The 115,343-nt window shown below is 48.1% G+C and carries 100 protein-coding genes, 2 tRNA genes and 10 pseudogenes (1 of these 112 running past the window's edge); 40 read left to right on the forward strand and 72 right to left on the reverse strand.

Going from position 1 to position 115,343, the window contains the following annotated elements; translation table 11 throughout:
- Positions 1-719: 719 nt before the first annotated feature.
- From JK216_RS10230 to JK216_RS10250, 5 genes are all read right to left on the reverse strand, one after another.
- On the reverse strand, positions 720-2,897 hold the full coding sequence (locus JK216_RS10230; protein WP_228459365.1) for a DEAD/DEAH box helicase: 2,178 nt from the start codon (positions 2,895-2,897) through the stop codon (positions 720-722).
- Entirely contained in the window at positions 2,894-4,333 is a 1,440-nt protein-coding gene (locus JK216_RS10235; RefSeq protein ID WP_212712046.1) for a Hachiman antiphage defense system protein HamA, read from the reverse strand. The genes JK216_RS10230 and JK216_RS10235 overlap by 4 nt, the downstream gene beginning before the upstream one ends.
- Positions 4,330-5,460 carry an MBL fold metallo-hydrolase gene (locus JK216_RS10240; RefSeq protein WP_228459364.1) on the reverse strand — a complete coding sequence of 377 codons (1,131 nt, stop codon included), beginning with the start codon at positions 5,458-5,460 and terminating at the stop codon, positions 4,330-4,332. The genes JK216_RS10235 and JK216_RS10240 overlap by 4 nt, the downstream gene beginning before the upstream one ends.
- A gap of 954 nt (positions 5,461-6,414) precedes the next feature.
- Entirely contained in the window at positions 6,415-8,232 is a 1,818-nt protein-coding gene (locus JK216_RS10245; protein WP_212712047.1) for an ATP-dependent helicase, read from the reverse strand.
- A complete protein-coding gene (locus JK216_RS10250; RefSeq protein ID WP_126125802.1) occupies positions 8,219-10,003 on the reverse strand; it encodes an AAA family ATPase in 1,785 nt (594 codons plus the stop codon). Before JK216_RS10250 ends, JK216_RS10245 begins: the two co-directional genes overlap by 14 nt.
- A 1,121-nt stretch (positions 10,004-11,124) precedes the next feature.
- On the opposite strand from JK216_RS10250, the gene JK216_RS10255 reads away from it, so the two are divergent.
- A complete protein-coding gene (locus JK216_RS10255; protein ID WP_126125801.1) occupies positions 11,125-13,251 on the forward strand; it encodes a CHAT domain-containing protein in 2,127 nt (708 codons plus the stop codon).
- Positions 13,252-13,732: 481 nt separating this feature from the next.
- On the opposite strand, the gene tssJ is transcribed toward JK216_RS10255, so the two are convergent.
- The 16 genes and pseudogenes from tssJ to tssB form a co-directional block, all read right to left on the reverse strand.
- Positions 13,733-14,266, reverse strand: a complete 534-nt coding sequence (gene tssJ / locus JK216_RS10260; protein ID WP_212709076.1) for a type VI secretion system lipoprotein TssJ — start codon at positions 14,264-14,266, stop codon at positions 13,733-13,735.
- On the reverse strand, positions 14,247-15,350 hold the full coding sequence (gene tssG / locus JK216_RS10265) for a type VI secretion system baseplate subunit TssG (protein ID WP_212709077.1): 1,104 nt from the start codon (positions 15,348-15,350) through the stop codon (positions 14,247-14,249). Before tssG ends, tssJ begins: the two co-directional genes overlap by 20 nt.
- Entirely contained in the window at positions 15,305-17,068 is a 1,764-nt protein-coding gene (gene tssF, locus JK216_RS10270; RefSeq protein ID WP_212712062.1) for a type VI secretion system baseplate subunit TssF, read from the reverse strand. Before tssF ends, tssG begins: the two co-directional genes overlap by 46 nt.
- Before the next feature lie 72 nt (positions 17,069-17,140).
- Positions 17,141-20,551, reverse strand: a complete 3,411-nt coding sequence (locus JK216_RS10275; RefSeq protein WP_212712048.1) for an ImcF-related family protein — start codon at positions 20,549-20,551, stop codon at positions 17,141-17,143.
- Positions 20,538-21,692, reverse strand: a complete 1,155-nt coding sequence (locus tag JK216_RS10280) for a hypothetical protein (protein ID WP_212712049.1) — start codon at positions 21,690-21,692, stop codon at positions 20,538-20,540. Before JK216_RS10280 ends, JK216_RS10275 begins: the two co-directional genes overlap by 14 nt.
- 3 nt (positions 21,693-21,695) lie before the next feature.
- Complete coding sequence (locus tag JK216_RS10285) at positions 21,696-21,968, reverse strand: PAAR domain-containing protein (protein WP_212712063.1); 273 nt, start codon at positions 21,966-21,968, stop codon at positions 21,696-21,698.
- A gap of 1,014 nt (positions 21,969-22,982) precedes the next feature.
- Entirely contained in the window at positions 22,983-23,756 is a 774-nt protein-coding gene (locus JK216_RS10290; RefSeq protein ID WP_212712050.1) for a hypothetical protein, read from the reverse strand.
- Complete coding sequence (locus JK216_RS10295; RefSeq protein ID WP_249213197.1) at positions 23,740-25,650, reverse strand: lipase family protein; 1,911 nt, start codon at positions 25,648-25,650, stop codon at positions 23,740-23,742. Before JK216_RS10295 ends, JK216_RS10290 begins: the two co-directional genes overlap by 17 nt.
- Positions 25,647-28,193, reverse strand: a complete 2,547-nt coding sequence (gene vgrG / locus JK216_RS10300) for a type VI secretion system tip protein VgrG (protein WP_212712051.1) — start codon at positions 28,191-28,193, stop codon at positions 25,647-25,649. Before vgrG ends, JK216_RS10295 begins: the two co-directional genes overlap by 4 nt.
- A gap of 133 nt (positions 28,194-28,326) precedes the next feature.
- Positions 28,327-28,728: pseudogene (locus JK216_RS10305) on the reverse strand (type VI secretion system ATPase TssH); the annotation flags it as partial.
- Positions 28,729-29,029: 301 nt separating this feature from the next.
- The gene (locus tag JK216_RS10310; protein ID WP_212708902.1) at positions 29,030-29,521 is read right to left on the reverse strand and encodes an Hcp family type VI secretion system effector; all 492 of its coding nucleotides are present in this window, start codon (positions 29,519-29,521) and stop codon (positions 29,030-29,032) included.
- Between the two features lie 146 nt (positions 29,522-29,667).
- Positions 29,668-31,377: an OmpA family protein gene (locus JK216_RS10315; RefSeq protein WP_212712052.1), complete on the reverse strand. Its 1,710-nt coding sequence runs from the start codon at positions 31,375-31,377 to the stop codon at positions 29,668-29,670.
- A 3-nt stretch (positions 31,378-31,380) separates the two neighbouring features.
- A complete protein-coding gene (gene tssL, locus JK216_RS10320; protein WP_212711050.1) occupies positions 31,381-32,034 on the reverse strand; it encodes a type VI secretion system protein TssL, short form in 654 nt (217 codons plus the stop codon).
- Positions 32,031-33,368, reverse strand: a complete 1,338-nt coding sequence (tssK, locus tag JK216_RS10325; RefSeq protein WP_212711051.1) for a type VI secretion system baseplate subunit TssK — start codon at positions 33,366-33,368, stop codon at positions 32,031-32,033. The genes tssL and tssK overlap by 4 nt, the downstream gene beginning before the upstream one ends.
- Positions 33,369-33,386: 18 nt before the next feature.
- Positions 33,387-34,934 (reverse strand): type VI secretion system contractile sheath large subunit, encoded by a 1,548-nt coding sequence (gene tssC / locus JK216_RS10330; RefSeq protein WP_212712053.1) that lies wholly within the window; start codon positions 34,932-34,934, stop codon positions 33,387-33,389.
- A gap of 34 nt (positions 34,935-34,968) precedes the next feature.
- Entirely contained in the window at positions 34,969-35,466 is a 498-nt protein-coding gene (gene tssB, locus JK216_RS10335) for a type VI secretion system contractile sheath small subunit (RefSeq protein ID WP_212712054.1), read from the reverse strand.
- Positions 35,467-35,834: 368 nt separating this feature from the next.
- Here tssB and JK216_RS10340 point away from each other — a divergent pair.
- The 3 genes and pseudogenes from JK216_RS10340 to JK216_RS10350 all read left to right on the forward strand — a co-directional run.
- Positions 35,835-36,074, forward strand: a pseudogene (locus tag JK216_RS10340) (transposase); the annotation flags it as partial.
- Positions 36,075-36,310: 236 nt separating this feature from the next.
- Positions 36,311-37,213: a LysR family transcriptional regulator gene (locus tag JK216_RS10345; RefSeq protein WP_212712056.1), complete on the forward strand. Its 903-nt coding sequence runs from the start codon at positions 36,311-36,313 to the stop codon at positions 37,211-37,213.
- A gap of 633 nt (positions 37,214-37,846) precedes the next feature.
- Positions 37,847-39,712, forward strand: coding sequence for a sulfatase-like hydrolase/transferase (locus JK216_RS10350; RefSeq protein ID WP_212712057.1), 1,866 nt, complete (start codon positions 37,847-37,849; stop codon positions 39,710-39,712).
- 90 nt (positions 39,713-39,802) lie between these two features.
- On the opposite strand, the gene JK216_RS10355 is transcribed toward JK216_RS10350, so the two are convergent.
- The gene (locus JK216_RS10355; RefSeq protein WP_212712058.1) at positions 39,803-40,702 is read right to left on the reverse strand and encodes a DMT family transporter; all 900 of its coding nucleotides are present in this window, start codon (positions 40,700-40,702) and stop codon (positions 39,803-39,805) included.
- 110 nt (positions 40,703-40,812) lie between these two features.
- Here JK216_RS10355 and JK216_RS10360 point away from each other — a divergent pair, with 110 nt between their 5' ends.
- The 5 genes from JK216_RS10360 to JK216_RS10380 all read left to right on the forward strand — a co-directional run bounded on the left by JK216_RS10360 (position 40,813) and on the right by JK216_RS10380 (position 45,898).
- Complete coding sequence (locus JK216_RS10360; protein WP_212712059.1) at positions 40,813-41,703, forward strand: LysR family transcriptional regulator; 891 nt, start codon at positions 40,813-40,815, stop codon at positions 41,701-41,703.
- A gap of 637 nt (positions 41,704-42,340) precedes the next feature.
- A complete protein-coding gene (locus JK216_RS10365; RefSeq protein ID WP_212712060.1) occupies positions 42,341-43,435 on the forward strand; it encodes a hypothetical protein in 1,095 nt (364 codons plus the stop codon).
- Between the two features lie 365 nt (positions 43,436-43,800).
- Positions 43,801-45,192, forward strand: a complete 1,392-nt coding sequence (locus JK216_RS10370; protein ID WP_212711041.1) for an NAD-dependent succinate-semialdehyde dehydrogenase — start codon at positions 43,801-43,803, stop codon at positions 45,190-45,192.
- A gap of 216 nt (positions 45,193-45,408) precedes the next feature.
- Positions 45,409-45,484: transfer RNA gene (locus JK216_RS10375), tRNA-Asn, on the forward strand.
- 240 nt (positions 45,485-45,724) lie between these two features.
- A complete protein-coding gene (locus JK216_RS10380; protein WP_212711042.1) occupies positions 45,725-45,898 on the forward strand; it encodes a hypothetical protein in 174 nt (57 codons plus the stop codon).
- Here JK216_RS10380 and JK216_RS17030 read toward each other — a convergent pair.
- Positions 45,831-46,335: pseudogene (locus tag JK216_RS17030) on the reverse strand (IS3 family transposase); the annotation flags it as partial. The gene JK216_RS10380 and the pseudogene JK216_RS17030 overlap by 68 nt on opposite strands.
- A 406-nt stretch (positions 46,336-46,741) precedes the next feature.
- Between JK216_RS17030 and JK216_RS10385 the strand changes: the two are divergent.
- Together JK216_RS10385 and JK216_RS10390 are read left to right on the forward strand one after the other, a co-directional pair.
- Positions 46,742-46,978 (forward strand): type II toxin-antitoxin system CcdA family antitoxin, encoded by a 237-nt coding sequence (locus JK216_RS10385; RefSeq protein WP_212712061.1) that lies wholly within the window; start codon positions 46,742-46,744, stop codon positions 46,976-46,978.
- Between the two features lie 2 nt (positions 46,979-46,980).
- Positions 46,981-47,295: a CcdB family protein gene (locus JK216_RS10390; RefSeq protein WP_212711044.1), complete on the forward strand. Its 315-nt coding sequence runs from the start codon at positions 46,981-46,983 to the stop codon at positions 47,293-47,295.
- Here the strand turns inward: JK216_RS10390 and JK216_RS10395 are convergent.
- Positions 47,292-47,429: pseudogene (locus tag JK216_RS10395) on the reverse strand (molybdopterin-guanine dinucleotide biosynthesis protein MobC); the annotation flags it as partial. The gene JK216_RS10390 and the pseudogene JK216_RS10395 sit on opposite strands and share 4 nt — an antisense overlap.
- Positions 47,430-47,568: 139 nt before the next feature.
- On the opposite strand from JK216_RS10395, the pseudogene JK216_RS10400 reads away from it, so the two are divergent.
- A pseudogene (locus tag JK216_RS10400) lies at positions 47,569-48,774 on the forward strand (IS256 family transposase).
- A gap of 120 nt (positions 48,775-48,894) precedes the next feature.
- On the opposite strand, the pseudogene JK216_RS10405 reads toward JK216_RS10400, so the two are convergent.
- The 4 genes and pseudogenes from JK216_RS10405 to JK216_RS10420 form a co-directional block, all read right to left on the reverse strand.
- Positions 48,895-49,152: pseudogene (locus JK216_RS10405) on the reverse strand (rhodanese-like domain-containing protein); the annotation flags it as partial.
- A gap of 75 nt (positions 49,153-49,227) precedes the next feature.
- Positions 49,228-49,437: pseudogene (locus JK216_RS10410) on the reverse strand (hypothetical protein); the annotation flags it as partial.
- A 522-nt stretch (positions 49,438-49,959) separates the two neighbouring features.
- Positions 49,960-50,427, reverse strand: coding sequence for a DUF6392 family protein (locus tag JK216_RS10415; protein ID WP_212712170.1), 468 nt, complete (start codon positions 50,425-50,427; stop codon positions 49,960-49,962).
- Entirely contained in the window at positions 50,424-52,124 is a 1,701-nt protein-coding gene (locus JK216_RS10420; protein ID WP_212715379.1) for an S-type pyocin domain-containing protein, read from the reverse strand. The genes JK216_RS10415 and JK216_RS10420 overlap by 4 nt, the downstream gene beginning before the upstream one ends.
- Before the next feature lie 570 nt (positions 52,125-52,694).
- On the opposite strand from JK216_RS10420, the gene JK216_RS10425 reads away from it, so the two are divergent.
- From JK216_RS10425 to JK216_RS10435, 3 genes and pseudogenes are all read left to right on the forward strand, one after another.
- Positions 52,695-52,770 (forward strand) — tRNA-Asn (locus tag JK216_RS10425).
- Between the two features lie 143 nt (positions 52,771-52,913).
- Positions 52,914-53,045: pseudogene (locus tag JK216_RS10430) on the forward strand (IS5/IS1182 family transposase); the annotation flags it as partial.
- A gap of 129 nt (positions 53,046-53,174) precedes the next feature.
- Complete coding sequence (locus JK216_RS10435) at positions 53,175-53,417, forward strand: DUF2543 family protein (RefSeq protein WP_212708964.1); 243 nt, start codon at positions 53,175-53,177, stop codon at positions 53,415-53,417.
- Between the two features lie 353 nt (positions 53,418-53,770).
- Here the strand turns inward: JK216_RS10435 and JK216_RS10440 are convergent, their stop codons facing one another.
- Positions 53,771-54,019 carry a DUF2543 family protein gene (locus JK216_RS10440; protein WP_212711863.1) on the reverse strand — a complete coding sequence of 83 codons (249 nt, stop codon included), beginning with the start codon at positions 54,017-54,019 and terminating at the stop codon, positions 53,771-53,773.
- 323 nt (positions 54,020-54,342) lie between these two features.
- On the opposite strand from JK216_RS10440, the gene JK216_RS10445 reads away from it, so the two are divergent.
- The gene (locus JK216_RS10445) at positions 54,343-54,765 is read left to right on the forward strand and encodes a cupin domain-containing protein (RefSeq protein WP_212708966.1); all 423 of its coding nucleotides are present in this window, start codon (positions 54,343-54,345) and stop codon (positions 54,763-54,765) included.
- 178 nt (positions 54,766-54,943) lie between these two features.
- Here the strand turns inward: JK216_RS10445 and JK216_RS10450 are convergent, their stop codons facing one another.
- The gene (locus tag JK216_RS10450) at positions 54,944-57,034 is read right to left on the reverse strand and encodes a TonB-dependent siderophore receptor (protein ID WP_212710988.1); all 2,091 of its coding nucleotides are present in this window, start codon (positions 57,032-57,034) and stop codon (positions 54,944-54,946) included.
- 567 nt (positions 57,035-57,601) lie between these two features.
- Between JK216_RS10450 and JK216_RS10455 the strand changes: the two are divergent.
- Positions 57,602-57,844 (forward strand): annotated as a pseudogene (locus JK216_RS10455) (iron-siderophore ABC transporter substrate-binding protein); the annotation flags it as partial.
- 12 nt (positions 57,845-57,856) lie between these two features.
- A complete protein-coding gene (locus JK216_RS10460; RefSeq protein ID WP_212708968.1) occupies positions 57,857-58,750 on the forward strand; it encodes a MurR/RpiR family transcriptional regulator in 894 nt (297 codons plus the stop codon).
- 76 nt (positions 58,751-58,826) lie between these two features.
- Here JK216_RS10460 and JK216_RS10465 read toward each other — a convergent pair whose 3' ends face one another.
- The 7 genes and pseudogenes from JK216_RS10465 to fetA all read right to left on the reverse strand — a co-directional run bounded on the left by JK216_RS10465 (position 58,827) and on the right by fetA (position 69,926).
- Positions 58,827-61,571, reverse strand: coding sequence for a pitrilysin family protein (locus tag JK216_RS10465; protein WP_212711864.1), 2,745 nt, complete (start codon positions 61,569-61,571; stop codon positions 58,827-58,829).
- A gap of 69 nt (positions 61,572-61,640) precedes the next feature.
- Positions 61,641-64,106, reverse strand: a complete 2,466-nt coding sequence (locus JK216_RS10470; RefSeq protein WP_212709004.1) for a TonB-dependent receptor plug domain-containing protein — start codon at positions 64,104-64,106, stop codon at positions 61,641-61,643.
- A gap of 124 nt (positions 64,107-64,230) precedes the next feature.
- Entirely contained in the window at positions 64,231-64,725 is a 495-nt protein-coding gene (locus tag JK216_RS10475) for a TonB family protein (protein WP_212710986.1), read from the reverse strand.
- 687 nt (positions 64,726-65,412) lie between these two features.
- Positions 65,413-66,525 carry a glycerol dehydrogenase gene (locus JK216_RS10480; protein ID WP_212708971.1) on the reverse strand — a complete coding sequence of 371 codons (1,113 nt, stop codon included), beginning with the start codon at positions 66,523-66,525 and terminating at the stop codon, positions 65,413-65,415.
- A 443-nt stretch (positions 66,526-66,968) separates the two neighbouring features.
- Entirely contained in the window at positions 66,969-68,282 is a 1,314-nt protein-coding gene (gene dcm, locus JK216_RS10485; protein WP_212708972.1) for a DNA (cytosine-5-)-methyltransferase, read from the reverse strand.
- A 200-nt stretch (positions 68,283-68,482) separates the two neighbouring features.
- Positions 68,483-69,256 (reverse strand): annotated as a pseudogene (gene fetB, locus JK216_RS10490) (iron export ABC transporter permease subunit FetB).
- Positions 69,243-69,926, reverse strand: a complete 684-nt coding sequence (gene fetA, locus JK216_RS10495; RefSeq protein ID WP_212710987.1) for an iron ABC transporter ATP-binding protein FetA — start codon at positions 69,924-69,926, stop codon at positions 69,243-69,245. The pseudogene fetB and the gene fetA overlap by 14 nt, the downstream one beginning before the upstream one ends.
- Before the next feature lie 238 nt (positions 69,927-70,164).
- On the opposite strand from fetA, the gene JK216_RS10500 reads away from it, so the two are divergent.
- On the forward strand, positions 70,165-71,091 hold the full coding sequence (locus tag JK216_RS10500; protein ID WP_212711865.1) for a ketopantoate reductase family protein: 927 nt from the start codon (positions 70,165-70,167) through the stop codon (positions 71,089-71,091).
- A 58-nt stretch (positions 71,092-71,149) separates the two neighbouring features.
- Here JK216_RS10500 and JK216_RS10505 read toward each other — a convergent pair whose 3' ends face one another.
- The 4 genes from JK216_RS10505 to JK216_RS10520 all read right to left on the reverse strand — a co-directional run bounded on the left by JK216_RS10505 (position 71,150) and on the right by JK216_RS10520 (position 74,725).
- On the reverse strand, positions 71,150-71,488 hold the full coding sequence (locus tag JK216_RS10505; protein ID WP_212708976.1) for a DUF496 family protein: 339 nt from the start codon (positions 71,486-71,488) through the stop codon (positions 71,150-71,152).
- Positions 71,489-71,641: 153 nt separating this feature from the next.
- On the reverse strand, positions 71,642-72,700 hold the full coding sequence (locus JK216_RS10510) for an FUSC family protein (RefSeq protein ID WP_212711866.1): 1,059 nt from the start codon (positions 72,698-72,700) through the stop codon (positions 71,642-71,644).
- A 174-nt stretch (positions 72,701-72,874) separates the two neighbouring features.
- A complete protein-coding gene (gene dacD / locus JK216_RS10515; RefSeq protein WP_212710847.1) occupies positions 72,875-74,044 on the reverse strand; it encodes a serine-type D-Ala-D-Ala carboxypeptidase DacD in 1,170 nt (389 codons plus the stop codon).
- A gap of 483 nt (positions 74,045-74,527) precedes the next feature.
- Complete coding sequence (locus JK216_RS10520; RefSeq protein ID WP_212708979.1) at positions 74,528-74,725, reverse strand: ogr/Delta-like zinc finger family protein; 198 nt, start codon at positions 74,723-74,725, stop codon at positions 74,528-74,530.
- 155 nt (positions 74,726-74,880) lie between these two features.
- Between JK216_RS10520 and JK216_RS10525 the strand changes: the two genes are divergently transcribed.
- Positions 74,881-75,591 (forward strand): LexA family transcriptional regulator, encoded by a 711-nt coding sequence (locus tag JK216_RS10525; RefSeq protein WP_212708980.1) that lies wholly within the window; start codon positions 74,881-74,883, stop codon positions 75,589-75,591.
- Positions 75,592-75,738: 147 nt separating this feature from the next.
- Positions 75,739-76,494, forward strand: a complete 756-nt coding sequence (locus JK216_RS10530) for a YoaK family protein (protein ID WP_212708981.1) — start codon at positions 75,739-75,741, stop codon at positions 76,492-76,494.
- 94 nt (positions 76,495-76,588) lie between these two features.
- Here the strand turns inward: JK216_RS10530 and JK216_RS10535 are convergent, their stop codons facing one another.
- On the reverse strand, positions 76,589-76,819 hold the full coding sequence (locus JK216_RS10535) for a hypothetical protein (protein WP_212708982.1): 231 nt from the start codon (positions 76,817-76,819) through the stop codon (positions 76,589-76,591).
- Between the two features lie 621 nt (positions 76,820-77,440).
- Here JK216_RS10535 and JK216_RS10540 point away from each other — a divergent pair.
- Together JK216_RS10540 and JK216_RS10545 are read left to right on the forward strand one after the other, a co-directional pair.
- A complete protein-coding gene (locus JK216_RS10540; protein ID WP_212711867.1) occupies positions 77,441-77,860 on the forward strand; it encodes a hypothetical protein in 420 nt (139 codons plus the stop codon).
- A gap of 68 nt (positions 77,861-77,928) precedes the next feature.
- Positions 77,929-78,237, forward strand: a complete 309-nt coding sequence (locus tag JK216_RS10545) for a hypothetical protein (protein ID WP_212711868.1) — start codon at positions 77,929-77,931, stop codon at positions 78,235-78,237.
- Positions 78,238-78,899: 662 nt separating this feature from the next.
- Here the strand turns inward: JK216_RS10545 and JK216_RS10550 are convergent.
- The gene (locus tag JK216_RS10550; RefSeq protein WP_212711898.1) at positions 78,900-81,263 is read right to left on the reverse strand and encodes a phage tailspike protein; all 2,364 of its coding nucleotides are present in this window, start codon (positions 81,261-81,263) and stop codon (positions 78,900-78,902) included.
- A 271-nt stretch (positions 81,264-81,534) separates the two neighbouring features.
- On the opposite strand from JK216_RS10550, the gene JK216_RS10555 reads away from it, so the two are divergent.
- Together JK216_RS10555 and JK216_RS10560 are read left to right on the forward strand one after the other, a co-directional pair.
- Complete coding sequence (locus JK216_RS10555) at positions 81,535-81,780, forward strand: Arc family DNA-binding protein (protein ID WP_212711869.1); 246 nt, start codon at positions 81,535-81,537, stop codon at positions 81,778-81,780.
- Between the two features lie 60 nt (positions 81,781-81,840).
- Positions 81,841-82,032, forward strand: a complete 192-nt coding sequence (locus tag JK216_RS10560) for a hypothetical protein (protein ID WP_212711870.1) — start codon at positions 81,841-81,843, stop codon at positions 82,030-82,032.
- Here JK216_RS10560 and JK216_RS10565 read toward each other — a convergent pair whose 3' ends face one another.
- The 14 genes from JK216_RS10565 to JK216_RS10630 all read right to left on the reverse strand — a co-directional run bounded on the left by JK216_RS10565 (position 82,033) and on the right by JK216_RS10630 (position 97,412).
- The gene (locus tag JK216_RS10565; RefSeq protein WP_212711871.1) at positions 82,033-82,434 is read right to left on the reverse strand and encodes a hypothetical protein; all 402 of its coding nucleotides are present in this window, start codon (positions 82,432-82,434) and stop codon (positions 82,033-82,035) included.
- 58 nt (positions 82,435-82,492) lie between these two features.
- Complete coding sequence (locus JK216_RS10570) at positions 82,493-85,276, reverse strand: lytic transglycosylase domain-containing protein (protein WP_212711872.1); 2,784 nt, start codon at positions 85,274-85,276, stop codon at positions 82,493-82,495.
- Positions 85,276-86,550, reverse strand: coding sequence for a phage DNA ejection protein (locus tag JK216_RS10575; protein ID WP_212711873.1), 1,275 nt, complete (start codon positions 86,548-86,550; stop codon positions 85,276-85,278). The genes JK216_RS10570 and JK216_RS10575 overlap by 1 nt, the downstream gene beginning before the upstream one ends.
- A gap of 11 nt (positions 86,551-86,561) precedes the next feature.
- Positions 86,562-87,128: a DNA transfer protein gene (locus tag JK216_RS10580; protein WP_212711874.1), complete on the reverse strand. Its 567-nt coding sequence runs from the start codon at positions 87,126-87,128 to the stop codon at positions 86,562-86,564.
- Between the two features lie 350 nt (positions 87,129-87,478).
- Positions 87,479-88,252, reverse strand: a complete 774-nt coding sequence (locus tag JK216_RS10585; RefSeq protein WP_212711875.1) for a phage tail protein — start codon at positions 88,250-88,252, stop codon at positions 87,479-87,481.
- Entirely contained in the window at positions 88,252-89,679 is a 1,428-nt protein-coding gene (locus JK216_RS10590) for a packaged DNA stabilization protein (protein ID WP_212711876.1), read from the reverse strand. The genes JK216_RS10585 and JK216_RS10590 overlap by 1 nt, the downstream gene beginning before the upstream one ends.
- Positions 89,627-90,151 carry a packaged DNA stabilization gp4 family protein gene (locus tag JK216_RS10595; protein ID WP_212711877.1) on the reverse strand — a complete coding sequence of 175 codons (525 nt, stop codon included), beginning with the start codon at positions 90,149-90,151 and terminating at the stop codon, positions 89,627-89,629. The genes JK216_RS10590 and JK216_RS10595 overlap by 53 nt, the downstream gene beginning before the upstream one ends.
- Positions 90,129-90,272 carry a hypothetical protein gene (locus JK216_RS10600; RefSeq protein WP_249213160.1) on the reverse strand — a complete coding sequence of 48 codons (144 nt, stop codon included), beginning with the start codon at positions 90,270-90,272 and terminating at the stop codon, positions 90,129-90,131. Before JK216_RS10600 ends, JK216_RS10595 begins: the two co-directional genes overlap by 23 nt.
- Before the next feature lie 100 nt (positions 90,273-90,372).
- On the reverse strand, positions 90,373-91,668 hold the full coding sequence (locus tag JK216_RS10605; protein WP_212711879.1) for a P22 phage major capsid protein family protein: 1,296 nt from the start codon (positions 91,666-91,668) through the stop codon (positions 90,373-90,375).
- Positions 91,668-92,579 carry a scaffolding protein gene (locus JK216_RS10610; RefSeq protein ID WP_212711880.1) on the reverse strand — a complete coding sequence of 304 codons (912 nt, stop codon included), beginning with the start codon at positions 92,577-92,579 and terminating at the stop codon, positions 91,668-91,670. The genes JK216_RS10605 and JK216_RS10610 overlap by 1 nt, the downstream gene beginning before the upstream one ends.
- A gap of 25 nt (positions 92,580-92,604) precedes the next feature.
- Complete coding sequence (locus tag JK216_RS10615; protein WP_212711881.1) at positions 92,605-94,797, reverse strand: portal protein; 2,193 nt, start codon at positions 94,795-94,797, stop codon at positions 92,605-92,607.
- Positions 94,797-96,296, reverse strand: coding sequence for a terminase family protein (locus tag JK216_RS10620; RefSeq protein WP_212711882.1), 1,500 nt, complete (start codon positions 96,294-96,296; stop codon positions 94,797-94,799). The genes JK216_RS10615 and JK216_RS10620 overlap by 1 nt, the downstream gene beginning before the upstream one ends.
- Positions 96,274-96,762: a DNA-packaging protein gene (locus JK216_RS10625; RefSeq protein ID WP_212711883.1), complete on the reverse strand. Its 489-nt coding sequence runs from the start codon at positions 96,760-96,762 to the stop codon at positions 96,274-96,276. Before JK216_RS10625 ends, JK216_RS10620 begins: the two co-directional genes overlap by 23 nt.
- A gap of 122 nt (positions 96,763-96,884) precedes the next feature.
- Positions 96,885-97,412 carry a head fiber protein gene (locus JK216_RS10630; RefSeq protein WP_212711884.1) on the reverse strand — a complete coding sequence of 176 codons (528 nt, stop codon included), beginning with the start codon at positions 97,410-97,412 and terminating at the stop codon, positions 96,885-96,887.
- A gap of 68 nt (positions 97,413-97,480) precedes the next feature.
- Here JK216_RS10630 and JK216_RS10635 point away from each other — a divergent pair, with 68 nt between their 5' ends.
- Positions 97,481-97,930 (forward strand): hypothetical protein, encoded by a 450-nt coding sequence (locus JK216_RS10635; RefSeq protein WP_212711885.1) that lies wholly within the window; start codon positions 97,481-97,483, stop codon positions 97,928-97,930.
- Positions 97,931-97,983: 53 nt separating this feature from the next.
- On the opposite strand, the gene JK216_RS10640 is transcribed toward JK216_RS10635, so the two are convergent.
- The 10 genes from JK216_RS10640 to JK216_RS10685 form a co-directional block, all read right to left on the reverse strand.
- Positions 97,984-98,286, reverse strand: a complete 303-nt coding sequence (locus JK216_RS10640; RefSeq protein WP_212711886.1) for a hypothetical protein — start codon at positions 98,284-98,286, stop codon at positions 97,984-97,986.
- Between the two features lie 26 nt (positions 98,287-98,312).
- Positions 98,313-98,549, reverse strand: a complete 237-nt coding sequence (locus tag JK216_RS10645) for a hypothetical protein (RefSeq protein ID WP_212711887.1) — start codon at positions 98,547-98,549, stop codon at positions 98,313-98,315.
- A 22-nt stretch (positions 98,550-98,571) separates the two neighbouring features.
- Complete coding sequence (locus tag JK216_RS10650; RefSeq protein ID WP_212711888.1) at positions 98,572-99,048, reverse strand: lysis protein; 477 nt, start codon at positions 99,046-99,048, stop codon at positions 98,572-98,574.
- Entirely contained in the window at positions 99,045-99,524 is a 480-nt protein-coding gene (locus tag JK216_RS10655; protein ID WP_212711899.1) for a lysozyme, read from the reverse strand. The genes JK216_RS10650 and JK216_RS10655 overlap by 4 nt, the downstream gene beginning before the upstream one ends.
- Before the next feature lie 8 nt (positions 99,525-99,532).
- Positions 99,533-99,784: a phage holin gene (locus JK216_RS10660; RefSeq protein WP_087488942.1), complete on the reverse strand. Its 252-nt coding sequence runs from the start codon at positions 99,782-99,784 to the stop codon at positions 99,533-99,535.
- Between the two features lie 659 nt (positions 99,785-100,443).
- Positions 100,444-101,067 (reverse strand): hypothetical protein, encoded by a 624-nt coding sequence (locus tag JK216_RS10665; RefSeq protein ID WP_212711889.1) that lies wholly within the window; start codon positions 101,065-101,067, stop codon positions 100,444-100,446.
- A gap of 329 nt (positions 101,068-101,396) precedes the next feature.
- Positions 101,397-101,975, reverse strand: a complete 579-nt coding sequence (locus JK216_RS10670; RefSeq protein WP_349290161.1) for a recombination protein NinG — start codon at positions 101,973-101,975, stop codon at positions 101,397-101,399.
- Complete coding sequence (locus JK216_RS10675; RefSeq protein WP_212709628.1) at positions 101,926-102,087, reverse strand: hypothetical protein; 162 nt, start codon at positions 102,085-102,087, stop codon at positions 101,926-101,928. The genes JK216_RS10670 and JK216_RS10675 overlap by 50 nt, the downstream gene beginning before the upstream one ends.
- A gap of 243 nt (positions 102,088-102,330) precedes the next feature.
- Complete coding sequence (locus tag JK216_RS10680; RefSeq protein ID WP_212711890.1) at positions 102,331-102,873, reverse strand: phage N-6-adenine-methyltransferase; 543 nt, start codon at positions 102,871-102,873, stop codon at positions 102,331-102,333.
- 9 nt (positions 102,874-102,882) lie between these two features.
- Positions 102,883-103,332: a DUF1367 family protein gene (locus JK216_RS10685; RefSeq protein ID WP_212711891.1), complete on the reverse strand. Its 450-nt coding sequence runs from the start codon at positions 103,330-103,332 to the stop codon at positions 102,883-102,885.
- 119 nt (positions 103,333-103,451) lie between these two features.
- Between JK216_RS10685 and JK216_RS10690 the strand changes: the two genes are divergently transcribed.
- Positions 103,452-104,180, forward strand: a complete 729-nt coding sequence (locus tag JK216_RS10690) for a DUF4145 domain-containing protein (protein ID WP_212711892.1) — start codon at positions 103,452-103,454, stop codon at positions 104,178-104,180.
- Positions 104,181-104,210: 30 nt separating this feature from the next.
- On the opposite strand, the gene JK216_RS10695 is transcribed toward JK216_RS10690, so the two are convergent.
- The 5 genes from JK216_RS10695 to JK216_RS10715 form a co-directional block, all read right to left on the reverse strand.
- Positions 104,211-104,903: a replication protein P gene (locus JK216_RS10695; RefSeq protein WP_212711893.1), complete on the reverse strand. Its 693-nt coding sequence runs from the start codon at positions 104,901-104,903 to the stop codon at positions 104,211-104,213.
- The gene (locus tag JK216_RS10700) at positions 104,900-105,811 is read right to left on the reverse strand and encodes a replication protein (RefSeq protein ID WP_212711901.1); all 912 of its coding nucleotides are present in this window, start codon (positions 105,809-105,811) and stop codon (positions 104,900-104,902) included. Before JK216_RS10700 ends, JK216_RS10695 begins: the two co-directional genes overlap by 4 nt.
- Positions 105,805-106,629 carry a DNA-binding protein gene (locus JK216_RS10705; protein WP_212711894.1) on the reverse strand — a complete coding sequence of 275 codons (825 nt, stop codon included), beginning with the start codon at positions 106,627-106,629 and terminating at the stop codon, positions 105,805-105,807. The genes JK216_RS10700 and JK216_RS10705 overlap by 7 nt, the downstream gene beginning before the upstream one ends.
- 34 nt (positions 106,630-106,663) lie before the next feature.
- Positions 106,664-106,942, reverse strand: a complete 279-nt coding sequence (locus tag JK216_RS10710; protein WP_212711895.1) for a CII family transcriptional regulator — start codon at positions 106,940-106,942, stop codon at positions 106,664-106,666.
- Between the two features lie 116 nt (positions 106,943-107,058).
- Entirely contained in the window at positions 107,059-107,286 is a 228-nt protein-coding gene (locus JK216_RS10715; RefSeq protein WP_212711896.1) for a helix-turn-helix domain-containing protein, read from the reverse strand.
- 106 nt (positions 107,287-107,392) lie between these two features.
- Between JK216_RS10715 and JK216_RS10720 the strand changes: the two genes are divergently transcribed.
- From JK216_RS10720 to xisR, 13 genes are all read left to right on the forward strand, one after another.
- Positions 107,393-108,088 (forward strand): helix-turn-helix transcriptional regulator, encoded by a 696-nt coding sequence (locus JK216_RS10720; protein WP_212711897.1) that lies wholly within the window; start codon positions 107,393-107,395, stop codon positions 108,086-108,088.
- Positions 108,089-109,220: 1,132 nt separating this feature from the next.
- On the forward strand, positions 109,221-110,231 hold the full coding sequence (locus JK216_RS10725; protein WP_212715380.1) for a hypothetical protein: 1,011 nt from the start codon (positions 109,221-109,223) through the stop codon (positions 110,229-110,231).
- A gap of 17 nt (positions 110,232-110,248) precedes the next feature.
- On the forward strand, positions 110,249-110,389 hold the full coding sequence (locus JK216_RS10730) for a hypothetical protein (protein WP_212710414.1): 141 nt from the start codon (positions 110,249-110,251) through the stop codon (positions 110,387-110,389).
- Between the two features lie 112 nt (positions 110,390-110,501).
- Positions 110,502-110,702, forward strand: coding sequence for a hypothetical protein (locus tag JK216_RS10735; protein ID WP_212711783.1), 201 nt, complete (start codon positions 110,502-110,504; stop codon positions 110,700-110,702).
- Positions 110,692-110,952 carry a hypothetical protein gene (locus JK216_RS10740; protein WP_212710412.1) on the forward strand — a complete coding sequence of 87 codons (261 nt, stop codon included), beginning with the start codon at positions 110,692-110,694 and terminating at the stop codon, positions 110,950-110,952. The genes JK216_RS10735 and JK216_RS10740 overlap by 11 nt, the downstream gene beginning before the upstream one ends.
- A 2-nt stretch (positions 110,953-110,954) precedes the next feature.
- Entirely contained in the window at positions 110,955-111,773 is an 819-nt protein-coding gene (locus JK216_RS10745; protein ID WP_212711785.1) for a PD-(D/E)XK nuclease-like domain-containing protein, read from the forward strand.
- Positions 111,770-112,651 (forward strand): RecT family recombinase, encoded by an 882-nt coding sequence (locus JK216_RS10750; RefSeq protein WP_212711786.1) that lies wholly within the window; start codon positions 111,770-111,772, stop codon positions 112,649-112,651. Before JK216_RS10745 ends, JK216_RS10750 begins: the two co-directional genes overlap by 4 nt.
- A 13-nt stretch (positions 112,652-112,664) precedes the next feature.
- Complete coding sequence (locus tag JK216_RS10755; protein WP_212711787.1) at positions 112,665-113,132, forward strand: single-stranded DNA-binding protein; 468 nt, start codon at positions 112,665-112,667, stop codon at positions 113,130-113,132.
- Positions 113,133-113,187: 55 nt separating this feature from the next.
- On the forward strand, positions 113,188-113,520 hold the full coding sequence (locus tag JK216_RS10760; RefSeq protein WP_212710656.1) for a hypothetical protein: 333 nt from the start codon (positions 113,188-113,190) through the stop codon (positions 113,518-113,520).
- Positions 113,521-113,862: 342 nt separating this feature from the next.
- Complete coding sequence (locus JK216_RS10765) at positions 113,863-114,177, forward strand: hypothetical protein (RefSeq protein ID WP_212711788.1); 315 nt, start codon at positions 113,863-113,865, stop codon at positions 114,175-114,177.
- 254 nt (positions 114,178-114,431) lie between these two features.
- Positions 114,432-114,914 carry a hypothetical protein gene (locus JK216_RS10770; RefSeq protein ID WP_212711789.1) on the forward strand — a complete coding sequence of 161 codons (483 nt, stop codon included), beginning with the start codon at positions 114,432-114,434 and terminating at the stop codon, positions 114,912-114,914.
- 52 nt (positions 114,915-114,966) lie between these two features.
- Positions 114,967-115,182 carry a hypothetical protein gene (locus JK216_RS10775; protein ID WP_212711790.1) on the forward strand — a complete coding sequence of 72 codons (216 nt, stop codon included), beginning with the start codon at positions 114,967-114,969 and terminating at the stop codon, positions 115,180-115,182.
- Between the two features lie 86 nt (positions 115,183-115,268).
- Positions 115,269-115,343, forward strand: partial view of an excisionase family protein gene (gene xisR, locus JK216_RS10780; protein WP_212709287.1) — the 5' end (the start) only. 198 nt of this gene lie beyond the right edge of the window; only the first 75 of its 273 coding nucleotides appear in the window; the start codon lies at positions 115,269-115,271; its stop codon lies beyond the right edge, outside the window.

Consider the following 115,343-nt stretch of genomic DNA (forward strand, 5'->3'; position numbering starts at 1 on the left):
GGTAAAACGAGAAACTGGCAGCCGGAAGGTCCGGTAACGTTGAACCCGGAACGGGAAAAACAGGCGGCTTAAATTAATCGGGGGTGACAACTACCTTGACACTTACCGGCTACACGCCAATGCAACATATTCAACGCTTATCTGATTCTACTTATCGCCTCCGTTAAAAATGGGGGGATTACCGTATCGCCTGACAGTTCGCTTTCCCGACATCATTCCGGCCAGCAAGGGCGCAGTATGCGTGCCATTTACCCTTGCGGGACGGGTTGTGTTGGGAAACGATTAACCGGAAGTTGATACGGAGCGGAAATCACGCGGGAGAAAAAACTGCCCCCTGCATAGTCGGGCGTAGCGCCCCTTGGTCCGAAGCGGTGAAGTGTGAACGTCGTAGTAGAACCATGTTAACGACCCACTCGTTCAATGGAACGAATGACGACTTAAGACATGACACAGTATTGAAACTGAAAACCTAATTTGAAGCGGCAGTTGTTATTATTGGAAAGTTATATTACTAATATCGCCGCTGATCAATCCAATGCTTCACGTAAGTGATTTATTAATAAAATACAAAATCCTATATTAAAAATCCCCACTGGAACCTGTATAGTAAAAATTCAAATCCAACATATGCCTTCCGCTCACAGACTAGCGACGATAGTCAAAACATAAATGAAAAGTATATAATTTAATATCTGAGTGGCAGCTATGCTGCCTACTCTTCATAAGAAATATACTACACTTTCTAAAAGCGAACTTTCAAAATCATCTAAAAAATTAGAAACACTATTCTCCCGTGAAAATTTCTTTATTTTCCCTAAAGCTTTATCGATATCATCATCACTGGTAACGCCAGCTAATTTTGTGATTTTTTTAGATATTTGCATTGGAATACCAAATTCTTCAAGTGTCACCAGCGTAGGGATTTCAAAGTGAGCTTCTAAGGCATGACAAAAACCTGTATAATCACCAAAAGTATAATTAAACCTTGAAAAAATCAATTTCTGGATATCATTGATCGCGAGAATTATCTTAGGGAGATTATAACTAACTAAGTTTCTTTTGAAATCAAAAATAACTTGAACTGCATCATCTGCAGTATAATTTGAATTACGTTTTATCCAATAAGAATATTCATCATCAATCAACTTTAGGTCACTATCATGATTCATGATAGATCTCAGCCTTGTGTGAAGTTGAGATGCTGACTTGACAGCTCCATTCCCCATTCTTGACAAAGAAAAATATCTGAACAAAATCTCACATAAATGATTAAGCTGATTTTTTGTTGGGTAAAGCGAATCCCACACCATATCCTTATGCCATTTTCCACAATGGTCCATCAAAGCCTCTGCAAATGTTAATAACCTTTCAGGCGGAACACCTTGATGTTTATTAATCAATTCAATTGGTAAAATTTGCTGATGTGTATATTTAAATATTTTAGATAAACTATTTTCTGATAAGTCATTTTGTATTTGGAGAAGCATAGAATCAGAGGCATTATCACTCTGAGTAATGATAGGTATGTCAATTAATGGCAATTGTTGGTTTGGTCTATTACCTATAATGTGAATTTTTCCGACAAAGTGCTCGAACATTCTGCCACTCCTTCCTGAGATGTTATTAAAAGTAAAGGAGTCTAGTTTTGTTCTGCCAGTGATACAATCATCATAAATTATAACATTCTTAGCATTAGTATTTACCCCTTCAATGAGGGTTGATGTACAAACCAAAATAGAAACTCTTTTTTTATTGAACAAATCAACAAGAAACGAGCCAATTGCTCTAGGAAGTTTTGCGTGGTGGCATGCTATACCATAGTCTATGGCATTCGCTAAATTCCATTCAGGATGGTAATTACCTCTCAACCATTTAGTAAATGCTTCATTATCTTTGCATCTATCGGTATGTCCCATTGACAGTATCTTTGACATCAAAACATTAGCGCGTTTAGGAGACTTACAATAAATGACCGTTTGTTCATCTTGGTTAATAGTGCTTAATATTTTTATTAAATGTTTATCTCTCTCTATATCCACCAATTCATCTTTACCATCTGACTCTAATTCATAATAGAACTCATCAGCCGCTACCGTTTTATATTTATCAAACTTCACAAAAGAACAATTAAGATCATCTTCAAGCCCATCCATAATCCCATCAATATTTGGACCAAGCATATAAAATCTTTTGCATTTTTTATACAATTTATGGAATGCAATGTTTAACCTATCGCATCGGTAATCTGTATCACTATTAGGTGCAAGTTTATAAAACTCATCTATGATAAAAAAATCAACCTTTATATTTTCAAAATCACGTTCGATTACTCTCTCTTGCGTGTAGATAAAAATGTTCCTTTCAGCAGTATTTTGATTGGACTGCGTTATTATTTTGAATCTTGAACTGTGTTTATGAAACTTTTTCTTAAGCTCATCCATCAATGCTATTGTCGGCACAACCACAACAATATTATTGAAGGTTTGTGAACTGATTAAAGCATCAATTATGAGGCTCTTACCAAAGCTTGTAGGAGCACTTAAAACAATATTCTCGCCATTAATAATCCTGTAATAGATTTCGGCTTGTTTAACGTGAAATGTAGTTCCTTTGCTTATTGGAGATAAAAAAACATCCATTCCTAACTTAGTTTTAAAATCTAGTTCCTTACTTTCAACATAGGGAAACAACCCTAACTCCAGAACCAATCTATTTAATAAATTAACATTTGAACTGAATAACTCTTTTTTATCAAGCATTCGCAAAACTAAATCTTGAATTAAGAAATGATTTACATGCTTATTATATTCATTAATCAACTCGAGAATTATATCTAACCAAACACCGCTCTCATCATTTATTTCACCTTTTAAATAGTTATACTTATCAATGTTCATTTTGAAACTTCCTTTTTAAAATCATCATACAACGAAACGATGTCGTCTACAGGGAACAGAAAAACCCTTACATCTATTAATTGAATAATTTTGTTAGTATATCCTGATGATAACAACGTTCGGCAACTTTCAATCTCTTCTCTAAACTTTATTAAAAAATCAGTTTTTTTATAGTTTTTTATTATTTCACTGGAATTCACGATAAATATTGGAAGAATTATTTTATCTACACGACTCTCTATAGGGATTTGGTTGTTAGCAAGCTTACGTAATTTATCTTTGAAAGGCCAATCCTCATCTATTTCCGATGTAATTACTAGGAACCTTGTTTTAATTTCATTAACACTGATCAAATTATTAATATTATCTATAACAGATAATATAGCTTCATTCATAGTGTCTTTTATTGATGAAGCACCAAGCCATAATTCAATTTCCCCACCATTAATAACTATATGCGAGCATGAAAACAACAGCTCACCATTAATATGGTATACGCCGTTGATTACGGGGATAGTTTTGTGAGTTTGTCTAATTGCCATATGCAGAAAAAGATCACCTAATGCATTTTGGTCATCAATTGGGTACTTTTTAATGGCCTCTGCAAGTTGTTTTGCAGGCCGATTGCCGATGGCTTTCTTATGCTGTGCAGTTAAAGAATAGTCAATTAACCAATCTTTTGTAAACTCGATAAGATCGCTTTTTCTCCATTCATTATATTCAAATCCAATGTCAACCCCTTTAACATTTGGAACAGTTTTATTGCAATCAATACATATTTCAAATGGTGTATCGGGGTGTTCAGGGGGAATATACTCGATCTCCTCACGTACTGACGCTTGTAATCGGAAGTTATTGTATGATACGCCAAGATTAGTATATATGTCAGAAATGGATAATACATGCAATGTTGTACTACCCTGTTGCACAATCAACATTCCTACTACATAACCATTAAAGAGCACGGGAGAACCCGACATTCCTTTATAATTTGATACTGTTGAAACTTGAGCAATTTCAAAGCTGTGCTTAGCTGTATTTATATTTCCGGTTAAACTGCTAACAGCTGATGAAAAAGCCGCTGGAATTTGATTTTTTTCTACAGGAAATCCAAAAACATGTATTCTCTCATCAATTTCTAAATCCACTACTCCAGCTTGTATAAATGATGAAAATTCATGGTCAACACACTCTAGCAGGACAAAGTCAGTTTGTGCATTATTATACCCAGCAAGCAACTTTAACTTAACTTCTGCTCCAGATACAAAGTCATCCGGTGATAAAAACAGACTATACTCACCGTCTAGTTCAACTGTATGTTTAGCAGTTAAAACTATTCTATTGCTAATACTAAAACATGTACCCCTGCGAATTGAAGCGCCTTTTTGAGATTTAAATATATATACTTTATCTTTAGGGTAATCATCCATTTTCATATAAAAATCTCTTTTTCATTGAAAAAAATATTTGACTCTGGACTATAGCTTGAGAAAGTTTCTTTAAATTTTTCGTCTATGTGTTCGATAGTGTGATTAATATAAATATCCACTGGTTGTATTTTTGAATATCTTACAATTCGAGCTAAAGTTTCAACATCTGGATGTGAATGTTTATTCCCATTGGTGCTAATTAAATATTTTTTGCAGCGCACCCTTTCTAATAAATTTTTATTATAATTATGTTTACTACCATGATGTGGTAACTTAACTGCATCCACTTCGATTGTTTCATACCCTTTACGATCCATCCATTCTAATATTGTCCTAGCATCACTATCTGCCAGAAATAATATTTTCTTGCCGCCACTAGTTGCTAAAAAAGATATGCTACTCATATTATTTAAAGAGTTATCATCAGTAAACTCTCTACCAGCCAATACTTCGATGCTGTCACCCGTCTCTTCGCATATATCGCTATAATCGAATTCATGCCTTAGACTTTCGATATACCTCTCAAATGCGACACTATGTTTTTTATGCAACCCTTTCATTTTTAGATCATATTCTGAGAAAACCTCTAACCAACTTTCTTTAATTCTCTCAATACTTTGTTCGGTCGGACCAATTATTTCAATTGTAATGTCTCCTATAGAAAATTCATTTGGAACCGTCGCTGTTGTTATTGCTTTACCATTAAATCTCTCATTGATTTTATAATTAAGTGTTTTCAATAAATATGAAAGAGAAGTCCCCTCTGAAAATCCTATATCTACTCCTCCTTCATCAAGATCTGAGAAGTTTGATATCATTGTGTCAAGTGTAAATGATTCCTTATGAGAAATGCTTCCCTCTATCAGTTTGGAATTAGTTAATTGCTCAATTCCATTGAAGAAGACCTCTTTTATAACCGGATGACACCTTTTGTCAAACATGCAAATTAAACCATTAACATGATCATTATCAATGTGTGTTACAAACAAAGCATCAATTTCACTCAATCTGTCCAAGTTACAACCCCAGAGCTTGTAAGAGGAAGCAGTTCCTCCATCAATCATGATTTTTGTGCTTGGTGTTTCTACTATTATGCAATCACCATTACCAGCGTCATTTAAAAAGACATTCATATCATAAAAACCTTATAAATCTTATAGTTAAGAGTTTTTAATATTTAATTCAACCTTCGTTGTACATTTTTATCACAATTCCCTATTGCTTTCCATTCAAAACCATGAGATGAGCTTAATGATTCTCGAATTATTTTTCATCAGTTTTGATGTGTGATTTTCTCGCTAGAGGGTCATAAACGAAATTGAATCATGATTAAGTTAATTTTTTCACCAGTTATGATCAGTGGCAATCTAACTTATACAACCTAGCCCCTTTGTCTTAGTGTACCTTAGGCTGACTCTATGCTTATCCTTTTAACATTAGCGTTTGAATTCTCGCGTTCGCTGTTCTTTACAGTTATTGCAGATAGGAAACAAGCTAGACAATTTATGTCCGTAATGAACACTTAACTACAGATTGCTTGGGGATGGAATGGATAAAAACACTGTATATTTCAGTTAATTAAAGAATTTATTGTTCAGCCATTTTTTTTGAAAAAGTAATCAGACTATAACCGCATTTTCGCATTCAATTAAGGCGGTCATTTTGGTGGTATTGACATCTTAGCAATTCAAATTTAGCTTACTTATTAGCCTCTTAATGGCAACAGCGATCCCAGTCATAGAAGACTAGTTTGAAGTGCCCACTCAGGTAAAGCTGAGCAGGGTTTTTGATTTGATTTTTTTGATTGGTGAATCGCTAACAGAATCTTATTTTGTCCATAAAATTACGATTCATTTTCGATGCCACGATGGCGGCTTTGAAATTACAGCATTTGTCGTTTTTCAGCGCTTTCAGCATGTAGCAAACCATTTTCGATCCAATTTCATTCGCAGGTGATGATTTGCCTGCTCGGTGGACTAAAATATGGAAGATGCATGGTTCCTTAGGTTGAGTATTGGAAGGCGGCGCGATCACCGGCATTTTCTTTTACTGGCTTTCCACAGATTCGATCACGCATTTATTCCCGACTACTGCAAACCGGCCCCTCGCATTCGCTCCTCCAGTTCATCCAGAAATGGGGAACGCCCTAGACGCATAGGGCCGTAGCGACCATCAACAAAACCGGAATACAGCATATGCACCTCGTCCCGTGCGCGGGTCAGCCCTACATAGAAAAGACGACGGCTTTCACGCAGCTTCTCTGGCGTCTCATTGCGCCACGGCAAATTCCCCAGATCTAAGCCGACCATGATGACCACGTCATATTCGCAACCTTTTGCTGAGTGAAGTGTCAGCAAATTGAGGTGCTCAGGTGAACCGTCACGACCACCTAGGCTCGTGATATCCAACATCGCTAACGTACCGCCTTCGGCAAGTGCAGCAGTCATGCGATCTAGTTGCTCAGCCTGATCAGAAAGCGACGGCTCAGTTGCCAGCAGGGAATCAACGAGACCGTTGCGCAAAGACGCGACAAAATCGCACGCAGGATGTTGGTCTGCACGAAGTGCCCAAAGCAGCCTAGTTAATTCTTGCCCCTTACGCCGGGCGCATGCATCATCCAGCCTTGCCCGATGAAATGCTATATAACGGTCTATCAATCCGCGCAGTTGAGGGTGCCCAATACGCCAGCCGCCAGCACACCATGCCGCGCAATCCTCCACCCAGCTCGTCAAGGTAACCTTGCGATAAGGTGCTGCGGTGTCCACACGAATGTAATCAAAACCCCCAGCTGTCACCGCATCGGCCACCACATCGCCGGCATGGTAGTCCTTGTACAGAATGGCGATGTCACCCAGCGTTCGACCCGGCTTAGCGGCCAACGCAGCAGGAATAATCTGCGCGACAGCATGGACAGCCTGATCCACCAAACCATCCGGGCACAGCTGGAACGCAATGGTTGTCTGGCGGTTCGGGTCGTTTGCTCGATAACCACGAACCTCACCCAACACCATCTCCGATGCATTGACGATGCCCGCCCCTGATCTATAGTTCAACTGGAGCCGAACTGTTTCAACGTCTCTCCTGCCTGCCAGTTCTAGGAGTAACGCACCATCGGCACCAGTGAAACCGTAAATCGATTGGTCTGCATCACCCACAGCAAATAAGCGTACGCCTCCCTCGAAAGCCAGGCGTTTAACCATACGGTGGAGCGCCACGCCCAAATCCTGATATTCATCCACAGCAAGGATCGGAAATTTCGCCTGTATTAGGGGCAGAACCCAATCATGCTCAATGATCAGACGCTGGCCGAATATCACCATATCGTCGTAGTCTATTAGCCCTTGCTGCCGCAATGCTGCTTCGTAGGCCTCGGCCCATGCAGCGAGCTCCTCCTCTGCACGCCAGGCAACGCTATTGCGATTCAACACCGAACGGCGATGCCGTCCGAGATCAATAGCCTTATAGGGATGGTTTGCGCCAAATAGACGGTCACCAGATTGTCGAAGTAACCGTTCGCTCTCGCGCTGAGACGCTACTGACAGCGGAAATGGGATTGGCAGATCGGCAAGTCGTCCATAGGGCATCAACAGATGGCGCAAGCAGAACCCATGAACGGTTCCAATAAAGAGATTCGGTGCCTCTCTGAGCCCTAGCGCTTCGAGACGACGGGTTAACTCGCGTGCGCATTCTTGGCTATATGTGATACATGCCGCACCACGTGGAGCTTGAACATCCTCAGCCAGGATTCGGGCCAGCTTCAGTACAAGCGTCTTTGTCTTACCACTCCCTGGCCCGGCGAGCACCACGCAGTGTCCCCGGGAGTGATACGCGGCTAACTGGCCCGGATTTCCGGCCAACTCGGCAGCCTGAGCTAAGTAGGCTGCACTGACACTACGTGACGGCATCGCAGATATACTCCAGTGCTTCACGAATGTAATTCGGGCAATTATCCTCCGACACCGAAGGTGCCAGCGCCTGGGCGAACCGCCCTTTGCCAATTCGCTCAATTAGTTTCAACAACCGGACGATATCAAGCTGGTCCGTGTCATCCACCCATGCCTGTATCCGATCTAGGGTAACTTGCGCCAGCGACAATTCCCGCTCAATTACCGACTGCATGGCTTCGGCCAATCCACCGGTAAACAGCTCAGGCTCCAGTGTGATCTCATTGACGAAGCATCCATACTCCCCAGCACGTGCAATCACCTCATCGGTATCCATATCATCATGGTCAACATCTCCCTCAAGTACGCCTAACATATTGATAAGTCTTCTACGAACCAGAGGCTCTCTACCCGCTATAGGATCGCGATCTGTCAGAATCACATGCGGAATATTGAGCCCGTGTGGCCCCAATAGCTTCACATACGGAGTGAAATTTGTTCCACCGATGGAGCACACCGTGATCCCAAGCATATCGAGGGGAATATCAAGAGCATCGGCGAATGCCGGGACAAGATAACGTTCGGCATCTCCTTCCACCAGGATTACACCACGTGAAAAGAATATTTCACCACGGGTGACGTCAATATAGCGCTGCAAATCATCTTCGTCCCGCCGCGAAAACGGTGCGTTCGCAGTTGAAACAGCAATTGTCTTCTCGTCCTCTGAGTCATAACGCAGCAGAACGATAGATCTGACAGGCGTGACGCTGGCAATATGTGGGGAGTGGGTGGTCAGGATCGTTGTCAGTGGCGTCCCTTCATCATCATTCCCCCCATCAGTACCCAGGAAATAACGGTACACCAGACGCTGTACGTGCGGATGCAGGTGCGCTTCCGGCTCCTCAACTACGAAAAACGTATGGTCTCGTTCTCCATCATCAACAAGACGATCAAGTTCGAGGCTTTTCAGGGCCAGAAAAATCAGATTAGCCGTCCCCAGACTGGCATCGCCAATGCCACGAATGCCACTGTCAAGCAGTAAGCGCAGGCTACGTAGTAGCGCATCAACGCGAGTCGGTGCAAGTCCTAACGATAGCGGAACGGCATGTTGCTCACCTGCGATAGCAACCAACCGTTCGCTAATTCGTTCGGCTGTTGCTGCCACCTCATCATGATTAGCCAGTTCCCGCTGAGCCTCATCAACCTGGGTTTGAATCTCCTCACGAGTCTCGTCGTCCAGAGATGCGGATAGTTCTTCAATAAGTGGTCTTAAGGGTGAATTACGCCAGCTTGAAAGATCCTTCTCGGCATCACGCAACGCGCCTTGAACATCGATGGGTAACATACGGCGAAACGCACCACCAATATGCATGTCAGGATCAGCGCCACCGAAGATCACATACTCATAATCTTTTAACGACTCAGGAGCTCGATTTAACCCGGTTTTGGGCTGAAAGCGATAGGTAAGACGGGCCACCATCGGAGGCCCCGGATTAAGGACACAGTCATTCAGGTGGGCCATCAATCGGGGATCGTCAGTAAAATCAGTAAGATCCACTGAAATTTCGATGGTCTCCCCCAATTTTTCTTCGCCCAATCCATCCCAAAAATGTTCAAAACCCAGTTGACGGTCACGCTCAGACAACCCTGGGTCAAGAATCAGCTGCAGGCCGCGAATAAAATTGCTCTTGCCAACCTTGTTTTCACCAACAATAACAATACTCTCACCCGTTTCAACATCAACGTCAGAGAAGTTGGCGAAATTAATTAACCGAATTCGGGAAATCCGCATAACTGCCTCCCTATCTTTCTGATTATCTTCCAAAATAAGAGTAGACTTCAAACCGCAAGAGACTGCCTAGCACGACCAAATCTGCTGAGGGGTACAGTTGCGATCAAAACGGTTTTTGGCCATTGCACATTTTTTGCTGATCAAATCTATTCGTCCGACGAAGGTAAAAGTTCATCGTAACAGAGAGCTAAACCATGCCTATGATCCATCTCACAAAGCGACTTTTTGTCGTCACTGCCTTGCTCAGTGGTTGCGCGACAACCTCCTCGCCTCCCCTGCCTTCCCCCACTAAGGATGTTTCTCCTGTGCTTGAAAATGCTGAGCCCGGTTTATTCCCGACGTACCGTATGGGCACTACACTCTTTTAAAGCTGGCACCTGATGTAGCGCAGCTCGGCCTGATATTGCAGGTAACCGGCGTGGCATTGCCGGAAGACTCCCGCGCTACCGTTGGTGACGGTCTGCGAGGCGCGCTAAGGCGAAGCGGCTATCAACTCTGCGAAACGGCACAATATCAACTGGGAGTAGGTCAATGTTTCTCAGGACATCAGGTATAATGGTTCTAAACCCTCATGTCTATAGCGTGCATGCTGCCTCCTATCCTGCTAAATATTTTAGAGACTCAGCTTGGCAGGGAGTAATTTCTTCAAATGAAAGTACTACTTACTTAATGTCGAAAAAATTTTAATTGCTTGGGGATTTACGCCTTATTTGTCCACTAAATATTAGTCGTTCATAAAAAACCTTCAATATCAACAGTTGGATACCAACTATGATGATAGTGTTAGTGGAAAACCGCAAGATGCGGTTTATCAATGCCACAGGGTAAAGGAAAAGTAACTTCTGGCACTTGAAAAATTACCATTAGTGGAAAACTGGATCTAAAATAACAAGATATGTGTAAGGATGCCCACGTCTAATACTGTACAGACAACAAAGCTTCTTAAACACTGTCTTACACAGGGTAGATACTTGCATGGCTACGTTTCATTTTTGAATACAAAACCTATACTTATACATTTCAAAATGTCATAATAACTAAAATTTGTAGCCAGTTAATTTACAATGAAATATTCAACCAGATAATTTATTACAGAATAACTTAGCAGAAGGAGTCTTTAAATGAAAAATAAATTCAGCATTTGTTATATTATAATAGATAAAAACGAGGGAGAGTCTTTTTTTCTAAGATCATCTAATTACCTACTTAAATTATCACCTTTATTAGAAAGGGTTAATAACTTACCAATAAGCATACCAGAATTACTTTGCGAGAAAGAAGAGAAGATAAAAATAAGAACTAGCGGCATATACCCCGGAAGAGTAATACATTTCATAAAAGATTATAATGAAATTGAAAACTTACCTTATATTTTTAAAGTTGTTTTCATAGATGAAGAATTCCCCAACGCGGAGAAAAAATGCGATACTATACTATATATCTCAATAAATCAAAACATTGCAATTGAGAATAACATCATACATGAAGAAATTAATATCGACGTACTGAGAAATTTTTTCTTCTCCAAAATTAAAGAACAAGATTCGGTTTATACCAACCTACCTGATACTTATAAACAAGAACACATAGAAACCGATATTAACATAGACGAGAATATTTCTACCTTTTGCAATATAAAAACATTAGAATCAATAAATCTCATTTTTAAACCTAAAAACATTTGTAATAAAGACAAAAATAAAAATATTGAAACATCAATCAATCTTATAAATCACATTAAGAATGAAATAAAAAACAACATGCACATTGAATTATCAATACCAAGTGCAGATTATTTAATCACTGATTTTACCATTGATCTGGAGTATTCTATAAATGCAAAGAAATACTCAAAGCATACATTAATGAAAAATCAAACCATAGACTACGAGCTGATTTCCGACTCAATCTCATATGCTAAAACAACAACAGACATTGATAGTTTACATTATAACAATTATATCACTAAATATCGGAATGAGTTATATTTCAACAGTCTATTATCATCCATTTATGCTTCTTCGACATTAACTCCAGAAATAAAAATAAGAATATGCAACAATGATCTTTTCAGCTTAGTTTCAGACATTGGTAAAAATATTAGAAATAATAACATATCAAAAATACAAAAAATGATAAAGACTTTCTCATCTGAAGTAATTGATAAATCTGACACTATGTTTGATTATTTTTCTAACACATTAAATAAGAATATAAAAATAATCTCAAACTTCCCTTTGGAATGGACTAATGTAAATGGCTTACCGTTGATGATAAGGCATAACGCAAGTCGTATATTCAACACCCCAGGTTTTATAAAACAAAACATCCTTCTTAATAATAACGAATTTTCAATGAGTATAGATAGTTTTAAAAAAATATTAGTCATCAGCTCCTTTAAAACTGGGGACCATATAAGTAATGATATAAAAAATGAATTGCATCGGGTATTAAAAGAATGCAACGACCCTAGAATTAATTCTGTAGTCAATGAAAAAGTTTCTAGTAAGGGGTCTTACATCCCGAACTTTGAAATGGAAGTGATATTTAAAGATGTCACAAATAAAAATGAGCTAGTGGACGCTTTGAATTCCTTTGAATTCGCTCTTGTGATATTCGATATGCACGGTGGACATGACTGTAATGGGCATGGATTCCTTGAGTTATCTGGTGAAATTTTGTACCCTTATGAATTAATGAGTTTAGCAAATATCCCACCAATAGTCGTATTAAGTGCTTGTGATACAAGCCCAGCCGATAGAAATCATTTCAATGCAGCAAATGCTTTTCTATGTGCAGGCGCAAAAACGGTACTGGCTAGTACATACCCCATATTAAGCAGAGATGCGGCAATCTATATAGGACGATTATATAAACGCTTAAGATACTATTTACCTGAAAGAATTTTATCCACAAAAAAAAGTTTAAGGTGGTCAGAGTTCATTACGGGACTTAATCGCCGAGTTTATTTTGATTATTTCTTAATGTACATTTTCAGAAAGTATAAGATTAATGACAACTCCATATTAATAGAATTACGAAATCACATAAATATTGCATTAGAAAATCACCCTCACGATTTTTTAGATGGGGTTTATTATTTCTTTGAAAATTTAACAGACCTATCTAAAAACCAAATTAGTGATGAACTTAATAACCACTTCTTGTTTGCTGAATGCCTGAACTATGTGCAAATAGGCTCTCCTGAAAAAATTTTAATTTCTGCAGAAGATATAAGCATAGAATAAAAAACTTACTTATATAGAATCAGAAGATAAAACAACCTGTAGATCTTAGAATACAAAGGAGATTGGTTCAAGCCGTACAACAACCCAATCTTCATGAATTAAGAAGCGAGAACCAAATGTACCAGAATGATCACCAGCTTCAATTGGTGGTCATTCTGGTGGTCTTGACAAAAGGGTAATTCAGGATTAGCTTAATTATTAGCCAGTTACTGGTAAAAGCGATCCCAGTCAGAGGAGCCATTTTAAAGAAACCAGATGTCTGCGGAGATCTGGTTTTTTGCTTTTTATCAATTGGTTATCCCTTTCCCTGCGTCTACTCACATCTGTTAAAAAACACCCGAAGCTATACGGTAATCCCCCGAAAAACCGGTGTGTTTATACGCAGAATTTTCCCGTAATCTGAACCGGGGATGATTCTCTGCAGAAAGCACGTTTTACCGGCAGTCAGATCATGTCTGTCCTGAAACAAACTGCGGCAGTGCTACTCCTTCACTGGTATTAACATTAAGCGGTTGTTCCCCGCCTCGATAACACGGGCCTTATCCGGGTCGAGAGCATCCCGGCCCAGAACCACACGCCAGCTGTTGTTTATCTGGTCCGGCGCCATAAACATCCCGGCCACTGCCACGTACTGCGCGTCTTCCTCCATCGGCATATCGACCGTTACCGCGCCCCCCGGCTGCAGGCGGATATCTTTCTCCGCGACCAGGTCTGCCCTGATGGCCTGACTGTCATAGTTAAACAGTGACGGATAGTCCGTCGTATCAAATGTTTTGCGGTCTTTAAGTTGATAAATCCGCACCACCGTCGATAGTGCAACCCCGCCAGCATTGCTGTTAACGGCCTCGCGGGCGCGAATATCCAGATGCAGGGTTTTTATCTGCTTATAAAAAATCGATTTGGTCACGGCAACGGTGCCGTCTGTCACTTTTTGCGTCAGCCCACAGCCCGCCAGTATCAGTGTGATACACGCGGCCAGCGCAGCCAGGGGAAATTTACCAGCGGTATTCGCCATATTCATCGGTCTCCCTGCGGTGCAGATTTTCCTGAACCCGTTGATAGCGGCCCGGGTTAATAGTGATTGTGTTAAGGTGTAATGCACTGTTAGCCGCATTCAGCGGTCGCATCACAGCCGTGCGGCCCAGCTGCACCGCCCCCGCCTTCGGGTTACTGCTTATGATCGCATCAGGCAGCAGACTGCGAGCGACACACAGTTGCAGGCGGACGTCGAGCCGTGACCCGAGATAGACATGCAGCAGCGCCATCAGGTCGGTGTGAAGATCGCCGCCCGGCAACCAGCCCTGAACTTCAGCAGGGTGTGTGGTCGTCAGGCACATCAGCACCTGGCTGTTAACATCGGTGGCATAGTTGCCCATCACCGGACGGTTTACCAGGGTAACAGGCTGACGCACGCTCATAGTCAGGGGCTTTTTCAGCGGCACACTGCGTTTGTCATGGTGCCAGATTTTCGCCCGGGTGTTGGGTGCCAGCAGACGCACCAGCGCGACCATTCCCTCTGAAGTCCGTCCGGGCAGCAACATGGCCGGCAGCAGCGCCAGAAAGCGTGAGGCCGGTGCCGCGATACTGTCCGTACAGCCGTCAACCCCGAGCCCGGCCAGCCCCAGCAGATACTGCGAGGTTTTGTCCCTGCCGCCCGCTTCGAAGGTCGCCGGGTAAGAGTATTTACGCCAGATGCGATAGTACTGGGCAATCAACCGGTGGTTGAAGATATCGAGGAAATCTGCAGTGGCTTCGTACCCTTCCCGCCGCTGGGTGATGTCATCGATATAGTGCGTCGGCAGCGGGGACTCCACGCCGTAGAGTCCCATAAAGGTGATGCGCACCGTGGGTGGCAGCCGGGGATGTTCTGGCAGCTCCATGCCTTTGATTTCGGAAGCCGGGAAGCCCATCCCCGGGTGGGGCCGGAAACGTACCGGCTCCTGACGAACCTGCCAGCTGCTGCCAATAACCGGCTTATCCGGCTGGCTCTGCTCCAGTACCTGGCAAAAGCGATAAAAGTTTATATACGGCAGGTACTGCCGTAGCTGCGCCATCAGCCGGGCAGGCGCGGACTGTGATTTTCTTTCCACCGGATACATTTTCCTTCTGGCTGTACGATAAGCGTCAGCTGATTAAACTGATTCATGTCAGCATAAAGCGCAAAGAAGCGGTTGAGCATTTCACCAAACAAATGGATGTCGCCCTCCCCCGTAAATCCGTTGCTGTCGAGGATCACTTCGATATCCAGCCCGCGCAGCAGATAGCCCTGTTCGAAACGCTGTAACCGGTGATGCGTCACCTGCTGAATCGCTTCCAGACGACGGGTATTCAGTTCATCTTCCTGCCAGTTATACAGCGCCAGCGTCCCGCGCAGCACTTCGGCGGTGCTCATCATGTTCAGGAATCCGGAGCCAAGGTGACTCAGTACCCGCCAGTGGAAACGGTCTTCCACAGGCGGGTATACCGGCAGCGTCGGCTTGCAGAGGTTGCGCACCGTCAGTGGCGTATCCATCACCTGTTCACAGAGGTCCAGAAGCGTGCTCTGCAGTGCTCTGCGCGGTAACTGGCCGTTGGTACCAGTAATTTGCAGCGAGACGGCTTCGCGCTCAAACAGTCGGTCATTTTCCCACTGGTGCCCGCCGGGAATAAGCCAGGTGTCATACAGTCCGGTCACGCTGCGCTTTACCCGGGTGTGGTAGTAACGTGGAGGGGCATGGCGACGCATCATCCCGCCCTTGTGACGGAAGCTGCTGAACGGTACGTATTCGGCATCACTGGTGCGGCCTGAGCCGGTGACCGAATCGACGGAGTAAATCTCAGTATGTCCGTCCTGCAGACGTTTAGGCCGCAGCAGGTACTCGCTTTCAAGGCCAGAGATAGTGAGCGGGTCCGCCTCCAGAGTAAAAAGATTAATTACCGGTACACAGTGCAGACGAACCGCGTCATCGGTGACCGGCAGGTCTGATGGCCACAGCGTACTGAACACCACTTCAATATCGAAGTACCCCGTCCCCTGAGGCAGGGTAATACCGTCCAGCCCGTTAAGGTGGACGAACATAAACTTGTCGCGGAAGGTGAAATACTCCAGCAGCAGCTGGTAACCACTGAAGGCGGTATCGCCCTTCGGCCACAGCCCGTCTTCCTCTGCAAATCCCCCCGGCGAGAAATACCCGTCAAGCCGGATGCGGTCGCTCTGCCCTGGAAGATGCATATACAGGGCCGCCTGCCGTTTGGTCAGCATCAGGTGCAGCTGGCTGCTGACGGGCGCCTCGGCCCCGAGGTACAGGCTCAGGCGGCTGAGATCAGTATGGGACCAGTCCGCCTGAGTGCTGCAGGCAAAACGCAGCTGCAGCAGCGAACGACCATCCGGCTCAGTGGTCATGGTAATGCCCGAAATAGCCAGAGGGTTGAGCATTACCTGCCGGGTGGTACGGTAACGACAGACCGTGTTTTCAGGCCCTAGCGGACGGGAATATACCTCAAGACCCGCGGGCACCACTTCCGCCATTTTCATGGCAGAGAGTACCGGGGTAAACGCCACCACCGAGAGAGACGGAATGGTGCGCAGGTAGTGTGGCCAGAGCATGCTGACCAGACCTTCAGTCAGTTCCGGCAGGTCATCGTCAATTTTTTCGCGCAGTCGCCCCATTGAGAAGGCAAACCCTTCAAGCAGGCGTTCAACATAGGGATCGGGGGTTCCGGCCTTATCCAGGTCCAGCATCGCGGCACGATCCGGATGGGCTTGTGCGAACTCTTTCGCGGCTTCACGCAGGTAGCGCATTTCTGCATCGAAATAGCGCAGGGTCAGATCTTCCATTGATTTATTTTCCTGTGAATTTAACGGCGTGGCACGGGCAGGATCGATAGTCATCAGTCCGGCAGGCGCTTATCAGTAGACCACCTCTGCGTCACTGGCTGTACTGATGCCTGCGATACCGGTGGTATTGAAGATGGTTTCCGGCAGCCGGAAGTTACGCAGTTTCAGCAGCACCAGTGGTCCCTCACCCGCTTCGGTGCGCAGGGTGTAATTGAGCGTGCGACCGTCCGGTGTTTTCCAGCCAAGAGCATAACTGCTGCCGATACCCGGGTAAGCACTGATCGCGGCCTTATCCAGCAGACGGATCCATCCCCAGCTGCCGGGCATGTCCGCATACTGACGGGTGCCCGCCTGCGTGCTTATCCAGCTTAAGCTGGCGCCCGGTGATTCGGTATCCGCAGGCCAGGTGAAACGCTTCCATGTCGGAAGCTGGTTTACATAGGTCAGCTTCCGGCTGTCAATAATCATATCGGTCTGCATCACGCCAGCGGCAGTCCCCGGCCGCAGCTCGAAGTTCATACCGGCATTGCCTTCGGTGAAAGCGATGTCCGAGACATGACTCAGGGTGTTGATGGCATTGAGAAACGCCCGGTTAAAGATCAGTCCCTGTGAATTGATACTGTCTGGCACCCACCGGCTGCCCTGACGATGCAAAATGCCTTTAAGACGGGTTTGCAGGAACTGTGCAATACGCCCGGAATCCGCATTGAGGTATTTGGCCAGCAGAGGCAGAGAGACATCGCTGCCAGAGTTGTGAAACGGATAACGCCCGCCAAATGCGGAGTTCCATTCCGCCACCACTGCCTGCTGCCACTGGGCATTGAGACTGTCAGCCGCCGGGGTCAGCACCTGCTGCCAGGCCTGTTCCATTGGGCTGACAAATACCGTCCGGCCAAAGCCACTCCACTCCTGTCCCAGACCGGCAGCAATCAGGCTGCCGTAGTCGCGGGTTTCGGTCAGGTCTACCGTCTTACCCTCGAACACGGTCCGGGCCAACGCCCGGGTCATCGCCTGTGGATCGGCGGCATTAGTCACCTGTTGCAGGCGCAGGCGCACCTGTGTTACGCGGGTCAGGTATGACTGCAGACTTTGCGTCTGTGCGCCGATGCGGCTTTTGTCCATCAGCCCCAGCAGCGGCCCGAAGGTCGTATCCAGCGGACCATGGATACCGGCACTCTGGTCAATGATATCTTTGTTATCACCACCCAGCAGATTTTTTGCTGATTTCACCAGTGTATCTGATATCGCTTCGCCGATCTGGCCGGTGCGCCCCTGCTCATTCAGGGTATTCATCAATGCCACCAGTGGCGACTGACGCACGTCAGCCATCAGGGTCAGCTGGTCAATGGCATCTGACAGCGTGCCAGCCGGGGTCCAGCGCAGGCTGTTGAGGAATTCCAGCCAGGCACCGCCAAAGTCGGCAAAGTAACGTTCCGTCAGACGCTTCTTCAGCGCTTCCGGCGAGATTTCATCCTGTTTACTCACCTGACGTTTACGGTCAGTCAGTACCCAATCGAGCTCATCGCGGCGCGCCTTCACCAGCTGGTCGATAGCCGGCTGCACCGCCTGCTCCCAGGCCTGGCGGGTAAACATCCCCGCCACAGCTTCGCTGGAACTGAACAGCCGCGCGACATCGGTATCACCGGTCATGTCCCCGAGACGCATATCGGCATACAGGTGCGCGACCTGTGAGAGCATCTTCTGGTAGAGGGTCGATTCGCTGTTGCGTACCCCCATCAGGCGGACCAGCAGCGAACGCGCCTCGCTGACCATATTTTCATCTGCAGGCACCCGCCATTGCGGATGGGTAATCAGGCTGGCGGCATAAAAAGCAAACAATGACGGGGCCATGCCCTGCCACTCAGCGTCTTTAATCCCGCCGCGTTTCGGCCAGTCTGCTGTCAGTGTGGTGCTGAACCAGGCTGCATCCATATGCTCCGGACGGGCCAGCATCAGATAGAGCCTGAGCTGCTGCCAGGCGGTTTTTGCTCTCTGCTCACGCAATGGGCTGCCCGGCGGCAACCGATTAAAGGCGCTCAGCTGCCTCTGCAGGTGGTCTGCGGCTGCATCCCGTAACAGTGGCAACGCACTATTCTGGTAGCGGGGCCAGAGTGCGGCCAGCAGCTCATTATTCCGGCTCAGCCCGGCCTGCTCATACCATGGGACACCATGCTCAGAGCGGTACTGCAGGCGGGCCACGGTTTTCTGCAGTTCAGACAGAGCATACAGGCGCTGTTCCAGTGGCTGATTCTGTCGGGCAGCAACTGCGGCCCGGGCATTGGCTCCGTCAATCTGGCTGCGGTTGGTGATATACGCGATACCCATCCACACAGCCCAGCCCGCCATTGCCAGGGCGACAGCAGGCGCCACGACCTTGCGCCATGCAGTACCCGGTTTAACAGGGCGCAGCCCGGCAGGGAGCATCCGCACAGAGTCCGGCAGAACATCCCAGCGCTTGTCCATGCCCCAGTGGTGCGGCACGACACGTTCAGCACCGGCAGAGGGCTGACTGAACACTACCCCGGCCAGCGGCAGCGGGCGGTACGGATTGAGCATCACCGACAATGGCCCGCTCAGGCTCTCCGGTTTACGGATAAGCTGGTCAGCCAGCATCAGCAGGAAATTGTGTTGCGCCTCATCACAGATTTGCTGTAACCCCCGGCAGGTTAGTTGCGGTGTCAGCGCCGCGAGCTGTCCGGCTAATCCCTCAATACGGCATCCGGCAGGCAGCAGGCAGCCTGCCGCCTGCACAACCCGCCCCTCCGGCTTACCGCCGCGTGGATGCAGGGACCAGATATACAACGGGAGTTTCCAGCCCAGCGTATCCATACGGGCGCTGATAGCGTGGGACAGGGAATCCATCGCCCCTTCAGACGGGACCGGTCGCGGCTGCTCCATCCCCGGCGCTGAGAGCTGGTCAAAAGCTGAAGTGACCCACACCAGGCCATCCACCGGACGACGGCGCAGTTTGCGCAGCGCGCTCAGCCAGGCACTGTCCGCTGACGTATTGAGGTCACCACCCCACAGCAGCAAGGTGCCGCGATCTTCCTGCCAGAGCTGGCTGGTAAGACCCGGGGTCAGTTGCTCCACCTCAGAGGCAGTACCGGTGATCAGCAGGATACGGGTTTTACCCCTCCAGCGCCAGCCATAGAGGTTACGCATGGCTGCACGGATGGTATCAACGGTGAGGTTACGGGGCGGAGTCTGCTTGACGCGGCCTTCATCGGCAGGCAGAACATTCTTTCGCTTAGCCTGAAAGCGATGCCAGCGTTCCTGGATTGCATGACGCACGATCCCACTATGGCGAATAAATAAAACTAAAATCATAGCGCCTGCGAACCCAAGCCATTTTAAGCCTGAAGTATCCAAACTAACCTTGTCACCGTAGTTCCAGATTAGCCAGGCGACTACAGCAGTAATAATTATTGTCAGCCCGAAACGCCCCCAGTTACCACGCCATACAGTATCCTCAACTGTTTTCATTCTTATTCCCTGTTGTCACGGTATTAATAAATTTCTGTCCTTCGCCTTCCGATAACATCAGACAGTCGGTCTTCAGTAGCTGTACCGCATCACTGACTATGGCAGTCATTATCCAGGGGGAAAATGGCCCGCAGCGCCCGGCATATGTCTCAAGCCAGTGCAGCTGTTCAGTTTCCCAGTGCCCCTGATATAACTCACTGGCTTTAAGCATCAAGGAAAACGACTGCCCCCAACGAACGTGGTCACCAATGATATTCTGTGTGTTGATAGACTGGGTCTGGGTAGAAAAATAGAGATCCAATTCACTTAACAGGTCATCGCCTTCCAGAGACATAGGGCGGAGCAAACGTACGTCGTGGTCTAGTTCATATTTGGTCGCAACATCATCAGTTGTCAGCAACAGCGTAGCAAGCGCATCGCTATACCGATCACGACCACACAGCTGTTGCACCATGATAAGCTCAACTGAAATATCTGGTGTTTTAATCCTTTGTTCTACGAAATCAAAAGAAAGAGAGCGTTGCACTGACAATGCGGGGACTGGGCGCTCTGCTGGCACCAACTTACGCCAGCAATCATAAAAGACCGTTCTTAACTCAGCGTCTTCTTCGGGAGAATCAGTTAGCAGAAATACCTTCAACGCTATATCTGTCGGAAATCGCATCAGCGCATCTTTAACCCCCTCAAGCTGTATTAATGATGCTGCCTTGACTGGGCTAATATCAAGCCGCGTGATCAACCCGTTGTATTCTTCTAACCCTTTACTTTCAGGTATAAACATTGGTACTGTCAGTGACTGAGGCAGGATAACTTCGCTGCTCATTACGGCCAAATAATGCCCGGCCCATTCGGTCCATTGCTGTTGAGAGTAATCAGCTTCTTTCAATTCAAATTCGTGCTTATCAACACCATTTTTATAGAGCCAGGCTCTCAGGCAAATGCAGAAAATCCAGATAACTGGTGGAGAGCCGGACACAACCCAAATATTGTAATTCTGCCCTGCTCCCAGCAATTGATTAGCATGGAGAACGAAGATCAACCCTCCTGCGATCAGGGCTGCGAGACCACCAATAAGCCAGATAAGAAGAAAAGGTTCTTCCGGCATAGCTGTAACTTGCGATTTTTTACGCTCCCAACACATTAATTATCCTATAGCGCAATCCGGCGCACTGGAGATGGAGATGACCTGACAACCGCATTCACAATGACAACCATCCACGACAACTGGTTTACCATCGGAGGACCATTCAGGCGAACCCTCTATAATAGCGTTTATTCCGTGGCCTTCTTTAGAACAACTTACTTTATCTCCAACCAAGGCCACTTGTTTATTATTAACGATAATAGTTGATGAAGATGAGATCACTTCGCCACCGAGCGTTGTTTTATCACCGAGCAATACAAAACCATTTGACATTTTATAGACCAACAATGTTAACCCTCATCAATAAATATAAGTTAAGTTAAGTTAAGTTAAGTTAATTGAAATTTAAGCACCTCTCTATCTCATCAATCGATTAAGGGTGAAAAATGAAATATTAATTAATTACACCTCAAACCTTATTACTAATTATTATCTTTCAATATGGATTGAAGTTTTTTTACTTATGGAAGTATCGGCTACTCTCTGTTGTGCCATCTGAATATAATACTGAACTATACTCCCCAATCTTCTGCACCTGAGGCTCTGTAGCACGTAAATTCCTGGTGAAATGAAGTCTCGGAAAAATATAACTTACTTTTCCGATATCGATTTATAAATCACATCAGGTGAGTATCTAACAATGGAATATTATAATGGGCCATGTCCACCCCTACGCTTTGTAAATAAATGGAAAGAATCCCCTTCCAGATTGACATTCCCATTGATAGCTTCGGATGATCCACTTATCCTCTGAGGTGAATTATCATTAAATACAAAAATTTCTTTTATTGATATTCTTTCTGCATTTTCACTTTTAGCCAGAGATACTTCTTTTTATGTTAAACCCCAATGTTATGTTGCTTAACATCCATTTTCATTTCCCGCCACCATTACGTGCAATCGTAAAGTTAAACACACTATCATCTGCTGTATGGCTGAATTATTTCTTGACAAAATGACATACTGGTTATTTTACTTCGTCCTCATTCAGATTTTTACGACTCTTTAAGCAGAATTTGAACGGCACATAACTTCCAGCAGAAATATCTCACTATCCAATGGTATTTCAACGATTACAGATACCATTTTACCATCCGGAAAGGAATTTAAAGACTCATCTTTGTCATAACCTGATAGAAGAAAAGAAAAATTAGTACTGAGATTGCAAGTAATATATTCACATTACTCCTTTGCTGTTTTAAAATTAATCAATACAAACACTAAGTACTGCTAACTTTAAAAGACAAGGCATTTTTTATTACTCCACTAGTTAATACATAAGCACGGTTAATTTTCTTTCCTTGAAAGGGACTGGAGTTTATCAAAATCAGGAAAATCCTTTCCTTTGTAATCAATAGTACCATCAGGATACTTAAACACAGTATAATTGTCACCACCCTCTATTTTTACCTTTGGCCCAGTAGAGTATATGATTAGATCTGTATGTGATATCGGCTCAAAAATAATGCTTTTATCTTTGGGGTTAGAATATTTATATGTTGAATACAAATTGTCACCATACAACCAAATCTGTTTCAAATGACCATTCAAAAACTTTTCATTTACCCATGGGTAATAATCTTTTTTTATTAAAAAGTCTGATGGAAGCGCATTGATTTTACCATCATATCGCTGTGGCAAATTATCATCAAAAACAATTATAACACCAGATCCTATCGATCGCTCAACTCCATTACCAAATGAACTAAGCTTATATTTTACATCAATCGTAGCATTACTTAACTTCCATTTGCACTTACCTCCACCATCAATATTAATTGGAAGTAAATAAGTATCATCAGCTGATTTCAAAAATTCGGACTTCACATAATGAAAACCCGGCGCTGTCAATTTCTCCCCTCTGCTACTTAAGGTTATATTTGGGCACAGATCTGAACGATACATGATCCCAGCAGGTAATAAATCTATTTCATCAGGAAGTTTCACCACCAATTTAACATTTCCAAGCTTAGAGTCAGTTGTTAGTTTGTCACTTCCATCACACCCAGTAAATTGTAAGGTTAGAAGTATAACAAAAATAGTTTTAGCTGTTGCTTTCATACTCTTCCTTAGCGATTTTTTTAAAGCGAACAAGACTATTATTCCAAATAGTATTAGCAGTGGAAATATCCAGGGTTTTGGAAAGCATGCTCTGTAACATCAAGAATAATCTATTTCTCGTAATTTCATCGATTGATACGCTATTAGATAACTTGGCCGAATCTTCGACCTGCTTTGAAAACTCTTCTCTTATCATTTTCCTATTTAAGTCTCTCTGAGGATCAACAAGTTCAATAAGTTGGTTGTTTATATATGGCAAATATTGGCTCGACATCAAATGATTTATAGGATTTGTAATAGAATCTAGATCTGGGTTTGTATTTTTAGGAAAATAACGCCCCACACTATTTTCATCAAGACATTTTAAGAAAGCCGTTTGTTCATTGCCAGACTTGCAAAATACTTGGCTATTAAGATTTGAAACAAGATAAAACTTACACTTTTTAAACAAAATCTCTCTTATTTTCATATATGGATTTTTCACATCCATTCCTATTAAAGGTGTTACTCTGTAGGTATATTTAACTAAGGATTGCTCAGCTTTAAAAAAACAAACTATATTACCATGATGCCAATATGGATCACCAAACTTAAGTCCTGCAGTCTGAATCCCCATTCCCCAAACAGAACCAATAAATCCGTAAACAATACCATACGGCCCCCACAAGTCATATAGCTTATTATCTAGCTCTAATTCCGGAGGGATACTAGTAACTGAATCTGAATCATTAACATGTCTATAATGAGTAATAGAATCCAGCATCTTTATCGTGGAGGCTGTAAAAACCCTTGGCATTCCATAAGTGTACAAACAAGGTTTTGAATCCTTGAGAATTGCCGAATGGATCAATGCTAATGAGCCTCCCAAGCTATGACCACAGATAAACAATTCCCGACTGGTTGCATTTTGTTCAACCCACTCAAAATCTTCTGAAAATTTCTTCTTAGCTAAATTGAATGCATCAAGAAATCCCTTATGACTCTGTCCACCAGAAATTATATCCGGACAAGGTATTGGTCTAAATGTTCCATCCGCTGCGATATCTGCGAGCTTTTTAGGCTCTGTCCCTCTCCAACATACTAGCATTTGTTTAGGAGATGATACATAAAATAGTTGAGTTCCTCCCTCTCCATCTTCACCTGCTGTAGTATCAATAAATACTGTCTTTCTATATCGTTCTTTAAATGGGACATCAATCGAAATAGATTGATATAACAAAGTTGGTACCCGTGAGAGATCCAGGCATTCATCATTAAAGAATGTATATACTTTTTCTCCGTTAGCATAAGCAAAGTCAGCCAACAAGCCTAGATTAAATCCATTAACGATAGAGTAATCTTTAGTATGATGAAGAAGAATATTCCATGCTCTAAATGGACATACCTTCACTATAACCCTCGAATTAAAGTACATGTTCGAAATGGTTAATCCGGAAAAATCAGAATCAGGAAAATGAAAGGCTGGTAATTCTTTACTATTCCAGCCAGGGATATTTGGAGCTTTATCGCACAATTGACCGACAACAACATAATAACAAATATTATTGGTCTTCTTATCAACTGTCACCGGCGACATTTTCATCGAATAGGAGTATGTTCTATCTATACTTAAAGATCTTTGCTCCATTTCGTCAACAAGTGGTTGAGCTTCAACAAAAAGGGTGAAATCAGGATGAAGTAAATTATCGATTCTCAAAATACCATCTGAATCAGTAACTCCTCTATAAGGCTTAATAACTTTATCACGGATAGCCTCATTCTCTCCTCTCCATGGCATATTAGCTACGACGTTATAATTCTCATCAACCAATTGAATCTCAATCCAGCATTTCTTTTGCGCTGGAGCCTGGGCTTTTCCGAATATTCCCACCGCTGATGTTCTTGATTCGCTCATGATGACACTCCTTGTTCGCTGTCAGTACTGCTTAGAGGAAATTCAATTTTTATTGATGATGGCGACGCTGTGTAAATTGGCATGGTATTGCCAAATTTATCTGTTGTCCCTGAATAAACGTCACCTTCCGCGGTGGTTACCTTATAAAGAGTGTACGGCATCACCTCATCCGTCTCTTGATTAGTTATTGTAAATCCACCTTTAAATCCTTTAGGCAGCTCCTGAGGAGACAGATTTAAGTTTTCCGCGCCCATTTTTTGTACATTTGCTGCTTTCAGCAGGATATTACCAGGGCACCCAAGTTCAATATTTCCGCGACTAATTTTGATATAAGCGCCATTACAAACAAGAGTTAACTCCTTGCTGGAGTTTACCGTTACGCTACCACTATTGCTGGTAACTGTGACGTCCTTCAGCGCCTGGACATTCAGAGCGTCTCCCTGAGCCTGTACATCCACTTTGCCCTGCCCTGCAAAAAGTTGCACCCCTGCACTTTGCGCAAATAAACTGACAGTATTCGATGCAGCAACAGTTACTGACTGAGCTGCGCTAATGTCGGTATTGCGGCCAGATACTATTCCTACACTCTGGCTTCCTGAGGCAATCCGTACAGCTTCAGAACTAACCAGCCCAATTCCCTTTGGGGAATGAGCTAATATCCCTGGTTTTTGCAGCCCGGATAGCGCACTTTTCAGACTCGATTGACTATCTGAATCCGCCGAAATTGCTTTTGCTGTCTCAGCTGCTTTGCTGAGACTTTTTGCGAGAGAAAGAGCCTGTTCCAGCTGCTGTATAGCTTCATGCATATCGAGCATTATACCATCAGCATTTGGCTGAGAGTCAGCGCTTAATAAAATCCCTTTTCCACCCCTGACGGCCACCCAGTCATCAGTGCGCAGTTCTGCACCTTCACCGCGAAGCACTCTTTTTTCATCAACATTGTGCCCCAGATTAAGCTGCGTTTTGCCACCGTACTCCGTGCTGAGTTTAACGTGCTCCTCGCCGCGCTTATCCTCCATCCGCAGCTTGTTCAGCCCGGCGGTGCGGATCACGTTGCGCGTGCTGTTGGCTTCTGTCACGTGGTCGACGTGGCGGGAGTCGTGCAGGGCATGGGCGATATACGGGCGATCCGGGTCACCTTCGTGGAAGGCAATGGCGACTTCAGTGCCCTGGATCAGCGGGAAGTGGAAGCCGTACTTATCGCCGCCGTATGGCCTGGCAAAGCGCACCGGCATACTTTCCATACCCCGCTGTTTATCGTCCCGGTCAGCATCGAACTTAACCCGATACATGCCGGATGCATCCTGCCAGGCGTAAATATCGTTATCCCTGGCGCTGGTCACGCGCGCCATCAGGGTGCCGCTGACTACCGGACGCTTTTTAGCCGCTGGTCGCCAGCAGCGGTTCTCGGAGTACGGCACCGCCGACCAGGTAACCTGCAGCGCATTTTTACGGCTGGCGGAGTAACCGGCACTGATGATAACAAGGCCGTTTTCGGTTTCACGTGGCAGCGTCGGCGGGACAGCTGTCCCGGTGATGGTCAGTACCTGAGCCGGACCCAGGTTATGGTCGGTACTGCTGCCGGTCACGGTGGTCTGCCCGGACAGAAAACGTTCATGCTCCAGCCGCGCCCAGAAGTTACCGGTTTCCGCTGCCGGAGTAATTTTGTCCCCCCGTTCAAGATGACGCGGGCGATAATGGTACACATCGCCGTAAGTGTTTCCTTCGCCGTCGCCACGGGTCATATCCGCCGGTACGGACACCAGGACATTCTGAGCTTCACGGTGGTTGTAGTCACTGGCGGTGACCGAACGCTCCGCCACATTGTGGCTGACATTTATGCCCCACACCGCGCCGGCCGCATTATCATTCATCCCTGACGGGCTGCTGAGTGGCAGCGATTTACCAAACGTCCAGGCACTCTGTTTGTCCGCGAAATGCACCACTTCGGTTTGGGTGTCCGGCTGCAGGGTGAAGAAGTAGAATATCCCCGCCTCCGCCAGCAAACGCTCAATAAACGCGAGGTCATTTTCCTGATACTGGTTAATCTGCTCACGCTGCGGATACTGAGTCCTGAGGGTAAACTCATACTCCCAGTCTTTCAGCCCATGTTCCTGCAATACTTCGGTAACCACTTCCGGTACCGATTTATTGACGAAAAAGCGGTGGGTGCGAAACTGATGGCCCAGCAAAGATAAGAACGGCTCAATAATAATCTGGTATCTCGTCTGGTCACGTGAGCCACTGATGCGCTTAAAGTGTGTCACCACGCCGTGCACCACTTTCTGCACGGTCAGCCCCGCCAGTGGCCCGGACCCCATGGTCAGCGTGGCTGGCTTAGCCAGCAACTGTGATGAACTGATATGCTGGTCACTGCTGGTAAAGAGAATTGTGTAGTGGTAAAGCTCACTCATAAACTCCCGGCCACTGAATTCTTCCACATCCAGTGAGGCTGTACAGGACGGAATATCCAGACGATAGCGGTTCAGCCCGCCTTCAGTCAGCGCAGACAGGGTGTTGTTAAACGTATCGGTCAGACTCATGATATTGGCTCCATGGGATAACCTGCGGTCCATAACGCTATTGCCGGTCAGCAAATGGCAGGTTGAATCGGGGGGTACTCTGTGAGTACGGAAAAAAATAATTCCGGCTACCGCACCGGGGGAACTGGCTGTGACCGGGCGTCAGCAGTGGCCACAGGCCATCACAACGTATCAGGTTCTGTTTTTCCACCAGGACCATCAGCAGGTGAATACTGCGAATACTCTGCTCTCCGGCGAGTGAAGCCAGCAGCCAGGCGTCCTGCATCAGCATCCGGATGTTGTCCGAGAGCTGTGGCCGGTGGCGTACCGATCGCGGCTGCTTGTCCAGCCAGCCGAGTAAATCCTGCCAGATGCTGTCCATGTCCCACTCGTAGCGGCGGGCCAGCACAGAGAGGTCCCCTTCGCCCTGTTCCAGCAGCCAGTGCTCTGGAAAAATTTCCGCATGGGCGCGAGTCTGGCAGAGCGCAGCAGCCCCTTCCATCGCGCGGGCACAGTAAGGGTTCAGACGTCGCAGCAGAATGGCTGACTTTTCCATAAGTGTCTCTCTTTGTCGGTTCCCGGACACGCTACCGCCCATCGCTTTTCCCGTGCCGGGGACCAGAGCGCATACGGTCGTGCTGGCAGTTTGTAAGTTTTTTGCTGAACGCCCGCACAGGCCGGCGTTCAGCAAAAACAGCGGAATGATTATTCCCCTCCGCTTAAAAACGAGGATTACGCGAAAGAGTTCGTGTCGCAGGCAGACGGCAGGTTTGTCAGTCCCCGGGAGCACAGATCACCCGGTGGCCGGGGTGAACGAACTCTGCCAACGCGCCTGCGGCACGAAAGATGACGCGTAATCAGGCGGTGGCGCGCTCATTCCAGGCATCGGAATGAATGATGTTGCCGTCTTTGTAGGTCCAGGTGATTTTTTCGTAACGCAGCTCGATCTGCTCAAGATGGTTATGTTTCTCGTAAGCAGGATCCTTGACGTCATGCATCACCGGATGCACTTTCACTACTTTCACGTTTTCCAGCAGGGTGTTGAAGTACTCCACTTCCTGGCCGGCGTCGTTGATTTTGTACCACTTGAATTCCGCGGACTTCAGGGTCTGACCGGTCGTTACCGCCTTGTAGAAGTACGGGCTGGACGAGTCGGTTTGCTTGGTGAACTGGAACGGGGTATGGATACGGGTACCGGTCAGCTTGCCGGTGTTGTTGTCGGTCGGGATATACAGGTTATGCTGCTGCGCCACCACTTCAATACTGCCGTCACGATCCTGAACGTCCACAGACCCTTTGATGTCCGCGCCGCCATCGTCTTTCAGCCAGAGGTAAACAGGGATTGCCATGATAATTTCTCCATTTATACACATCATCCTTCAGGCTGCCTCTTTGCCGGCGACCGTCATTCGCCCCGTTCACAGAGCTGTCTCTGCTGCCGGGGACTCATTCCGTTGCCGCCGCGATCCGGCCCGAATGACTTTGTGTATTCTTTTTATAAAGCGCCATTATTCTGCGATGGCGCCGGGGGTGGGCCCGGTCGCTGGCAGGCATTCGCCTGCGGTACCAGACTGATTTCGACACGGCGGTTAAGCGCCCGGCCCTGCGGGGTGTCATTGGTTGCGATCGGACGGCTTGCACCATAGCCCTGCACCGCAAAACAGCTTTCAGGTACATCCCCGGTGTCACGCATCCAGTCACGCACCGCTTCAGCACGCTTCAGGGACAGCGTCTGGTTCAGTGCCGGCTTACCGGTGTTATCCGTATGGCCCGCCACCACAATCAGCCAGCCGGGTTTGCCCCTGATGCCGACCAGCGAGTTAACCAGCAGTTTGGTGGAGCCGGGCCTGAGATCGAAGCTGCCGGAATCGAACAGCGACATGCTGTCGAGGCGCAGATTTTTCGGCCCCTGAATGATTGTCTTAATAACCGGGGGAGGCGGCGGCGGCGGTGCCCAGTCGCTGATGGCGGCCTCAATGGCTGGCACCAGGTGCAGCCCCTGATACAGCCCCAGACGATAACGCAGTGGCTCTCCGCGACGCTGCCAGTCGTCCAGTAATGCGCTATCACTCCTGAGGCGCTGCTGCGCACGCAGTTTCGGTGCAACAGGCTTGCCCGTCAGTTGCTGATATAACGCAAGGTGATCGCCAATATTACGAATCAGGCGCTGGTTATTCACCCAGGATGCCAGCATGGCCAGTGCGAGGAAAATCCCGCCCAGTAATCCGGCATAGCGCCAGAACAGCATTCTGTGGCTGATACCACGTCGGCGCGGTAACGCCGGCAGTTGCAGTTCAGGCAGCGGTAATGGCTCGCTGGTCACAACAACCTCCGGTGGCAGCGCCGTTACGGAAGTGATGTGTTGTTGCCAGAGATTACCCGCGATACCGCTCACCGGTACCATGCATATGCCCTGCACGCAGAGCTTGATCACAGGTAACTCACCCCGTCGTACCGACAACAGGTCATTCACCACACTGTTCTGCCAGTCAAGCAGACTCTCCAGCCACAGCCCCTGGCTCAGACGCGAAAGCCGCTCCTCCGGGACTGTTTCGCGGGTCCACTCCGTCAGCGACAGATTGCCCGGGCCGGGCGGATACGCCTGAATACCACTCCGCGAGCTTAGTGTGGTAAACCAGACCGGCTCCGCACCGGTACAGACAGCAGGAGGTGACACCCAGACCACGGTCCACAACGGAGGGATCATGCCAAATGCCTCCCGGCACTGGACGACAGCCCGCTGCCAGCCCCGCAGAGACTGGGTAAAATCATCACCGGACCTGTGCTGTTCAGGTACCACCGCCAGCATAACGGAGATTTGCGATACCAGAGCGGGGCGCACCAGGCTCAGGTGCAGGGCAAAGAGTGGCAGCTGTTCCGCATCTTTCACCCACAGATACCATCCCTGCCGGGTTTCCCGGTGGCGTGAACCAGACACAAACAGCAGGGTGTTGTCACCACAGACGAGGATCACCGCCCCCTGGAAATCTTCCGGTGGCAGGTTTTCATCCATAATCTCCGGGACAGCGGTCGCCCGTGCCTGAGAAGCCCTGCGCTGACGCCAGAACATCCCTCCGGACACCAGAACGACCAGCAGACTGAGTGCCACACGGCTGCCTGTGGACAGTGGCCAGAATCCGAGGAGAAGCCACAGTGCCAGTACGGCACCCAGAGCAGTTAACAAACTTTGGTACGTATCCCGCATCGCTTACCCCGGCCTGAGGGTCTGGCTTACCAGATCAGTAAGTGAAGACGAAAGGAAGAACCAGAGCGCAACCAGGGCGACAGCGGCCACACCCCAGGTCAGCCAGTACCAAGGGCGGCCACCGTACAAGCGTGATCCCCGGACAATCATCGGGGTGTCCTGTGCCAGCGTGAAAGCCGGTACCCGCTCCGCGAGTGTGCGAACAATAGTTTCCCGGCGCTCATCATGCCGGGCGCGATACTGACCGACAAATCCCAGTTGCAGGGTCCGGTACATACAGGTCAGTACCGCTGTATCCGGCGCAGTTTCTTTCAGCAGGTTACGGATCCTTGCCCACAGTTCCTCACCGGCATTCAGGGTGCCAAAGAAGTGTGCCTGCAGCGGGTCACGACGCCAGGTCAGATAACCATCATCGGTAGTTCCCCGGTTCATCACACTCTCATCAAGCAGTGCACACAGGGCATACAGCATATGGTCACGGCTGATGTCGCTGTTACCTGCCTCTGTGAGTGCAGCTTTCGCTTCCTGTACCAGGCCGCAGGCCCGGCGATAAAGCCCCTCCCCGTCCCGGATTTCCTGACCGCCCCGCAGCTGACTGGCCATCAGCCAGCCCGGGTAGAAAATACGTTCTGTCTGGCTGAGTTCGGATTTATTCATGAGCGCAGCACCGCAAATAATTCAAGATTCACATCCCCCAGTGAACGCGGGGTATAGAAAGTACAACTGCCCATCTCAAGCATCGCACGCCCCGCCTCCGTAGTCAGATCCAGCGAGAAGTACTGGTTCTCAAGGCGTAACGGGATAGCCGCCGGAACATGGGCCAAAGGCTTGATAGCCATCCCGCTCAGAGCCACATTCACCACATCAGACACATCATCAAAGCTGCCTGCTTTACACAACTGCGGGAATTTCTCCTGAAGTTCATGATTCGGCATGGAGGAGCGTACGGAGAGGTAGAAGTCTGCCCCTTCGCGCAGGCGTGCATCATGCAGGACGCCTTTCCACATTTGTTCCTGATGGGCAAGCTGAATACTGACCACACGCGACGGCAGGCTCGCTTCCAGCAGCTTATCGAGCAGGGCCAGCAACGGCGGGAATACCCGCTCCGGTGCATCGTGCTGATAAGCAGGAATATCGCCGATATCGTGCTGCAGTGAAAAGGTCAGCAGGCTGCCGGCCAGACGGGTCAGTTCGCGGTACAGCAGTTCCGGGTGACGTTCCGGCGTCTGAAGCAGTTCAGTCAGCACCGGTCCGGCGCTGTTCAGGGCATTGAGCAGCCAGAACAGAGATACATCCGCGACCGCAAAGTCGGCCATCCGCGCATTGCTTTCACGACGCATGACCATCAGGCGACGGCGGCGGGCCTGCAGACGGACCAGCAGGCCATCCAGTTCAGTCGTCAGCCAAGGGCTGGCAGCAACAGAAAGCATCGGCGGAATAAAAGCCGGATCGCGGCTCCACTGTCCTTGCGCATTAGGTACCAGCCGGGCCACCGGACAGATCAGATATGCCGCGTTTTGCTGGCTGGACAGGCGCAGAGTCAGCGCATGACGCAGAATCCCGAGTTCCCCGCTTTCATGCCCGGCCAGCTCCTGTACCACCACACGCTCAGCTTTCCAGCGACGCGGGCGCTCACTGTCCTGACCATTATCCAGGTTGCCGCCACTGGCGCTGAGTAACGGCAGCGCGACAACCACCTCAACAGCTTCACTGCCAGCGGCAACAGACACATCACAGACCGGAGGAAGCCTGTCTGCCAGGTCGGTATCAACAAGGGTTCCGTCCTGAAAGCGCACCACCAGACGGGTGGCATTCAGGCGTGAGAGCGCAAGTGCCGCATCATCAAATTCAGCCGCCACCACGCCCCAGGGATGAGAAATCCCCATTCTGGCGACCATGTCGGCAACGTGTTCACTCCAGCGATCCTGCTGCTGGAACTGTTGCGGAGCCAGAGCGGCTCCGTCTTCCCAAAGCGGACGGTAAATTTTCATCCCTGATTTCACCTCGTGTTACGATTTTGCTTTCGGCATCCGCGAAACCAGTGACAGGCTGACATCCATCCCTTCCACCTGGAAATGCGGGACCGCATACAGCTTCACGCGGAAGAAGCCGGGGTTGTCTTCGATATCTTCGACCACCACTCTGGCATCCCGTAACGGATGAGAGGCCTGCAGTTCGTCACCCGGGTCGGTCATTTCCGTCACCAGACTGCGCACCCAGCTGTTAAGTTCTAACTCCAGCAGACGGCGATCTTTGGTGGTACCGATATTTTCACGCTGAATAAGCTTCAGGTAATGGGCGATACGCGATAGCAGGAAGATATAGGGCAGCCGGGCATTGATACGGCTGTTGGCCGTGGCGTCAGCCGTATCATAACTGGCGGGCTTCTGGGCTGAGTTGGCGCTAAAGAAGCAGGAGTAATCTCTGTTTTTATAGTAGGACAGCGGAATAAACCCCAGACTGGCAAATTCGAACTCGCGGGTTTCCGGGATCATCACTTCTGACGGGATCTTCACCTGATTGCCGGTCCCCGGATCATAAAGATGGATTGGCAGATCCCGGACAGCACCACCAGCCTGCGGACCACGAATTTGTACACACCAACCATTGCTGATAAAGCTGCGTACCATGTTAGCCGCGAAAGCAAACGAGGCATGGGTCCACAGGTATTTATCGTGATCCGGGCCTTTCACTTCCTCGACGTAGTTGAAACTGCGCACCGGTACAGTATCCGGACCATAAGGCAGCCGGCCCAGTACGCGTGGCATCACCAGTCCGATATAGCGGGCATCGTCCGTCTCGCGGAAGGATTTCCACTTAATATATTCAGCACGGTCAAAGTAGTTACCGATATCTTTGATCGCCGCGACATCTTCCATCGACTCTTTGAGGAAAAATGCCGGGCCTGCGGAGCCGATAAACGGCATATGTGCTGCGGCAGACACTTGCGAGATATTGCGCAGCAGCGTGATATCCTGAGCGGATGCATCAAACTGGTAAGCGGAAATCAGCGCCGCTATCGGCTCTCCTCCCGGGGTATCATACTCATCAATATAAGTCTGTTTATACAGGCCGCTGTGGATGATTTCCGGGCTGTCCTCAAAGTCCTGACGCAGGTCTGCTTTGGACATATCCAGCAGTTCCACTTTTACATTCTGACGGAAATCGGTTTTGTCGATAAGGGATTTCACGCCGCGCCACAGACTTTCCACCGCCTGAAAGTCTTGATGGTGCATCACCGCATCAAGCTGACGGCTTATCCGCCCGTCCAGCTCAGCGATATGATGGTCAATCAGGTTTTTGTCGAGCTTTTCAACCTTTGAGCCCGATGTTGCCAGACACTCCAGAAAGACCTTCATACCGGCCGTTAATCGTTCATCCACCGTTGCTTCTGACATTACCTGCGCATCCTGCCAGATATCCAGTGCGCTGAGCCCCGGGACCGGGTGCAGATTGATTTTTTCAAACAGAGACGCATAAACCCCGCCGGTCGCCGGCGCGTCGGTCACCACACTTTCGCCACCCGCGGCATTCTCATTGTTTACAGACATCAGCATCTTCCTTAATTAATCGGTGAGATCATTGTGACCGTTATGGCTGTTTGGTTGCCAGAGCTGCAAGTTCGGATCTGAGTTCTGCACTTAACGCCGGATCACGCATAATTTTTTCCAGCTCTTTGCGGAAGTTCTGGTTGTCCAGCAGGTTAGCTTTTAAATCACGAAGTAAATTGCGCATGGAAAGCATGGCTTTCAGCTGAGGTATTTGCCGGGAGACCTGCTCCGGAGTGAAATCGTTGATGCTGCGGAAGGTCAGGCTGATGCTGTCTTCGCTGCCATCATCAGCAAGCGTATTTTTAACCGTCAGACTGATTTGCGGGGAATATTCAGAAAGCACAGCGTCAAAGTTATTTTTGTTCAGATTCACTTTTTTGCGCTCAGACAGTGGTGCCGATTGCCGGCCATGACTGAAGTCGCCCGCTACCAGTAATTTCAGAGGAAGTTCAGTTTTCTTACCCGCGCCCCCCGTATGCAGATCAAGCCTGAGATTAATACGTGCCTTCGGCACTTCGTTCTGGAAACTGTCAGCCATTTCATCACCCCTCGCTTTATCGCTGTGCACACTTTCAGACTAAAGTAATTTACACCCGATGGCAGAATAATGATCTAACCAAGATCAAATATACAGATCTTTAATTCACAGAAAGTTAATAACTAAGAATTTTACACCAGATGTTAATGACGGATTACGCTGATACACCAGAAAGCCGAACTACGGAAAATGCAGTAAGCAAATATTTATATCGAAATAGTTAAAATGAGCAGTTAGTTATTAAACAATTAATCTTCAGTTGATTAAAATCAATACACTTGAGCAAGAGACAGGCTCTGTTGAATAAGTCGGGTATTCGCAGAGTTGAAGCATCTGAGTGCTGATTCCCTGACAATGCAGACAGTCCCATGGCTAAGCAGTAATTCAGAGTATTAACAACCGGTATATCAGCAACAAAACACTCATCAATTGCGGCTCTATAACTTGCTGGCTGGATGATAAAGCGATTAAAACGTGGTATCAGTCAGCCCCCCCTATCCCACGGAAGGCCCTGCCACTCCCCTGATCTTGCTATCACTCACGCTCTGGTGATTAAACGCGTATTCCGGATGACCCTGCGGGCTGCACGGGGGGGCATTGATTCCATTCTCCCCGAATGGGCGTTCTGCTATGCAGCCCAGATGATAACTGTATCGGCAGTCGGGTAATGTCACAATGAACTGCGGCGTAAGAAAATCAGGTACTCATTCCCCCGGTGAAAGGGCGCGGGCTATTAGCCCGCTGAATGATATACCTTTCCTGCTAGCTGGCTCCGTTAATTGCATTTTACTGACAGGTGAGTTATATGCTTAACACTGCCGATTAAGATATAAAAATCACCTGTATGAAGAAGAAAAGCCTTAATCAGGTCACCGATTTTGATCTGAAACTGCTCAGAATTTTTAAAACTGTCGCTGACTGTGGCAGTTTTTCTGCCGCCGAAAGCCTGCTGGGTATCACCCGTTCGGCCATCAGCCTGCATATGGGTGATCTGGAACAGCGCCTGGGAATGCGACTATGTCAGCGTGGCCGGGCCGGATTTTCTCTGACCGACGAAGGTGTTGAAATCCTGCTGCTCAGTGAGAATATGATGAGTTCCGTTGAGTTTTTCCGTCAGCAGGTTAATCAGATGCATGAACAACTCCGCGGCGAATTTACTATCGGTATTATTAATAATCTGGTTACCCAGCCAATGATGCGTATTACCCACGCACTGCAAAAACTCCGCGCTGACGGGCCCAATATTCGCATTAATCTGAGTATGTGTACCCCCGCGGAAATAGAAAGGGGGCTGATCGACGGGCATCTGCATACAGGTGCATTACCCCTGATTTCTCCCCTGTCGGGGCTGAATTACCGGCCTCTGTATGAGGAAAAGTCCAGTCTTTACTGCGGCCATACCCATCCGCTGTTTCATTACCAGGGCGATCCGGGGCCTGAGTTGCTCAGCTCGCTGGATGCAGTAGTACCTTCATGCAGAATGACTGCAGAGACAATCAGATTACACCAGCAACTGAACGGCAGTGCGACGGCGACTGACAGGGAGGGGATTGCATTTCTGATTCTGACCGGAAAATTTGTTGGTTATCTGCCAGAGCATTATGCAAACCTGTGGCTGGAGAAGAATATGATGCGAGCCCTTGCTCCGGATACTTTATCTTTCAGTACGACTATCGCGGTAGCTACCCGTAAAGGCCATCGTCCGAATGCTATACTCGATCTGTTTATGCGCTCCCTTGAACACTGAGTTGCCCGTCAGACTCGTTTTGCCGGCGGGAAGAGATGCACATCGTTTGGAAAACAGCTGCTGCCTGGCAGGGTAAACATTATCCGAGGTAATATGATCCCCGGATTCGTTTAGAAATATGACCTCCGGCCAGAATAATGCCCCCGCTGCCGGAGAATACCGGCAGATAATCGCTGGCCGGCGATGTTCGCGTCATCTTTTATAGAAGGTTATGATCGGGTGAGAGCTGAAATCACTACCTTCGATACCCGGTAAATCAGTGCCCGGGTTTACCAATTACAGCCTGCGCCATAAAGCTTAACGGTGGCACTCCGTAACCGGTAACCGCAGTGATTACTGTAGCTTACTTTCCTGAAAGGATATTTCGCTTGTCACCCGCGTCAGGATATTCACGCAATAACCTTCCTCCGGCAATAAATACCGTTCATCTTTTGATAAAGCCACGCCAGGAAAGCATATTATAATAACGAACCTGTATTTCCATACTGAATTAACCGCAATAAAAAGAAAGAAACGCCCGTTCTTTCCGGATAAACTCATCAGTACCTGTAAAAATAACAATTGAATTAAAACGGCAATCATCTCAGGAGTATTAATTACGATTATTTAATAAATAATATAAGGAACAGGAATATGAAAAATAAAACCTCTTCATCCCGCAGAGATTTTATCCGTATCGGATCTGCCATTACGGCGGTATCTTTGCTCAGCGGCAAAACTGTTTTTGCAGATACTCCGGTAAATCCACCGCCCGGAGCCGATCCGGCTTGCCCGGCGCTGCCGCCGGAATCTCTTCCCGAAGGATATAACATTCTGTTTATTGTCTCAGACCAGGAAAAATATTTTGCTCACTATCCCTTCCCTGTTCCCGGCCGTGAACGGTTAGCAAAGCGCGGAGTCCGCTTCACCAATCATCATATTTGCAGTAGTGTCTGTACTCCGTCACGGTCAGTGTTATACACCGGCCTGCATATGCCACAAACAGGTATGTTTGATAACCCGGGGTTCCCCTGGATGCCCGCCAGCCTGGATCCGACGCTGGGAACGCTGGGGCACATAATGCAGCAACTGGGCTATTACCCGGCTTATAAAGGGAAATGGCACCTGAATAGCCAGATGTCCAGTCCCGGTAACAAAATATCCGTCAGTTCAACGGATATCGCTTCCATTCCCCGTGGCGAACTGACGGCCCTGATGCAGGAGTACGGATTCAATGACTATACCGGGGTGGGAGATATTATCGGACACAGCCAGGGAGGCTATCTGTACGATGAACTGACAGCAAGCCAGGCTATCAGCTGGTTACGGGGGAACGGCAGGGATAAACAGGATCACCACCAGCCCTGGTTACTGGCGGTTAATTTAGTCAACCCGCACGATGTGATGTACCTGAATACCGATGATCCCGGAGAAAAAAACCAATGGCAGGGCCGGTTGATTACCGGTAATAACAGCTCTTTTCCGGCACAGCCCCCCGATAACGCCCTGTACCGGTATCGCTGGCCGCAGGCAAAACTTGAAGACTCCAGGTTCCAGTCTTTTTCCGCCGCCGGACGGCCACCAGCACATCTTGAATACCAGTTATGTAACGGCATTCAGGTAGGAACTATCGCTAATGTGGATCGTCGCTGGCGTAAGTTACAGGACTATTATTTCAACTGCATACGGGATAATGATACCCAGCTAGTGAGAATACTCAATGAGCTTGATGCTCTCGGCCTGAGCGAAAAAACAATTATTGTCTTTACCTCTGATCACGGCGAGCTGTGTGGTGCTCATCAGATGAATGGTAAAGGCACCTGTACCTATAAACAACAGGTCCGGGTCCCGTTGTTTATTGTTCATCCTGACTTTCCCGGCGGAAAAGACTGCCATGCCCTGACCTGTCATCTGGATATTATTCCGACCCTCGCCGGATTAACCGGCCGGAAGAATACAGAGGATAATGCACTGCTGGCATCCCGCAAAGGTGCAGATATTAGTCCGTTGCTGTTTTTCCCGGAACGTTACCCGGTCAATTATCTTCGGGATGCTATCCTTTATTGTTACGATATGCTGATGTATTCAGATGCTACTTATATTGGCAATATGTTTAAGGTTATTCGTGATGAGACCCTGAGCAGTGAAGAGAAAAAACACCGTTTCAATACCTTTACACCAGATCTGAACAAGCGCGGCGGGATCCGAATGATCTTTGACGGGAAATATAAATTCACCCGCTACTTTTCACTGCAACAACACCATATTCCCGAAACCCCGGAAATATTACGTCGCTATAACGATCTCGAACTCTACGACCTGCAAAGTGATCCGCAGGAAATGCATAATCTGGCGGCAGATAAACAGTATTCATCTCTGGTCGACCATATGAACGATAAACTTAACCGTCTTTATCGTAAAGAAATAGGTACTAAGGATGACGGGCATTATATTCCGCCATTAAAAGGCCTGAAATGGTCGCTGGATCCGGAAGTTACTGCTTATTTGCTCAGGGATTAAGGGTCATGGTACAGACTAGGATAATTACAGTGTAGCAGTTCAGCCGCGGCCCGGGCACAGCAGGCCGCTTTCAATGGCTGGTCGCTACCTTCAGGATAATTTATCCGGCAAACTATCCCGGTCAGGGTCGCGTTGTGGTTCGGCTGAGCGGAATACCAGCCAGATACCGGCAAAAATAGCCACCATTCCGGCCATTGCTGACCACGGCAGCCGGTTCCCCAGCAACAGATAATCCAGTAGTGCCGTGGTCACCGGCACCAGGTAAAACAGGCTGGTCACATTGACCAGACTGCCTTTAATCAGCATCCGGTAAAATAACAACTGAGCCACAACAGAAACAATCAGGCCAAGAAATACCACCGACAGAATCAGCTCCGGTGTCAGGCATATAGTCACCGGACTGAACGGCAGCATCAATAAGCATAACAGCAAGCTGGCTGCATATTGTAACGGAAGTACCCTTACCGGAGGCTGCTCTATCTGTTTTTGCATTACTGTTCCCGTGGTGATACATGCCAGTGCCGACAGGGAAAATATCATTCCGGATAACGGGAAACCAGAGACCAGCAGACTACGCCAGACCAGTAAAAACAGCCCACCAAGAGCAATCATTAGCCCTGCCAGCCTGCACCCTCTGAAGCCTCTTTCGGTACAACACAAGGTCAGTATTGGCTGAATACCCAGCACAGCTGCCAGCAGACCAGGGGTTATGTCATGTGCCATGGCCTGAAAGTAACAGACAGAATAACCACCAATAAATAATACGCCTGTTATTGCCACCCGTAATCGGGTCCCTTTTTCCGGAAGCCACTGCCGACGTAATAGACAAATCAGCACTAAGGCGAGTAATGCCACAGAAAATCGGGCAATCAGTAAGGCCAGCGCTGTTGCATCATTTAATCCCAGCCGGGTGAATATGGCACCACCGCTCCAGAGTAATACAAATACCCCGCTCGCTGCTTGTGATAATCCTGCGTTTCTTCCAGACATTTTTTCATCGCCCGCTCTCTGAATAATGAACGCATTCTGGCACGCCGCTTGAAATGACAAAAGCGAGTCTTTAGCATGCTATTCATGACAAAACCAGATGGATATCTCTTATGGACCTGAATCTTCAGAAGTACAAGGCCTTTATCAGCGTGGTTGAATACGGCAGTTTTACCCGTGCCGCAGAGAAAATTTATTACTCCCAGTCAGGTATCAGCCGGATGATTAATGATCTCGAAAAAGAGTGGAACCTGACATTATTCGAACGCAGCCGAAGCGGAGTAACGCTGACCGCAGACGGGCGGCATCTGTTGCCCTTTGCCCGTAGTTTGTGTGAGAGTTACCGTACTTTGCAGAATGAAGTGGATGCCCTGAACGGACTGGAGTCGGGCACCGTCAGAATTGGCACGTTCTCCAGTGTTGCTATTCACTGGTTACCTGAGGTTCTGCGTACTTTTCAACTGCACTTTCCCGGTATCGATTTTGAATTAATCCCGGGGGACTATAACGAAACAGAGACCCGGATCAGCGAAGGAACTGTCGATTGCGGGTTTATCCGGCTACCGGCCAGAAATCCGTTAAAAACCCTTTTTTTACAACGGGATGATTATTTACTGATCCTCCCGGAGAATCACCCGCTGTGCGAAAACGGTGCCGTTCCGCTGGCGCGGATTTGTGACTACCCGTTTCTGTTACTGGAAAAAGGGAATAATAATGAGATTACCCATATTTTCGGTCAGTATGATCTTAAACTGCGGGTACGTTATACATTATGGGACGATTATGCAGTGATGGCTATGGTGGAAAAAGGACTGGGCATCAGTCTGTTACCAAGGCTGATCCTGCAAAATATCCCTTACCGGATTAGGACCACAGAAACTATTCCCCGGACCAGCCGCGATATCGGGCTGGCATTCCGCGACAGTCCGACCCTGTCACGGGCAACCGGGAAATTTATCGAGTTTCTGCAACAGCATACACCGGAGATATTTTCCCTTAAGTGACGGGTTATCCCCGGATTCGGGAGGCAAGGGCTGGTAAGACAGACTGAAATTGCGTAGTGCACCATACAGATGATTATTCAGATAAGTATAATAACGGCGAGTAAACAGATTATTGATGTTCGCCTGTCCCGACATCTGGCGGGTTAACTGATAACGAAAAAACAGGCTGACCCGAGGGAGTGACCGTAGTCTGCCGTAACTACCAGTTGCGGAAGCGTGCCGGGCTGATTTTCTGCCATCACTGTTTTGCCGGAATAGTCACAGCCAGCAGCCCGTATCGTACAGTGTACAGCTGTAACAGGTAAAAATCCTTACCTGCACGGTCAGTGCCAGTAAGGATAAGTGAAAAATATTACGCCCGCCGGACAAACGGCACTTCCCTGCAGCGACAGGTTTACTGAAAGACACCTTTATTCCCTGACAAAAGGGAAGTAAATCACCGGTCTCAGGCTATCCGAACATAAACGATAAATATAACTGCCGGTATCTTTTGGGTAATCACTGCCAATGGACAGCGTAACCTTCTCCCGGGTCAGGGAGTCACATTTACTTATTAAATTGTAATGCGTATGATTATCATTAGAATTTAATAAGGATTCCGCCCGATAACGGGTCCGTTACTTCCCCGGAGTTAAGCATGAGATTGCTATTCAGCCCGCGTAAAACCTTACTCGCTGCTGCTATTGTTACCACCTTTAGTCTGACGGCTTGCCAGGCTCCTGCCGAAAAGACCTCAGCAGTGCCCGTAACACATACTGTCACTCCCCCCGCAGACAGCACACTCATTCAGAGACAGTTAGGTGACGGGTTATACGAAATGGCAAATTCCCCGTCGGCCGGTGTGCTGTATGTTGCCAGCGCACAGAGTTTTAAAAATGTGAATGGCGGTATACTGTACCGTCTCGACCCGCGCACACTAAAGACTCTGGGTGAAACCCACACGGACCTGAAAAACTTCGGAATGGCGAGTGATAAGAAGGGCGATGTTTTTTACACCACCAATACCCTGGACGGTAGTATTTCTAAAGTGGATGCGCACAATGGTAAAGTGCTGCAACGCCTGGTCCTTGGCGGTAAAAACAAAGAAGGCTATAACATCGGTGCCCGCGAAATCCTGTGGCATGGCAATGAATTGTATGTCGGAGCAGTAGCAGACCCCGGCTTTATTTCTGTCATAGATACCAAAACATTTCGCCTGAAAACCCGTATTAATAACGCCGGTAAATGGGTGACCGGTATTATTTATTCACCACTGACTGATCGTATTTATGCGGCTAACGGCAGCAGTGAAATACTGGTGATTAATCCCCGGAGTTATAAAATTGAACGGCGTCTGACACCGGGAGATGGTAAAAAATATCTGTTCCTGAATATGGCTGAAGACCCTGCCACCGGCCGGTTGTTTGTAACGGATGATTCTCAGGGTAAAACCACCCTGGTGTTTGACGAACACAGCGGTAAGGTAATTAAACGTATTGACGGCGATGCTCTGGGTATTAAATTCAATCCGGTACGTAACGAGATCTATATCAGCCAGCGTCAGTCGAAAAAAGTTCTGCAACTGGATGCAACCAGTTACGTGCTGAAACACAGCTGGTCATTTGACAGTCATCCAAACAGTCTGCTGATATCGCCGGATGGTCAGAGCCTGTATGTGACAGTGAAACAGGATTTCAACAAAGATACTTCGACGACGGGTCCCGACAGTGTGGTGCGTATCAGCCTGCAGTAGCCCGCAGAGTAATAATGGCCGGTGAACCCGTTTCTCCGGCCATAATACGATAAATATTTTTTATCCTCACCACCAAATAAACCGGCTAAAAACCTGTTTAACCCTGTCCTGATAGCTGCCACATTTTTTATTTCACATCCGACGCTAACAATTAATACAAAGTTTTCTTGTTATATCCTGACAAACTATACAATTCGTTTATCAAAAAGTAGCAGAAATGTGACCTATAACACTGATAGTTATTACCGGCTGGAATGATAATAAATTTTTATCTATAACCTCTGTATTGGCGTCAGCATCTGCAGATAATGATTACATGCTGGCAACACCTGTCGCAATAGTCTGATAAAAAGAAGGTACCTGTTATGGCATTCTCAACGATTAATCCTTACACCGGTGAAACTGTTAAGCAGTTTAATGATGCAACGGACAGTGAAATCTCAGCGGCGATCAGTCGCGCAGACCAGACCTTTGCCGAATGGCGTCAGTTGGCTATCGCGCAGCGTACAGTCATTTTACAGAAAGCCGCCGATATCCTGCGGGAAAAAACACAGTTTTTTGCAGAAATCATTACCCTTGAGATGGGTAAGATTATTGGTGAAGCACGTGCAGAAGTCGAATTATCGGCCAGCATTTTTGAATATTATGTAAAAAACGCTGAACAATTACTGAAGGACCAGCCCCTGCCGGTCGCTGACCCCGCCGAGGGACAGGCCGTTCTGGTCCATGAGCCTTTAGGAGTACTGCTGGCCGTCGAGCCCTGGAATTTCCCGTTCTATCAGATTGCCCGTATCCTTGCACCTCAACTGGCTGCAGGGAATACCCTGTTACTGAAACATGCTTCTAACGTTCCCCAGTGTGCAGAAGCTTTTGAAAAACTGATGCTGGATGCTGGTTTACCGGCCGGCGGCTTCACTAATCTGTTTCTGCCACACAGTAAAATAGAATATGTCTTGAAAGATCCGCGGGTACATGGTGTTGCCTTAACCGGCTCCGAAGCGGCAGGTGCCAGCGTGGCGCAGACGGCCGCTAAATACCTGAAAAAATCCACCCTCGAACTGGGCGGTGCTGATGCTTTTGTGGTACTGGCCGACGCTGAATTAGATAAAACGGTTGAATGGGCGGTATTCGGTCGCCACTGGAACGCAGGCCAGGTCTGTGTGTCATCGAAGCGTATGATTATCCATGAAAAAATTTACGATGCTTTCCTTGAAAAATACACTGCCGGGGTTGCCGCCCTGAAAGCCGGTGATCCGATGGACAATACAACCCGGCTGGCTCCCCTGTCTTCTCAGCGTGCTGCAGATAACCTGAAGCAGCAGATAGCGAAAGCGGTGGAACATGGTGCCATCGCCACCGAAGTCGGCGATAAAGTTCCGGCACAGGGCGCTTTTGTTCAGCCAACCATTCTGACAAACGTAACTCCGGATAATCCGGCGTATTATGAAGAATTTTTTGGTCCGGTGTCGATGATAATTAAAGCCAGAGATGACGAAGATGCGGTCAGAATAGCCAATGATTCTCATTTCGGGCTGGGTGGCTCAGTATTTACCGCTGATCCTCAATACGGTTATCAGCTGGCGAAAAAAATCACTACCGGAATGGTCTATATTAACCACCCTACAATGGTGAAAGCAGACCTGCCTTTTGGCGGAGTAAAACGTTCCGGTTATGGCCGCGAACTGCTGGGGCTGGGTCTGAAAGAGTTTGTTAACCATAAACTGATTGATATCGTTGATATTGATGCACCGTTCTGACAGCGACTGCGCGCAGATATCCATCTGTAGCCCCGGCAGAAACGTCCCCGCTGCCGGGGTTTTTGCCGCCAATTGCCGGAACAGACAGAATATCGCTGCTTTTTCCGGCAATACAGCGCAGATTGTTTCTTTTATCATCAAACAATCCTGCGGCAGATAAAACCGCTTTGACAAGCCGGGTGCCCGCCGTTACTATGCGCCCGTCTTCACGACAATTCCTCTGTAGTTCAGTCGGTAGAACGGCGGACTGTTAATCCGTATGTCACTGGTTCGAGTCCAGTCAGAGGAGCCATATTAAAGAAACCAGATGTCTTCGGATATCTGGTTTTTTGCTTTTTATCAATTGGTTATCCCCTTCCCGCGGATATGCACTCGCCCACTAAAAATCCCCGAAGCTATACCTTTTGCAGGTAAATTGGTGGTAATGGCAGTGCGATTGCGTTTTTACCAACAGTCGAAGGATGCCGTTATGCCACTTACTGATACTAAAGTAAAAACGCCAGGCCCCTCGGTAAGGAATATAAGCTGACTGATGGCTTACCGCTTCGACGGCAAGCAAAAAATCGTTTCCATAGATATCTTCCTGTTGTTTCACTTTCTGCTGCACAACAATGCAGTGATGAGGCCGGAAGCGATGGTTTTACGTTGTATTCCGGCAGTTCGGCTGCAAGACGCAGCACACCATACCGGTGTTTTGCCGCACTGAATACCCTGCGAACCGCATTATCGCAGTTAAGACGGAACTGTTGATGCAGGCTGACCTGGTCACGGCGTCTGAGCCAGGCATACCGCCGCTGCGGGTGACACCCGGCACCCGGCACATAACCCTGATGCTGAACTCCGCCTGATATTTTTCAATAAAGACAACCTTCATTTCAGGCGCTTCGCGAACTATGTCGTGGCCTTTTGGGGGAATGACCAGCTCCTCATCCCGTTCTGCCCGTTGCCGCTTTAACCGGACATTTTCTGCGGCCAGTTCACTTTCACGTTGTGAAGAGGTCATTTGTTGCTGTTGCTTACTGCCCGGGTATAGAACGGCGATTGGTAAAGACTGAGTTGGCGGGCAGCAGCGACGCCGATACGTTCAGCCAGTTTCAGGGCTGCATCACCAAGTTCAGGCGTGTTTCTGGGCTTCTTGCTGATTTATGTCGGTTTTATCATGGGTCACCTCTGGCTGAGGGTTTACTCACTTAGTCGTATATCCACTATTACCGGGTAAAACCAACAGTCGTTGCAAAAAACCTATTACAGACAGCGTGTTGCCCCCGCAGTCGCAGTATGACGAGAGTATCGATGCGGAAAGTTTAACGGGCCGTTAATGTTACCCCCGATGTTCTGGGCGTTCTCTGTCCTGAACATCCCGGGCTGCCGGTGCGGGCGGTAAAGAGTCCGCCCATCCAGCAAACGACATTTACCGGTCATTGCTGTTGATAACAAACGACTGATTGTTAAATGTGAAAGACTGTAACGGTAGCAGGACCTATTTTTGGTGCTATGATGGGTGTATTAGGCTGTGCAGTTTGCACGTATTCATTACAGGAGAGGAACTATGACAGCAAAACAACGCAGCACGCAGAGTGTGACCATGACGGTAGAGCGTACTTTACTGCTGCGTGCGCGTGAGGCAGGTATTAACCTGAGTGCGACCCTGACAGCCGCCCTCGATGCGGAGCTTCGGTACTATGAAGCGAAAAAATGGCAGCAAGAGAACAGGGAGGCCATAGCCGCATTAAACGGTTTTCATGATGAACATGACTGTTTCAGTGATGAATACAGGACATTTTAACTATGCAGTTCACCGTATATAGGAATACCGGTAAAAGCACCCTTTACCCACTACTACTCGATGTCACAAGCGATATTATTGGACAACTGAACCGCCGGATAGTGATTCCGTTGCTGCCTATTGAAAAATATCCGCCAGGCCACCGCCCGGATCGCCTTATCCCCGTTGTTAGACTATCGGACGGCAAAGAATACGCTGTTATGGCTCATGAGCTGGCAAGTGTCCCTGTCCGGGCTCTGGGAGCGGCGTTCTGTAATGCTACTCAGTATCGCTCTCAGGTAAAGGCCGCCATAGATTTTCTCATTGACGGCATTTAGTCGTGGCTGCCGACAGCCAGTTCCAGTTCAGCTATCGGGCGGAAGAAAAATATCTCGCGATGCTTCGCATCAAACAGAACGGGAACGTTGTTCCTCATCCCTGTCCTGATACTGTCAAACAGCCTGATCAGCGACTCAGAATAAGGCTTTGATGCCGGGCTCAGACTCGGAGAAAAAATTGAAAAGGATATGGTCGCTATTCCTGTCGGTAAACCGGTAGTGTTCAAAATTCTGTGTCATTTCAGTAAACTAATCTAAAAAAAGAGATGACACATGACCAGGCCCACCTTAGACATTGAAGCCGCCATTGCCGCACTTCGCGCAGGCAAGGATCTGACCGGAAAAGACGGCATCCTGACACCACTCATTAAGCAGCTTACCGAAATGGCGATGGCCGCTGAACTTGAGCAACACCTCAACCAGGATAAAACTGCAAACCGCAAAAACGGCTCAACACCAAAAACCGTTAAAAGCCCGGCGGGCAGCTTTGAACTCAACACGCCACGTGATCGCGCCGGAACCTTTGAACCTCAAATGGTTAAAAAGCATCAGACCCATCTGACCGACGAGCTGGAACGTAAAATTATCGCACTCTTCGCGTTGGGTACCAGTTACCAGGATATCCGCAATCATATTGAAGAAATTTATGGCATCAGTGTTTCCAACGGCACCCTGAATGCTGTTACTGACAAGCTGCTACCTGAATTGCAGGCCTGGCGTGAGCGTGACCTTGACCCGCTTTATCCAGTGGTCTGGCTGGATGCCATTCACTATAAAATCAAAGAAAATGGCCGCTTCATCACCAAAGCGGTTTACACGATTCTGGCACTGAATATCGAGGGTAAAAAAGAACTATTGGGCCTGTATCTGTCTGAAAATGAAGGCGCTCATCACTGGCTCAGCGTTCTGACCGACCTGCATAACCGGGGCGTGAAAGATATCCTGATAGCCTGTGTTGATGGTCTTAAAGGTTTCCCGGAAGCTATAGAATCCATCTATCCACAAACAGAGATTCAGCATTGTATTATCCACCAGATACGCAACTCACTTAAATATGTCGCCAGCAAGAACCAGAAAGCCTTCATGGCCGACTTAAAGTGTGTCTACAAGGCTGCAACACTGAATGCAGCAGAGCAGGCGCTGGACGAACTGGAGAGCCGTTGGGGCGAAAAATATCCGGTTGTTATTAACTCCTGGCGTAACAAATGGCAGACGTTATCAGCGTATTTTAAATATCCCGACTATGTTCGAACAGCAATTTACACCACCAATGCGGCAGAGGCTGTCCACCGTTAGTTCCGCAAGCTGACGAAAACCAAAGGCGGTTTTGCTAATGAAAACAGCTTGCTGAAGTTACTTTATGCCGGTATTTTACGAGCATCAGAGCGCTGGACCCACCCGGTACAGAACTGGAATCTGACACTGTCTCAGTTGTCGATCCACTTCGCCGGTCGACTTGATAATCATATCGACCTGTAAGCCTTGACACAGAATAATGAACACCCTCGAGTCAATTATAAATATTTATCAGTAGGTTATTAAAATAAAGATCCCCGCGCGCTTACTCAGGTCACACGGGGCGAGTTTATTTCTGGTTACTCAGCAACCGCAGGAAACAGGGGTTCCTTCTTTTCCCTCAGTACCGTCAGTGGAATAACCATCCCGTGCCCACCAGTCCAGCCCACCTGATAATTCTTTTACCTGAAAACCGGGCGTCATCAGTTTCATCGCTGTTTTGGTCGAAGCGTTGCAACCAATGCCATCACAATAGCAAATATATATTTTGGTTTTATCCGGGTGTTCTGTATTGTTAAAACAGATTTCTTTATGCGGCTGATTGATTGCTCCGGGAACATTCCCTCTCTACTATGTATTTTCAATTCAAAGATAGCAAAGCAGTACATGTATTAATATACTGCTCAATATATAGTTTTATGATATATTCCTTTCAGGATATGACATAAATCCTTTTACCTCATCAATAGTAGTGTACCACTCTGATACTTTTTCACCTCCTGAACAGGCTTCATACTCACCAGTATATTCATTTATTTTATCCATGGAAAAATAACTTATCTCATCCGGGAAAATCATTTTATTCTGAACAATAACTTTCCCTTGCATGAAGTATAAAATCCATGAGAATAAAAACTCGCATCTTTAGGCGGATACATTGAAACTACTAGTGTCGCATTATTTTTTTCCATAAATCCCTTCTTTTAAAGAAGATAGCCAACTTGCATAGTATTGTTTGATATTCCAATAATCTATAGTGATTTGCATCCCTTCTTTAAAATCACCTATGGTAATTGAATCTGGCAAGACTGTTTCATTAAATTCAGACTTAAAAGATTTATTTTCTGTAAAATACCAAACATGTCACCCTCCTTTTACCCTGTTTAAATCTTTATCATATGTACCTAAGCGAACGCCTTTTTTACTAAATTACCGAGGGCTCTGGCTGTCAGTAAAACGTGATCGGTGAGCTTCGCAGCCCTTCGGGTCATAGAAATCCCTCTGAATTCAGGTTAGTAGAAAATTCTGTTTATGAACACACCGGTTTTTCGGGGGGATTAGCGGGGTGCCCTGGCTGGATGTTCGAGGGGACAAGGAATGAAGCAGCACCCGGGATTTGCCGTGCTGCTTTTACAAAAAGAGTAAAAGCTACCAACGAAGATCTGACGTTGGGAGGAAAGTTATTTTTTTTACCATTTCGTCCAGGTCGTAACTGACTTGCATTGCTATAGGCATATGAAAATCCTCTATGGCATAACGTTCAGTCCATCCAAAGGATTTGTTTGCTACCTTGCGTGGAGGAGCTGCTTTATCTGGTTCCCCGAAGGTATCATGCATCCACTGTCGTGACATTTCTGCTTTGAGTGGTGTAGGTAAATCATTAGGAAAAATCCACCCTTTTATACCATCCCGCTGAATTCGTAACGTTATTTCCTGAAGGATCATTCCATCTCGTTTGAAAGAAAGAAATACTCCCTCTTTGACCATATCAAGACTAAGGTCAGGATCTCCATATTCTCCAGAAGGCTTCGTTTTATACGGTATAATGTCCTGAACAACTATTTCGTGATACGTTTGGTTTAAGCAACGGATCAATGCCTCAATATTTATTGTCATTTATACAATCCTACTGATGAATTAAGTTTATGCATTTTAACCCTTGCTGCTTCTATTTGTGCTTCTGTAGCACAATGCTCTTTCAATGCTGGTTTTATTGCATCAAGGTTTCTGTCCACTGCTGCCCGTAAATTAGAAGCATCTAATTTAATCTGAGCTTCACTATTCCTACGCCCATAAGTTTCGCTGACTTTTCGGTGAATATCTATTGGAACAATAATTGCTGCCACCTCATTTGCTAAATCATTAATATCATCTTTGTCCAATAAAGGATCTAAGTTTCGATAATATTCTTTTACTGCTGCCTTTGACGGTATATGATCAGCATGATATTTACCTTCACGAGAACGTCCTTCGAGATTACTATATAAATCCACCTCTAAAAACTCAACAGGTGGCTTGCTCAGGTATACATAAATCGGCGGAATATCCGGCAATGGCAGAACAAGAATATAATCCGCAAATGTCTTCTCTTCCGGCGCAGGAGTGGTTGTCGCCTCGATGCGGGTATTTTCCGGTAGCGGATCAACAATAACAGGGTTTGGTATCCTTACCGGGTGCCGGTTGCCCGTATTTGAAGGAACATTGACACCTGAACTGTCGGGCGTCCAGATAATGGTGATACGCGGATCTTCCTCTGTGGTGAACGTATAGGCTTTTCGGCTGCTGTCCCACTCCATTTTGCGCACACGCACCCTGTCTTTACCCGGTGGCGTATGCCAGCCATGAGGAACCGGGTTACCTTTATCATCCTGTTCCCATGTATAACGCACGCGGCTTGGCGCTTCACGCATCTGTTCCAGACGCATACGGTCAATGAAATCCTGCTCTCCGTCATTGAGCCTTCCGGGCATCATTCCCATCACGACTGCGGCGATGGGAGCACCGGGGCCACTGGCAGCAATCCTTCCAAGTCCTGTAGCCATCTCACCCAGTTTTACCGCCCACGTTCCTGATGTAATGGCATTTCCACCAATCAGGGTAAGAACACTGGCTCCTTCAACAGCCGTCTGAACATTAGCAGCACTTGTCGCTGCGGCTGTTGCCCGCTGGTATTCCACTTCTTCATAATTACCGAACCACCATTTATACAGGGCGCTTCGCTTTTTCGGCTGTGGAATATCTTCAGCAGGTTTGTTTTTCCTGGCGGTCTGAGCATGTTGGGGAACATCAGTATCGGAAGCTGGATCAGCAGGGGGAACGGCCTGATAAAATGCCATCGCCGCAAAATGAGTATGGGGTTCCTGCTCTTCCCCGGCATCATTACAACCTTCACCCCGCAGGCAGGATTTGGCAAACACACGATTGCGGTCACGTTCTTCCGCCCGTTGTTTAGTTCTTTCTTCTGCTGCGGCCTGACGTTCAGCAACCAGTGCTGCAACAGAAGGATCCGGGCCTCTGCCAACCCATTGTCCTGCCGGCGCGATAATCCGGTTAGACCCTGACGGGCAGGCACAGCGTACAACTGAACCATCCACCGCCGCTATTTTTCCATCATTGGTATCACGGGGTTCACCGGAGACGATAACCCCTGCCTCACCGCATACAGGACAGGGGGTGGTTTTGTCCCCGACACGAACCACCCTGCGTCCGTGTTCAGTATCATTGGACATGGAGGCGATACACACAGCACCGGTGGTGGTTTTATCACCCTCCAGTGCGGTTCCCCGGCCATAACAGTTCGAACGGTTTCCCATTACGCCACCTTACAGGGTGGCAGGCAATCCTCCGGCACGAGATTACTCTGTCTGCCCTCTGTTGTAGCCCGGTACAGGGTATTAACATGCCAGCAATATACCTGCGGGCCAGCGATAAGCACACGCGCTGCCTCAGTGATTGTGGCCGGTGCTTCCGCCGTAAACAGGGATTGCACTGTGGCTGAAAACCGGTCCGCGGTCCGTCCATTGTTGTATTGACGATCCATTGGCTTTTCCTTGTCAGCGCCAGGGGGTAACTGATGCAATATTAACCGGCTTGTAATTTGACTGAAAAGAGATGCCCGTCATGATATGAAGAATATTAAAGAAGAAAAAACTATAACAGGGACCTTCGGCTTAAGGGATTAATGGTGTTATCGTTTCTTTATTTATCTGGCAGAGTTAGCGTTACCCGATAGAAAAGAGATTGTACCGGAAACAGGCATATACACGGTTAGCTGTTGCCCGCTCTCAGATGCTGATTTTATCAGCAAACAGTCTGCGGCATGGTAAAACAGCTTTGACAATCCCCTCCTGCCTCGTTATGATTCGCCCCGTCTTCACGACAATTCCTCTGTAGTTCAGTCGGTAGAACGGCGGACTGTTAATCCGTATGTCACTGGTTCGAGTCCAGTCAGAGGAGCCATTTTAAAGAAACCAGATGTCTGCGGGCGTCTGGTTTTTTGCTTTTTATCAATTACTTCCTCTTGTCCGGATGCGTCTGTTAAAAAACACCCGATGCTATACCCCTTTGCCAGTAAGGGAAGCCGCACCTGGCCGGTGACAGAAAAAACATATGAAATCATCTGCGCTGACCTGTCGCGTAACAACGTGACAGCCCCGGAGACTTTCCCCTGATTAATCCGACAGACCTGCAGGAAAATCAGGTCAGTTGCCGCCGACAGCGCTTACGATACCCGGTGATATGACCGGTCCCCATAAAAAAGTCTGCGATAATGCGGGCCGGCATCCCGGTTATCTTCAGAAAATATCGCGCAGATGGTATATCATGGCCCATTGATACCTTTTGAGCGCTCCGGAGAAACGATAATGCATCATATAGCTGATAAATATTACGATATGGTCGATGAATATGCTGACGAGACCGAAACTCCCGTTACACAGGATGAGTACGATGCACTGGCGGCGTACTTCGAATTACTGCTTACTCGTTTAAGTAATAATGAGGAGATCAGTGAAAGTACACAGCATGAAATTGCTGCAGAAGCCGGTATTCATAAACAGCGTATCGATGATATCGCTATGTTTCTTAACCGATGGGGTAATGAATAACCCCCTTCCCTTACCCGGATAACGGAGCACAGCACAACCCTGTGACGCCACGGAGGCTCTGTTTCCGCTAATGGCGGGCAGATAATATTGTGACTGAACAGGAATAAGTCATACCCGGCACTCTTATGCCGGGTTTTCACTAATCTGCGGTGCTTTTCCGCGATGCTCCTGAAGTTCAGATAACCAATGCCCCGAATAATCGTTGGTGAAATATTCAGTCAGCGAGAATCTGATTATTTACAGCCTGTAATTTCGCGGTTAATTCAAATACACCCCGGGGAAATATAAATTAACACAGGCAGAGTTTTTTTATTTATAAAATATCCACCAACAGTTCAGGCAATAAAAATTGTTTACTCTTCATCACGCCAGTGAGAGAGGAACTGTATGGCATCATTAGCCCGCAGCCGGTCAATGCCTGAATCGCCGGCCATTTGCTGTTGTGCATGGTCACTGACGTCCTGGTTATTCATTACCCTGGTAATCAATAGTTGAAAATAAGTTGCCAGTGAATCCCGTTCGGTATCTTTTACCGGTATATCAGATCCCGCAGCGTATTCATCAAGGATATGGTAAAACTGAAGAGGCACCCCATGGGTCATAATTAATTCCTGGTAAAAGTCTGATTAATCACTGTTGTTATTTAAGCCCGGGATAATAGCATTGCTATATCTTTTTTTCTGTCATTCCCTCCGCAGTATCGTCAGGAAAAGTAAATAACACTTTACGCTTTAGCGGCTGCGTGTCTGTTTTTCAGACAGCTTACCGGGATATTCAGATAACCGGTCAGCGGTTGTCGTAAAAATCACAGTGAATGAGCGCTTTCCGGGTTCGTTTTTTTTGCCTGCGGGAGTACACTCTTTCCACCCAAGGGGTCCGGTGACTTCCCGCCGGATAATACACTGACCATTCTCAGGTGAGAATTATGCGTAAATTAACCACTGCTTTACTGTCTGCTGCAATTGTACTCCCGCTGTCTTTTGCCAATGCTCAGGTCATTACCCGTGCTGAACAACAAAAAATGGAAAAACAGGGATTAGGCGGTGGTAAAGGAACCGTCGCAGCAGCATTCGCCTTTACCCGTGACAAAGCAGGTGCTGACCAGGCAATCAAAGAAATAAGCTGGCTGACACTACAGCCGGGAACCTCTATCGGTTATCACAAACATATTAATAATGAAGATGCTTATATTATTGTTTCCGGCAGCGGGATCTTTAAAGACACTGACGGTAAAGACTATCCGGTCACTGCAGGAGATATTACGATTGTACGTGAAGGCCAGTCTCATGGGCTGACCAACAACGGTAAACAGCCTCTGGTCGTGGTTGATGTTATTGCCGCAAGGTAATAAGTCTGCCAGACTGCTAAGTCACTGACGAGAATACACTGCTATCTTCAGAGACTGCCGGGGACTGTTTTCCGCAGCCTGGCAGTCTCTTTTCCTGACCATAATCATCACTCCTGCCGCTGACAGAGTTTTGCCCTGCACAGAAAATCCGGCAGAGCAATCCCCTGCTCAGTCATACTCAGAACTCAACGCTGGCACTGAGGACTGCATTACGGGTTTCTCCTTCTTCAACCCGCAGATTACCACCGCTGGAGGTATAATAATGCTTGTTAAACAGGTTATTCAGGTTCAGTTGTAAATGGGTCTTTTTACCCAGCAGATGACTGTCCCAGGCGATAAAACTGTCAGCGACCGTGTATGCCGGCAGGCTGAAACTGTTATCAGGATCGCCGGCACGGGTCCCCATATAACGGGCTCCGCCACCAATACGAATATTACCGGCAATGACCGGAATACTTATCCCGTGACTCAGGTAGGCTGCTGCCGAATGTCGGGGCGCATTCTGCAGACGGTTTCCGTTATTGGCCGGATTATTCTGGTCATCGGTAATAATCGCCTGATCATAACTATAGTTAGCACTCAGCTGCCAGCCAGAATATATTTCACCATTGATCTCTGCCTCGATACCCCGTGAACGCGCTTTCGCCACGGCATAGGTTGAGCCATTGAGGGACAATGACAGATCCCGTTCTTCAATATTATATAATGCCAGGGAAGCGAACAGCGCCGGCGTAATTTGCCACTTAGTCCCTGTTTCATAGGTGGTCCCTTTTTCCGGCTGTTCGACATTGCCATTATCATCAATGCTGGTTGATGGCGTGAAAGATTTACTGATACTGCCATACAGTGAAATATCCGGTGTCAGCTTATAGATAACACCGGTCTGGGGCAGAAATTTATTCCCGATATCATTATATTTTTCGCTGACCGGAGCGAAGCCACTCGACTCCCGCTGTTCATAATGCTGATAACGCCCGCCCAATACCCCGGTCCATTTTCCGGTCAGTTCAATACTGTCTTTGACATATACCGAACGGCTGTGGATACGGTTAAGCAGATTGGCGGTGGATTTCTTTTCGGTACTGCTGTCAGTTACCGGAACCATCCCGTAAACCGGTCGGTTCAGGTTATAAATGGTGTTGGTTTTCCCCGTATAAGCATGAGCACGGTATGTCTGATCCATTTCATAATCTGCCCCGGCCACAATATTGTGTGTCATACCGGCAAGCTGCGGGGTACCGATCATATCCCAGGAAAGATATTTGGTTTTATGATTAAAACCGCGATTAGCATCGGCCCTACGGGTTACCGCTCCGGTGGTCGTGTTAATCGCTGTTACCCTGACCTCATTATTACTGTAGTGCCGCTGGTTCATTCCGGCACTGATGCGGGTACTCCAGATATCATTAAACTGGTAATCCCAGTGGCTGCTAAAGGTTTGGTTACGGCCCCAGGCATGGTTAGTGTAATCATCCAGTCTGGTTTTATAGCCGATTGATACGGGTTTTCCGTTAACAAATGCTGTTCCGCGATCATAAGGAATATCGTACTGAAAGCTTTCGTAACTGATATCAAAACTGGCTTTATCACCTATCCACTGTAATGACGGGGCAATCAGGTTATGCTTATCATTACCGAAACCACGCCAGTAATTCTGAGCCTGTTTTTCGGCAATCAGGCGGAAGGCAAAACCATTTCCCAGCGGGCCTGTAATATCAATACCTGCGGCCCCGCCACCGGTACTGTTGTAATGACCGAAAGTTGTGGTACTCCACTGATACTGCGGTTTTTTACTGACAATGTTAATCACTCCGCCCGGATTCTGGATACCATAAAGCAGTGATGCAGAGCCCTTAAGCACTTCTACTCTGTCCGTCGTGGCATCAAGGTTCAGGCCCTGGCTACTGCGGATACCGTCCCTGAAAATTGAACCATCCGAGTTAGACCCGAAACCACGGCGTAAAATACCGTCTTCGGTACCGGCAAGCGTATTACTCCGGGCAACGCCACTGACAAAATGCATCGCATCAGACAGGCTGGTGGTCTGAAAGTCTTTCATTTGCTGTTGTGTGACCACACTGACCGACTGTGATTCTTCTAACCGTGAAACCGGAGTTTTACTGCCAACAGTGCTGGCTGAAGTGGTATAGCTGTTTTCTGTCCTGCCCGCTGCCGCGCTGCCGGTGACCGTCAGGGTATTATTATCCCCGCTATCGGCGGAAAAACCGGCCGACGGTAAGATAAAAGTGCTGCTGCAAACCACCATCATAATTTTTCGTGATGCGTTGCGGTGATCGGATAGTGGTGTATTTCTTTTCATTTACAGGGTGTATTCCTTGCCAGTAGGTAAATTCTGTCGAGAGCCTGTCAGTCAGATAACCGGAACCATCGGCTACGCCCCGGGAACAGTCCGTAATCCCCCGGCCACAGAACGAGAACATAAATCTAATTGATAATCATTCAAACACAGGAGGATGTAGTAGTAAATTATAAATAACCCCTAATCACTACATCATCTTAAGATATTCAAATTAGTTATGGTGTTAAAAAGAAAAAATAACTAAATGATAAATAACAATAATAAAAACATTAAACACATCAACAACAAAAATACAGAGCCCGTGGAAAGTGACTTAACACGACTAATTCACCTTGACTACTACACTTCAGCCACTCAAAATCACCTTATTTCAGCGCCGTTTTCGGCCTGAAGGCCCGCCGCTCTGTCAGTCCACTGAACGGTAAGACTTTTTTATCCCGTTCGCGGCGACAGCAGGTAACCCGTAATGACAATCTGTTATTTATCTCCCCGTCCTTATCGTTTCCGTTATCTGTGCTGGACGCAGATTTGATATTTAATACCTGGCGGGCAGATAATGGCGGAGGCCCGCAGGATGAAATAAACCTGATGGATAGTGTTATCCCGGGCTGGTGTGCGTTTCTCAGCGCCTGTCGCAAAAGCCACTATGTTATGGTATCCCGTAAAGAGGCTATTTCTAATTCATTTGCCGCCATGAGTCTGATGGCAGCGGTCGTTCAGTCACAGGTCACCGGATTGGCTGTGCCGGGCGAAAAATAACCGGAGCCGGGGATGTACGAAACTAAGAAAACAAAGCACAGAATTGATATTTTCGGTGACCGGTTACGCCAGCGGGGCCCGCAGTTGTCCGCCGGTTTGCAGGCAGTGTTGTATTATATTAATCAGCACCGTGCCGGGGTGCTGGAGTCAACAGCACTGGAGATTGCTGCGGCATGTAATACTTCAGATGCCACTGTCGTCCGTTCCGTTCAGGCACTGGGATTTGCCGGGCTGCGGGACCTGAAAAAGACCCTCAGATTATGGTTCGAGCCCGTTCCGGATTCCACCGATAAAATGAGCAGTACGGTGAATGAGTTCAGCTCTGATATTAATTCAGGTATTGATTTTGTGCTGGAAGGCCACCGGCGAACCTGTGATGTATTATCCACAACAGAAAACAGGGCCGCTATCTCCACCGCAGTTGCTCTGCTGCTCGAAGCAAGACAGGTGGCTATTTTTGGTATCAATGCTTCAGGGATTCTGGCGGAATATACGGCGCGGTTATTTAACCGTATTGGCCTGCCCTGTATGCCGCTTAACCGTGCCGGTGTCGGGCTGGCTGAACAGTTGCTGACCCTGCAACGGGGAGATGTTCTGATCATGATGGCACAGAAATCAGCTCATCGTGAAGGAATGACCACTCTGCGGGAAGCCAGACGGCTGGGGAATCCGGTGATCCTGCTGACCAATGCGCCGGATTCCAGATTTGCAGAAGCTGCTGATGTGGTTATCCGGGTTCCGCGTGGCGGCGAAAATGGTAAAGTCCCGTTACATGGTACTGTACTGGTGTGTCTGGAAATGCTGGTGCTGGCGGTTGCCTCATCAGCCTCGCAACGCACGATTAAATCCATGAAACGTATGCAGGAATTACACCGCGGACTAAAGCCCGGCAGCCATAAACGCTGAATGATTTAGCTGGCTGATATTACCAGGCTCTGTAACCGCCCCTGACGGGGCGGTTAGGCTTTCACTGCCAGTCAGGCTATTGTACTGGCATCGCCATATACACTTTCAGATTTTGCGGATTCAGTAACAAGCCCGCCATTGTCCTGACAGCTTCCGGCTGTATGGCCTCTGCCAGTCCGGCAGTCTGTGACAGATATCGCGGGTCATTATAGTGACGGTAGCTCAGGATCAGCCGCCGTTTCAGACTGTCAATATCGTCACTGCGCGACTGCTCTGCCCGTATAAACTGACTGCGCTGTTGTTCAATCTGCTGACGGGTAATTGTTCCCGCTAATTCACTCAATACAAGTTGCGCATGCTGCCATAACTCTTCGGCCCGTCGGGGATCAGCAGTAAAACTAAGTCCGGTTTCAATCCTGCCTGAGCGATCATTCAGTTCACTGTTAAATTGCAGGCGGTAAACCCCCAGAGCATTATCTCTGAGGCTGGTTTTTAATGCCTGGTAAGCGAGGTTTCTTGCAATACTGACCTGCACTGCCGCCGCCGGAGACCAGTCACGGGGCGTAAAGCTCCAGACCTTAACATTCGCCTGCGGCTCACGGTTAATCGTGCTGATCTGCTGGCGATACCCCCCGTCCGCAAGTTGCGGCTGCACTTCACCATTCAGGGTGCGTGGTATCGTTGCCAGATAGCGCGCGGCCAGGGTTAGGATCGGTTGTTGCTCCATATCCGCAACCAGATACCAGGTCACAGGTGTCGCGGTGGTATGTTGCCACTGGGCCAGTAATTGCCGGTTATCAATACTGTTCAGCTGACGAGCATCGGGTTTTTCCCCGCCGGTTTTACTGTAACGTAACTGATGTATTTGCTGCTCCGCATTACCTCCTGTCGCCTGCGGAGCAGCGGCTTGCTGGCGAAGCATCCTCATTATACTTTCTGCTCTGACCTGAGGGTCAATGCCGGGGTTAACCTGTATTTCGTGGTTGATTGCCAGCAGGTTTTCCAGGGACTGCCGGCTCCCGGTACTGTCAATATGCAGCATGTCGGCTTGCTGGCTGATTATCAGAGAGACCCCGTTATGCTTTTTCCAGCCATCAAAGGATTTGCCTTGCCATCCCCGGGGGCCGCTCTGATTAACCAGCTGGCTGGCCAGTTGTGACCACCAGGGGTCGGAACCGTCCATCATAAAGCCGCCCTGGCTGGTTGCCGATAACCAGATACGGTCTTTAGCCAAATCAGAACGCAACCATACCAGACGGTCGCCATTACTCAATGTCCATTCACGCACCTGCTGCTGCGGATAGTCTTTCATATTACTCAGGCTCCCTGTCGAACGAACCGGTTGTAATTCAGGGAGCACCGGCGCGTTTACAGGGCTGAAAGGCTGTAACGGCAGATCGGCAATCTGTTTTATTTGCTGCTCCGCCTGGCGGATATCCGGTAATACCGCCTTACTGTTTCCGGGAATACCAAACTGGATCAGCTGATCTCCAGCCATTAACCATTGCCGGATCTGCTGGTTTATTTGCTGATCGGTGATACGGCTTTCGATCCGAAGGACTTCCTGCCCCAATTGCTGTCGGTCCGTCTGGTACCGGCGTTGCTCCCAGCGGCTGGCTATTGTCCTCACCCAACCAGAAAAATCCCGTTTTTCCGGAGCTGATACCATCTCCAGTGCGGTCTGGTGTATTTCATGACGTTCATCTGCAATATAGCGAGAGTCTGCGCCGTAACGCAGCACTCTTTCCCGTTCCCGCAATAACGAAGTTAAGCCCTGAGTATGCTGACCCGGCATAACATCCAGAAATAGCCCCAGGGCACGGGTCTTCCGGCCAATATCAGACTTACGTACGATAATATGGCTGTCGCTGGCCAGCCCGGAAACTGGCATTTGCTGAAACTGCCGGCTCAGGACTGATAATGCCATCTGACTGATCAGCCGCTGCTGTAAACCGGAAGCTGTTTCATTGAAACGAGTGACAAAAGAGACCTGGCTGGTACCACTTTCACTGTCCTGTAACCGGACAATACGTAGTTGCTGACACAGCTCAGGTTCATAATAATCCCGGCGAACAACCGCGGTATCAGGCAGAGCGGAAAAATACTCTGCAATCAGCTGCTGTGCCTGGCGGGTATCAAAATCACCACTGATCAGTAAACGCATTACCGACGGGTGGTACCAGCGCTGATAAAACTGTTTTATGGTGCCGGCATCAGTGTTGAGGATCGCCTGCTCATTACCGATCGGCGGACGCGACGGGTAGCGGGAGCCAGCGCGTATCGCCGCTAACCGTTGCTGGTTCATACGTTCAGCCACACCAAGTTTATCGCGCCACTCATCATGGATAATTTGCCGTTCAGTCTGTAAATCTTGCGGGCTAATCGTTGCGGCCCCCATCATCTGACTTAGTCCATGTATCGCCAGCGGCAAACCATGGCTTCCATCGGGGGGGCTCATCATAAACAATGTCCGTTCATAGTTTGTCATCGCATTAAAATTAACCCCCCGCTGCCAGCCATGCTGCTGTAGCATATTGCCGATCCCCTGCGGGAATTGCTGACTACCGCGATACAGCATGTGTTCAAGCATGTGTGCCACACCCTGTTCATTTTCCTGCTGGTCCAGGGAGCCCGCATCAACACTCAGCCTGATATCAATCCGCTGCCCTGCCTCTCTCATCGGGGCCAGAGTATAGCTGAACCCATTATCCAGTCTGCCTTCAATAATCTGCGGGGCGAGGCTGACCCTGTCCGCGGTAATTCCCGCCTGGCTGAATAAAACAATGGCTGCCAGCAAACATCTGCGTATAAATAAATGCATTACGTAATCATTCCCTGCCACAGCGCTGTGGCATTATTCATCTAATATCAACCACCGGATAACCGGCAGTTACCAGCTGTAGGCCACACCCAGCCAGAACTGGCGGCCGGTTTTATAATTCACTGTTTTGCTGCTGCCACTGCTGCTGGTCTGGGTGGCAGCAATGACGTTATCCAGCACGTTAATAACATCCAGACTGAGTTCCAGAGTCTGGTGCCCGGATAAAGGCTGCAGATAACTCAGCTTCCAGTCATAGGAGAAATAGTCTTTATAACGGGTTTCGTCATAGCGGGTTACGCTGCCCTGGTAATCACCACAGACACTTCCTTCCGCAGGGCAGGAAGTGGTAGTAGTGGTATATCCACGGTAGCCGGCGGTATATCCAAGGTTCTGATTCCAGTTCAGACGTAATGCAGGAAAATAGGTATTAACATTGATAAAAGCTGTCCAGGGCGTATTAAAATCCAGAGCCTCCATATCCCTTTTATCCATTAACCGGCCATGGTAGATAGCTTTATTATCATCAGAATCACTGACATCATAATAACTCTGTGAACTGGACCGGTTTTTTCCATAACTGGCGCCCAGCGTCCATCCTATTTCACCCAGAGAGAAGATAGCAGGGCTGACAGGCTCGACTGTCAATGAAATACTATCGCCGCGGGTCCTGGCGTTGTTGGCCAGAATATAGGAACGTTTACCGTCACTGCCGGTGGTTGTTTCACGACCAAACTGATCCTTCCCCTGCCGGTTAACCCATTTGACCGTCCACAGGGTGCCCGTCACACGCTGTGAAATACCCAGTGATAACTCATCGCTGTAAGGGGTTTTCAGAGAGGATGAATCATAATCTATCGCAGCGGTTTTCAGGCCACTGTCAGTCCATGTTCCGGTAGCACTGTTGCGGGCCCTGGTATAGTAGCTGCTGATCCCATTGCGCAATTTGTAAGCCAGCAGGTTCTGACCATAGTAACGATTGGCTCCGCCAAAAAACCGTGTCGAGTGGTCATCGAAAACATCATAGGAAGCCGCCAGCCGTGGAGCCAGCGTCAGGTTTTTCAGAAAATCATCATATTGCAGACGTACACCGGGAGTCATTTCCAGCCGGCCGTAACTGATACTGTCCTGAAAATACGCCGCATAATCCGTATAATTTGCCGAAACTTTTCGTGCCGGATAAACCGTCAGGTTCTTAAAATATTGCTCACCGGTAATGCAGTAGTCATCACCCGTTTTGCATACTACCGCCGGGCTAACCGTCGCCACACCGCGACTGACAGTAACATCCCTGAATCGTTGATACTGTACACTGTAACTATCTGTTTCCCAGCCAAAATCCAGTTGATGCTGAACCGGGCCGGTCATCAACGGATTAAGTTCATAATTTTGTTTAAGGGTTATGGTCTTTTTCTCCGTTGAGTAGCTGCCGTAGCCACCGATCATCCCTGTCTGATAGTTAGCTGCGGCTGCAGAACTCGACCAGTCGATTGCATCAGAAACAAAATTCTGCGGGGTATAATACCGGTACCAGGTAAGAAATTGATCAGACTGATGGCTGATTTTATTTTGCTCAGACTGATAACCTGCCAAACTAGTGACCTTACCCCAACTGGTAAGGTGTTCCCATTCGCCATTCAGGCGGTAACCGCCTCCGGTATTCGTAAAAGCACCATTTTTTACATTCTCCTTAAAGTATTCTGACTTATGCGGAGAATACATACCTGTCAGACGGAGAGTATCGCCATTATCAGCCAGGTATGTTCCTTTCAATAAATAGGTTTCAGCAATTCTTTTCTGATTATCCCACTGCTGAAGATAAGTCTGATAATAAGGAATTACAGACTGCTGACGATTATAAGAAAATATAATCCCTGCTTTATCATTCAATGGCTGATTAACACTGACTGAATAAAACTGTTTGGTAAATTGTGGCTGACTGGTCAGATGACTCGCAGTTGCAACATCTGCAGCACTGCCGGAATCAATATGATAACGGGTCCATGCTGAACGGGTCGTCCGGTATGTTATTTTTCCCGATGCCCGCCCTGGCAGAGGATCTTTCAGTCGGGCATCAACGACGCCTCCGGTAAAACTACCGTATTTTGCGGAAATATTACTGTCAAAGACCTCAAGTCTGTCAACCAGTTCGGAATTTATCCAGAATGACTGGGTCCCTCCGGCAGGCAAGTCGGTTGGTGAGTAACCATCTGGCGAATTTGTCAGTTCGCCACCATTGGCACCGGGATTAATCGTATTGTTATTCGACAAACCGTCGATCATAAAGTTATTGTTATAAAACTTTTCACCATGAAATGACACATTCTCCGGTGCGATTTCTCCGGCAGTAGTACTGCTGTCAGTAGAATCAGCAAAACGGACATTCGGATTATGTTTTAATAACCCGGTAATATTACCGTTCGCCTCCGGGAAATTGTTTATTTGCTGTCTGTCAATGATCTGAGTTCCCATTGACTGACTGGTCGGTGTTGTCCGGACCAGAATAGTGTCATCCGAATCACTCTCATCAGACGTCATATTGTTGCTCTCTGTGCTTTGAGCAATAGCTAACCCCGGCAATAAAAATATTGCCGTAAATAAATTAACGGTATTTTTCACCTGATTTCCCTGAAATTACTGAATATAAAAATATATCTAAATTTTAATTTTCCACAGCGACCCTGCCGCTCAGGCTGAATATAATGGTAACCTGCTGATTTTCTGCAGCAGCACCTTTTTCATAACGCCAGCGACGAATATCCTGGTCAATATCCCCGGAAAATACACCACGAGGTATTTCCTCTATAATCTGTACATTATTCACCGTCCCGCTGGCAGTCACATCGAAGCGCAGTTTTATCCGGCCTTCAACACCCAGCGCTTTCGCGCGCGCGGGATAATTCACCCGCCGGTACAATGCTTTTACAACGGCTTTGGAATGACGACCGGCCCCTGCTCCTGAGTCACTGGTATCTCCTGAATCGCGGGGGTTTGTATGCGCATCAGCAGCATGGCTTTCTGTATTTACCGGCAAAGTTGCCGGTGAATGCGGAGAATCTGCTGCCGGCAGCACTGACGACTGATGCTCTGAGGCACGCTGAAGAGGTGACCGGTGTTGAGTGGCTTTTTCCTGCGACTGATATTTTTTTCTGTTCACAGAATGCCTGTCTGACGACCGTTGCCTGTCTGCTGGCAAAGGGCGTGAAACGCCAGTACCAGGCGCTCTCACCGGTAAACTGCCCTGAGCAGTCACCGGTAAAGGGCGAGTTTCAGATGCACGGGTCGTGGCAGGGCCAGAGATGATGCTGTCCTGAATACCGGTCACAGGTAAAACAGTGAACACTGCCGGAACCGCAGGCTGTCGGGGACTGCTTGCGGCCATACCTCCGGACATTATCGCAGGTACCGGCGACTGTTGATAAATTATGGCCGCAATCACCATCAGGTGCAGAAGCACTGACGATAGCAGGGGTATCTTTTTGGCACTGCCAGAGGGGGATTCAGCCTCGGGTATCACAGATCTGTTATCCCGGACTAACGAGCTACTCATTCCCTGCATCCTTACATACTTCACATCATATCTTCGCGGCCGCAACATCATCTCCGCCCGGGTGCCCGGCAAAATATCTCAGGAGATATATCGCCGGAAATTCACTAATGCGAATTATTATACAAACGATAATTATTTGCAATAATGAGTTGCATAAATGATGGGCATATAAGGATTAGATATCATCAGGTTAGGTCCCGAAACGGGAAATTACGGCCAACAGGTGAACGACAGTGCAGCACACACCCCGGGCAGAAAGTTGCGCGGGGCGGTGCCGTCTGTAAAGAGCAGATATCAGGCTTTCATGCGGTGTGCTATGGCATCTGCAGCAAGCATCGCGTTATAGACGTCATCAGCGGTCAGTTCCATAGGCATATTATTCATGGTATCACCCGGCGCACAGGCTATTCGCGCAACTTCGCGCCATTCGGCTTCTGAAAAGGTTTTCAGTCCCATATCCTGCAAAGTCAGCGGCAGGTTTGCGGCTTTAATAATCCGTACTACATTCTGCCACTCTTGCTGCGGTGCATTTTCCAGCACCAGCTGAGTTAACAGACCAAAAACAACTTTCTCTCCGTGCTGTGCCTTATGTAAATCTGCAACCACCGACATACCATTACTGACAGCATGGGCCGCCGCCAGCCCGCCGGATTCTGCCCCGACACCACTCAGATAAATAGTAGCTTCGATAATCTGTTCAAGTGCAGGAGTCGTCAGATGATGAGTCACCGCCGCCATAGCCGCGTCTATATTCTCACTGATCAGCCGGTAGCATAATTCTGCCAGCCCCAGGCCGGTACGTGAGGGTTTATGCAGTACCAGGTTGAGTCCGTCGGCCGCATAACAGGCACGCGCTTCAAAATAGGTGGCTAACGCATCGCCAACTCCCGCCGAAAAAAAACGCACCGGCGCAGCAGTAATTACTGAAGTATCCGCCACCACTACATCCGGATTTTGTGGTAAATACAGGTATTCCTCAAACTCACCACTTTCTGTATAAATAACCGCCAGTGCAGTACAGGGGGCATCTGTTGAGGCAATCGTCGGGAACAGTACCACTGGCATTTTCAGGTAATATGCTACCGCTTTAGCCGTATCCAGAGTTTTACCACCACCAACACCGACAATAACATTAGCCTGTAGTTGTCTGGCCAGCGCTTGTTGGCGATCTATTTCCCGGCGACAGCATTCATAATTAAATTTTTCTGCCGTCCCCTGTAAACCGGCAGCCTGTAGTGCGGGTAAGGCCTGCTCTCTGACCCCGGGCAGCATAAATTCGTCAGTAATAACCAGCGCCTTGTCACCAAAATCTTTTACAAAACTATCAATTTTAGACAGCATCCCGGTACCGATAAAAAATTTTTTCGGTGAGGTTACAGTACGTGGAAGTTTAGTTTCTTTAATCATTTTGGCCATCCATCGGCAAGTTATCAGTAAGGTTTATGATGGTGAGTCATCCCTGATACCACATTGATCATGATCATCTGACGTTAAGATTATTGTCACGGCTGGCGGATAAACAGCTATCTGCCCGCTATTCTGATGCGAGAATATTCAAAGGAATTAACTCTATCACCATGTTTTCAAATTAATTATGTATAAAACCAGACGCAGAAGATGGCCGAAATACCGGACGGTTCAGGGCTATTGATATCCCCGTAAGATATTTTTAGCGGATACTGTTACCGACCGGGAACATTAATAGCCTGCTAAAAATTACGGTAGAAATAAATAAGAATTAACGATGGGCCGCATTGACTGTCAGCGGCCCGGCAGAAGATTATCGATGGAAGGATGACAACGGGTACAGTGGTCTGCACAATAAAACGCCACGTGACAGGCAGTGCCGGTTATTTTTGCCGGCGTAACTGTTCTGCACTGTTCATGGCCGTGATCAGTTGTCCGGCCACGGCATCAATAACGTTCATACAGACAGAGTTACCGAATTGTTTATAGATCTGCCCATGAGATACAGCATTAACAATAAAGTTATCCGGAAAGCCCTGTAACCGGGCGCATTCCACCGGGGTCAGTTTGCGGGGGTTTTTACCTGTATCGCTCTGGTCTATCAGGATTTCAGAACCGTCTTTATAGTAACGGGCACTGAGGGTATTGGCGTATTCACTGTCGGCATTGAATAGTGAATACCCAAAACCATTGCCGCGTTGTTTGTGTGCCGCCAGCCGTTTCTGATGACCGATCCACAGTTTGTCCGATAAGGTATAAACGTCTTTGCCTTTACGGGCTATCAGCTCAGCTAACTGCTCAGGGGTCAGTAAAATATCCCCGACACGGGTCGGGGTACGGGGTGCCTGCGGCCAGCGAAATAACTGGTCGAAATCGACACCGGAAAAGTAATCTTTATCGAAGCCGATAATATAGATACGTTCACGGTTTTGTGGTGCGCCGAAATCTCCTGCACGCAATACTTTAAAATCCACCCAGTAATTAAGCTGACCGGAAAGCGCACGCCGGGCTTCATCACTCATCGGTACATCATCAGGAATTGCTCCGCCATGCGTACCCTGCAGAATACCGGTAATGGTCTTCAGAGTGCGTCCTTTATCATGTCCCCGCAGCTGTTTAACGTTTTCCAGCAAAAATGCTTTGGGTCTTTTTTCTGCCAGAATACGCTGGATTTCAAAAAACATGGTCCCGCGGGTATCACTGAATCCCTGACGCAGCCCTGCCAGAGAAAATGCCTGACAAGGGAAACCGCCCAGCAACACATCATGATCGGCTATATCACGCGCATTTACGCGGGTAATATCCCCCACCGGCAGTTCTCCGTAATTTGCCAGATAGGTTTTTTGGGCGAACTTATCCCACTCAGAAGTAAATACACAATGGCCTCCCTGCCGCTGAAACGGCAAACGAATACCACCAATACCGGCAAACAGATCAATAAAAGTGAACCGGCATTGCTCTGGTGGCGGCTGACGGAAAGGCGCATCCAGAAAATGTTGTTTCAGACGGGTTTCGAGGGTTTGTATCGCACGCCATTTTCCGGCTGACGGCGTGTGCTCACCAGACTCCCAGCCACGGACAGTCCGTTCCCCGGTGGCTGACATACCGAGAACATTGGCAAACTCGGTACGCCCCAGACCAAGGCTTTCTCTGATTTTTTTGATTTGTTCTGGAGATGAATCTGATAAAAGAGGCATGTTTCGGTTACTTATCCGGTTTTAGTCCTGGAAGACTACCACTGCCCCGGAAAGCAGGCAATGGGATATTACCCCGTTGTACCGCCCTGTCCGTCTGACTGAGGCAGCGATCCCCCTCGGTAAACCGGGCGATTTGCCGTTTCCCGTTCCCGGCGGGTGACATCATCGCCGTTGCCTGCCGTGGCGGGCAATAATAATTACTATTTCACAGGTTTAACCACCAGCTGATGACGATGATTATAAAAGCGACGGCATGCCAGATACCCGGCGATAATGGTCGAGATACTGGCAGTCGCTAACGTCATAAAAGTGACCATTATCTGATATTTAATCGCTTTTACCGGATCGATACCGGCGAAAATAAGTCCCGACATCATTCCCGGCAGACTGACCAGCCCGACAGTTTTCGCGGAATCAACAGTAGGGATCAGTGATGAGCGGATACTCTCACGTAACAGGCGTGCCGATGCCTGTTTCGGGGTCGCCCCGAGACTGAGCATCTCCTGAATTTATTGCTGATCACTGGCAAAACGCTGGCCGAGATTGTTATAACACAGCCCTACTGCAATCATTCCATTGCCGGCAATCATTCCTGAAATAGGGATCACCTGCATCGGCAGGAACTCGATAGATCCGCTGGCAACCAGTACCGCCAGTGTCAGCACAGCCCCGCTGGTGATAGCGATAAAAGACATCCAGAAAGCACGGTCGATATACTTACTGCGTTTCTTTGCATTCAGCGCGGCATTGAAGCAGATAAACAACACCATAAACAGGGTCAGTAAAATATTATTCAGATCAAAAATATATTTCAGGGCATAACCGACAATAATCAACTGGACAATAGCGCGGCCGATACTCCACAGAATATCTTTTTCCAGAGCCAGTTTTTCACGGTGACTGATCAGGATCGCCACCAGTACCAGCGCCAGAGACATCATCAGGGAGCTGTCGGTAATATTATGCTGGCTCATGACTGTTTTCTCCGTGCTGGCTGGCTCTGGCTGGTAAGGTAATCACATTATCTGCATGGCTGATTTCGTTCTGATCATGAGTCACCCATAGCACTGCCAGTTTTTCCTGACGAACATATTGATGAATAACATCATTTACCCGCTGTTTATTGGCTTCATCCAGCGCACTGGTAATTTCGTCCAATAACAGTACTTTTGGCAGGAACTGAATATTGCGCAGCAGTGATACCCGCTGCTTTTCCCCGCCAGATAATTTCTCTATCGGTTTTTTCAGTATATCTTCCGGTAATGCCAGCCGCTGCAGGCCATGGCGCAGCTGGTCGGGGTCAGCTTTCTTATTACGCAGCATCCATGGAAATGTCAGATTATCTTCCACGGTATCCCCGAATAAAGCAGGGGTCTGGGCACAGTATGATACCTGTCGCCGGTATTCCTCCGCCGTGTAGCGGCTGATCTCTTTTCCATCAAACAGCAATTCCCCCCTGTCAGGGCTAATTAATGATGAGGCAATTTTCAGTAAGGTGCTTTTCCCGCATCCCGAAGGGCCGGTGATCAGCGTGAATTCCCCTTCTCTTACACTGAGAGAAATATCACGCAGTATCTGTGTTTCCCCCGCCTGATAATAAATATTATTCAGCTGTAACAGCGGCGGAGTTGTATCCTTTGTCATGCTTCCCGGTTCCTTAATCACAAGTAGCCTCTATTTTAACGGGGTTTAGCTTCCCGGATAAACGGCTTTTATAGGTATAAATGTATCAGGAAACCACACGTCTGATGTCGGGGTGGCGAACAGCCGGTTTTACTATTTGCAATTCCCCGGTGAAGATAACTTTTAGTCATACCGGCTGGCTTTTACGATGGCTGCCTTTTATGGTAGTTATTCTGAGACGGAACACAGGAGAAAGGTAATGCGGATACTGGTTGTCGGGGCCGGATCGACCGGCGGATATTTTGGTGCATGTCTGGCACGGCATGGTCGCGATGTGACTTTTCTGGTACGTGGTGAGCGGGCAAAAAAACTCAGGCAACAGGGTTTAGTGATCCATGCTGATTCAGGCACTTTCACACTGCAGCCCAATACGCTGCTGGCAACAGAGATTACGACACCTTATGACCTGATTATTATCACCGTCAAAAGTTTTGCTTTACCGGGAGCAATCACTGATCTGCGGGCGGCAGCAGGTGAACACACGCTAATACTGCCTGTCCTTAATGGCATGCAACATATCGATACTTTACGCCGCGAGTTCGGCGACGATAAAGTCATCGGCGGGTTGTGTAAAATCCACGCCACTCTGAATGATAAAGGTGAAGTATTACAAATGTCGCCCCTGCACCAGCTATGCTACGGAGAACTTGATGGCAGTAATACATCACGTATTCAACAGCTCGATCAACTGCTGAGTGGCTGCGGATTTGACAATAGACTGTCATCTTCGGTGCAAAGTGATCTGTGGGAGAAATGGTTATTGCTAAGCACTCTCGGGGCCGTGACCTGTTTATCACGGGGTAACACCAGGCAGATACTGACATCTGCAGGCGGAGAAACTCTGCTTAACAGTATTTTTAGTGAAGTACTGGCGGTGATCACGGCCAGTGGCTACCGCCAGCGCCCGGCGATAATCGCCGCTATTCTGCAGACACTGAGTAATCCGGAAACCCCGATGACATCATCGATGTACCGTGATTTGCAACAAGGCGCACTGATAGAAGCAGAACCGATTATCGGCGATCTGGTTGACAGGGCGCGTCAGCATGCAATTACGGTTCCGTTGCTGAATGCTGTTTTTGTGAATTTACAGGTCTACCTGAGATCCCGCCAGGCGGAGAGCTAGGCAGAGCAAAAAAAAGCCCGGACACTGAGCCCGGGCAGAGTGTGTTCAGCAGACCGGACTATTTTTTTTCTTCTGCGGACAGGGGTTTTTGTTCACCCGCCAGCTTCAGTTTTTTCGAGATTTCACGACGTTCTTTTGACAGGTCAGCGTTCCTGATGATGTACTCATCCACCCTGTCTTCATAATCGCTGCGCATACTGGCAATAATTTCCTGCACAGCCTCAATACTCATCCCCGGCTTAATATATTCGCTCAGGTTATCCAGTAACAAAACGCGTTTCTGATTGTCGCGGACTTTTTTCTCAACGTCGGCAATCTCGCGCTGTAATTTATTTTTGCGACGAAACATACGTACAAATTCAAGTACGTCCTGGAAAGATTGTCTGGCATTTTCCATGATAACACCTCAGTTTGATGCCTGTTCTGGCAGGCGTATGAGTTTCAGAATCAATCGGGTTCAGATAAGTCCCCGGCGGTACTACTGTGACTTCTAAAACTTTTCAGTACCTTATCTTAGCTCAAAGGAACTGTAATTCAATTCTCCCACAGATTACTTTCTCAACACCATGCGGATCAGTTCATTCATTCTTAATAACTGACCATGCAGCTCCAGGCTCAGCCATACATATCCGTAAACCTGTGCCGCCTCAGCATTGGCATGTTCAGCTTTGGCGAGCAGTAATTTCAGCTCACGATCAACTTCTTCCAGTTCTGCAGTAGTATTCGCCAGCTGATCAGTAATACCGCTGGTCAGCATATCAGATAAGGTACGGAACAGATTCTCGGTTAACACCTGAGTACGGCGTATGGTTGGTGCATTCAGCAGTAATAAATGACTTTCACGGGATGCCCACCAGGCATTTATCTGCATCTCCAGGGTATATACCATATTACGCTGAATTGTCTGAATGGCTTCAAATACTGATTTCGGTATCCGTGTTTCTTTACAGGCCGGTTCCAGCAGTGATCGCATTTTCACTACGTCGGTCAGCAGATGATGTATCGGTTTGTTCAGCCGTGGTTTCTCCAGCAGATTGGGAGATACCCCGGTATGGTAAATTTTCATTGAAGCGATCAGGGCATCAGACATCCGGATACGCCAGAAAGTATAGGCGCGCTGGGCCCAGATACCGGTGAAGATTACCGCCAGTATCGAACCGAAGATAACATCGCCGCCCCGCCATAATGCTGTCAGGAAGTCACCGGCAGGCGCGCCGACCACCACCCCGAGGGTGATACCGATCAGCAGCGCCATATACGGGCGTTTTCCCAGGGTTAAATAGCCACAGATAAACATGACCACCCCGCACCAGGCAAGCATGACCGGTAACGAAATCAGTTCCAGTTTCAGTGCTATCAGCCCGGAAACAGAACCGGCAACAGTACCAATAATTCGCTGGACTGCGCGTGGAAATACATTTCCCCAGGAAGAAATGGGCCCCATCACCACCACCAGAGTGATCAGTGGCCAGCTTCCTTCAGGTATATGCAGCAACCTGACCAGCAGAAAAGAAAGTAAAAAAGCAATAGCAATACGCAGTCCGTGAACGAACTTGTAATGGCGGTATAACCAAAATTCCGGGCGGGATACAGGCTTGTCGGGACGCACACTTATTTTCCGGTCATTAACTGAATCGCTATTTTCGCATATTCCCGGGAAAAGATCTGTGGTGATAAATCATTAGATGATTATGTCTGGAAAAAAACGCACTGGTTGCGGGGCGAGGGTATTCAGTTATTCAGGCCACAAAGTGGCCTGAATACCCGCAGGTACGGCGGGAAGTTACAATTTTTTCTTAATATAATCCGTCAGCCGGGTCACGATCCCCCCCTGTCTGACTTCCTGCAGTGCCACCAGCGGATAACTGGCAATCTGTTTGTCTTTATCCATTACCTGGATTTCACCTACCTGCTGATCAGCTGCCAGAGGCGCATCCAGTTCTTTCTTATCAATCACGTAGCGGGCTTTTACCTGGCTGATGTCACCACGCGGTAATGACAGATAAACATCTTTCGCTGACCCGACATTCACCGTGTGCGGGTTGCCGTACCAGACATTCTCGGTACCGATAGCTTTTCCGGCGTGGAACAATTGTACAGTATCGAAGTTATTTTGCCCCCAGACCAGCAGCTTCCTGGCCTGGTCTTCACGACCTTTCGGACTTTTGGCTCCCATAACAACCGCAATCAGGCGGTGCTGGCCAATAATATTTGATGCGATAATATTGAATCCGGCGGTTTCCGTATGTCCGGTTTTCATGCCGTCAACATGCAGGCTATTGTCCCACAGTAAACCGACGCGGTTATTCTGCGTGATACCATTCCATGTCATCGTCTTCTGACTGTACATATGATAGAACTCAGGCTCACCGTGAATAATCGCCATGGCGACAATCCCCAGATCCCGTGCGGTACTGTACTGCCCCGGGGCATCCAGACCATGAACCGTTTCAAAATGGGTATTTTTCAGTCCCAGATTAGCCACAACCTGGTTCATCAGTTTGACAAAATTATCCTGACCGCCGGCAACATAATCGGCCAGAGCAACACAGGCATCATTCCCTGAGTCGACAATCACCCCGCGGCTTAAATCGCGTACTGAGATTTTATCACCGGGTTTGAGGAACATCAGCGATGAGCCTTTGAATACCGGATTACCTGCACCCCAGGCATCAGTCCCTACCGTCACAATATCATCCGGGGTAATTCGTTTCTGGTTAATCGCACGGTCAACCACATAACCTGTAACCAGCTTAGTCAGGCTCGCAGGGTTACGGCGTTCATCGGGATTTCCTGAAGTCAGTACCTGTCCGGTCGTTGCATCCATTAATACCCATGAAGCAGCATCAATGGTCGGGGGCGTCATGGAAAAAGGCAGGGCATTGTCATCAGCAAACGCTGTTGATGCCAGTAATATCATACCCGGTACAGTAATAAGCAGACGCCTTTTCAAGCTAAGTTCCTCAATAATTAGGGTGGAGAGACAGATTTAGTCGCATTTTTACGGCATTTCAGTGCCACTGGCATCTATCAATTGTGAGAAAATGTAACACTGAATCTGGCTATATCTGCTGTAAAACCGCCAGTTGAAACAGAATCTGCTGCTTATAGTCAGCCCGCGGGGATGAGTTTACTTATCCCGGCGCTATACTGCAGCCAAATGCTGTCACAACCCTCTGTACAGATTTGTCATTTTATCCCCTGAAAGGAATTATTTACTCACAGTCGGTAGTACTGTGTCAGCCTCTGTGAGACGGCTTCCGCAACACAGGGAGGGCTCTGGTACAAAAGACGGTTAAAGGTAACACCGGACATAACAGCGTTATCTGCCGGAATAATGAACTGAATAAAACCTGACCGGATACAGGGGCCCTCCCGACACCGATCGTTAATCTGCAGACAAACGTCCTGTCCGCCCTGCCGTGGTTCCCGGCGGTCAGCACGGATGTGTTACTGCCTGCCCCGCTGCCGGTTTTGACGGTGCGCAAATAATTTTATCTATACTCTCAATGGTTTTAAAAGTGCAGGAACAAGACAAATCCCGGCATTGATAATATGCTTCCTTAGTATTATCGGTAATATAGCGGCTGGTCCGCGTATGGGATGTATGGTTACACACAGGACAACGCATCATAATCAGGGCCTTTCTGAAGGTTAACTGTTCCCCTGTTTACAGGGACGGAGTGCCGGGACTGAATGATCCACCGGCAAAATAATAATACCTCAGGTAATATTATTTTCAATACTCCGGGTACTTTATTTTTAATAGCAGGGGTATTAAAATAAATCATGGAAAAGAGAAAAGAACTGACGACAGAACAGCTAGAAGATGCCAGCCGTCTGAAAGCTTTGTACGAGTCAAAAAGAAAACAGCTGCAACTGACCCAGCAGATGATCGCCAATGAGCTGAATATTACTCAGGGCGCAGTGGGACACTATCTGAATGGCAGAAATGCACTGAATGTAAAAGTAGCCGCTATTTTCTCGCAACTGCTGCACTGTTCGATTGCAGATTTCAGTGAAACGCTATCTGCAGAGGCCAAAGCACTGCACGGTGCGTCAGAAAAAAATGTGCGTTATGCAGGCCCCTATGTTCCCGGAAAACATTACCCGGTACTGAGTTCGGTGCAGGCGGGCTGCTGGTCTGAAGCAGTGGAAGCTTATACCCTCGAAGATATCAGTGTCTGGCTGGAGTCTGATGCACATATTCAGGGAGAGGCTTTCTGGCTGAAAGTTGAGGGCGACTCAATGACTTCCCCGACCGGTCAGAGCGTACCGGAAGGTATGTATGTCTTATTTGATACCGGCCGTGAAGCCATTAATGGCAGCCTGGTGATCGCCAAGCTGGTCGATTCGAATGATGCCACCTTCAAGAAACTGATTATTGATGGCGGTCAGAAATACCTGAAAGGCTTAAATCCTGCCTGGCCAGCGATACCCATTAACGGGAACTGCAGAATTATCGGTGTTGCCGTTGAAGCGCGGATGCGGTTCCTGTAACCGCTGCCGGTCTGTGCAGTGAATTGTCAGTTGATGTAAATCTGTGATCTCACCAATATCTTTTAAGAAAATACCTATCCACTGCTTCACCGGTTAGCCGTTTAGTAATGATTAATAAACGTGATTAATTATTATAAGGCGGTAACGATGCTGATAGAAAAGAAAAGTGGCCGGTCGGCCACAGAGAACCGCAGGCTGGCGGTTACCCTTGCCGGTACTGCCGGTATACTGAATGTACTGGCGCTGGGCGCTTTCGGGTTATTTCCGTCGAATATGACAGGGAATGCAACTCAGCTTTCAGCCGAGGTACTGGAGTGGGATCAGCGACAAATGTGGCAGTTGTTACTGCTACTGCTATGTTTTATGGGCGGCGCATTTACTTCACGGTTACTGGTTTCTTTCGGCAAAAAATACCATCTGCGGACTATTTACGCACATATTTTGCTGGGCGAAGGTATTATACTGGCAGTACCGGCTATTGGCAGTTTATGGTTAAGCCTCCCTGTCGATAAAACCCTGCTGGTCAATATGCTGGGCTTCCTGCTCGGTTTACATAATTCGACGTCCACCCAGCTTTCCCAGGGAAAAGTCCGAACCACTCATATTACCGGCACGCTGACAGATGCGGGGATAACCCTGGCGACCCTGTTACTTCACCGGGTACTCCGGTATTCGGCGGAAGAACGTCGTCATCACCAGTATCTGCTCAGTATTTACCTGACTGCCACCGGGGCATTTATTACCGGAGGTATTATTGGCGTGTTGTCATTTAACCTGTTTTCAATGCAGGCTTTTTCACTGGCCGGTATTGTGCTGGTGCTGGTTTCCGGAATAACAATACGGCGAACCCTGCAACAGCAACGGCGTATAGCAGGCCGCATCAGCCCGGTCAGAGTCCCCTGAGTTGTATTTATTCACTACAGCGGCACAGCCATTTATACAGCAGAGGTTATATAAAAGATCCGCCGCAGCGGATCCCGTGGATCAAACGATAGAGTTATGGTGCCGTGCCATAGGCCTGTCTGAAATCATCTTCCATTTGTTCACAAACTCCGGCCAGACGTTGCTGTTCAGAGAGTGAATTAGCTTTATTCAGGTTAGCTCTGCACTGATGTACAGCCTCACGGGCATTGGTCATGGCCGCTTCTTTCATCGGTGAATCAAAGACAACTTTATAGACAAAAAATAAAACAACCAGCACCAGGACAGTTCCGACAAATGTTTTCACATCTCTACCCTCATAGCTACAGTACCCACAATCTAAAACTAAATTAATGTAAAGGGAAGCAGGAAACCGACAACGACACCAGTTAATAGTGATGAAGGATAGTGCTGTGACATATATCCCTTAATTCACCACGGCCATGCGCAGAGACCCCGGCCGCAGCGTCAATAAATTGTGATCAGTATCAGTTTGGTACAAAATATCCGGTGTCATAACAGAATCACCGGAAAACGCACTGTCATATAACAAGTGAACATTGAGCGAAGGTGAACGAAATACAGGGTATTCGATGCAACTAACAGGAAAAAGAGGACGGTAACGGATGAAAAATAATGATGCAGCACAGCCTACCTTCCTCTTTCATGATTATGTGAAATTAAACGTAATCCTATGATTTAAATGGTAATTAATTAAAGATCAAATCAGGTTGGTACAAAATTTGGTACAAGCTTCTATTTTATCCCCTCTAAAAAACTCTTCACCAAATGCGTCACCACTCCAATCACCCGCGCATCGTCCAGTGCCCCCCCTTTCGATAGTCTGCCGTCAATAATGAGCCGCCTACTGTTTAAAATCACTTTACTTTAATTATGCTATATGTATAAGTAGTAATGAATACAGAAGATGGACATTAAAATCATGACAAATTCAGGCCTAGATATTACCGGTGGAAGTGGGAATAAGTTTGGTAAGGTAGAAATTACTATTGACCACCCTTCCGGCGGAAAAGGTATTATCTTAAAGGATACATCTGAAAACACATTTGATGATATTGTTATTTTTATATCTCAAAACCCTGAGGCTATAAAAAATTCAGAAATAGTGCTGGATGGTATAAAGGACGACACCATTAATCCATATACTAATGAAAGCTTCAAGTCAGAGGTATACAAAACGCTACAAGAAATGAAACAAACAAAAAAAAGATCAACATTAAAAGAGAAACTTGATTTTATAGTAACATCAATTAAAGTCTGGTCAGGGTTGCAGAATGCTGTGGTACCGGACTTAGAACACTTCTACCACATACTTACTTCCAGTTGACAGGCACGGATAGAAAAAATAAAACGCCCCAACCCAGATTAAAAAATTCACATTAAAAGAGTAATGTTATGAATAGCTATATATCAATAAAAAAAGGCCGCATAGGTAAATATGCTACCATAAACTCTCCGGTTATTTTTGACGAAATGGAAGACTCAGAAATTGGAGAAATAGATAGCCTCGGAGGGTGGGGGCAATTAAAATTCACCAACTGCAGGAGTAACAAAATTGACAGCATAAAAATAAAAATAGAGCAAGAGAAATTCGAACTTAAAAAGAATATTAAAATTATGCGTGACATTATAGATAACGATGGGACCTGCATATCTAAGCTGAGTCCATGTTATTTTTTTATTATTTCACAAATACTTCATTAATATCATCAATAAAAGACTCACAGAAAGTAGTAAGCTTTAGAAGTTTTCATTACTAACCTTCCAAAAGTAATCTCTACGCCAAATATCTTCAAGTCCGTTATCAATAAAATAAATAGAATATCTGTAATGGAACAGAACTCAGAATTAGCCCCGTCAAATTCAAATGCCCGATTTGGTCTCTCTGGCGCAGGCCTGTACTCGGTTATAAAAAAATCCATTGATTTATATGCTAGATTCATCGCTGAAGTCGATTTTGAGTAATTACCCATAAATCTACCCGTTAACGCTGAAAATCACACTGTTCCTATACGATATTTACTATTCAGTCCATTAATTTTAGCACCCCATCGCCCTCCCTAAAATGTATCGCTACACCTGCTACTCACCAGTCAGCTATAATTATTCTTAATCGCGTCCTCGGCCTGGATCATCAAATCTTTTGATGAGTCATATGCCCCAGAAACTGATAACAAATCTGATCCTCTAACTGTCCCCACATATACACTGTATCTAACTGTAAGCGTAGAACCAGAAATAGAGACACTCTCGACATTACAATAAAATGTTATATTTTCGCTGCCGGTTGCACTTTCAGTAACTCCGATGTTTGGATAATTTTTACCTACCGGTTGTGTTGAACTAATAGAGATCATAACGACGTCCTATACAAGTGAAATTGAATCAATGGTGTTGTAACTTTCATATTCTACCTCTAATACAAAAGTACGCCCAGCAGAAGCTCCAGCCAGCATGAATGGTGTTTCTTGTCCATAGTCACTATAAATTTGAATAATATGGTAACCATTAACAGCAGTACCATCAGCTAAGAAGTAGCCCCTGTGAAGAGCAGATAGAGGTATTACTGAAGGTGAGGCAAATGAACCTTTAGCAATCTTGATTTTTGGATATTTACCCAAACCCTCAGATAAGCTGGTATCAAAGATGGAATATCTTGGTATTCCGATTACCATTTTACCGTTCATGGAAACGGCTGCTGCTGGTAGAGAAAATGTCAAATAAACCTTCACCTCATTACCTACCCTACGCATTACTGCACGGGATATGGTTGCTCCAGCATCTGTAAAGTTATCTGAATTATCACCATTGAATATTCTTAATGTTGATACATCAAGATTCTTCTCCGCAGCAACAAAGTAATTCGTATAATTAGCATCTTCAGAGAAACTCAAACCTCGCACAAAGTCGTGATCTGTATATCGAGTACTGATTCTCCGCCATTCCCCGGTTGAGGGGTTATACATAGTCGTCAGTTCCACCTGAGTCCCTGCGGTAAGAACTCCTGTCATGGTGTTAACCCGGCAACTACTACCGCCCTGGTTACTATTGCTTGCGGGACATACAATACTGTTTGTTGGACTGGCAAATACTGTAGTTAATACTCCTTGCCCGACATAATGCTGCATTTTTGTTATGTCCGCGTTCCAGATATCTTTACCAGAGGAAAACCAGTCATTAGACGACCCAGCGACCCTAGATCCACTTTTGGATAATACCCCTGAATTCTCAACATAAGCATTATGGGAAATAGTGTGTAACCCATTCGGACCGCCAGCTGGGTTAAGCCATATCGGCCCTCTCGGTGTGTTTACGCTTTTTAAGGTAATTAACTCATTATTTGAATTACCACGGTTGTATCGAGACGCGAGCACCATTGCTCTCCCACCGATGCCTCGGAATGGATTTGAAGTCTGCAAAGAACTAACTCCAGAGGTAAGATTAGCCCCGTAAATACTAAGTCGACCTAAACCAGCGTCACCAGTAGGCGTGACTTTCCCCGGCAAGGTGGAGTTTGCCGTCTTCCAGAAATATTTATCATAGAATTTATCTAAAGATAAGTATTTATCAATAGTCCCAGAGTTAGATAACAATCCGAAGGTAGATATAATCTCTCCAACTTTAAGGCTATCTATCCATCCTAATGAGTAAATATCGGTGCTTGCGGTGTAGGGTGGGATATAAAGTCCACCCTGATAAGTGACATCATTTCGCTGCAACCACCATCCCCCACCAACTAGCCCAGTAAGGCAATTGAAAAAAGAAAGTGTACCTATAGTTCCAGCTTCATATCCGAGAGTAGCAATGGGTAACGCACAATTGTTGAATGTTAAATCCCCCCAATCTGGGTATACGTCTATTCCATCAGAAATGACACCCATGAAACAGTTATTAACTGAGAACCCACCAAGATTGGCGTTAGTAATAACTTTAGTCATTCGATTTCTTGCAGTAGCAGTAGCTATGTAAGAGCCATCCCAATCATTAACTCGTCGGCAAATGCCAATTGCTTGATTTGAGTCAATTGTGGTTCCATCCCAGGCGAAGTTCAGAGAGTCATTCCCGGGTTCACGTGCTTTTAGCGACACTCCAGATGGCAGATTGAGGTGTACATTGAATAGTGTCTGATTTTCTGCCAGTAGTGTTGAATCCGCTGTCCTACGTGGGTCAATAGTACCGTCATCAAACGGAGCGACCCAGCCCACGCTGTCGTATGATGTGATATGTAGGTTGCCAGAGAAATTAACAACCCCCCCGCCTGCTGATGCCGCGGCAGAAATAGCCTCTCTAAAATACGGCCCCCAGTCAGCACCTTCATCTGTGTTCAATGGTGCATAGTCAAAGACGGAAAATTCATTACGCTTTAGTGTGCTACTTATTTCCTGCCGCAGCACCTCTGGATTTATCGATGCCAAATCCGGCCAATAAAACTGCTGCACCATATAGCTATCATAAACTGCCATAGAGTGATTCTGAGTCGTGACAAATTTGGCGACCTGACCGTGATATACCGGATAACCAGCTGAATTAATCACAATTGGCTGGGGAACCTGAACGGTATTACCACACTCATTTTCGACATAAACAGGTATCTGGTTCTGCGGAAATGTCGGGTCAGTATCTGGCAGGCCAATAAAGATTTTACCGTTTGAGCAGGCTTTGAAAGAGCGTGACATGGTGAACGGTGTTACAGGGTTTGAAACCATGATACTGGCAGATGTTTCTGGCATTTTAGGCTTATCCTTCTCTTTACAAGAAACGCCTGTGAAACCCGCTGTAAGGGCGGCTAATCCCTTAAAGAAACCACGTCTATTCATTCATCCCCCTATATCAATAATCGGGAGTATAACGTGTTCGGGTTCACAGAATTAATGGATGGTTCTGATAATTTACGAGCGGTGACCTCGCGGCCAAACGATATGGTAACGGACGTAAATTGTAGTATTGTGGATAATTACAGGTGTTTTATGATTCCTCTCCGCCCTACAGGTGAGGTTTTACATGAAAGACAGGGACACAACGCAGTTCCACCTAACGCTGCCAGCCGATCTGCATGCAAAGATAAAGGCCAGAGCGCAATCGCATGGCCGGTCTATTAATATGGAAATCGTCAGGACCCTGGATGATTCTTTCTACAAGATGCCACTTAGTAGAACTGACCAGGATGAAGATGAAAAGCTGGCCGCTGAGATAGCAGAGCAAGTAAGGGAAATCGCCGTCGGGGTAATCAGGAAAAATAAGAAATAATTTTCACTATATTGCACCCTGCCAGTGATATGCTGGCAGAAAATACTGCAGGTACATAAAATGGGTAACAGGAAAATCAGAATAATTGGTGAAGCTAAGATAAAATTCTTCAAGGAAATCACTGGGACTAACGATGAAATTGAGGCAATAAAATCTGATGAATACCTGCAAAAAATATTAATAAATGTCAATGACATAACTGGAGATATTGAAATTACATCAATATCCTCCAGCAATATCACTGACGCCTAGCTATTTCTTAATTGCAATCACTTGGTCAACTCTCTGATTTTTATCGTATGAAACCTCATACGCCATTTTGGTACCATCAGCAGCGCTCTCGATAGGTGTTCCAGCCACCTCCCAAATGCCCAAGGTGAGAACATCCATTACACCATGCCCAACAGCTCTCGATGCTTTAACGCCCCCGCTATATCCCTGAGTAAACCGCCATAGATCCCAATTTTTCCCATCGTGCTGTGTTTCAGCTGTTGGAATTCCGAACTCCGCAAGCAAGTCACTACGAGGTGTCCCATTCTTAAATAGCGAGATGTCCTTTTTATCTGGCTGATGAGTGGCGTCATAAACTGAGCAGCCACTCAAAAGAGACACTGAAAGAAAGGAAGTGGCAAGAAGTGATGATACTGTTTTCATAATTTCACCTAAGATTATTCTTAGTGATATGTTAATTTTTATTTAATGGTTGCTCAAGTCAGTATTTCCTATCATCCTTCAAATATGAGAACCAACCAATGATGCCGAACTTCGCTAACCTCTGCTTCTCCGCAGCCGGCAATGTCCGGTAAAAATCCTTCCATGCTGGTGTTTTGGCAATCCGGGTCTCTGCACTGGAAACTATCTTCTCCTGTACCGATGCAGATGGTTTGTTGCGAGCAAGTGACGCAAGGCGTTTCCATTCCGGGCTGCTCATCAACTCCTGAACAGCTTCCGATCCGGTTTTTCTTGTCGCCGCTTTAGCGCCCATTTGTGCAGCAATGGCAGTATTCAACACCGGGCCTGCTACAGGAACGTGACCAAGCACTGTTGCAATGGTCGCCATTTTTCCGTGAGTGGCCAACTTATCCAGAAAGCCTCCAGGCTGCTCAAACTTATCAAGGAATGATTTCAGCTTGCCGGTGGCCAGATAGTACTGATTTGCTGATTTCACGTTACGGGCAATTGTGTACATATCCTCAAGCTGACGGACGGTATTAGCAGGCAACTCACGATGTAAAAGCCTGACGCTGCCGTTACGCTTTAGAGAACCATAATAATCGACAAAGCCGTTAATGTTGTTAGCGAGATCTGACCGGCTTCCTTTCCTCAACATATCTCGCATGCCTGTAGCGATAAGTTGCGAGCGGGCTGCTTTGTCAGGAACGGCCTGCATAAGCTGGTTGAATGCTTTCGTATTACCGTTACTCAGGCCGGTCAATGCATTGTGAGCACGCGCTGTAACGTCCCCTGACAGGTCTTTACCCATAAGTGAATATATCCGTTCTTCCATCATCTTACGCTGAGCTGTGACGGCGTTAGCGGCGCGAATCTGGTCACCGAAACCCGCCTGCCTTGCCACTGCATCACGATCATCCGAAAGCCTAGAATATAGCGCACTAAGATTGCGCTCTTCTGCACTTCCGAATGGGGTTCCGGCTTTGCTTAACTCAGCTCCGACTGTTGATCGCATAGCGTTTAGCCGGGCATACGTTGGTGGCCCAGCCCTGTCAGTTGTAGGAGATACAGCCTCATATACCTTCTTCTCTACCGGGGATAGGAACTGATACCCGCCCTGCTCATCAGCCAGCTGGTCGAGATAACTTCTGGTATTAACGGGATCAATCTGAGCTTTTGCCGGAATTGCATCCTGAACCGGTTTGTAAAGTGCATTTTCCTGAGCCTTCAACGCGTTCCTGGTTGTATTGAAGTCAGAGACAAACTTGTCATTCATTGATAACCGGTCAGGCATTGCGCCTGCATCGTCAATAATCTGTGATGCACGGTTAGATATCCGGTTAATCGAGTCGCGGCGAACTGCGCCGAGAGCTGATTCATCCTGAGATGCCAGCCCCATTTGCACCGCTTTAAACGCATCATTACCGGAGGTATAAGCCTCAAGCATATCATCAGGATCAAGGTCGAGACGCTTCATTGCATCAGCAACATTCTGGTCTGGCTGAATGTCATTTACGACCTGCTGAATGCGGCCTTGATTACCAGACTGAGCAGCTCGGGTATATTGCTGAGCAGTATCCGGAGTTACTCCCGCAGGAGACTCTGGTGTTGAGCTATTGGCGGCCTGAGGCTGAGCGTTATCCTGAGGTGTCCTGACAGTGTAAGGCTGCTGCTGGGGGCTAAAATTATCTGGCTGATTAACTGAAGGTTGGCTATAGCCTGTCGGCTGTTGGGTGGCCGCACGATCCGCAGCTGCCTGAGGTGATGGTAATGACTCACTGGCACCGCGTGCATTTTTTATTGCGCCACGGACCCCATTAAATACCGCCGGAACCGCTCTGGCCACTGCTGAACCAGCCAGCCCCATGCCGGTATTCTCCAGCAGCTGAGTCGGATCAATTTGTCCATTCTGCTGAGAGCCCGCCAGTGTACCGACGAGGTTTTCAGATAGCATACTGGCGACCTGATTTGCTGCCCGTTCCGTTCTGGATGCTCCGACTGCGGAAGCGGTGGCCGCCGCGGCTTTCTCTGCACCAACACCAGGTACAAGATACGGACCAATTTCCGCACCGAGCTGTGCATATGGGTCTGTTGGTCTGGCACTTTGAGGCAACTGGAACTGATATACCTGGTCCTGCTTTGGAACACCTACAGCATCCAGAGCCGTATTAACTACACTGCCGGGAATATTTGCTACATTCACACCGGCCTGAAGTAGCCCCTTGCCTGCCTGCTCAACATTCTGTGCCAGAGTTGGCGATTCCTGCTCCGGTTCCCATGGCTGCCTGGCTTCCTGGTTCAGATAATCCATTTCGCCAGATGATCCGGATTGCGGTCGCTGCTGTTGTGTCCACTGTGCAAACCGAGGGTCATTAATATAATTCTGAGTTTCCTGAGGCATAGCCTGGTTCTGTCCGGACTGATATTTCTGAACGTTACCTGGCCCCCAATTATATGAAGCCAATGCGGAAGTAACATCACCCCCGTTCTGCCTGAGCATCTGCCCCAGGTATTTGCCAGCCGCATCAACCTGCATGTCAGGGTCAGATTTCAGTCGTTCAGGGTTATAACCCATTCCCTTTGCCGTTTCCGGCATTACCTGACCAAGGCCAATTGCCCCCTTAGGACTTACTGCGTTCGGGTTACCGCTGGATTCTTTGCTGATTACCGCATTGAGTAATCCAGACGGAATGCCATATTTTTGCTCAGTAGCAGAAACAACATCGGCACCCTGCTGAGGTGCCGACTGTTGGTAGTTTTGCCACGGTCCGGAAGAATCTCCAGGCTGTGAACTGCTCTGATAGTTTTCCCACGGACCTGCCATTAATTTTTTCTCCAGCTATTAGGGGATGATGGATCTCCGCCGGTGAAGGTATATCCACCTTCTGACTGACCCACTTGAGGCGCTGCTGATTGCTGAGGGCCTGAGTAAGACTGAACGTCTGACCGGTATTTATCGACAAGTGATTTCTGACTGTTCAGATAGTTAACCTGCCGCTGTAGAACCTGTTGCCAGTTATTGATGATTGTTCGCGCCCGATCGGAAGAAACGTTTGGTTGAAGATTCAGGAAGGCACTCGCCGCCGCCTGGCCTTCTGAATCTGATACCGGACCGGTACCACGCATACCAATTACGCCCATCTGTCTTGCCTGAGCCTGCATCTGCTGGATTTGCGAATATGCGTCTGCCGAATCAGATCCGGGAAGATTGCGGTTAACGTACCCCTGAGCCCCCCAGATACTATTGAATGTTGATGGATCTATCTGCTTAACCTGGTTTAGCGTGGTCAGCATTCCGGATGTACTGTTTACCTGCTGGTCATATCCGTTCACAAAGTCCTGCTTTTTCTGAACCTGCTGGAACTGCTGGTTCTGAATATTGGAGGACTGCTGCTGACCAGACTGATTAGCCATCTGTTGCTTAATAGCCTGATCACCACGTTGAATATCCACTTTCTGCGCCGTAAACCCATTTTGGGTATTGTCCTGCTGGATTTGATGCTGGAATTTCTGCTGATTAAGCTGATTATCGAATTGGCTTTGCTGATACTGCTGCTGTAATCGTTGCTGCCCTAACTGGAGGGTGGCGTTAGTCGCTGCGCCCTGCTGGTTCAGCTGTGTGTTTTTAGTCTGAGTGTTGTAATAACCCTGAGGACCCAGAGACGTCATCCCAACAGCATCAACCAACTGTCCTAAATGCTGAGGGTCATTTTGATACATTGTCGCCACTTCATCAGGCGATGATCCGACGCTCTGCAATGTAGAGGCATGCTGTTGTGCAGCTGACATTACAGCCTGAGAGTTACCGGTAGCCATCGCAACACGCAAATCACCGGCCGCTGCACCGAGTGCTGCCTGATGATTAGCATCCTGATATCCGATACCCTGAGCGATATTCTGCATCTGGTCGGGATATTTTGCTGCCAATGCGCTCATTGCCTCAGGGTTTCCATAAGCCCCTTGCCAGTCCTGCTTAAACTGATTTTCGCTATCAATGGCCTGGTTCTGTTGCTGGTTCTGTTTGTATGCCGCTGCCGTTTGCAGACCCTGGAGGAAGCCAGAATTCGGGCCAGTATAATCAATAGGTTGAATAGCCATAACTCCCCCGATTAAAAAAGGCCAGCGAGCATGCCAATACCCTGAGTAATTGTCTGTCCGTTAGCAATTGAATTTCCGGCTCTAGCCGCGCCAATCTGAGACAAATTATTCTGCACGTTGCCGGAGTATGTCCCTGCGGCTGCATTCGATGCCCCGGCAGCGCTTAAACCAACATTTACACCGCCCAGTAACTGGTTGTACCGGTCATTCAAGTAGGATTGTCCAAGCTGAGGCGCAATTGACGCCAGGCCGTTACTTGTCGCAGTTGAACCAAGTCCACCGGTCGCCTCAGCAGATGCCAACTGCTGATAGCGCGCCTGATTAGCCAGCCCCGCATATTCCGGTGAATTGTAATAATCGTTCAGCGTTCCTGACCGGTTGTTCAGTACACTATTCAGGCCTGTCAGATAAGATTGCCCTGACTGGACAAACGGCTGCAGCGTGGCGGCCTGCTGGTTGTAAATCTGTAATGCTGTTGCATTTGACTGGTTTGCCGCGTCCGTCTGAGCCTGCGCAGCCTGATTAGCGCCAGTGATTGAACCGACGACTTTTCCGATACCTTTAGCGATCCCGCCCATTTTTGAACCTCGTCATGATGATAAGGCCGCCATTGCGACCATCTGTAAACTCTGTACTTCCCCGCCACGTTTCCACAAAGCCAAATTTCCGTGCCAGATTGCAGACGTGACTACTTTCCTGAAGAATTGGCGCGCGAATGTCCCGATCTCCAATGAGTGACAGAATATCTGTCACAGCATCACGGCAATAACGCCTGTCGTCCCTTCTCATAGCCATGTGCAAATCAACGTGGCTACCAAAGTTCATACAGGCAAAAACTCCGCAGTCTCGCCATAGGAAATAATCAGCCAATACATCAGGCCATGAAGGAATACCCCATAGCCGCATAAGTCGGCACCCAGCATCCTGATTAATCTGTTGCATCTGAAATTAGCCCGTGAGTTGCAGCCATATCCTCAAGAGCTTTTACACGCTGGCGGGTTTCAATTAGCGCCTGAACAATGGCCTGTACTTCGGCTTGAGAATAGACAGCACCAACCGTATAACTCTGGTCGGCGTTGAATGCTGATTTGTTGGCGGTACCGGTTGATAGCGACCATCCGGTTTGCCGGGGGCCAATAACCTTCGTACCATTCACCGAATAAGATGATGCGACATTTAGCGGCCCTGCAAGGCTCTGTGATGATGTGGCACTTTTTGATAGATAATCACCCGATATTTTGTCAATGTCTTCCCTGTCAGCCTGCTGAGCGGTTCCTAGCGATGAAATATCGTCAGTGTTCTTAGTTATTCGCGACTCATGGTCTTGCAGCTCAGTTTCATTGTCTGAAATTCGCTTTTCATGATCGGTCAACTCAGTTTCTGCGGCCGCTATTCTTTTCTCATGGTCTGCCAGTTCAGCTTCGGCAGCCTGTAACCGCTTTTCATGGTCTGCCAGCTCCGTTTCTGCTGCGGTAAGGCGCTTTTCGTGGTCAGCTAATTCAATATCCTGCTCATCGTTTTTCACCTGAGCATCATAAGCGCCATTACCCGCCTCATTCGCTTTTCCGGCTACATTCCCGAGGTCAGACCCTTGCTGTATTACATAAAGTGAATACGGCTGGCTAAATCCCTGCGGGAGTAGCGTTGCATCGATTCGTGAGGCCTGTACATTTACCGGCGTTTGTAGCGATGTATCAGCCATTATTCCAGCCTTACCTGACACCCTGACAAGGTCACAGGAGAAGTGGTTATGATTCGCACCTTCACGCCCACATTCTTACGGATGCGTCCGAACCTGCGCCACAAAACGCGCCGGTCATATACGAATGGCGAATTTTGTTCAATCATCTGCTCACGACCGAAATTAATGCCATCAGTCGTTGCGGATAAAAACAGCCGGTCGGCGACCTGAGCAACACCGGTCGATGCCTCAAGCTCAAAATCGAATACCCGCATGTTGTCGGCTTTGAATAGCGGCGTGTAAAGCAGGTGCTCCTGCTGGGCGACATATTGTGCGGATGATGAAAAATTAAGCTGCCCGGTCACTGATTCCGTTTTATCGCCACACGTAATCTGATTTCCTTCAAACATAAAATCTATGCTGCGATGCGGTGAGTCGTAGAGCCCTGTTTTCAGTATGCTCCACTGGGGTCCGTTGCTGCTGGACGATGCGTCATAGCAGAGAACGTGATCGGGCAAATGGATGAGCATCAGCTCATGACCATCGAATCGCAGTGTTTCCATGATTGAAGATGCAAGATCGGACGCTGAATAGCTGCGAAGAACCTTCTCAATACTGGATGTAGCAATAGGCGTGGCAGAGCCCTGACTGATGGCGTAAACCGAAGGTGCTCCACTGGACGGGTTGCTAATGAACGCATGAGAGTCACCGAACTTACACTTGCAACGCGTACCGGCAATGCCCTTCTGCACCATCAATGATGGCTGGGATACGTAAATTGCAGCACTGGTGTCTGTCGAACCAGTAAGAGAAAAATACTCGATCGTGGCAGAGCCAAACATCACTGCGAAGTCACGCCATGTGTCACAGGCAAGGATTCCATCAGGCTGACTTTCTGCGGTATAGAACGGGCGATACTGGTCAGGGTGTGATTCGTCCTCAAGGTCAGTTACTCCGAAGTCCTGAGAGCCGTCTTTTACCCACAGATAACGACCACGCAGTCGGCACACATCACGAACTGAACCGATATCGTACTGAGCATAGGTCACATCCCCTACAGTCGACGGCCAGTTCTGCAGCGTTTTGGTGGTCCCGTCATAGCGATAAAGAGTGAGTGCTCCATTAGCGGCCACTGCCTCACTTGTTGCTGAATGGGCCATGCTTACCCTGCCAGAACCGGATACATCACCTACCTGCGACTGCCCGCGATACAGTTTGTTTCCCAGAACCCGATATACGACAGATTCGTGAGTATTAAACTGTACGCCCCTGGACAGGCCAGCCACATCATCACGCTTATCAATGCCCGGAAAAGACCGGAGATACCCACTGGAGTTCAACACCTCTTTCGGTGTCACCAGCATATTGACCGGAATCTCATCAATATAATCAGCGTTAGCCGGACTCTTCGCTATCCCCTTCATCAGGGGTAACTGTTGGATTGGCATTCTGTTTCCCCGGGTAGAAATTCCAGTTATTGAGAGTCGAAAGCCGGTTACCGGAGCCAACGGGCATTCTCTGAGGGTATGAATATCCGATACTGGCAGCACGACTAATGGCAGTGGATTTCATCAGCCGTTCTTTTCCGTAACGGGCAGTCATTACCACTTTGTCAGCTGGCGTAACCACATAATCAGGTGCGATGCGAAGCGCCAGGTTATGAACCACAGCACTAACGGAGCTGGACCGCATACCGTGATCGTCACCTTCTGCCGGCGGGTTATCATCATCAGCAAAAACATAGCCAGTAATGATCCCCTGACCATCCTGATACCACTCAGACATCATCATTTCGAGGTCATCAACGGCGTCTTCCATTGATTGAGGCTCAACGTCTGTCAGTGTGGCATCAGAAGCAATACCCAGCTTTCGCAGCGCGGCTCGAACAATGTCGCCTTTAGTCTGAGTCTGAGTCAGCATCAGTAACCGCCTTAGCCTTGCGGCGACCTGGCTTATCAAGCAGTTTTGACGGGTGGTCAAGCCAGCCGTCTTTTACGTGCTTTTCCACTTCGGTGTGATCCACCACTTTAACGTGTGCCATGACACCCCATACCTTGCACGGGCCGCCAGGCTTATAAACTGCGGTATCCATATCAGCCTCACGAAAAGGGGCCTAAGCCCCATTAATTAAACAGCCGTGATTAAGCCGCGGTCTGACCCGCCAGGCCAACACCGATTGCTTCCGGACGGGTTGCATTCACGCCATACCAGAGTGCGATACGGCATTTGCCGGTCAGCGTTGCAATGTCACCCTGAGTCGCCATGATGCCGCTCACACCTACGCCCGGAATATCAAACGCAGTCGTTTTCATGCCAGCAAACAGGTCGCTGTTAGCTGGGATCGGCTGAGACACGATACGAATCGAATCATCAGCCCAGAAAACGTTAGTTTTGGCTGTGGCCACGTTCAGGATATTGATAGCGGTAGTGTCTGCCAGCGTGGTGTTAACGTTGGCGTAAGCGCGTTGTTCCGGTGACAGGTTAGTGTCGTTGAGGGCTACCGGCTTCGGCGTGATTTCCAGATGGGTACCGTCAACCACGTTAACCACTGAGAATGTCGCATCATCGGTCAGGACGTTCTTAGCCATCTGGCCGAGGAATTTCACACCGGCAAACGAGATTTTATCTCCGCGCTTAAATCCTGTTGTGCTGGACACAGCGACGGTGGCGAAACGGTTATCAACGTTGGTTTTGTTACCATCGTTATCCAGCTTCCACGCCTGAGGCGCGAACGACTGAGCACCGGAAACAGTAACACCAGTTGCGGTTGATGCGTTCAGCGTTGGCAGTTTAGGGGAGCGCATAACGTCATCAAACCCGGCAACCTGCCGCTGAATGGTTCCTGATTTGTAAGCGTCTTCCGGTACGTTACCGAAAATATCGCGGCCAACCAGGTTGTATCCAGCCTTACGGTAGTCATCAGGATTGAAGAACCATGACAGTCCGGCATCGCGGTTAAGTTCACGGCTGAACATCAACGCTTCAGCATGGGCAACAAAGTCCCAGCCTTTGGATGAATCACCGTTGATCTGCGCAGGGTCAGTTACAACCAGTGAACCCATATCAGCTGCCATGTTGGCAATTTTCAGCTCAAGGTTGTTCGCCAATTTACGCGCTGAAGCCTGAATGCGGCGGCGATAGCTGGTTTCATCACGTAGGTCATCGGCACGCAGAGCGAAATAATCGTTATCCGGGTCGCCCAGGTTAACCGCAACGCTCAGCTCTTCAATGCCGGTTTCTTTGCCGGTCAGGTCCCATCCTTCCTGACTTGGTGACTCCTGCTCTACCGGCATCCAGACCGTGTTACTGGAACGCTGCATTGACGCGGCTGGCGGGGTGTATTTGGTTGCTTTCTGCGCCATTGGCGTCAGGTTTTCGACGGTGTTGATCACCTCGTCGATAGCATAGGTTACTAACTGACCTTCATTAAGAGCCATTATCGGATTCCTTTAAGTTTTGCTTTCAGTTTGCGGTAAGTCTCCGTGTCACCGCTGCTGGCCGCTTTATCCATCTGCTTTTGCAGAGATTCACGGTTTGCAGCTGTAACATCGCCGGACACAGCTTCATCAGCCGGCGGCGCTTTCGAGACAGGTTTACCGCGAGGTTTAATCGTGAGTTTTGCATCGAGTCGGGCCAGTTCAATGAGGGCTTGCTGGCCGTCCATTGCTACGATCTGGCGTAACTTCTCCGGGTTAGCACCCAGGTGGTACATAATTGCCGCTGACTTTTCAGGAAACAGACGCATGATTTCGGTATCGATACCCTCAGGTACCAGCGACCGGAAGCTGTCTTCTTTCTCCTGGTAATCAGGAAGGTTGAGTTTCTCTGCCGCATCGTAGTGTTTGCGTACTGCCTCGACCGTCTGCGTTGAACTTTGCGTGTACTCCTGCGTTTTACGACCCTGCTCTGCGACTGCATTGCTGCGGGCATCCTGAGCCTTAATCAGCCAGTCGTTGTTAGCCTGACTGAATGCTGCAAGTGCCCGCGTCTGGTCGTATCCGTATTTCTCCAGACCTTCATCCGACAGGTACTGATTGATGTCAGGCTGTGGTGGCAGGTCGGGGTTAACACGCAAATCCTCCGGCACTTCACCACGTCGAACAGCTTCAATCTGTTGTTCAATTTCACGCTGGCGCTTACGCTCAATACGCGCCTGAGCAAACTTAGCGTTGGTTGCCGGGTCTTGTTTCTGCTTGTTCTCGTCGTCACCCAGAACAATCTCGAAGCCCTCATCCTGACCTTCGCCACCGTTGGCATTACCGGTTAGCTGACTATCATCAAGTGCCGCTTGCTGATCGCCGGGCAGGGTTTGTTCTTCAGTTGCCTGAATATCGTCGGTATTACTCATGATTCACCTCATGGAAGGGATAAGGTTACTCGCCAGGAATGGCGGAAGGTTGCTGATTCTGTTGCTGCGGAACCGGTTGTTGCTGACTCTGCTGTTGCAGGAGGTTGGCAATATCGAGTTGCTGTCCGTGATGCTGCTGGTTAGCTTTCAGCATCTGGTCTGCATCGTTATGTGCCGCGGTATTCTGTTTCTGGTACCAGTCAGACAGGACACTGAGCGCATCCCGTAGTGACTTGTCGTTAAGTGATTTAGCGTTCGCCAGTGCCTGGACTGCCTGAGCCTGAGTTAACTGCGCCTGCTGCTGCGCGGTGTAAGCTTTAATCTGCAGGTCCTGCTGCTGGTTCTGCGCTTTCATCTGTTCGGCCTGACCTTGCGCCAGTACGCCCTGAGCCTGAACCATTGCCGGATCAGGTTGATTCTGTTGCTGCTGTTGCGCTTCCTGTAACCACTGCTGTTCCTCTGCGGTTTCAGGCTGTTTGAGTCCCTGAATAACCAGCTGCTTATTGGCGTAGTCACGGGTGATTTCGATACCCTTTCCATCCAGCAATGTCAGATACTGCAACAGCAATACGTTCCAGACCTGCTGTGACGGGTCAATCTGTCCGAGCAATTCTTTCAGTTCAGCGCGGTGCTGCTCTTTCATTGACTGGAATGACGGGCCAACATCGGTATAGCACTCAAACCGGCCACTGATATCGTTCAGTACTACTGTCTGCCCGGATGCCACATCTACCACGCTGGTCATCGTCTGGACTGTCTTCTCTTCGCCATCCGGCAGTGTCATGGTGACCGTGCGCGGAACGTCGTATATATCACTGACCATTGATGCGTAAATCTCACCGTCACGGCGCGTCGCAGTAGCCAGATTGTCCTGAAACACGAATGTTTGCAGATCTGAGCGCATGTTTAACTGGTTAACAGTATCGAAAGCTACCTGGCCATTAGCTGCTGAATTATCAACTCCCAGATCGGCAACCTGCTGTACTGCATCAGATGCAGCCTGGAGTGCGTACTGGTTGGCAGGTGGTATCTCCGGATCATCCAGATAACCAATGGCACCGAGCGGTAAATCACTGCTGCTCTCGTCGGTTCGGTTCTGCAGGTAGTACGGGTAATCAGCGTCACCCGAATACATATACTCGTAACCTTCAATCTGCTCAGGGTAAAAAATAGGCTTCTTGCGAGGGTTACGGGCCACAATATCGGCGTTGAAGCTCATGATCATATTGCGCAGGCGCTGGCCGTCTTTCGTCAGCCGGACAATACCCTCATAAACTTCCTTGTCCTCGACAAATCCCCATTCACCGAATACCGGCACGATCGGCAGGTGCTCACCGGCAATAAGTTGCTTATCCTTCAGGATGGCAGACGATGACAGGATGGTTTTGTACACCCGTGAACGCTTGATTTTACGCTCACCGATTTTCTTCATGCCACGGTCGGCCAGCATGTCGATGACGTTCTGAATATCACGCTTGAAGTAACTCACCGGCTCACCGGTCAGCGGGTCTTCGTAGATAAACGCGATCTCTTTTTTCTCGACGACCTCGTAATATTCAGCAATGTGAATGACGTTGTTTGTCATCCAGGGAAACAGCCAGTCATTCGGAGACTGGAATGACGGAATATCGGTGGCATCAAGGCCAAACTCTTCAGCAAATGATTCCCAGCCATCCTGTGACAGTGCGCTAATCACGGTGACGTGCTTTGCGTCTGACTTATCCTGCTGCTTTGCATTGGCATCCCAGATAACGTGCGAACACGCCTCATGAATCGGTACGCGCCGGATAACCTGGTTATTGCTGGTCGGGTCCTCGTCTTCGTACTCAGTGACGATACGCCAGGCACCAATTCCACATTCGATCTGCTCCTTTACTGCCACGTTAACCGATGTCTTAGCGGTGTTATGTCGCATGTCGGTGCGGTACATACCCATCAGGATTTCAGCAGCGTTCGGGTCGGCGTTGTCCTTAGGCCGGAACAGCACATCAATCGGGTTCTGGCGCATTTCGGCAACCAGTTTCCGCACGACCGGGCGCACGATATCGAACTGGCCACGGTATTGCAGGGTAGTGTATTTGGTCAGCCAGTCATCCCATTGCGATACGCGACTGAAAAATAAATCGTTTTTCGCTTCGGTTCTGGCTTCTTCGCTGGCAGTCCAGTCCCGGTCAAACTTACCGAGAATGTCATCCAGTCTGTCGTTGGTGTCGGCCATTATCTTCCTCGCGAAATTGGTCTGATTGGTGCCGGTGTTTTCTTCTCTTTCGGCTTTTTGATGTCGCGCATCATTTTGGCGAACCGGCGCATCATGTAGCCGTAGCGGACTGCTGACAGAACATCGTCATTCAGTTTTACGATCTTGCCGTTCTCGTCGCGGTGGTAGAGTCGGAATTCATCAAAGAATGGTTCACATGTGTTGAACACCTTGAACCGTCCATCGAGCATCATGTCACGCATTTCAGTAATGCCGGGTTCAACAGCATTGCCGCCATCCGGCCATGTAGCGTGTTCAGGAAGCATCTGGAAACCGGCATCAGCGTATTGGGCCTTTAACTGCTCACCGCCGCCCTTTTCATGCTGATTGCCATCGTGTGGCCACGCGGTGGGGATTTTATTAGCCCATGACTTAACAGCGCCCCATGCCTGTACTGCGGTTTTCTCTTTGTCCTTCCAGACGCGTGAAACATAAATCGTGTCGGCGTCTTTATCCCACCACAATTGCACCTGTGCCTGCGGGTGATCCCAGCCAAAGTCCATTGCATCGATAACATAGAAATGGTCAGGGCATTCGAACGGATGACACTTGATGGTTTCTTCGGGTATCTGAAATATTCGCCCGCTACCCATCGTCGGAATACCGCGGGCACGGGCTTCGCGCTCATGCTCAGGGTAAGAAGCGATGATTTGCTCTTTCTGCTCTTCGGAGTAGTGATCTGCATCGTAGATGGTCATGTTGACCACCTTCTGCATTTTGCTCGGGTTCTTCAGGAACTTCGTGACAACATCAGACATTCCCATCAGCGGGGTGAATGTCAGCAGTGAGAACTGGCCGTATTTGTTGGTACGGGTCAGTCCTTCGCCGTAGATGCTGTACGGCGGCTCTTCATCGAACCAGACACCGTGAATGGTGTCACCCTGCCAGCGGGCACGACCCTGCGAGTACGGCTTGAAATAGCAAATTGATATGCCGTCTTCAACACCCTCAGCTGTGTGATGCTTTATCAGCAGGTGGTCGACCAGATTCGGATAAAACGGCGATTTCTTCCAGCTGATGATGTCTTCTTTCGGAATAGAGCCATAACCCGGCTCGTCATTTTCTTCGATACGGCCACACAGAATACGCTGAGTGGTTTTGGTTACTGTCTCGTTAGTCTCACCGCCAACCCAGAACACCACCGGCTCATAGAATCGCTTGCCGCCCCACTCACCACCGTAAGAGCCGTCAGCGGGATAACCTTTGGTTCCCGGGTATCGGCCGGTCAGATGGAATGCCACCTCAGCACCACCGGAATATGATTTACCCAACTGGTTACCGGCCATGAAACATCGCTCGGTAAAGTCGTGGCCGGCATCAATAAATTCACGCTGCTTTCCGTAGGGGTGGTATTCAAATAACTGGTGGGTCCTGCGGTATTGCTCTTCTTCTTCCAGAAGCTCAAGCAGCTCTATCTGCTCGTCCTCTGAAAGTTCATCAAGCATCGTTTCGCTTACCACGGCTCAGTAACTCCTGTATTCGGGAGCGACGCTTATCGCGGTCCCCCTTATCAGGCGTCACGTCCTCGACTTGCGATTGCTCTTTTAAGCCCAGATCCCGGGCGATGATGTTTGCGTTAAGCAGGTCAGCAGCGGCACCAGAGAACTTCTGGTCGTAGATGATTTCCTCCGCTCGCGTGGTGACCGTAATAAAATCTTCACGTGCCTTGTAAGTGGCCCATGTTTGACGGGTTATATCGAGGAAGATAATCAGGCCTGTCAGTGTCATTGCCCGCATCTTAGCGATGGGCTCCTGCGTTACCTCTCCCTGATATGAGAATGCTTTCATTTCCCACAGCGGGTTAGCTTCAACCCATTCGAAGTATTCACAGCAGGCTGTCCACAGCGCATCGGGGGATTCGAACTTAGGATTACGCCCATGACTACTGCGGGCCTCCCAGAATCGGTTACCCTTTGGTGCTGCCATACAGAACATTCCTCTACACATAAAAATACCAGCCCCGGTAATCTGGTGACTGGCTTGGATGAAATCATATATAAAACTCTGTTAAGGCCACAATCATGATGACCTTTGCAGAATTTTATAAATCAGGATTGTGCGATAACACCCGCTGCCCGAAGTTGGGTCAGCGTGTCGTTCAGCTTAGCCGCTACGTTGTTAATCGCCGTTTGGGATGTAGGGAAGTCAGTTGCTGTTTGTGTGCCGATATTGGCTACTGCCGCACCTTGCTTAACCCCGCCCAGCGCAGAAGAAGTGGCGGAAGTTAGTGTATACGCGGGCCCCGCTGGGCCTGCTGGCCCGGTCGCGCCAGTATCACCCTTATCACCTTTCGGCCCTTTATCATCATTATCTGCTGTGTACTTCGCTTCAAAGTCAGCTTTGCTCAGATACAGAATTTCGCCGTGCTGACTGTTAAACAGGTAACCACCGACCTGAGGCTTGAACGTTGCAGCAAAGGCAGCAGAGATATATTGGTCGTTGTATGCGCCATCAAACGATACAAGGCCAGAGCCGTCGTTAGCGTACACGATGGATGCAATCGGCAGTGCGCGAATGTAGATGCCGACAGAGTCTTTGTAGAGCGGCCATTGAGGGATGTAATTTGGATTAGACATAACTTTCTCTTTAGTTTTGCTTATGAATGAACGATATTATTTACCCACATAATTACAGAGGAATTATTATGACAATTACTTTCTTAGATAAATATTTGAGGACAGTTAAGAATCACAATGTAACTTTAACGATGAAATCACAGGATTTACTCACCTTCATCAATAGTTACCTAACTGACTTATCAGTACCATCTGAAGCAATCAGTGTTGTGAATGAGACTCAGGAAAAGTACATCCTTTTCCCTCCTTTTAACCTCAAGCTAATATGTAAAAATCGACTGGTATTTTCAGATCACGAACCATTCCAAGAAATAAGTTTCGTTATCAGTAATGAGCCTGAAATAGAGGTCATCAAGGTTTTTTTCAGTGTTGAAGGTAGGGCTCACCTTAATCACGTTCCGGAACCAAACGATGTAGGGTTTGAACTGATATTCCCTGATAGAGCAAAGGAAATTTTAGATAACATCCTACAAAGACTTTATGACTTAGACTTAATAACAGCAAAAAATTTGGATTAAAAATATTTAAATAATCACAATCGAGGCCACCGCAGTGATGGCCTCTGTTCTGATTACTTTTTCACGCTGACAGCTTTAGCGAAGTCGATAGCCAGCTCTTTGTATTCAGCGCCGAATCGTTCGGTTAGCTCTTTAACGATGTCGTAGAACTGGCCGAGGTCACGTTCTACAGTTGCTACAATGCCGGCACCTGAATTTTCTGCAGGGTCAACCGCTGCAGGCTGCACAACTTCTGGCTGTGATGCTACTGAACTCACTGCGACTGGTTGTCCTGCTACTGCGGCATCAATTACTGGTTCGGTCATTTTCTCTTTCTCTCTGTTAAACAGGCTGATTAGCCACTGGATGAATTTCATTGTCGTTGCCTCTGTCAGGCCGGCAGTCAGCAGTCGTCGTCAGGCTTTGCGACAGAACGACAAGCGAACATGCAGGCTTTTTGCATTTCTGTTTTAGCCATGGCAATCCAGCGAGGATCGGCTCCCGTTTCTTTTGCGGTATCAAGAAGGTTCAGGAAGTGGCGACTCACATCTTTCAGTCGGTTCATGACCTGAATATCACCCTCCGATAAAGTCCGGTAACCTTTAACTGTGGTGCCGTCTTGCGGCTTTGCTTCACTCATTAATAAGTACTCCTTATGAATTTTATTTGGTGATTTCCCTGATATAAGCCTGCAGGCCGTTAATCTGTGCAGTGGCCTGGTTCAGTTGGCTGCGGAGGGTGTAATAATTTTGTCGAGCGTCTGGATCGAGTTCGGCGCTGGCTGCATTAACGCTGCCGGAGGCGGTACCGGTTTTGAACACTCCTGCTGGACATAGTGCTTTGACGCGCAGCCGGACAGCACCAGAGTCAACGCTGTTGCGCAGAGAGCTGATTTCATCGTCTTTCGCCTTTATGGTTTTCTGATACTGGTTGTCGATGTCAGAGACAGCTTTCTGCTGTGCCTGCATCGTGTTGATAGTTTTCAGCCGGGAGTCGGCCAGGGATGATTGCTGCTGTGACGTTGCTTTCCACTCATTCGCTGAATGCCGGTAGTGATTCATCAGGCTTACAACGCTGAGAAGGATTCCGGCCAGCAAAGTGATCAGCACATAACGCCAGTTTGCGAGTAGCCAAATCATTGAGCCCCCCACATGCAGACTTCACGCTCAACCTGCCGGCGGTTCATCAGGCCAGTGGATTTAGTCCGGCCAATATACACCCAGCGGGTGAGCGAGTTACAGGCCTCGGTATAATGACCGGCGTTGAGCTCACGCAGTAACGATGACCGGGAGAAATTACCGGCCCCCACGTTAAACACGAAACTGGTCAGAGCGGCTTCCTGCATTTCATTCATCGGGACTTTTACATTTCGGGTTACGGCATTGTTTGCCGTCCTGAGGTCAGCTTTCAGGAACGCATCGCATTGCGCATCAGTGTATCGATGCCCAGGAATAACATCAGGACCGGTATGCCCGGTGCATACTGTCCATACCCCGCCACCGTCCCGGTATGGGATGTACTCTGTATTCTCCAACGCCGGTAAAAATACCGATGCAATGGCAATAACACCTCCACCGGCGGCCGTAATCAGCTTCTTTCGGAGTGAAGGTGATATGGCCATGGTCAGTCACCTTCTGGCGGTGCGCTGGGGATTCCCCGGGCAATCGAGTCTTTATAGGCTTTCAGCGTCTGGCTTTTGTACCAGGCATTCACCAGTAGTGTTGCGACACCTACGATGATCCCGCTGATAACGGCTATCTTGTTCCAGTCGAGGTCATTGATCCATTGGGCCACGCTACCTCCGCAGACAAGTGTGCCGGACACGCAATAGCTTGCTGCCGATGCAATTTTGTCGGGCATGATATTTATCTTCATGGGTTCCACCTTTGCTTGAGAAAAGCTCGGTGCTGTGTGTAGGGATTCACCCTGTGCCGTTAACGCTACAGTCAGAGAGGGTGTTTTAACGGGTCGTCGATTGGCAGAGGGTGAAATTTGGACATAAAAAAACCGTAAATACGGGTTATATTGTTGGTGGTTAATATACTGAGGCGATTTTATGTATTTAGCAGAAAATGATTTCCCTGTGTCAGTCAGGACCATCAACACTAAAAACCACGCCAATGAAGACTATGTCGTGTTCTCCCATTGCGGCCAGTCACTTCTGAAGATTAGCAAGAGTGATTGGTGCAAGTTTACTCCAAACCCTTCCCTAAACACGCTGTGTACTTCACCTCTATTTCAAGAAATACTCTATAAAGATATATATCGGGTCCAACAGAGCATATTAAAAAAGGGAGGAGATAAAAGGATTTTTAACATCATAAGGACTTATATGGCAATGGACGTTTTGAACCATATTGAAAGTGATGAATACATCAGTTTACTGGTTCAAATTGCCACTACTACCGAAACAAACGAAAAAAGCCCCGCGGGTTAGGCGAGGCTTAATGTTGGCTTGCTCTGTTCGCTTTTACGCTCCGAGCTTACAGTAAATATACCTGACCGCTTGCCCAATCAATTTAGCTATTCGTGCTTTATGCTGCAATTTGTGGAATTTCTTTCCTCATTTCACGCTGTGCAGCATAAAACATTTCTCCTTCAAGGATATTTTCAGCCCATTCTAACCTGTTGCGTGACTCCTTTGGAGTGGTACCGGACAGATAAGACAGCGACCGCTGAATGTCTTGCGAGCTTTTGCACTTACAGTACCGTAATCTGGCTACAGACCGGATCGGGTTATCCCGTCCGAATGTCTTTGTCATTACGCGCTCTACAAAGTCAGCATCATCGGATTCTTTGGCGAGAGAGATGATGTTGGCTGCGGATGACTGAGGGACTATCAGGTCGCGTGCCTTGCGGTAAAGTTCATCGCCGCGCAGACCTCCGCAGTAGAGCTGAGACACAACTTTTTCTATCTGCCTGCCCTTCTGCTCGCTCCACTCACAACGCATCATCAGTCGGCCAATGACGCTCACCTGACCCCGTTCATATTCCTCATTGCCGAGGTGCTGTCCCCACAGGTTAAGCATGTGTCTTATCCACCCCCGCTGCGATTCGTTTATGGTTTTCCAGCCGTTGCCGAACAGGCGGCGCATATCGGCGGCGGACCGGACAGAAGATATCTTTACCACTAACCGGTAGTCGTGCTCAATTCGCATGTTTTCTTCTCCGTTTCTTTCCAGGCTGGGCCGGATAACTGTGTGGGGTTTTGTACTGGACTGTCGGAGTGATCGGGGTGAAGTGGTTGAGTAATCGGGTTAGCCAGGTCATAACTTATCCATCTCCTTTGTGATCGCTTTGTATGCCCGAAGAACATGCGTACTCTTTCCAATTATCGTTATCTGGAATGTCAGACCGAGAGAAATCCATGACCGGACCGGAGCGGAAAATAAACCTGCATCAGCAACCTTTTTGGCTTTGCTTAACTGCCAGAAAGGTCCTGTAATCCAAATTCGAGGTAATTGGCCTTCGCCGACATACTGAATTTTCATACTTCCTCCCGCTGTTTAATCAGCTCTCTGGTTTTCTTCCTGTAACGCGCCCTGATGGCTTCCAGCTCTTCTCTGGTGTATCGGTGTGGCTCATTGTTGTTTTCGAGCGCCTCGACCCGCTCAGTGCCGATTTTGGCTATCAGATTGAGACGGTACGGACCGATATTTCCGGAGTGATGGGTATTACAGGCTGAACATTGGCTATTACAGTTGTCCTCGTTGAACCGAAGCTGACTGGCCTTTGCCGTAGTCCGATAGTGCCCGGCGTGATAACTGACCGCCGAGCGACTGCCGCAACTGATACAAACCTCCCCGTCCCGCGCCCTGATGAAGTCGTTAAACGCCCGCTGAGTCATGTTCATCCAGTGGCTCAATGGCTTCAGGTCTGCTTTTCGCTCCCGGTGCGCTTTCCGATCGGCAATAGCCTGCCGCTCAGCCTGTTTCGCTGATTGGTGCTTGCTGTATTGGATTGCGCAGGATGGTGAGCAGACTATCTGGGTGGTGGTGCGGGGGAAGAATTTTGATTTACAGTGGCGGCAAGTTTTTGGTTTCGGCTTCTTCTGCCTGACCATCATCACCTCCCAGGTCGTAAAAGTTCGGACTCTTTGCGCTGTAAAGCTCACCACAGGTATCACAGAGCTGGTTATCAGTGGCCGGGAAGCCGCAGGCTGTGCAGTCAGTTTGCATGACACCCCCTGAGGTAACTATCCAGCAGCTTTATACGCCCAACCGATGGCATTGTGCTTTTCCGGTAAACATTGGCCCACGCCCGTGCAGGATCGGTTTTGAACTGAATTTTGTCGTTATCAATCAACCACCGGAGGTCCTGGTTTACTTTGCTGGCATGAAACCCTGTTGCTGCGACTATTTCACCGTTGGTTAACCAGCGGCCGTCCTCGAATAGGTCGAGTATCTTTTGTCGGTATGGTGTCATGCTGACCTCACCATAAGCCGTTTGCCAAAGTCCATGAGCTGATCCCGTTCAACCGTTTTGAACTGACACGAACCTGTCGGCCACGGGTGCCAGATAATCAGGAGTGACCCTTTGTTATTACCGCCGACCGGCTCACCAGTCTGCGAGGAGATAAACGCCAGGCGACCGCCGGTGATCAGCCGGATTTCACTCGCAGTTCTGACTGCTTCTTTGAACCAGCCCACCGATGTATCGGCCGGCAACAGCATCACGCAGCCAACATGGTTAAGTTCTTTCTCCTGCGCAGCCTTTTCAACGAACGGCAGAGGCGCACTGTACGGCGGGTTCATCCAGGCATAGCCGTGATTATCAACGTAGTCACCCCACTCAGTCCGGAGCGTATCCTGTTCAGCTGTGATGAACTTACGGCAAAATGCGTTATGCGGGCTGGCGGCGGCATCGAGCTGAAACTGAAATTCAGCATTGAGAGCGCGAAAGATCTCCGGAGGGGTCTGCCAGGTATCTTTGTGCTCTGCCGGTGTGTTGGATTTATCTGTCATGAGACTTCCTCAGAAAAAGGCATACAGCCTGTTTAGGATGTTCGGGTCTTTGGTCCCCGAGAATATGTGTTTGATGGCGGCGTTAATCAGTGCGCTGTACACCCTCTCGAATTTCTCCTGGTCCATACTGGCGAACGCCAGGCTTTTCGCTTCTGTCCGGACGTCACCGTTTAACCGGACTGTCTGGACATAGAAACCAGCCAGTATCGTCAGATCTTTCCGGAACCGGTCAAACTGGCTGTGTTCGTCCATATGCTCCAGGCCGGCACGATTGGCGCACCAGTGATCGAAGCAAAAGCCAAAGAAGGCCATTACCTTGCGGTGAAAAGCTGGGTTACGGGTAAGTTTGATTTCGGCGGTGTAGGTTTCACCGGTTTTGAAGCGCTGGAGTCGTTCGAGATCAGTGTCATTTGCAGGAGAGAATACGCCGCCTGAGTGTTTCACCAGGTCGAACTGCAATATTTTATCCTTTTATCTCATAGTTTCTGGTATATAACTTAATTTAAGAGATTATTAAGTTATCAACATCTTTTTTGAACACCACTGATAATGTATTTTAGACATTGAGGAATAAATAAATGAACATAACATCTATAATTGAAAATAGTGGGATTACTTATGCATGCCCATCATGTGAGCATGGAAGACTATCGTATCAGTGGGGTGAAATAAAATACAAAGAAAGCTCATCGTCTCTCATTAATCATGCAAAAAGTGATGGGTGGCAATTAGAAGAATACGAAGGCATATTTTCTATCCCATTAAAATGCAACATGTGCGAACATCCTGTTTTTTGCACAGGGAAAAGTTATTACGTTATCACTGATGTAGTATATGATGATTTGGGATGTCCTGATTTAAAATATGAGATGGAAATACGCCCACAGTTTTTCACGCCACCACTCGAATATATAAAGATACCAAAACTATGCCCAGAGCTTGTAAAAAACACATTGATTGAGTCATTTTACATTGCTCCAATATCGTGTTCATCCGCAGCTAATAGAATTAGGGTATCTATTGAGATTCTCCTGGATAGCTTTAACATCCCAAAAGCTAAAAATTTACACTCACGGATTGAGTTAGCTAAAAAAAGCAATAGTGTTTTTGCACCTTTAGAAAAGGCAATGATTGCTATTAAATGGATTGGCAATGAAGGAAGCCATTCATCTATTCCGCTTGAAGATAACCATATAAAATCCGCATACCGTATAGTTTCTCATTTACTCGATGAATTATATGAACCAGAAAGTAGTTTGAAAGCTTTGGTTAGCAATATAAATACAAATAAGGGAATAATTAAATAGCAATCAAGCTATCTCTGTTTGTTAGCTTTTTTAGGTATTACATTTCCTGAGTCCAAACCGAGCCCGAATCTCTGCAATGTGCGACTTTGCGACATCAGGCTTCGACGGTATGTGCAACTGGGGTATCTGCTTGCGAGGTTCCGGAAGGACTTCGCCAGCCTTGATGCGGCGCGAAATCTTTCTGGTTTCGTCCGTCAGTCGCTTCCGGCACTCTGAGTCAGCTAGGTTGAAAGACTGCATCTGTCCATATACTGCGGTGATGATGTGAAAGCATGCCGGGCTTTCCCAAGGGTAGTTATCGCAGCCACCCATGATGCCCCGATCGCGACAGTACAGACGGAACATTTCGTAAAGCTGCTCTTCGTCAGGAATTCCGGCGGCCAGTGATTCCTCCTGATTGCACCAGGCGACAAACTGCCCCGGCGATGGCAAGAAGGGAATTTCCTGTTTGCGGGCAACCTTCATCCCGGCGTTAACTTGCTCGATACTGTGAATCCCGTTTTCGGCAAACGAAAGCACCCATTGCCTGCGTAATTCGTTCAGGTCTTCCTGCGTTTTGATGGATACCATCAGGGCCGGAAAAGCTGCTTTCAGCTGTCGGAACAGTTCGTTGAACACGCTCACTGCCTGCTGGGTAATCTGCTGCTTAGGCTTTTCAGGAGGAGCCATTGCCGATAGCGCCCGCCCATCACGGTTATTCACCGCGTTAACCAGATTTCTCATAGCTCTAGCCCCTCCGCCCAGTCGTTGTTGTCAAAGTCCAGATTCGGCCTGCCACCGGATGCCGGTGCGCCTGCCTGCTGCTTGCCACGCTTAATCGCCAGCTGGTCCCATTTGTCTCTGAGCTTGTCAGGGCAAAGGATGTTGCCCTGCCAGAAACTGTCCTGACAGGCCCACTTGAATAACTGGCAGATTTCTTTGTGGGTTCGATTATCCCGTTCCCGCATGAGCCGGATGTCGTTAGCCCAGGTGGCGTAGTTTGGTTTCTTCGCCGATGGGAATATTTCCTGCACTTTGCCAAAGAGCCATTCAGCAGCCCGAAGGTCTTCTTCCGATCCCCATTTGTTGCCACTCTGGATTGCAGCCCCCAGACGGAGAGCAGGAATATTTTTAAGGGACTTGTCAGAGGATTCGTCAGAATTCTCGGACGTAAGGTTTTTATTACTGTTCTTGTTCTTGTATTGGGTGTCTACCGTTTCCGGGAACCTTTTACCCGTTTTCGGGAAGGATTTTCCCGTTTTCGGGATTTTTCTTCCCGTTTCTGGTTTATCCAAAATCCATGCTGAAATTTCGGTATTTACACCCACAATTTTCATCATTCCCTGTTTCTGGCTAAAGATAATTTTCCGCTCTGCCAGAGATTTGATAGCGTCCGATACGTGGGTATCACTCAGGCCGGTCAGCTCGGCGATCACTGTATTCGTTACCCTGTCCTGTTTTTTATTCCATCCGTAGGTAAGCCATATCACTGCTTCAAAACACTGCCATTCTCGGCCTGATATTCTCAGTCGTGGCTTTAAACGCTGTATTTCGTTAGCAGTCTTGGTATACCCGTTGGACAGGTCAGCCATGTGACCTCCCGTATTTTCAGTTTTCTTTGGAAAGCTGATCACCTCCGCAAGGTTCATGATGTAACTCCCTGCCGGATGCCGGCTCTGTATTCTTCCAGGATGCGTGTAATTTCTTCGTATGTATCAGCGGACAGTATCAGGTGATCTGCATCCGGATATCTTTCGAGATATGAGTCAACAAGAAGCTCCAGCACTCGTCTGGCTTTCGATGCACTGAATAGCGGCATAGCGTCAGCACGGGTTATTTTCTTCTTCCCCGCAGCCTTAGCCTTATCCAGTTGCCCGACTGCAACAGATGTCGCATGCGGACCGTGTTCACGGGATAACGCCACCGCAGTTGTTGCCGCGACCTCGCCAGAACGAACCATGTCGAGCAGCTCAGTGCCACAACGGACCAGATCCAGATGCAGGTTAACGTCCGATACTGACCGTTTAACCTTTCTGGCAATCTCTGCCGGCTCCCAGCCCTGGTTAATCATCCGCAGATACGCAGAGCCACGCTCAATAGGTGTCAGCGGCTTACCCTGGGATGATGTGACCATGAATGCGATACGATCAGCATCAGACCCGACGAAGTCCTTACACTCAATGCGCAGGATCGGGTGCCCTGCTTCCGCAGCGGCCAGCGCCCCATAGTAGCGATGGTGACCATCCAGAATCTTTATACCTTTCTCTGTGACCTGAACGGCCAGCGGAGGCAGGTATTCACCGGCAATGAACGCATCCCGGAATTCGGCAACATGTTCCTGATCGATTTCGCGGACGTTAAAGCCAGGTTCGACGTACAGTTCAGACAGCGGTACCACGTAAGTTTTGTTAACTGACGTGCCGGTACCGTTTTTCTCTTTGTGCTTGTAAAGCTGATAAAGTGTAGACATAATAACTCCTGTGAATTGATCCAGTAATTCGCTATCAGGCCTCAAAGAATTCGCCGTTCTTTGGGGTCTTTTCATTTGTGAGTAATACCCGCAGTCGCTGGGCCAGCTCGTTAATCTGTTCGTCATCCACTCCCCACTCCAGAACCGCGAGAAGCAGTGACATCTTCGGAATGAAGCTGGCTTTCCAGCGCGATACCTGTGATTTATCAACGCCGATAGCCTTTGCTACGTTGCTCAGGCCAACTAAAGCAATTTTGTTCAATAACTTGCTTTCAATTGCGCGGGCCTTGTTGCGTGTGGTTGCTGTTTCCATTGCTTAATATCCTTGTGTGTTTAGTTGAGTGATCAGCGAGTGCTGTCACTTGAGGATTTGGCTTCCTGCACCAGGTAGCCGAGCAGACTGTTAAAGAGCGATGATTCTATTTTTGCTTATGCCGCTGACCGTGGCTTTCTGAACAAGTGAGGCATGTCTGGACGGATCTCATAGTTCTTGACCAGACCTTTAGTGGCTTTGACGATTAAAGGGACCTTCTCAGGGGATACCTTTGCTTTACCGCTCAACCACTTACCTACCGCTTGTTGAGTAACCCCACAGGCATCACCAAGTTTCTTTTGGGAGCCTACGTGGTCAATGGCGGCTTTAATTACGTTGTTCATAACAACCTCCATTGTGAATATGGTTGTCATTATAAAACTTTAGTTGTTTTGCTTGCAACAACTATATTCGTTTGAACATGAACAACCTACGTTGTAGGTTCTTAATATGAAAACTACTTTTGCAGAAAGACTGCGCGAGTCGCGGAAAAATAAAGGCCTATCCCAGAAGGCATTAGGTGAGATAGTCGGCATATCCCAAGCCGCAATACAGAAGCTTGAGAAGGGTCTGGCAACGTCATCCTCATATACAAGCCAAATTGCGGAAGCATTGGGAGTGCCATCAATCTGGCTGGCCACTGGTGAGGACAGGGGCGGCGAGTCAGTTCCTGATGAAAGTAAATGGGGTAAGTTGTCACCTTGGGATAGTCATACCCCTGTTGAGGATGATGAAGTAGAAGTGCATTTTTTAAAGGATATAGAATTCGCGTGCGGTGACGGAACTTACGGATCAGATGATCACAATGGCTTTATGCTTCGGTTTTCCAAGTCAACCCTACGGAGGGTTGGAGCGAATACCGATGGTTCTGGAGTTCTTTGCTTCCCCGCCACCGGCAATAGCATGGAACCCGTTATGCCTGACGGCACAACAGTGGCAGTTGATACAAACAACAAAAAGATCATTGATGGCAAGCTGTACGCCATCAATCACGGCGGGCTAAAGCGGATTAAACAGCTATACAAAATGCCTAATAATAAAATTAGCATTCGTAGCTTCAACAAAGATGAGTTTGTCGATCAGGAAGTCGATGCGAGTGAAATCGAAGTCATCGGCAGGGTATTCTGGTACTCCGTCATCATCTAAGCGAAGCATCGCTTACAAAATCCGCCAATGTGCGGATTTTTTTTCGCCCGGATCTCCAGAAAAAACAACCCAATAAAACCTCCCAATTTAAAAACAACAAAAATAAACAACCATTGTTGTTGACATGAAAACAACCATAGTTTTAAATAAGCACATCGAAACGAAACATCGATGCGGTAAACGGACTGCCTACCGCGCCGGACAAGAAGTCAGGCTGCTATTTAACAACAAGATTCCTACCTGGTGCAGGTAGGCCAGACACGAGAGTGTTTTGGGGTGTGGTGAATGCGTAGGCTGATGCGTAACTAAGTAAGGTCAAGGTGCATGCTCGGTAAGACCTGGACAATTACCCCTTTGCAAGCCGGAAGAAACCAGCACCGGCCACCATACCACCAAAACATTTACCTGGAGAAGATTATGAACGCAAGACAGCGATACAGAGCATTGCGCGCAGCCAATCATCGTAAGGCTGTAGAGGCTCAGGAGCGGCTTGAACGGAAGATTGAAGAAGGGATGGCAGGCTGCTCCCAAAGAGTAAGCAAGGCAGCCTACGGGACGCTAAGCCTGAGAAACAGAGAAGTAACATGCGAGGCTATTTGTATGCCAGATGTCGCAATTTACTCAGCCGGACACCGCACCAAAGGTGACCGGATTACATGCACCGGCCGGCAGAAGTCGCGCGGTCGTTCTATTCCTTTAGCTTAAAGGGATTTTATTACTATGTTGAACATTACTTCATCATCGATTAGTCGAGCCATATAAGGCGCTGTACATTGCTCATTAACGCAGCACGACCTAAAGCTTCCTACAAGATCCCACTGATTTGCGCTATTAATTGATGAGGCGACGATAAATCCATTTCTCGTGAGAATGTGAGGGGATCTCCATCGTGAAGGGGAATATATAATATCCCCCATAGAGCTAAACCATAGCTCTCCATGACCTAACTTTTTCAAAGTAGTTATCGCTTCAGATAAAATCATAAACCCTAACCTTGTTAAATTGTAAAAGCCCTACACCACACATTCAATATATACCCCAACAGCAGCCTTTGAGCTGCTTTTTTTATGCCTGTTATACAAGCGTCCATTCACTGAGTGGGCGGTTATATGACCACATTCAGGAGAGGATTATGGAAAGCACAGAGTTGCAGTTGTATGCCCTGCCAAAGACGGCCGGCGAACTGGAAGCGGCGTTTATCAGCGGTGATTATACCGACCGGCTGATTGAAGAAATCCGCGCCAAGGCAAAGTCAGTGGTTGGTGACATAAATACCGCTAAGGGGCGTAAAGCCTACATCAGCATGGCAGCCACCGTTCGCAGCTCAAAAGTAGCGATTGATGATGCCGGTAAGACGCTGGTCGCTGAAATGAAAAAGCGCCCTGCCCTGGTTGATGCCAGTCGCCGGAAGATTCGCGAGGCACTTGATGAACTGGCTATCGAAATCCGTCAGCCGGTGACCGATTGGGAAGCCGAGCAGGAGCGAATCAAGGCAGAGGAAGCAATGGCCGCCGCCCATGCTGAAGCGCTGGAAATGAACAACGCATTCGATAAAGCAGCAGCTGAGAAATTCGAGTCCGATCATGAAATCGCCCTGCTGATGAATGACAAGCATGACCGTGACCGCGCCGAAGCCGCACGGTTGGCAGAGCAGCAACGCATTGAGCATGAGCAGCGCATCGCCCGTGAAGCTGAAGAGCGTGTGAAGCGTGAGGCTGAGGAAAAAGCCAAGCGTGACCGCGAAGAAGCCGAGCGCCGGGAGCGTGAGCTACAAGCCGCAGCCGAAAAGGAAAAACAGGAGCGTATCGCCGCAGAGCAACGTGCCGAGCAGCAGCGTATCGAAGCCCAGCAACTGGCTGAGCGTCAGGCGCGTGAAGCCCGTGAAAAGGCTGAGCGTGATAAGCGGGAAGCTATCGAGGCCGAACGCCGCAAAGCCGCTCAGGTCGAGCAGGCTCGACTGGCTGAAGAAAAACGCATCAAAGATGAAGCCGACCGCCGGGCCAGAGATACCGAGCATCGTCGCAATATCAATCTCGCAGCAGTATCTGCACTGGTCGAATCCGGCCTGACCGAGGACTGTGCAAAAGCCTGCATCAAAGCAATCGCTAAAGGTCAGGTACCAGCAGTAACCATCAACTACTAACCAACGGAGTATCGCTAATGGCTACCACCATCGGCGGCGTCATTGGCGCTGCTACCAACCTGTTAAACCACGTTAAATCATTCACCACTACCCAGCTGGATCGCATTCAGAAATTCGTCAATGATGCTGCCCGTCCGGGGCCGGAGGCTTTCGCATGAGGTACATCATTCAGGGCCCAGAGCTGGTAATCGCATTCAGCGGGTCGGTTCACTTCTATCCGAATACACCGGCTGGTTATTTAGACATGGTCAGAGATTTCCGGAGGTCGAAATGAGTCTGAACCTGAAAATCGAATGCTCAGACGTACAGATGCGCGGAGCAATGAGGCCTGGGAAGGTCAGCGTATCTCTTGAGGATTGCGCGCTCGATGGCCTGACCTCGGAGCAGCAAACGGAACTCTGTGGCCAGATGGATTTTAACGTACTGGTTGAGTATGTGAATTCGCTTCTGGAGGTGAACCATGCTGCGTGAGCCGACATTTGCAGTTGCCGAAAGTATCGAAGCCCAACGATGGGATCGGCACTACGCCGAATTGAATTATGACGAAGCGGTGCGGGAACGGGCTGAAGAGTTGTCCGCCCTATTCCCTGACGACATCGAACTGTTCGCCGCGGCTAATCCGGCCTATGCATTCCTGCTGGCCAGCGATGACGCACAGGACGCTTACGCCGAGTTCATTGATCGCATCTGTCTGGATAAAGCAAAAGCCGAATGGAGCTAATCATGGAACCAGGTATCTATCACGACATTTCCAACCATGACTACCACACCGGCGCGGGTGTCAGTAAGTCACAGCTGGATGATATTGCTATCAGTCCGGCAATTTACCAGTGGCGCAAGCTCGCACCGGTTGATGAAGAAAAGACAGCGGCACTCGATATGGGTACTGCTCTGCACTGCCTGCTATTGGAACCAGAAGAGTTTAGCAAACGTTTTGAGATAGGTCCGGAGGTCAATCGTCGGACTGTCGCAGGGCGCGAAGAAGAGCAACAATTTCTGGAGCGATGCAAGCGGACGGGTATCACACCAATCACTCATGACGATGACAGGAAGCTGAAACTCATGCGAGACAGTGCCATGGCCCACACCGGTGCCCGTTGGTTGCTGGAGGCAGACGGATTCTGCGAAAGCTCAATTTACTGGCGGGATGACGAAACCGAAGAACTGTGCCGGATCAGGCCGGACAAGTTTCTCAAAGCGCAGCCGGTAATCGCTGACGTAAAAAAGGTCGCTGACATGGACCGATTCAGCCGTCACGTCGAAGAATTCCGGTACCACGTACAGGATGCCATGTATCGGGAGGGTTACCTGAAAGAATTTGGCGAATATCCCCTGTTCGTCTTCATCGCCGTCAGTGAAACCATCAATTGCGGCCGATACCCGGTCAGGGTGTTTGAACTCGAATCACAGGATGTCGAGGCCGGATATAACGAGTTCCGGAAAAACCTGACCACCTATCACGAATGCATCGCTACCGGTAATTGGGGCGGTGTTGAACGTCTTGCACGGCCCGAATGGGCCAGAAGGAGAGATTCCCTATGAGTCACGAAATCGCACAAGCACCGGCTAATGAAGCTGATACTAAAGCCGCTATTTTCAGTCCTAGCGGATTACAGAAGTTACAGGCCTTTGCTGAGGTCATGGCGCAAGGTAAGGCTACCGTACCAACTCATCTATCCGGCAAGCCTGCGGACTGCCTGGCAATCGCGTTACAGGCAGCACAATGGGGGATGAACCCTTACGCGGTTGCACAGAAGACGCACCTTGTAAACGGTACTTTGGGTTATGAGGCGCAACTGGTCAATGCGGTGATCACCAGCTCTACCGCTGTTCAGGGTCGTTTCAAATATGAGTATTCCGGAAACTGGGATAACTTCCGTCCCGGTGAGAAGAACTCGGATACAGAGAAAGGATTGTGTGTCCGTGTGGGTGCGGTGCTTCGCGGCGAAACGGAGGTCACCTGGGGAGAATGGCTGAATTTTGAGTTCGTCACCACCCGCAACTCACCGTTATGGAAAACAGCACCCAAGCAGCAGCTTGCTTATCTCGCTGTTAAATATTGGGCCCGGCTGTACTGTCCGGACGTGATCCTTGGTGTTTACACTCCAGATGAATTTGAACCGACTAAGCGGACTGAGCGGGATATCACGCCGGTGCGTACCTCGGGTGACCTGAACAACCTGATCAACCAGAAACCGGAACAGCAGGCTAATACTGTCCAACATCATACTGATGAGCGAAGTCCTGATGAAATCCTCGAAGCGTTTAAAGAAGCAGCCACCAAGGCCGCATCGCCTGCCGACCTGGATAAAGCCTACCGCTATGCAGCCCGGGCACTGGCCGGCACACAGGAATTACTGGATGTGGCCACCGACATTTATGGCCTACGCACCGATGAACTCAGTCAGAACGCGGCATAACAGGGAGCGCTAAATGGCAAGCAAAGGCGTCAACAAAGTAATACTCGTCGGGAATTTGGGGCAGGCCCCTGAAGTGCGGTATTTGCCCAATGGAGGGGCGGTAACCAACATCACGCTGGCAACATCGGAGAGCTGGCGGGATAAGCAGACAGGCGAGAACAAGGAAGTTACGGAATGGCATCGTGTGGTGCTGTTCGGAAAATTGGCAGAGGTCGCCGGGGAATACCTGCGTAAGGGATCGCAGGTCTATATCGAGGGCCAGCTTAAAACCCGCAAATGGCAGGACCAGGGTGGACAGGACCGGTACACAACGGAAGTGGTCGTGAATGTCGGCGGCACAATGCAGATGCTTGGTGGCCGACAAGGTGGATCGGGAGGGAATCAGGGTAGCCAGAACAGCGGCCAGCAGTCCGGTATCCCGCAGCAAGGATGGGGCCAGCCACAATCAGGCCACCAAAGGGACGATGAGCCACCATTCTGAATAAAATCACCCTCCCTATCCGGAGGGTTACTTATTGGAGGGGAACGTGAAGAAGATGAAAGCAATCGCATTAACCAGACCATGCAGTAACTGTCCATTTTTGGACTCTCCGCAGTCGATATCTCACACACTAAGGCCCGGGAGGCTGGCGGACATTAAATCAGGCCTTCTTGCTGATGATATGGCGCCGTTTCTGTGCCACAAAACACTCTCAGGCCATGAAGATGATAATGGCCAGTATCAGCATAGTGGCAAAGAATCGCACTGCATGGGTTCAATGGCATGGCTTTATCGTCAGGGCCGTTTTAATATCAGCATGAGACTCGCTGCAATGGATAAAACATGGCTCGAAAACCTGAAGCAAAGCGCCCTTTTGGTGGTGCGATGATCCAGAGAACAAGCATGCTGATAATCAGGGGCTGGTACCCTGCTTACATTAAGCGAATAGCGTTCCGCATTGCTCTGTGGGATGCGTACAGGAGGAAATGATGATACTCGCCGGATACGTCATCCTCATTATCTCCGGTAACCAGGCAACTCCCCTCACTGAAACAGTCTACCCCACCGAAACACAATGCCAGACTATCATTGACAGACTTCATACGCGGCGGCCGGCTGCAGAGTTATTGTGTGGAGAAGTTAAAAGAAATCAGATGACACAATAATAGAATTGCCAAGTAATCGGCCAAGTGGCAAAAATTATATTCACTTTAAGTTAAGGATTATGGCAATGGCAGATTTTTTTTATAACATAGTGGACTTCTCAAATTCCAAAATAGCAGTTAGTACAATAAGTAAGAGCATTCCCATCACTAGCCTAGACGCCACGGGGCATTACATAAGGGATTCTTCATTACTATTTAATGAGGAAAATTTAGATAAAACTTATCCTATTCAATTCGTAGCCCCTGAGCGAGATTCGGACATCGCCTTGCGCGCGCTAAAAATAGGCGACGAAATTTATATGTATCTATCTGAAAAAGAAGAAGATATTGAAAGGGTCAAAGAATGGGTGAATTTTCTTGATATAAAACCAGTATCTTAACCTAATGCCGCTCACCGAGGCTGCTTCGATGCCTAAAAACACAATTGCTGATCCACAGCTCAACATCGCAGTCTCGCCACATCATGGAGGTTGAGCTTTTATGTCGCTAAGTCAGCCGAACGATGTAATATCGGCTCAGGAGGGATGATTATGTCATTCAATATTTCGGCCAAGCCCGAAGAAGAGCGCGAGAGAATTAATGTCGCGTTGCCGTTTCCGTGTGGCAGCGACCCGATTGGTCAGAGGAAGGAAAAATGAGCCTCGGGGCTAATGAATGGGCCGCCATTGCTTCGGCTATTGCTTCATTTGGTAGCGTTGCAGTTGCAGCTATCACATATAGGCAGCAATCAGAAAATAATAAACAAGCAGAATTAGATAAGTTGACGGATAGGTTGATTGCTTTAGCTTCTAGAGCAAACTCATATAAAAACATTCAAGATAAATGGCTTCGTAGCTTTAATAATGCGGCAGATTTGGTTTATGCCATCGACTCTGCCGCATTCAGAATACTGTCTGTATCAAGAAAACATAAGTTGGATAAAGCTCAAATCAAAGACTTAAAGGCATACTTTGTTAATTATCTTTCATATCAGATAGTTGAAGAAATGAGATTGAAAGATATGCCTACCTTTGAAATGGATGCCAGCTATGGCATTGATGACTTTGATCATATATGTTTCCTCTGGAAGAGAGGGGTTGGATACTTAATGTCCGACAAAGAAATGTACCGCGCTTGATTAACATGACCACCCGCTCCGGCGGGTTTTTTATTGCCCAAAGGAAATCGCTATGACCCACGCCGACCCACTTGACCAGGCATCAGAACTGGAACATCAGCAGCTACAGGTGGCCATGGCTAACCGGCCTCTGCCTAAGCCATTCTCAGCAATTTGTCTGAACGGTGACTGCGGAACAGCATCGTTACCGAAATCCAATTACTGCTGCCCTGAATGCCGCGAAGATGCAGAGAAGCATGAACATGCCGCGAAGTTTAAACGTCACTAACCCCACCCACTAAATCACACCACCCTATCCCCGCACCGGTCACCGGCGGCATCGTCGTGCCTGCGGGTTGGGTAAAGGAGAATGCTATGAGTCAGGTTGTTTTACTCAAGCCCGCTAAGTGGGTAACCAAAGAAGTGTTAACCTTGACCACCGGCCTGAAG

Origin of the sequence: Tatumella sp. JGM94 (assembly GCF_018257595.1) — a bacterium.
Lineage (GTDB): Bacteria > Pseudomonadota > Gammaproteobacteria > Enterobacterales > Enterobacteriaceae > Tatumella > Tatumella punctata.

Coding starts and splice junctions, on each gene's coding strand:
- JK216_RS10315 (WP_212712052.1), bottom strand. CDS start 31,377: ATGCGGGATACGTACCAAAGTTTGTTAACTGCTCTGGGTGCCGTACTG.
- JK216_RS10290 (WP_212712050.1), bottom strand. CDS start 23,756: ATGAAAGCAACAGCTAAAACTATTTTTGTTATACTTCTAACCTTACAA.
- JK216_RS10615 (WP_212711881.1), bottom strand. CDS start 94,797: ATGGCCGACACCAACGACAGACTGGATGACATTCTCGGTAAGTTTGAC.
- JK216_RS10630 (WP_212711884.1), bottom strand. CDS start 97,412: ATGTCTAATCCAAATTACATCCCTCAATGGCCGCTCTACAAAGACTCT.
- JK216_RS10435 (WP_212708964.1), top strand. CDS start 53,175: ATGCATCATATAGCTGATAAATATTACGATATGGTCGATGAATATGCT.
- JK216_RS10245 (WP_212712047.1), bottom strand. CDS start 8,232: ATGCCGTCACGTAGTGTCAGTGCAGCCTACTTAGCTCAGGCTGCCGAG.
- JK216_RS10550 (WP_212711898.1), bottom strand. CDS start 81,263: ATGCCAGAAACATCTGCCAGTATCATGGTTTCAAACCCTGTAACACCG.
- JK216_RS10710 (WP_212711895.1), bottom strand. CDS start 106,942: ATGGAAACAGCAACCACACGCAACAAGGCCCGCGCAATTGAAAGCAAG.
- JK216_RS10480 (WP_212708971.1), bottom strand. CDS start 66,525: ATGATTAAAGAAACTAAACTTCCACGTACTGTAACCTCACCGAAAAAA.
- JK216_RS10695 (WP_212711893.1), bottom strand. CDS start 104,903: ATGAGAAATCTGGTTAACGCGGTGAATAACCGTGATGGGCGGGCGCTA.
- JK216_RS10725 (WP_212715380.1), top strand. CDS start 109,221: ATGGAAAGCACAGAGTTGCAGTTGTATGCCCTGCCAAAGACGGCCGGC.
- JK216_RS10650 (WP_212711888.1), bottom strand. CDS start 99,048: ATGATTTGGCTACTCGCAAACTGGCGTTATGTGCTGATCACTTTGCTG.
- JK216_RS10530 (WP_212708981.1), top strand. CDS start 75,739: ATGCTGATAGAAAAGAAAAGTGGCCGGTCGGCCACAGAGAACCGCAGG.
- JK216_RS10505 (WP_212708976.1), bottom strand. CDS start 71,488: ATGGAAAATGCCAGACAATCTTTCCAGGACGTACTTGAATTTGTACGT.
- JK216_RS10420 (WP_212715379.1), bottom strand. CDS start 52,124: ATGGGAAACCGTTCGAACTGTTATGGCCGGGGAACCGCACTGGAGGGT.
- JK216_RS10640 (WP_212711886.1), bottom strand. CDS start 98,286: ATGAAATTCATCCAGTGGCTAATCAGCCTGTTTAACAGAGAGAAAGAG.
- JK216_RS10735 (WP_212711783.1), top strand. CDS start 110,502: ATGAGTCTGAACCTGAAAATCGAATGCTCAGACGTACAGATGCGCGGA.
- JK216_RS10360 (WP_212712059.1), top strand. CDS start 40,813: ATGGACCTGAATCTTCAGAAGTACAAGGCCTTTATCAGCGTGGTTGAA.
- dcm (WP_212708972.1), bottom strand. CDS start 68,282: ATGCCTCTTTTATCAGATTCATCTCCAGAACAAATCAAAAAAATCAGA.
- JK216_RS10380 (WP_212711042.1), top strand. CDS start 45,725: ATGGCTTACCGCTTCGACGGCAAGCAAAAAATCGTTTCCATAGATATC.
- JK216_RS10670 (WP_349290161.1), bottom strand. CDS start 101,975: ATGATGGTCAGGCAGAAGAAGCCGAAACCAAAAACTTGCCGCCACTGT.
- JK216_RS10570 (WP_212711872.1), bottom strand. CDS start 85,276: ATGGCAGGTCCGTGGGAAAACTATCAGAGCAGTTCACAGCCTGGAGAT.
- JK216_RS10460 (WP_212708968.1), top strand. CDS start 57,857: ATGTACGAAACTAAGAAAACAAAGCACAGAATTGATATTTTCGGTGAC.
- JK216_RS10250 (WP_126125802.1), bottom strand. CDS start 10,003: ATGCGGATTTCCCGAATTCGGTTAATTAATTTCGCCAACTTCTCTGAC.
- JK216_RS10625 (WP_212711883.1), bottom strand. CDS start 96,762: ATGGCAGCACCAAAGGGTAACCGATTCTGGGAGGCCCGCAGTAGTCAT.
- JK216_RS10760 (WP_212710656.1), top strand. CDS start 113,188: ATGAAAGCAATCGCATTAACCAGACCATGCAGTAACTGTCCATTTTTG.
- JK216_RS10525 (WP_212708980.1), top strand. CDS start 74,881: ATGGAAAAGAGAAAAGAACTGACGACAGAACAGCTAGAAGATGCCAGC.
- JK216_RS10545 (WP_212711868.1), top strand. CDS start 77,929: ATGAATAGCTATATATCAATAAAAAAAGGCCGCATAGGTAAATATGCT.
- JK216_RS10280 (WP_212712049.1), bottom strand. CDS start 21,692: ATGTGTTGGGAGCGTAAAAAATCGCAAGTTACAGCTATGCCGGAAGAA.
- JK216_RS10565 (WP_212711871.1), bottom strand. CDS start 82,434: ATGAAAACAGTATCATCACTTCTTGCCACTTCCTTTCTTTCAGTGTCT.
- JK216_RS10285 (WP_212712063.1), bottom strand. CDS start 21,968: ATGTCAAATGGTTTTGTATTGCTCGGTGATAAAACAACGCTCGGTGGC.
- tssB (WP_212712054.1), bottom strand. CDS start 35,466: ATGGCTGACAGTTTCCAGAACGAAGTGCCGAAGGCACGTATTAATCTC.
- JK216_RS10345 (WP_212712056.1), top strand. CDS start 36,311: ATGAAGAAGAAAAGCCTTAATCAGGTCACCGATTTTGATCTGAAACTG.
- JK216_RS10445 (WP_212708966.1), top strand. CDS start 54,343: ATGCGTAAATTAACCACTGCTTTACTGTCTGCTGCAATTGTACTCCCG.
- JK216_RS10675 (WP_212709628.1), bottom strand. CDS start 102,087: ATGCAAACTGACTGCACAGCCTGCGGCTTCCCGGCCACTGATAACCAG.
- JK216_RS10370 (WP_212711041.1), top strand. CDS start 43,801: ATGGCATTCTCAACGATTAATCCTTACACCGGTGAAACTGTTAAGCAG.
- JK216_RS10275 (WP_212712048.1), bottom strand. CDS start 20,551: ATGAAAACAGTTGAGGATACTGTATGGCGTGGTAACTGGGGGCGTTTC.
- JK216_RS10600 (WP_249213160.1), bottom strand. CDS start 90,272: ATGGCACACGTTAAAGTGGTGGATCACACCGAAGTGGAAAAGCACGTA.
- JK216_RS10415 (WP_212712170.1), bottom strand. CDS start 50,427: ATGACAATAAATATTGAGGCATTGATCCGTTGCTTAAACCAAACGTAT.
- JK216_RS10595 (WP_212711877.1), bottom strand. CDS start 90,151: ATGCTGACTCAGACTCAGACTAAAGGCGACATTGTTCGAGCCGCGCTG.
- JK216_RS10605 (WP_212711879.1), bottom strand. CDS start 91,668: ATGGCTCTTAATGAAGGTCAGTTAGTAACCTATGCTATCGACGAGGTG.
- JK216_RS10520 (WP_212708979.1), bottom strand. CDS start 74,725: ATGATGCGTTGTCCTGTGTGTAACCATACATCCCATACGCGGACCAGC.
- JK216_RS10560 (WP_212711870.1), top strand. CDS start 81,841: ATGGGTAACAGGAAAATCAGAATAATTGGTGAAGCTAAGATAAAATTC.
- JK216_RS10730 (WP_212710414.1), top strand. CDS start 110,249: ATGGCTACCACCATCGGCGGCGTCATTGGCGCTGCTACCAACCTGTTA.
- JK216_RS10440 (WP_212711863.1), bottom strand. CDS start 54,019: ATGACCCATGGGGTGCCTCTTCAGTTTTACCATATCCTTGATGAATAC.
- JK216_RS10715 (WP_212711896.1), bottom strand. CDS start 107,286: ATGAACAACGTAATTAAAGCCGCCATTGACCACGTAGGCTCCCAAAAG.
- JK216_RS10755 (WP_212711787.1), top strand. CDS start 112,665: ATGGCAAGCAAAGGCGTCAACAAAGTAATACTCGTCGGGAATTTGGGG.
- JK216_RS10255 (WP_126125801.1), top strand. CDS start 11,125: ATGAAAAATAAATTCAGCATTTGTTATATTATAATAGATAAAAACGAG.
- tssJ (WP_212709076.1), bottom strand. CDS start 14,266: ATGGCGAATACCGCTGGTAAATTTCCCCTGGCTGCGCTGGCCGCGTGT.
- JK216_RS10350 (WP_212712057.1), top strand. CDS start 37,847: ATGAAAAATAAAACCTCTTCATCCCGCAGAGATTTTATCCGTATCGGA.
- JK216_RS10645 (WP_212711887.1), bottom strand. CDS start 98,549: ATGAGTGAAGCAAAGCCGCAAGACGGCACCACAGTTAAAGGTTACCGG.
- JK216_RS10365 (WP_212712060.1), top strand. CDS start 42,341: ATGAGATTGCTATTCAGCCCGCGTAAAACCTTACTCGCTGCTGCTATT.
- JK216_RS10585 (WP_212711875.1), bottom strand. CDS start 88,252: ATGGCTGATACATCGCTACAAACGCCGGTAAATGTACAGGCCTCACGA.
- tssL (WP_212711050.1), bottom strand. CDS start 32,034: ATGAATAAATCCGAACTCAGCCAGACAGAACGTATTTTCTACCCGGGC.
- JK216_RS10385 (WP_212712061.1), top strand. CDS start 46,742: ATGACAGCAAAACAACGCAGCACGCAGAGTGTGACCATGACGGTAGAG.
- JK216_RS10590 (WP_212711876.1), bottom strand. CDS start 89,679: ATGCCAATCCAACAGTTACCCCTGATGAAGGGGATAGCGAAGAGTCCG.
- fetA (WP_212710987.1), bottom strand. CDS start 69,926: ATGACAAAGGATACAACTCCGCCGCTGTTACAGCTGAATAATATTTAT.
- JK216_RS10660 (WP_087488942.1), bottom strand. CDS start 99,784: ATGAAGATAAATATCATGCCCGACAAAATTGCATCGGCAGCAAGCTAT.
- JK216_RS10665 (WP_212711889.1), bottom strand. CDS start 101,067: ATGCGAATTGAGCACGACTACCGGTTAGTGGTAAAGATATCTTCTGTC.
- JK216_RS10390 (WP_212711044.1), top strand. CDS start 46,981: ATGCAGTTCACCGTATATAGGAATACCGGTAAAAGCACCCTTTACCCA.
- JK216_RS10465 (WP_212711864.1), bottom strand. CDS start 61,571: ATGCATTTATTTATACGCAGATGTTTGCTGGCAGCCATTGTTTTATTC.
- JK216_RS10610 (WP_212711880.1), bottom strand. CDS start 92,579: ATGAGTAATACCGACGATATTCAGGCAACTGAAGAACAAACCCTGCCC.
- JK216_RS10295 (WP_249213197.1), bottom strand. CDS start 25,650: ATGAGCGAATCAAGAACATCAGCGGTGGGAATATTCGGAAAAGCCCAG.
- JK216_RS10575 (WP_212711873.1), bottom strand. CDS start 86,550: ATGGCTATTCAACCTATTGATTATACTGGCCCGAATTCTGGCTTCCTC.
- JK216_RS10720 (WP_212711897.1), top strand. CDS start 107,393: ATGAAAACTACTTTTGCAGAAAGACTGCGCGAGTCGCGGAAAAATAAA.
- JK216_RS10310 (WP_212708902.1), bottom strand. CDS start 29,521: ATGGCAATCCCTGTTTACCTCTGGCTGAAAGACGATGGCGGCGCGGAC.
- JK216_RS10355 (WP_212712058.1), bottom strand. CDS start 40,702: ATGTCTGGAAGAAACGCAGGATTATCACAAGCAGCGAGCGGGGTATTT.
- tssK (WP_212711051.1), bottom strand. CDS start 33,368: ATGAAAATTTACCGTCCGCTTTGGGAAGACGGAGCCGCTCTGGCTCCG.
- JK216_RS10745 (WP_212711785.1), top strand. CDS start 110,955: ATGGAACCAGGTATCTATCACGACATTTCCAACCATGACTACCACACC.
- JK216_RS10775 (WP_212711790.1), top strand. CDS start 114,967: ATGACCCACGCCGACCCACTTGACCAGGCATCAGAACTGGAACATCAG.
- JK216_RS10690 (WP_212711892.1), top strand. CDS start 103,452: ATGAACATAACATCTATAATTGAAAATAGTGGGATTACTTATGCATGC.
- vgrG (WP_212712051.1), bottom strand. CDS start 28,193: ATGAGTCTGACCGATACGTTTAACAACACCCTGTCTGCGCTGACTGAA.
- JK216_RS10235 (WP_212712046.1), bottom strand. CDS start 4,333: ATGAAAATGGATGATTACCCTAAAGATAAAGTATATATATTTAAATCT.
- JK216_RS10705 (WP_212711894.1), bottom strand. CDS start 106,629: ATGTCTACACTTTATCAGCTTTACAAGCACAAAGAGAAAAACGGTACC.
- JK216_RS10500 (WP_212711865.1), top strand. CDS start 70,165: ATGCGGATACTGGTTGTCGGGGCCGGATCGACCGGCGGATATTTTGGT.
- JK216_RS10540 (WP_212711867.1), top strand. CDS start 77,441: ATGGACATTAAAATCATGACAAATTCAGGCCTAGATATTACCGGTGGA.
- tssF (WP_212712062.1), bottom strand. CDS start 17,068: ATGGAAGATCTGACCCTGCGCTATTTCGATGCAGAAATGCGCTACCTG.
- JK216_RS10770 (WP_212711789.1), top strand. CDS start 114,432: ATGAGCCTCGGGGCTAATGAATGGGCCGCCATTGCTTCGGCTATTGCT.
- JK216_RS10680 (WP_212711890.1), bottom strand. CDS start 102,873: ATGACAGATAAATCCAACACACCGGCAGAGCACAAAGATACCTGGCAG.
- tssC (WP_212712053.1), bottom strand. CDS start 34,934: ATGCTGATGTCTGTAAACAATGAGAATGCCGCGGGTGGCGAAAGTGTG.
- tssG (WP_212709077.1), bottom strand. CDS start 15,350: ATGTATCCGGTGGAAAGAAAATCACAGTCCGCGCCTGCCCGGCTGATG.
- JK216_RS10635 (WP_212711885.1), top strand. CDS start 97,481: ATGACAATTACTTTCTTAGATAAATATTTGAGGACAGTTAAGAATCAC.
- JK216_RS10580 (WP_212711874.1), bottom strand. CDS start 87,128: ATGGGCGGGATCGCTAAAGGTATCGGAAAAGTCGTCGGTTCAATCACT.
- JK216_RS10230 (WP_228459365.1), bottom strand. CDS start 2,897: ATGAACATTGATAAGTATAACTATTTAAAAGGTGAAATAAATGATGAG.
- JK216_RS10470 (WP_212709004.1), bottom strand. CDS start 64,106: ATGACGTCTGATGAGAGTGATTCGGATGACACTATTCTGGTCCGGACA.
- JK216_RS10555 (WP_212711869.1), top strand. CDS start 81,535: ATGAAAGACAGGGACACAACGCAGTTCCACCTAACGCTGCCAGCCGAT.
- JK216_RS10765 (WP_212711788.1), top strand. CDS start 113,863: ATGGCAGATTTTTTTTATAACATAGTGGACTTCTCAAATTCCAAAATA.
- JK216_RS10450 (WP_212710988.1), bottom strand. CDS start 57,034: ATGATGGTGGTTTGCAGCAGCACTTTTATCTTACCGTCGGCCGGTTTT.
- JK216_RS10240 (WP_228459364.1), bottom strand. CDS start 5,460: ATGAATGTCTTTTTAAATGACGCTGGTAATGGTGATTGCATAATAGTA.
- JK216_RS10740 (WP_212710412.1), top strand. CDS start 110,692: ATGCTGCGTGAGCCGACATTTGCAGTTGCCGAAAGTATCGAAGCCCAA.
- JK216_RS10750 (WP_212711786.1), top strand. CDS start 111,770: ATGAGTCACGAAATCGCACAAGCACCGGCTAATGAAGCTGATACTAAA.